Genomic DNA, 113,397 nt, shown 5'->3' with positions numbered 1-113,397 from the left:
CATCGTGCGGCGGCGGCCGCGGGCTCCGGAGGCTCCTTCGGCCGATGGCCGTACGGCGGTGGACTCGGCGACCGGGAGGGAGTCCAGGCTCAGCCCCGGGCCGGGCCGGAAGGAGTACCAGGCCTCGGCGAACTTGCGCGGATCGGAGGAGACCTGGCGGCCCCGCCACTCACTGACCTTGCCGACCACGACGAGCTCGCCGGTGATGGTGTGCTGCCATTCCAGGGCGACATGGCCGCAGTCGTCGGCCAGCAGGAATTTGCGGAGCACGCCGGAGCTGGCGCCGCCGAGGGTGTTGCGGTGGCCCGGCAGCATCACCGAGAAGATCAGCTTGAGCAGGACGGACTTGCCGCCGCCGTTCTCCAGGAAGAGCACTCCGGCGGGTGCGGGGCGGCGTGGCGGGCCGGTGGGTTCGTCCTCGAAGAACTCGGCCTGGGCGGGTGCGGGCTGCGGTACGGGTTCGCCGACCCCGCGCAGGTCCAGGACGGTGTCGGCGTAGCGCGCACCGGCGGGCCCGATCGAGTAGAGACGGACCCGGGACAGCTCGTACATGGCGGCGGACTCTCGTAGTGGTTCGGGAGGTTCAGGAGCGGAGAGGTTCAGGAGTGGAAGGGAAGGCCCGCGTCGGCGACGAGGTCCAGGTCCTCGGTGCCGTCCGGCGCGAGCAGCGTCGCGGAGGCGTCGGCGACGGGGACGACGCCGAGCTCCAGCAGCTCGGCCATGGCGGCGCTGCCCGCCATGTCGCGGACCTGCAACTGGTAGCGGGCTGTGGTGCGGTAGGTGCCGCCCGCGTCGTCGCCGGTGCGCTGCAGGAAGCCGGAGTCGACGAGGAAGGCGACCGCCTTGCCGATGATGCCGGTGGTGGACCCGGCGAGTCTGCGGGCGTCCTTGGTCGCGCCGGTGGCGCTGCGCCGGATGTAGACCCGCCAGGCGGCCTCCAGGCCCGGGGCGTCGCTGGCCGGGTCGGTGTTCTCGCCCTGCTCGTCGGCTCGCTCCTCCAGCCGGCGGCAGGCCTGGCGGACGAATCCGTCGACGCCGTTGACGGTGATCCGGCCGATGTATCCGTCGTCGGCGAGATCCTCGGGGCGGGGGAACGCCATGGCGGCCGTCGCGAGGTGGGCCAGGCCGTGCAGGAAGCGGTCGCTGGAGTCGGAGGCGGCGCGACGCGAGTAGTCGCCCATGCGGACGGCGAAGACGGACTCCTCGGCGGCGGCGACGGCCATTCCGGCGCGCGGTGACACTTCGAGGACGATGAGGCCGAGCCCGGCCGCGACAGCGTCGGTGAGCCGGGCGAAGGGGGGGTCCTCGCGGTGACGGCGGATCAGTTCGGCGTACTCGGCGTCGCGGGCGGGGAGCAGTTTCGGCTGGAGGCCGAAGGAGACGAGACGCGCGGCGTCGGTGGCGTCAGCGGGCGTGACTGCCGACGGGCCGGTGGGCGCGGCCGTGGGCGCTCCGACGTACGAGGCTGGATGCGCCGCGTCATCTGACGCTTCGCGGTACTCGCTCACTGGTTTGCCTCCTCGGTACGGATGGTGGTTCGCCTGTCGGCGCGGGGCCGCCGGATTGCGGTCGGCCGGATGCCGCCGGGCAGCGCCGTCCCGGTTGCCCGCCGTCGCGGCGGACGGATCGCCCGGTCCCGTCCCCGGCCCCGCGGGGACAACGTTCGCGGGAACCGGGGGCAACGCCCCGGGTCTCCTGAGGCTGCCGCTTCACGCCGGACCCGCGGGGCGCGAGCGCCCAGGGTTCCAGCAGGCGTCGCTCCGCGCCCGGCGCGCAAGGTTCGCGAGCAGGCCCCCGGGAATGCGTTTTGCGACAGGCGCGGGCCGGCGGGGGGACGGGGCAGGGTCACGCCGGCCATCCCCGCATCACGCTCCCTCCGAGCGCTCGGCGGCCATGCCGGCCGCGTCCAGTCGGGCGGTGCCGACGATGAGGTCGGCGCCGCCGAACTCGGGATCGTCGAGCTCGGTGCCGTCGTCGACGGCGAAGAGCAGCCGCTGTTCACCCTGCCGGTAGGCGGTGCCGACCGGGGGGCTGGCGGCGTGCACAGCCAGCAGGGCGACCAGGTACGGGAGTTCGGGGTCACGGCGGCGGCCTTCGGCGAGCAGGCCGGAGAGCCGGCGTGGGGCGTCGTGCGGCAGGTCGAGGAGCTCCATGGCGGACTCCAGCTGCGCGTCGCTGAAGCGGCTGTCGTCGGGGGTGGCGACCAGATCGGGTTCGGGCATCGCCGCCCCCAGGTGCTCGCGCTCCAACGGCGGGGTCAGCAGGGCATCGACCAGGTCGCTCACGCGCACCGACACCGGGGTGCGCAGTCCGGTGCCGCGGGCGAAGAAGGCGTCGGTGACGCTCGTCGCCCGCTCCACGGGAAGCGGGAGCACGGGGGCGACGAGCTGCCCGTAGAGATCGAGCATGCCGACGAGCGCGCTGCCGGGCGGGGCCGCGAAGGCCTGGCGGTCCTGTTCGGCGCGGAAGAGCGGGCCGGCTTCGAGCAGCCGGGACTGCAATTGCGTATGGCGGCGGATGCAGTCCTTGACGATGTCCACGAGCTCGGCGGCGCGGCGCTTGTGCTCCTGCTCCTCGGACTCGTCGCGGGCTTTGCGGATGTTGGTAAGGATCGCGTTCTCGTGCCGATAGCGGTCGGCGACATGGTCGAGCGCCTCGGCGATCATGTCGGGGACGGTACGGAGCCAGTCCACGGCGCGTACATTACGCCGGGTGGCCTCCAGGGCGCGGCGCAGTGTCTCGGCGTACTGCACCGTGCGGTAGCGGGCCTGCTCGGCGGCGAGCTGGGCGTCGGCGAGCCGCCCGCGGTTGATCAGCACCTCCAGTTTGACCTCGGCGGCGATCTGGGCACTGGTGACGTCGGTGTCCAGGGCGCCGACGAGCACATTGACCGCCTCATCGGTGGTGCGCAGATAGATGCTGCCGCCGGGTCCGGCGACCTCCTCGATCAGCTTGAAGTCGTAGTCGCGACGCACATACGCGCCGTCCGGGCCGAAGGTCCCGTACACGGCGCGGAAGCCGCGGTCCACGCTGCCGACATTGATCAGATTCTCCAGCACCCAGCGGGCGACCCGTTCGTGCTCGTCCGCGGGCCGTCGCGGGGTCTGCGCGGCGATACGCGGGAGCAGACGGGAGATTATCTGCTCATGGTCGGCGCCGGTGTCGAAGTCCATGTTGAGGGTGACGAGATCGATGGCGGCGAGAGCCACCTCCGCCATCGCGTAGACCGAGTACTCGCCTGCCAGATTGGCCTTGCGCACATCGAGGTCGTGCAGCGGCGCGGTGCAGGCGAGTGCCTTCAGCCGACGGGCCAGGCCCTCGTCCGCGGCGGGCCCCGGCGCGAGGCGCACACCGCTGCTGTGCTGGTGGGAGACGGTAATGGTCACGACGCCCAGATTAGGCGGTCGCACTGACAACGGCCGAAACGGCGCGGACGCGGTGGGAATTGTGCGGGCGATACCCGAGGCCTATGTTCCGTGCTGTTACGCGCGTCACCCTCGGCATCCCGCATCCCACCGTCCCTGGAGAGGCACATGCCCCACCCGCAGCTCCCGTCCGGACCCCAAGCCCGACGCCGGTACCAGGAGTTGACCGCACAGGACCGTAAGGCTTTCTTCGCCGCCTGGCTCGGCTACGCCATGGATGGCTTCGACTTCGTCCTCATCGCCCTGGTGCTCACCGTGATCTCGCAGGAGTTCCACCTCTCCACCGTCACGGCCGCGACCCTGGTCTCGGCCGCTTTCATCTCCCGCTGGTTCGGCGGCATGGCGATCGGCGCTCTGGGCGACCGCTTCGGCCGGCGGCCGGCCATTGGGCTGAGCATCGCCCTGTACGCGTTGGGCTCGGCGCTCCGCGGCTTCGCGTGGGACTACTGGTCGCTGTTCGCGTTCCGTATGGTCATCGGTCTGGGCATGGCCGGGGAGTCCGCCGCAAGCGCCACCTATGTGCTGGAGAGCTGGCCCGAACGGCTGGCGCAACAAGGCGAGCGGGATCCTGCTGTCCGGCTACCCCTTGGGAGCGGTGCTCGCCGCCAAGTGCTACGCGTGAATAGTGCCGCACGCCGGCTGGCGGGTGCTGTTCTGGTTCGGCATCGTCCCCGTCGTCCTCGCGATCTATCTGCGCGGACGGCTCCCCGAGGCGAGGGAATGGCGGGAGTCCAGCGAACGGGAGCGTCCGGTCAGCGTCACGGCCGTGCTCTTCACCGGCCGCCGGTCCGCCTGGAATGTGCCCATCGGCGCGGCGGCCGCCCTCGGTGTGTTCCTCGTGCTGTGCCATCAGTCGCTGACCGTCACTCTGCTGCTCGGTCGCCCTGGTCACGGCCTGCTTCATCGCCTTCGCCGTGCAGTTCGCCGGCCGGCTGTGGCCGGTCACGGTGGTCCTCATGGTCACCGTCTTCTGCGGATTCCTGTATTCCTGGCCCTTGCAGTCGCTGTTGCCGACGTATCCGAGGACCGAGCCGCACTACGACCCCGGCCAGGTCTCAAACGCCCTGCTGTACGCCGGGACCGGCTACGCGGCGGGCAGTGTGCTGGTGTGCCTCGCCGGGGACCGTTTCGGCACCCGGCGGGCATATGTGGGGATGCTGCTGCTGTCGCTGCTCTTCGTCATACCCGTGTTCGCCGTCGGCGGCAGCCACATCGTGGCGCTGTGGGTGCTGCTGTTCTGCCTCCAGGGCACCGGGCAGGGTGCCTCCGGCGTACTTCCGAAGTACGTCTCCGGCCACTTCCCGGTCGGGTTCCGGGCCGCCGCGCTGGGCTTCACCTACAACGTCGGCGCGTTGGGGGGTGCCGCGGCGCCCGTACTCGGCGCGAAGCTCGCGGAACCCCTCAGCCTCGGCACAGCGATCGCGGTGCTGGCGCTCTCCCTGACCGCGGTGGTGATCCTGCTGATCGGCTTCGACGTCCCGGCACGGGTGCACTCCTGGGCGGACGCCCGGCGCCCCGCGCTACCGTCGCGCGCTGTCCTCAACTCCCGGACAGGCCTGGAGACCGGGCCCTGACCCGGCGTCCAGCGAGGCGAGCGCCCACGCCGTGGTGTGCCGCGCCCGGGCGTCCAGCAGCGAGTCGGTGCCGGCCATCCGGTGCCGGACCTCCAGCAGGGCCAGACGGGCGAGGTCCGGCAGGAGGTCCGTGCAGCGGTCCGCGATCCATTTGGTGCCACGGGTGGCCATCCACCACGCCCCTGCGGCCCGGCCCGGCCCCGGCCCGTCCAGGGTCCGGGCGGGCGCCGCGCCGGTGGCGTGTCCTGCCGCGGCCAGTACGGCGTGGAACTCGCGGGCGATCAGCCGGTGCCCCAGTTCGCTGGGGTGCAGCCGGTCCACGCTCCACAGGGCTCGGTCAGTCACCCAGCTGGGCCCGGCCAGATGGACGTGAATGGCGCCGTGCCGCTCCGACAGCGCGTGCACCACCGCGTTCACCGCCCCCATCCGCCGGGCCAGCGGGCGGGCCAGCGCTTCCGGCAGGCCCAGCATCTGCCCCGGGTCCGGCAGGCACGCGGTGAGGACGACGGTGCCGTCGGCGCGCAGCGTGCCGAGGACGGCGTGCAGGCGCTGGGCGATGGCCTGGATGTCGTACGAGCCGCGCAGAGTGTCGTTGACCCCGACGAGTACCGATGCCAAGTGCGGGCGTACGAGGCGTGCCTCCGCCAGCTGCCGCCCGGCCACGTCGGTGGTGAGCGCCCCGCTGCTGCTGACGTTCAGCAGCGTCGCGTCCCGCGGTCCGGCGGTGAGCCCTTCGGCGAGCAGCGCCGCCCAGCCGCGCCAGCCGCCGCCCGGTACGGGGTCGCCGAGGCCGGCGGTGAGCGAGTCGCCGAGGGCGGCGAAGCGCAGTATCTGCGGCGTGGCGGTCATGGCGCCGCCTTGCGCAGGGCCGTACGGGACACCGTGTCGTGGGCGGCGAGGAAGGCGTCCACCGCGGCGGGCCAGGCGTAGCGTCCGGCCTGGGCACGGGCGATGGCGCGGCGGATGTGTTCGGGGCGGGCGAGGACGGACTGGACGGCTGCGGCGAACGCGGGGCCGTCGTCGGTGGCGGCGGCGCCGGCGGGGCCGATGAGATCGGGCAGGGCGGAGAGCGCGCTGGCGACGACGGGGGTGCCGCAGGCGAGGGCTTCGAGGGCGGCGAGGCCGAAGGTCTCGGCGGGGCCGGGAGCCAGGACGACATCCGCGGTGGCCTGCAGAGCGGAGAGCGAGACCCGGTCGGCGATGTGCCCGAGAAAGGTGACCGGCAGCCCTGCGGCCCGCGCGCCGGCTTCCAGGCGGGGCCGCAACGGCCCCTCCCCCGCGACGATGAGCACCGCGTCGAGCCCGCAGCGCCGCAGCACCGCGAGCGCCTCCATGGCCCGCCCGGGGCGTTTCTCCGGGGAGAGCCGGGAGCACATGGCCAGGAGCACCTGGTCGTCGGTGGCATACCGACTGCGCAGTGCCGTGCTGTGGTGCCGCGGGTCGCAGTGGTCGAGGTCGACACCGAGCGGAGCGCGTACGACATTGCGCGCGCCGATCCGCTCGAACTCGCCGGCCGCCCAGTCAGTGGTGCAGACGATGCGGGAGAAGGCCCGGGCACTACGGAGATTGAGCCTGTCGGCGACCGCCCTGGCGGCGCCGGCCGGCACGCCCCAGGTGCGGAGGACTCCGTCGACGCTCTCGTGGGAGACCATGACTGCCGGGACGCGCCGTCTGCGCGCCCACGCACCGGTCCAGCGCAGCGTCGTACGGTCGGACACCTCCAGCCGGTCCGGCGCCAGTTCCTCGAGCAGGCGCTCCAGCCGGCGGCGGCCGGCCAGTACCCGGTAGCCGCCGGTGCCGGGCAGCATGAGGCCGGGGAGGGTGATCACCCGGCCCTGGACAGTGAGTTCGTCCCGCGGGGCCGCTCCGGGGACGATGAGCACCGGTTCGTGGCCGGCCTCCAGGTAGCCGGTGCCCAGGTGTGTCAGCGCGGTGCGCAGGCCGCCGGAGACCGGGGTGACGAAGTTGGCGAGGCGGACGATCCGCAGCGGGCTTCCGGGCGGTGTCATGCCGCCACCGCCGTACGGGCGTCGAGGACCTGGTCGTAGTGGTCAAGCAGCAGATCCCCGACGGTTTCCCAGGTGCGGGCCGCCACCGCGGCACGCCCGGCCCGGCCGTATTCCGCGCGCAATGCGGGCGATACGGCGAGCAGCCCCACGGCGTCGCGTACCGCGTCCGCGTCGCCCGGCGGGACCAGCAGACCGGTGACGCCGTGGTCCACCAGGTCCAGCGGGCCGCCGGCGGCCGGGGCTACCACCGGCAGGCCGCTGGCCATGGCTTCCTGGACGGTCTGGCAGAACGTCTCGAACGGGCCGGTGTGGGCGAACACATCCAGCGAGGCGAAGATCCGGGCCAGCTCGTCGCCGGTGCGGCGGCCGAGGAAGACCGCCCCCGGCAGCGTCTCACGCAGCGTCGGTGCGCTCGGCCCGTCGCCGGTGACGACCACCCGCACGCCGGGCAGGGCGCACACACCGGCGAGCAGTTCCACGTGCTTCTCCGCTGCGAGCCGGCCCACGTACCCGACGAGGACCTCGCCGCCGGGCGCGAGTTCGCGGCGCAACGCCTCGTCCCGGCGCCCCGGCCGGAAGCGTACGGAGTCCACCCCGCGCGGCCACAGGTGGACGCGCGGCACGCCGTGCTGCTCCAGGTCGCGCAGCGAGGCCGTGGAGGGCGCGAGGGTCCGGTCGGCGGCGCTGTGGACGGTGCGTATCCGGCGCCACGCGGTGTTCTCGCCGAGGCTGAGGTAGGTGCGGGCGTAACCCGCCAGGTCGGTCTGGTAGACGGCCACCGCGGGGACATGCAGCCGGGTGGCCGCCGCCATGCCCCGCACGCCGAGCACGAAGGGGCTCGCGAGGTGGACGAGATCGGCACGGTGCGCGGCTATGGCCGCAGCCGTGCGGCGGCCGGGCAGGGCGACGCGGACCTGCGGGTAACCGGGCAGTGGGAGGGAGCGGACCCGGACGACCGGGCAGGGGTCCTGGCCGGTCGGCGGGTCCTGCGGACCGGCCGGGGCGATCACGAGCGGCTCATAGCCGCGTCTGGCCAGGTGCTCGGCCGTGCGCAGGGCGCAGTGGGCCACACCGTTGACATCGGGAGGGAAGGATTCGGTGACGATGGCGACTCGCATACCGACGTTGTCGGCGCCCCGGACGTGATCCTGGCCACGTGGATCTTTCGGCCCGAAGAACTCACCGTGAGCGTTCGCCGCCGCCCTCCCCCGCGGGGGGCCGGGCCCGGTCCGACGACTCCGGACGCGTTCCTCTCCCAACAGCCTGCCCGGCCCGGAACGCCACCGACAGGGCTGCCGCGCCGGTGCCGGCCGCCGGGTCCTGGCGGCGCCGGAGCCACCGCGACCCGAGCCGCGGCAGCGATCCTGGGAGCCCTGCACCCTGCTCCCAACGCCTGCCAGGATCACCGGCCCGACAGACGGAGTCCGGCGCCGCCGGGCGAAGCCCGGGAGGCCCCCCAAGGCCGAACGACGCGAGGGCGGCAGAGAAAGGTTCTGGTCAGCGGGCGGGCTCGCCGGAACTGAGGCGGCCTCGCACTGCGGTCTGCACTTCGGCTTCCTCGGCGGGGTCGGCGGCGAGGCGGCGCAGTTGGGCGAGTACGCGGACATCGGCGGTGGCGGCATGGCGGGCGGCCAGCTCGCGGGTGGTCTCCTCGCAGTCCCAGAGGCACTCGACGGCGAATCCGGCGGCGAAGGAGGGGTCGGTGGCGGCGAGGGCCTGTGCGGCGATGCCTCTGAGCTGTGATGACGAGGTCTCGCGGTAGACGTGCCGGAGCACCGGGGAAGCGCAGCCGATCGACAGCCGGCCGGTGCCTTCGACGAGGACGGCGAGGCCCGCGGCGTCCGCGCCTTCGCGTTGTACGAGCCGGCGCAGCGCGCCGAGCACCCGCTGGGTGTCCTGGTGGTCGCCGCGGCAGGCGAGCACACGGGCGGCGGCGGCGCCGAGGGCGTCCTCGCGCGGGGACCAGGCGCGGGCACGGTCGAGCGCAACGGTCCCGCGCATCCTTTCGAAGGATTCGAGGGCGGCGCGGGCGACGGTTTCCGAGGGGTCGGCGGCGGCGGATTCGATGAGGTCGAGGGCCTCGGGGTCCTGCCGGTCGGCGAGATGGCGCAGTGCGGCGGCGCGAGCGGCGTCCGGCCCGCCGCGGGCGGCATCGATGAGCTCGGGCCGGTCCTCGAGGCCGGCGACAGCGGCGAGGCAGCGGGCGGCGGGGGCGTCACGGTACTGGGCGGGGTAGGCGTCCAGGCCCTGCTGCGCCCAGTCGAGTACGGCGCGCACGCTCCAGCCCGGGGTGGGGCCGGTGGGCCTCATCTGCCGCTGCCAGCGGTCGAAGGAGGTCTGTTCGGAGGCCTTGCGGACTCGCGCGGCGACGGCCGGGTCGACAGAACCGTCGGTGTTCTCGGCCCACAGCCGCCAGGGCCGGGGTTCGTACGCATCGCGAATGGCCGCCGCGAGCTGGGCATCGCCCTCCTCCGTCTGCGGGAAGCGGGCCAGAACCGCCGTGCCGAGGACGCACAGTCCCGCGTCGTCGTCACGGACGGCGAGCTCGTCCAGGGCCCATTCCCAGCAGCCTCCCACGGCGGCGTAACGGCGCAGCAGGTGCAGCGCGTCACGGCGCCCGTATCCGGCGAGGTGGCCGAGGACGGAGAGGGCCAGGCCGCAGCGGTACTCGTCGACGGAGGCGACGGCATCGGGGAGGAGGCCGTCCGGGTGGAAGAGGTGCTGTTCGATTCCGTCGAGCGGGCCCTCGAGCTCGGAGTAGAGCCGTGCGTAATAGAGGGAGCGGGACTCCACACGCCAGTCGTGACGTGGGTCACTCAGGACGCACCGCTCCAACGCGACGAGGGCTTCCGCTCGCTGCGCCGCCAGGGCATGCAGGGTCCCGTCACCGCGTCCTCGCTGGAGGAGGCCGAGAAGGGTCCCACTGGGCGCTATGTCGGGATCGAACATGAGGTCAGCATCCGGTGCGGGGGGTTTCGCTGGCAACGGGATTTCCGCCGCCGGTGTGCCCGGCATCCTTACCGCTGTCGTCAAGCCTTATGCCTGGCAGCGCTGGGGAATGCATTGGGGACCGGGCGGCCCGCAGCTTACCCGGAGTCGGCCATTCCGCGGAGTCTGCGGCGACCGGCGACCACAAGGCCCTTGGCATACGCCAGGAGCACCACCGGTATGGGTATCACCGAAAGCCTTACAGGACATCGCACCCTGTGACAGAGTCGTCACTGGCCCTTCCGTCCGCACCAGCCGCCCAGCGTCTGTATCGGAGACCACGTTCGGAGAACGTCATGCCGTCCCATATGCATGCGGAGCCGTCACCCGCACCACCGCCGGAGCCCGGCGCGGTCGAGGCACTCATCTCCCAGGCGCGCCAGTTACGGGGCCGGGTGGACGCCGTCCGCCGTGACTCCGCGCCGCCCATGGAAGAGGACGCGGACCCACAGCTGCGCTGGCAGCGCGCATTGTGCGACCTCGCCGTCCACCAGCTGGACGACCTGGGCGAACATCTCGGCCAATTGCGGGACGGCCTCCCCGAACCCGCCCCCGCCGAGCCGGGCGACCACCCGACGCGGTTGCCGCGGCAGCAACTGGGTGCCATGGCCGCGCACGCCCTCGGAAGGGCCGGCAGCGCCGAGTGGGACCTGCTCACCGACGCGGTCGAGTGGTCGGACGACCTGTACCACATCTTCGGCCGCTCACCCGAGGACGGCCCGCTGACCCTCGACGAGTTGCCGTCCTGGCTCTTCGCCGAGGACCAGCAGACCCTTACCTCGATGGTGACCGGATCTCTGGTGGACGGCCGGCCCATCGACGGCGAATTCCGCATCGTGCGTCCCGACGGCTCCGTGCGTACGGTGCACATGGTGGGCGAGCCGGTACTCGACACCGGCGGGGCCACCGCCTCCCTGTGGGCGGTGCTCCGGGACGTCAGCGAACTGCGCCGCAGCCAGCGAACGCTGCGCGAAACCCGTGACTCGCTGCAGCGTCAGCGGCAGATCGCCCAGACCGAGCACAGGCTGGCGGTCGAGCTGCAGGAAGCCGTGCTCCCGCCATGGCGCGGCTCCCTGCGGTTCCCGCAGGGGGGCGGTCCCATCAGCGTGGACCTCGCCGCCCACTATCTGCCCTCAGGGACCAGCGCCCTGATCGGCGGCGGCTGGTACGACGCTTTGCCACTGCCCGACGGATCGACCCTACTGACGGTCGGCGACCTGACGGGCCACGGAGTGGCGGCCACCTCCGGCATGGCGATGCTGCTCGGAGCCCTTCGCGGGATGGCCCTGGCGGGGCTGGAGCCCGCGCCCCTGATGGGCTGGCTCGACCAGCTGCTCGACACCTCCGCGCAGCCCACCCTGGGCAGCGCCCTGTGCTGCCGCTACCGTCCGGAGGACCGCGCCCTGGTGTGGGCCCAGGCAGGGCACCCCGCCCCGCTGCTGTTCCGCAACGGGACGGGGCGCGTCCTGGATCCCCCCGAGGGCGTACTGCTCGGCGCCACCTGCGGCGCCCGCTACGCCCAGACCACCGAGCAGCTCGCCCCTGGCGACCTGCTCGTCCTGCACACCGAGGGGCTGGTGCCACGCCACGCCACCGACGTCGCTGCGGGCACCCAGCGGCTGCTCGCCATGGGTCCGCGGTTCGCGGACGCCCGTACCGCGCAGGACTGCGTGCGCACGGTGGTGGAAGAACTCGGAACTCCCGAACGCGAGGACGACGCCTGCGTGCTGATCGCCCGGTTCCCCTGAGCGCGATTCGCCCGATTCCTGGTTATTGGTTTGGGTTTCCTGTAGGTGATCCCGGCAGTCGGCCCGTTCGGCGGCGGGTCGTCTGCTGACCGGTGCCCCGCCGTCTACACCGCTTTGTTCCGGGCAGGCTTGGGCATCGCCAGCTGGATCTCGTCGCGCAGTTCCTGGATCTTGGGGAAGCTCGAATACCGGCCGGTGAGCCGGTACATCTCACGCAGCCGGTCCCAGGTCCGGTGGGACGAGGTCTTGTTGATGGCGGCAAGGGCCAGCCTGGCGTAGGTGTCGGCCTGCTCGGGGTCATCGGCGATGAAGCAGGCGGACGCCATCGAGATATGGTCAAAGATCATCGACCGCTCCCGCCCCGCCTGCCGCAGCGCCATCGCCCGATTGCCGTGGTACTGCGACAGGCTCGCGGCGGCGGGGTCATGCTCGGCCAGGGTGCGGAACACCAGCGCCTGCATGCCGTGCAAATCCGCCTCGTCGAACAGTTGCATCCAACTCGGCGGCGGAACATCGCTCCGGTCGGAGACAAACAGATCCTCCGCCTGCCCCAAGGTGCGCCGGGCGGCCTGTCCCTGGCCCTTGGCCGCCAGCGCCCACGCCTCGATCGTGTTCAGCATGGCCATGGTGCGCGGCAGCGTTTCCTCGCCGGACCCCGACTTCGCCAGCTGCATCAGGTCCAGCGCGTCGTCGGGCCGCCCGAGATGCACCATCTGGCGGGCGGCCCGGGAGAGCGCCTCTCCGGCCCGGGGCCGGTCGCCGCCCTCCCGGGCCGCGTGCGCGGCGATCACGAAGTACTTCTGCGCGGTGGGTTCCAGACCCACGTCATGTGACATCCATCCGGCCAGTACGGCGAGATTCGCCGCCACCCCCCACAGCCTGCGTTGCAGCGGCAGGGGATGATGGTAGGAGAGCATCCCGCCCACCTCGTTGAGCTGGCCGACGACCGCCTTGCGCTGGAGCCCGCCGCCACGCGACGCGTCCCAGGCGCGGAACACTTCGACCGAGCGCTCAAGGGCCTCGATCTCCTGGGCCCCGACCGGGGCCGCCTCGTACCGGTCGAAAGAAGCTGGGTCGGCGGAGAGTGAACTGAGGGGGTCATCGAACGACGGAGCGTCGGCCGCCAGTGTCGGATCGGTGTGGAGCCACTCGTGCATGGCGCCGCTGAGAGCGGAGCCAGCGGCGAGCGCGGCGCCCGCGCCCACCAGACCGCGTCGGTTGAGCATGAGGTCCATTCCCGTGAATTCGGTGAGGACCGCGGCCGTCCGTTCCGGTGCCCAGGGCAGACCGTCGACGGCCTGTTTCTTTCCCTTACTCCGATGCCGGCCGAACCCGAGATCCTCGATGGTTACGACACGGCCGAGACGCTCGGTGAACAAAGCCGCCAACACACTCGGCACGGGCTCGCGCGGCGATTCCCCGGTTTCGATCCAACGGCGTACCCGCGAGGTGTCGGTCGCCAACTGGGGGTGGCCCATGGCCGCCGCCTGCCGGTTGACCAGCCGTGCGAGTTCGCCCTTGGACCAGCCGGTGAGGCCGAACAGGTCCGCGAGTCGGGTGTTGGATTCCTTGCCCACGTCAAGCCCCCAGGTTCCTCGGCTGAGTTGACAGTAATCCGCAGATCCAGGGCGTGGGAACATTCGCCAGGGTTCGCCAGGGTGCGCCACATGGTCTGCCACCCAGACCGGGGTGTCAGGTAGAAAGGCGCCACCCGGCCCGGCAGCAGCCGGCTCCCGGAAGTGTATGTTCGGAAGAACTTGATGAGCGGATGAACGCCTGACAGTTTCCTTACGTACCTATCGGGGAGGGCGCCCGGCGCGTGGACGACCGGACCACCGGCCCGGAGCCCGCATTCCCCAGGGTGCGGGAGGACCGGACGCCGACACCGGTTCCGGTACCGTCCACGCGTCGGCACCGCTCCAGAGCTGTCCAATGAACTTGCAGGCACAGGAAGGGACTGTCCCCCCCTCATGTACACAGCATCGTCCTCCGTGTCCGCCCCGCCCCGGCCCTCGTACACCTCCGGGGCCGACACCGTGATACGACCCCGCCCCCTCGTCGCCGCCCGGCGGGGCATGGCGGCGGGTGCCGCTCACCCGCTCAGCGGGAGACTCGACTTGACCGGCCCCCAGGGCGCTCAACTGCGCACGGCGATCGCCTCGGTACAGCGGATCTGCCCCGAGTTCACGCCCGTCCAGCTGCTGCGGCGAAGCGGACGCTCGGTGCTGCTGGTCGGCACTTCCGGACGCAGCCCGGCGGTCGCCAAGTGCCTGCTGGACCACTCCCCCGCGTGGGTCGAACGGTTCCAGCACGAAATAGCGGCCTATCGGTCTTTTGTGCGACATCGCCCCCCCGCCAGGGTGCCACGGCTGATCGCCGCAGATCCGGAGAGCTGCACCCTCGTCCTGGAGCGGATGCCCGGCCGGCCCGCCGCCCTCCAGCGGCATCCGGTCGAAGCCCCGCCGCGGACCGATGTGCGGGCCACGCTCGGCGCGTTCTGCCGGGTGAATCTGTGGCGTCCGCCGACCCGGGTGTTCGAAGCCCCGCTGGACTATCCGACCCGGATCTCCCGCTACCACGAGCTGGGGTTGCTCACCGACCGCGACATGGGCGATCTGCAGAAGCTGCTGCACGGCCTCGGCCATGTGCCGTGGCAGTTCAACCACGGTGACGCCCTGCTGTCGAATGTGCTGCTGTCCCCGGCCGGTCCCGTGCTGGTGGACTGGGAGCACGCCGGTTGGTATCTCCCTGGCTATGACCTCGCGGTCCTCTGGTCGATATTGGGCGACGACCCGGTCACCCGGCGGCAGATCAGCCAGATGGCGCAGGCGGCCGGTCCGGCTTCCCGGGACGCCTTCCTGGTGAACCTGATGCTTGTCCTGACCAGGGAGATCCGTACCTACGAGACCGCAGTGCAGCGCGCCATGCGCAGCACCGTCCCAGCCGCTCCCGGGGCGGCCGAGGCCGGCGAGGAGCAGCGGCTGCTGCTGCGCCGGCTGCACGACGACTGCGGCCTGGCCCGAAGGGCCGTCAGGGCCGCCGTCGGTACGAGGTGAGCTCCCCCCTCGGGCGACTCGGTCCGGACGTTCCGGGGCAGGTTTTCCTGTCCCGGAACGCCGGCCGCACCCAAGTCCGGCCCGAAGGGCTGATCCGCGCCGCCGGGCTTGATTCGTGGGCCCGTCCGGTTTCGCACAGTTGACGGACAGTCCGGCAACAGATACCTCTGAGGTTCTGTCAGGCCCCTGCCGGCCCGGCCAACCACAGGAGGCTGCGGTGCGAAGATCGGTCACACTCAGAACGGCCACGGCGACGGTCGCTCTCGCCGCGCTTCTGCCAGTGGTCTCCCCGTCATCGTCCGCCGGTGCGACGGCGCCGGGGACCTTATCGCTCCAGCAGGCCTTCGCCGAGGCCGCACAGCGGTATCGGGTGCCTGAGGAGGTGCTGCTCGGGGTCTCCTATCTGGAGTCGCGCTGGGATGCGCACGCGGGTCTGCCGAGCGTCACCGCCGGCTACGGTCCGATGCATCTGACCGACGCGCGCACCGCACTCGCCGACTTCCCGCAGCAGGGCGACGGGGGCAATGACGCTCGCGGCGACGACCAGCGGCCGCTGACGAGCACTGCCGGCACCGTGAGCACCGCAAGCGCGGTGAAGGACGTAACGAAGCTGCCGGCGACGCTCACCACGCTGGAGCGCGCCGCCGGCCTCACCGGGCTGTCCGGCGAGCAGCTGCGCAAGAACCCGGCTGCCAATGTCGAAGGGGGCGCGGCGCTGCTCCTCGCCACGCAGAAGGCGCTGGGCGAGCCGCTGAGCTCCGACCCGGCGGACTGGTACGGGGCAGTGGCCCGCTACTCGGGGGCCGACGACGCCAAGACCGCCGCCGTCTTCGCCGACAATGTCTTCCAGGTGGTCCGGGACGGTGAGGCCCGCACCACGGACAGCGGCCAGCCGGTCGCGCTGAGCGCCCATCCGGGCCTGGTCCCGGGCACCGCCCAGGTCCGTGCCCAGGTCCGTGCGCTGGGTCTGAAGGACATCGACAACAGCGGCACCGAGTGCCCGCGCCAACTGGCCTGCGAGTGGCTCCCGGCACCCTACGAGGAGTTCGGCGCCGGTGACTACGGAAACCATGATCTCGCCGACCGCCCCAACGATGAGAAGATCGACTACATCGTCATCCACGACACCGAGGGTTCCTGGGACACCACCCTCAAGCTGGTGCAGGACCCGACCTATCTCGCCTGGCACTACACGATCCGGTCGGCCGACGGCCATGTGGACCAGCATGTGCAGACCAAGGACGTCGGCTGGCACGCGGGCAACTGGTACGTCAACGCCAAGTCGATCGGCATCGAGCACGAGGGTTTCCTCGCTGAGCCCGGCACCTGGTACACGGAGTCGATGTACCGCAGCTCGGCCCGGCTGGTGGCGTACCTCGCGCAGAAGTACCGCATTCCCCTGGACCGGCAGCACATCCTCGGCCACGACACCGTGCCCGGCCCCACCACCTCGTACATCCCGGGAATGCACACCGACCCCGGCCCGTACTGGGACTGGGCGCACTACTTCCAGCTGATGGGCGCCCCGCTGCGAGCCACCGCCGGCCCACAGGGCGGGCTGGTCACCATCCGGCCGGACTACGAGAAGAACCAGCCGGTGTACACCGGCTGCGTCAAGGCCGGTGACACCTGCCCGGCGCGCGGCTCGGAGGCAGTGCGGCTCTACACCGAGCCGAGCGAGGACGCCCCGTTGGTGAAGGACATCGGACTGCACCCGAACAGCGACTCCACCACCGGCGTCAATGACACCGGGGCCCGCGCCTCCACCGGCCAGCAGTTCGCGGTCGCGGAGCGGCAGGGCGGCTGGACAGCGATCTGGTACCTCGGGCAGAAGGCCTGGTTCCACGACCCGGTACAGCAGCCGACCGCCGTCAACGCACGAGGGTGGGTCATCACCCCGAAGGAGGGCCTGGCCGACATCCCGGTGTACGGCCGCGCCTACCCGGAAGCGGCGGCCTACCCCGCCGGCGTTCCGGTGCAGGTGGTCTCCCCACTGCCGTACAAGCTGCTCGCGGGACAGCGGTATGTGCTCGGCCAGCGGACACTGGGCGAGTACTACCGGTCGGTGACCTTCGACCCCGCGCAACATGTGGTGGTACGGGGGCAGCAGGAGTACTACGAGATCCAGTTCGGCCACCGGGTGGCGTACGTGAAGGCCGATGACGTGAGCGTGCTGCCCTCGACGCGGGGGTGACGGGCCCGCCGGCTGCTCAGCCCTGCTGGAACATCTCCGCCGGCAATGGCTTGAGCAGCTGGTACAGGTCGTCGGTGATCGGCCGGTCCCAGGTGGCGATGGTCACCTGGACACCGTCGCTGCGGTCGAACTGGGAGCAGGCGATCCTGGCCTCGGAGAGTTTGACACGGCGCACGATCAACAGGTTGTCGCCCTGCATCACGGGGGTGTCCTCGATGTCGACGACCTCCACCGGCTCATCGTTGCCGAGGGCCACCAACAGCTGAGCCACCTCGAAAGGCGGCTGGCCCTCCTCCAGCTCGCGGGCCGGCGAGTTCTCGGGGAGGTTGCCGATCAGCATCGCGGGGCCACGGCCCCCGAAGAGGTCGTAGCGCAGGAAAATGCCCTGGCAGCTGCCGTCCGGGCCCGGCAGCAGGCCCGCGCCGAGATTGCCCGGCCAGTCCCCCGGGTCCATGGCGAGGACATCGAAGTCCGGCCCGGTGGGCACTGCGGCATTGCGGCGGCGGAGGAACGACATGCCGACATCGTACGTGCCCGGGGCCGCCGCGCGGCCCCGGGTCGTGGTGCTCACTTCCCGCCGTATGTGGCGTATGTGCCGTGCGACAACACCTTGGCCAGTCCGGCGTGATCAGTGCCGACCTTTCGGTAGACGGTGGACAGCATTGCTGTCACGGAACGTTCCGTCATGCCCCGGCCTTCGGCGATCCGGGCGGTGGAATGGCCGAGGACGGCCTGTTCGGCCACTTCCTGCTCCTGGGCGCTGAGCGCGTCGGTGCCGTCGGAGAGCAGTTGCAGGGGGCGCAGCCCGGCGGCGGCGAGCTCCTCACGGGCGCTGGCTGCGAGCGGGTCGGCACCGCAGTTCACCGCGCTCTCCAGACCGCGGTGGAGCTGGTCGGCCGCGTCCTGGGCGAGGCCGGCGCGACGCAGGGCGGCGCCGTGGCCGACCAGCGCCCGGGCCAGTTCGTAGGAAGAGGGAGAGCGCTCAAGGTGCCGGACGGCATCGGCCAGCAGTTTCATCTGTTCGGGGCCGCTGGTCACCAGCGCGGAGGCATGGAGCGCTTGGCCGATCGCGGTCTCGGTACCGAACTGGCGGGCGCGCTCAAGAGCGTCCCGGGTGATGGTGGTGGCGCGTGCGGGGTCGGCGTAGGCCACGGCATCAGCGAGGTGGAGCTGCCAGGGGCACCAGGCGGGATTGCGCATACCGCGTCCTTCCAGACGGCTCCCTACCGCCGTCAGGTGCCGTTCGGCCTGTGTGTTCAATCCCTGTGCCAGGAGGATTTCACTGAACACGGTCTGCGAGTCGGGGTAGACGACGGCGTTCGGGATCACATCGCCGAAGCTGGATTCGTCGGCGAGTTTCCGGGCTTCCTCGGTGCGGCCGCGGGCAAGCAGGATCTCGATGAGGACGCCGACCGCGGACCAGCGGGCGGGGGTCGACTGCCCCGCCCGGTCGGCGATCCGCAGACCTTCGCGCACCACGTTCTCGGCCGCGGCGAGCCGGCCGCGCCGGTAGCGGATGTAGCCGAGGAGGGAGAAGCCGAACAAGAGGTGCGCGCCGCGCCAGCCCTTGCGCTCCAGTTCGGCGATTCCCTTGATGAACAGGGCTTCCGCCCGGCCGGGCTGGTCGCAGTACATGAAGGTCAGGGCGACCATGACCGGCAGTTCGAACCCGTAGTCGTCGTCCGTCCAGCTGAGACCGGTGCCGAGCGCTTCCTCGGCGAAGCGCAGTGCGGTGGCGGCGGGTTCGCCCTTCACCACCGCGTCCCAGGCCCGCAGGCCGAGGATGTAACGCTCGGGCAGCGCGCGGCCGGTCAGATGACCAGCCAGCCTGGCGAGCCTGCGGGACCGCGCGGGTGAGTCCTGTTCATCGGCTCGGAAGGCGTCATACATGAACTGCTCCGCCTGCATACGCAGCCGACTGCGGTGGCTGGCGGCCCGTTGCGCCTCTTGGGCGACGACCTGTGCGGCCTCCGCCATGCGGTCGGAGTGCGCCAGCGCCTGGGCGAGCCGGTAGGTGACGGACTCGCGAAGCGCCGGGGTGATCGTCGGCTCCTCCAGGGCGGCCCGTAGATGGTTGACCGTGGTGGTTGGCTCGCTGAGCAGCGCTGAGCGGCCGAGTTCGTAAAGGACCGCGGCGCGCTCGGCGAAGGGCGGGGGTTCGCGCAGAGCACGGTCGAGGCAGCGCCGGGCGGCCTCAGGGGCGCCGGATCGCAGGTACTCGCGAGCGGCTTCGCGTAGTTGGTGGACGACCCAGGGGTCTCCCTCGGGCTGCGTCTCCAGCAGATGGCGGGAGGCCGCGGTGGCTCCGAGCCCCGCGTCGACGACCGCGCGCGCTGCCTCGCCGTGCATGCTGACGCGGAAGGCGCCGGGAATGGCACGGTAGATGGCGGTGGCGACCAGTGGGTGGGCGAAGCCAAGGGTGGCGTCCGGACCGGAGCGGCGGAGGATGCGCTCCTGGCGCAAGCGCTCGATCACATCGACGGCCTCCTCCGCCCCGATGGCGGCCAGGCGCGCGGCGAGGGACGCCGAGATCTCGGTGCCGAGAACAGCCGCGGCCCAGGTGAAGCGGACCTTGGAGGTGCCCAGGCGCGCGATCCGCTCGACCAGGCCGTCTCCCTTCACCGCGGCGGCGAGCTGCGGGAGTTCCGGGATGCTCTCCTGCTGTGCCTTGAGCCCGCGGTCCAGGATCTTGGCGGTGAGCTCCACGATCTCGAAGGGGTTTCCTCCGGTGACGGCCCAGCATTCCCGGCAGAAGCCGTCGTCGGAGCCCTCGCCCAGCGAGTCGCGGACCACCCGGCCGACCGCGCCGGGCGTGAGGCATCAGGTCGAAGGGGCGCGAGCCGTGTCGCGCGGCGATCTTGCGGAAGTGGGAGGCTTGGAGCGGAAGTTCGTCGGGGCGGTAGCCGATGACGACCAGCATCGAAAGCTCTTCGGCCCTCGGGACGAAGGCGGCCAGCCAACCGAGGGATTCACTGTCGGCCCAATGAGCGTCGTCCAGGACCAGGACCAGGGGACCGTGCTTCACCGCGAGCCGGGTCATGATCCAGTCCAGGCCGTCGCGCACCCCCGTGGGATCGGGCTCGATGCCGTCCCGCGCCGCCACCAGGCCGAGGGCGGGCGCGACGATGTCGTACCAACTGCCCAGTACCCCGGGGTGTTCCTTCTCCGGGATGGCCGCGAGCAGGGGCTGGACAAGCTGCCGTAGTACGTGGAACGGCAGCCGCTGCTCCTGTTCGCCGCCGCGCGCCGACAGCACCGTACAGCCGCGGACGGCGGCACGCCTGCGCGCCTCGGCGAGAAGCGCGGTCTTCCCGAGCCCCGCCGGCGCCGAGTACACGAGCAGGCCACCGCGCCGGACCCGGCTCGGATCGTCCTGCTCGACGCAGAGGTCGGTCAGCGCTCTGTCCAGCGCACCGAGTTCGGCCTCCCGCTCAAGCAGTGACTGGTGATCTCGCACAATCCGCTGCCCCACGTCCACCATCTCGGATCCTGTTCCCCTCCGGCTGCGCCGACGTCCAGGCTACGCTGCCAGGTCGCACTCCGTGACCCTTTCGACACAATTGGGTGACGAGGGACGGGGTACGGCGTCCGGACCCGGCTTCCAGAGCCGACCGAACTACGTAATGCCAAATTTCCACATTTACCTTCTTGACCTGTCGTAATACGTCATTTTCACTCGTAGTTACCGGAACGCCACACACCGACGGCGATCCAGTGAGTAGGAGACGGATGATGACGCATGTGGCCCTCGCCTCGATCTCCATCCCATTCCCGGGGCGGATCAGCCCGGACGCCGGACAGGCTCGCTGTCACACCATCGAGTGGCTCCGCGAGTTCGGCTTACTCGACGGAGACACCGCGATCGCGGAGTACGACGCCCTGCAACTGGAACGCCTGACGGCGTTCTTCTACCCGGACGCGGTGGGCACGGACCTCGACCTGGGGACGGATGCCAACGGCTGGGTCTTCGTGTTCGACGACCAGTTCGACGGCCCGTCAGGTCAACGGCCGGAGACGGTCGCCCGCCTGGTGGACACCATCACGCGGATCATGGACGAGACGAAGCCACCGCTGGGCACCGCCCCTGCAGCGCTGGCGGACAGCTTCCGGGACCTGTGGCTCCGCGCGACCGACGGCCGCCCCGCCCTCTGGCGGCACCGGTTCCGGGAACACTGGGCGGACTATCTCCGCGCGTACCACTGGGAGGCGGTGAACCGTACTGCCGGGGACCCTCCGGGCCTCTTCGCGTTCCTGCGGGCCAGGCGGGACTCCATAGGCGTCCAGACCTGCCTCGACCTCGTCGAACGGTGCGGGGGGTACACACTTCCCGACGAGGTCCACGCCGCCTTCCCGCTGGCCGCGATGCGGCAGCTCACGGAGGAAGTAGTGATCTTCGTCAATGACATAGTCTCGCTCGACAAGGAGCTGGCCGCCGGGGACGTCAACAACAGCGTTCTCGTACTGCGGCACGAGCAGGACTGCACACTGCCGCAAGCCGCCCACCGGGTGGCGGCCATGGCCAACACCCGCGTCGAGCGGTTCCAGCAACTCGCCGCCCGCCTCGCCACGGCATCGTTCCCGCCGGTCATGCGAGCCAATCTGGATCACTACGTCGACGGCATGCGCAACATCATGCGCGGAAACCTGGACTGGTCCCTGGAGACCAGCCGCTACGGCGACGCGGGCATCGCCGCCGTGAGCGGCGGCCGGCAGCGGCCGTGGGCGAACCTCATCATCCTTCCCGCGCAAGGGAGCTGAGCAGGGTCACAGCCTCCTCGGCCCGTTCATGGGGCACGAAGAGGTGGTCGTGGTGGAAGCCCGCCACCACGTTGCAGCTGAGCTCCGAGCGTGCCAGTACGGCGGCGACAGCCGCGGTCAGGCCCACCGTCTCCAGCGCGGAGTGCACTCGCAAAGTGATCCAGGCGGCGGCATAGTCGTAGGCCAGACCGGCGGCGTCGGCCTCCTCCTGACGCAGGACGAGGGTCAGACCCTCGTCCTCGGCTACGGTCACCACAGGGCTGACGCCCGGGGGGACACCACCGGCCACCGTCGTGAAGACATAACAGCCGGGGTTCAGGCGTGGCCTCATGCCGCCGAGCAGCTTCGCCAGATCACGTTCTCCGGTCATGACCAGCACTTTATGTCTGGGCGCCTTCCTGGGCAGCGCCTCCCCGTCCTGTCGTGCTGATACTAATGTTGGTGCCGCCGTCACCCATCTGTTGGCCACAAGGGAGGCTGTGTGCGCGGGCATCCGGAAGTGAGAACGGCGATGGATCCCGCCGAAGTGCGTTCCCGGGTCCTTGACGGCCACAGCCGGCTGCGTGACCTGCTGAGCGGGTTGAGCGATGAGGCCGCGCGGCGGCCCAGTGCTCTGCCCGGCTGGAGCCGGGCCCATGTGCTGTCGCACATCGAGGGGGTGTGCCTCGCGCTGGCCCGTCAGGCGCGCTACGCGTTCAGGGGCGAGATGGTCGAGCCGTACGACGGAGGCCGTCCGGCGCGTGACGCCGCGATCGAGGCCGGGGCGTCGCGTACGGCGGCGGAGCTGCGTAGGGCCGTCGAGGACGCCCTGGGCGAAGCCGGGGCCGCCTGGACCGCGGCGGGGCCGCAGGACTGGGCAAGGCCGGTGCGCTATCGGGACGGGGATCTCGTAGCCGTACTTCTCAGCTGGTGGCGGGAGTTGGAGATTCACACCGCCGACGCGGACCTCGGCTACCGGTCCGATGGCTGGACCCGGGAATTGTGTGGACACGCTCTGGACTTCCTGGCGCCGCGCGCGCCGCAGGGCGTGCGGCTGGAGCTGGTGGCAACGGACGGTCCCGAGGCCCGCTCCTACGGCACCGGCGAGCCCTACGTCGTGCGTGGGGCTCTGGCCGATCTGACCGCCTGGATGGCGGGACGCGCACCGTCCGGCCCACTGGACGGCGGTGGAACGCCGTTGCCCGGGCTCGGGCCCTGGCCGTGACCTCGCACGCGCCGCCGTCGCTGAAATCGTGACGGAGGGCCAGGGCTGATCGCCGCCGGCCGCGCGGGCCGGCCGGGACGAGCGGCCGCGACCTCTGTGCGGCGCTCACCCGGCCGGCCGGCTTTGCAGCTCACCTTCGCTCAGGTCAGGTCGAACTCGCCGTCACGCGCGCCGAGCACAAAGGCCCGCCATTCGGCGGGGGTGAAGATCAGGGCGGGTCCGGCGGGGTTGCGGCCCTGCCGCATCGCGATGAATCCCTCGACGAAGGCGATCTGGACGTCTCCTATGCCCTGGCTGCTGGACTGCCACTGCGCCTGCGTCAGATCGAGCTGCGGCTGTTCCCAATCAGCCAGCCGCTCTCCGACCGTGCTTTCGGCCACGTCCGTTCTCCTCCCGACATCGTCGTCGTCCGGGGCTCAGCCTAGCGATCGCAGCCAGGTCCCGGACAGGGGCAGGAACAACCTGCCCAGGCCCGGCGGGTGTTCATGCTCCGAGTGGCTCCGAGCCGACCACCCACATGGAGAAGAACTGCGCGCCGCCACCGTAGGCATGGCCCAGCGCCCGGCGGGCGCCGGGTACCTGGTGCGCGCCCGCCCGGCCGCGTACCTGGAGCGCCGCCTCAGCGAAGCGCAGCATGCCGGAGGCACCGATGGGATTGGCCGACAGGACACCGCCGGACGGGTTAACCGGCAGGTCCCCGTCCAGCTCGGTCACCCCTGACTCGGTCAGCTTCCAGCCCTCGCCCTCCGCCGCGAACCCCAGGTTCTCCAGCCACATCGGCTCGTACCAGGAGAAGGGCACATACATCTCCACAGCGTCGATCTGGCGGCGTGGATCGGTGATCCCCGCCTGCCGGAATACGTCCGCGGCGCAGTCGCGCCCGGCGCGCGGGCTGACGAAGTCCTTGCCCGCGAACATCGTCGGCTCACTGCGCATGGCGCCGCCGTGCACCCACGCCGGTGGATGCGGGGCGCGGCGCGCTCCGGAGGTGTCGGTGAGCACCATGGCGCAGGCGCCGTCGGAGGAGGGGCAGGTCTCGGAGTAGCGGATGGGGTCCCAGAGCATGGGCGAGGACTGCACTGCGGCGAGGGTGAGGTCCTTCTCGTGGAGATGCGCGTAGGGATTCTTCAGCGCGTTACGGCGGTCCTTGTACGCGACCAGCGTGCCTACGGTGTCGGGCGCGCCGGTACGGCGCATATAGGCCCGCACATGGGGCGCGAAGAAGCCGCCGGCACCCGCGAGGAGCGGCTGCTGGAAGGGGATGGGCAGCGAGAGGCCCCACATGGCATTGGACTCGGACTGCTTCTCGAAGGCGACCGTCAATACGGTGCGGTGGACACGGGCAGCGACAAGATTGGCGGCCACGAGTGCCGTCGACCCGCCGACGGAGCCCGCGGTGTGCACGCGCAGCATGGGCTTGCCGACCGCGCCGAGCGCGTCGGCGAGGTACAGCTCGGGCATCATCACCCCCTCGAAGAAGTCGGGTGCCTTGCCGATGACGACGGCGTCGATGTCCGCCCAGGTCTGCTCCGCGTCGGCGAGCGCTCGGCTCGCCGCTTCGCGGACGAGTCCGGCGATGGACACGTCGTGGCGCGCGGAGGTGTGCCTGGTCTGGCCGATCCCGGTGATGGCCACCGGCTCCTTGCTCATGGCGCCTCCCAGCGCGTTGGGGGGCTCGGCAAACCCGCCGTGGCCGATGCCGCGCGATCAACGTCCTCGCAGGTCATGGCAGCCTGACGGAGCCCTGATAGGTGGGATGGGGGAAGGGGGGCCACCTCCCGGAGGTTGCCGGGCGAAGGGCTTCGGCGACCGGCGACAACGCGCCGGGGGAGCCGGCCGGCGCAGTCGGCCGGTGTCACAGCTCGGCCCGTGGCGAGGTCCCACCTGCCGACGGGCCCTCTGTCACGGTGCGGGCTGCTTCCTGTCCTGGCAGGCGACGGCGGCGACGGGCGTACGGGCATGCCGGTGCGGCCCGTCGCGGGTGCGCCGGCGGCGTTCACGGCCGCTCCGCTTCGAGCACGGCGACCAGGTTCTGCTGCAGGCAGGGGCCGGAGGTCGCGTGCGCCAGGGCGCGCTGGGACTCGCCCCGGTGAATACGGGCGGCGGCCTCACCGAGGCGGATCAGCCCCGCCGCCATGACGGGGTTGGCGGCCAGCGCCCCCCCGGAGGGGTTGACGGTGACGTCGTCGCCGAGGCGCAGCGCCTTGCGCAGGAGGAGTTCCTGGAAGGTGAAGGGCGCGTGCAGCTCGGCTGTGTCAACAGGGGCCTCGAAGGCACCGGCGCGCTCGGCGGCGAGCCGGGTGGAGGGCGAGTCGGTGAGATCGCGGACGCCCAGGCTGTGGGCCTCGATGCGGTGGTCGATGCCGCGGATCCAGGCGGGGCAGGCGCTGAGCCGGCGGGCGGTGTCTCCGGCGGCGAGCACGATCGCGGCCGCACCGTCGCTGACGGGCGGGCAGTCGTCGCGGCGCAGTGGCTGAACGATGTAGCCGCGACCTGCCCGGCCGTCACCGGTGGGCGGCGTATATGGGTTGGCCGCGGCGTCGGTGCGGCTCCGCGCGGCGATCGCGGCGGGCTCACGCTCGCTCGTCTCGCCCGCGTCGATGAGGGCCTGGGCCTGCAGGGCCGCCAGGGCGACGGAGTCGGGCCACAGCGGCGCGACGTAGTACGGATCCAGCTGGCGGGTCAGCACCTCGCGGATGTCGCCCGGTGAGGACTTGCCGTAGGCGTAGACCAGTGCGGTGTCGGCCTCGCCGGTGAGGAGCTTGACCCACGCCTCGTAGAGTGCCCAGGCGCCGTCCATTTCGACGTGCGACTCGGAGATGGGCGGCCAGGCGCCGACACCGTCGAGCGCCATGGTGAAGGAAAAGGCCCGGCCGGCGAGGTAGTCGCAGGAGCCGGAGCAGGTGAAGCCGATCTCGTGCGCCTTGAGGCCGGCCCGGCCGAGGACTTCGTGCAGGACCGGCATGAGGAGTTCCACCTCGGAGACCTCATCGGTGCTGCGCCGGTGGACGCTCTGGGCGAAGGCGACGATCGCGACGTCACGCATCTGCACACGCATCTAGAGCAGCTCCTTGTACAGGTCGTAGTCGGCGTCCGGCTCACCGCTCGGGCGGTAGTGGTCGGGGTAGCGGCCACCGCCCTCGCTCCATACGGGCTCGACTCGCAAACCCATCCGGACCTGGTCGTAGGGGATGCCGCCGATCCGGCCGTGCAGGGCGAGGTCGGCGCCGTCGAGCGCTATGTGCACGTACACGTACGGCACTTCTATGTCCAGGTTTTTCGCCTTGATGTTGACGATGCAGAAGGTGGTGACAGTGCCGCGCGGCCCGACCTCGACCTGTTCGTCGGTGGCGACTCCGCAGGTGGGGCAGGCGCCCCGGGGCGGGACGTACACCTTGTGGCAGGAGGGACAGCGCTCGCCGAGGGTGCGGCGGCCGGCGAGGGCGGTGAGGTAGCGGGACTGGGCGCGGCCGGGGGCGTAGCTGTAGTCGAGGCGGGCGGGGGTGGTGATGACGGTCACGGGGTCCGCGAACTCACCGCTGTGCGGGGCGGCCTGTGAGGTGTCCGGCCCCTCGTACGGTTCGAAGCAGGCGATGTCGGTGATGGCGCCCGTGCGTTCCTCCGCCCAGCGGATACGGACCCGCATTCCGGTACGCACGGCCTCCGGGCCGGGCGCGTCCAGGACGTGCAGCAGGGCGGTGTCGGCGCCGTCCAGTCGGACAAGGACCCACGCGAAGGGAGTGGCCAGCGGCTGGTTGCGGCGTGGCGTGGGATTCCAGGCCCAGGTAGTGACGGTCCCGGTGGCGGCGACCTCGACGAGGTCTCGGATCTCCGCGGCGGTGACCGGGTCGTACTCGGTGGGCGGTACGAGCACCCCGCCGCCCGTCGTCCGTACACCGAGGACGGTGCGCTCACGCAGTCCGGTGAGGAACGCGCTCTGCACGGGGCCGAGGGACCGGGTGAACGGGAACTCCACGACGAGGGGTGCGCGCAGCACTTCTGTTGCGTTCATGGGCTGGGCTCCTTCTCAGGCGCGCCGGTAGACGGGCTTGCGCTTCTCCGCGAACGCGCGGGCGCCTTCCTTCGCGTCGGCCGTGGCGAAGATCGGCCAGCCGCGTTCGAGTTCGAGCTTGAGACCCTCCGTTTCGGTTAGTTCGGCGGTCTCATAGACGGAGGCTTTGACGGCTTCGACGGCCAGCGGGCCGTTGGCGTTGATGAGTTCCGCGATCTCCAGGGCCTTCTCCAGGGCCGTTCCGTCGGGGACGACACGCCCGACAAGACCGATGCGCTCCGCCTCTGCGGCGCTGTAGGGGCGGCCGGTGAGCAGCATTTCCAGAGCGTGGGTGCGCGCGATCTGGCGGGCGAGCCGGACGGTGGAGCCGCCGATGGGGAAGAGCCCGCGGCGGACTTCGTAGAGCCCGAAGACTGCGCCCTCGCCCGCGACGCGGATGTCGGTGCCCTGGAGGATCTCGGTGCCGCCCGCCACGCAGTGGCCCTCGACGGCGGCGATCACCGGTTTGCGGGGCCGGTGGTGGCGGAGCATCGCCTTCCAGTGCAGATCGGGGTCGGCCCTGAGGCGGTCGCGGTAGTGCTCGCCGGACAGCCGGCCGTCGTCGGCGAGGGCCTTGAGGTCCATGCCGGAGCAGAAGGTGCCGCCGGCGCCGGTGAGGACGACGGAGCGGATGGTGTCGTCGGAGTCAGCCGCGGCCCAGCCGTCATGGAGGCCGACGAGCATGGGCAGGGACAGTGCGTTCTTGGCCTCGGGCCGGTTGAGCGTCAGTACGAGGGTCGCGCCTACCTGTTCCGCCGTGAGGTGTTCGGTGCCGCCCATCAGGTCCTCCCGTCAGCAGACGTAGAACAGGTTGCAGTAAGCGCAGGTCAAGTTCAATACTTTTCTGACTACCAGTCAGATTTACCGGGGTAGGAGGAGCCGTGGAGTACAACCTTGCCGACCTCTTCGAGTCGATCGTCGACACCGTCCCGGACCGGGAGGCGCTGGTCTACATCGAGCACCCGGGCACCGGTGCCGAGCGCCGGTTGACGTATCGCGAGCTGGACGCCGCCGCGAACCGCCTCGCCCACCACCTGGCCGCTCATGGCACCGGGCCGGGGCATCATGTGGGGCTGCACCTGTACAACTGCGTCGAGTACCTGCAGGCCGCGCTGGCGTGTCTGAAGATCCGCGCCGTGCCGGTGAACGTCAACTACCGCTATGTGGAGGATGAACTGGCCTACCTCTACCGTGACGCGGATCTCACGACACTGGTGTACGACGCCGAGTTCACCGGGCGTGTCGCCTCCGCCGTTCCCCGTACGGGGACGCTACGGAACCTCATCCGCGTCGGCACACCGCCCGAGGACACTCCCGAACCGGCCATCACACCGGTGCCGTTCAACGAAGCCGAGGCGTCCGGATCACCGGAGCGGGATTTCGGACCACGCTCCGCCGACGACCGGTTCATCATCTACACCGGCGGCACCACCGGTATGCCCAAGGGTGTCCTGTGGCGCCAGGAGGACCTGTTCTTCTCCGGCATGGGCGGCGGCGCGCCCACCGGAGAGCCGGTGAAGCGGCCCGAGGAGCTCGCCGAACGGGTCGCGGCGGGCGGCGACGGCCTGGTGTTCTTCCCGACGGCGCCGCTGATGCACGGCACCTCCACCCTGACCGCCTTCATTGGCTTCCACTTCGGGCAGAAGGTCGTCATCCACCGCAAGTTCGTACCGCAGGAGGTGCTCCGTACCGTCGGGCGTGAGAGGGTGAGCAGCATCTCGCTGGTCGGCGACGCCATGCTGCGGCCGCTCACGGACGCCCTGACCGGCCCGCTCAAGGGGACGGACTGCTCATCCCTGTTCACCATCTCCAGCTCCGGCGCGATCATGTCGCGGACCGTCCGCGACCAGTTCCAGGCGCTGGTGCCCGGCGTCATGATCCTCAACAACTTCGGCTCCTCGGAATCCGGCTTCAACGGCACCGCCACCGCCGACTCCGGCCCGCAAAAGGGTTTCCGGGTCCAGTTCGGCCGAGGGATCTCGGTGGTCGACCCGGCCACCCTGGCCCCCGTCCCGGCCGGCGTCCCGGGCCGCATAGCGCTGCGCGGCCACGTGCCGCTCGGGTACTACAACGACCCGGGCAAGACCGCCGAGACCTTCTTCGAGTCCGGCGGCGAACGGTACGTGCTGCTCGGCGACATGGCGACCGCCGACGAGGACGGCGTGGTCACCGTCCTCGGCCGCGGCTCCCAGTGCATCAACACCGGCGGCGAGAAGGTCTACCCGGAGGAGGTCGAGGAAGCGCTCAAGGCCCATCCCGATGTGTACGACGCCCTGGTCGCGGGCGTCCCGGACGAGAAGTGGGGCAGCCGCGTATCGGCCGTCGTCCAGCTCAGGGACGGCGTGGCGGCGCCCACCCTGGAACAGATCCAGACCCACTGCCGGGCACGTCTCGCCGGCTACAAGATCCCGCGCGGACTGGTCGTCGTCGGGCACATAGAACGCTCGCCCAGCGGCAAGGCCGACTACCGCTGGGCGGGGGCGGTCGCCGCCGGGCAGCCGTCCTGACCGCACACCTGCGGCAAGGAGCCGGCCCAGCGTACCGAGTCCTCGCAGGTCCGGGCGCTGGGCCGGGGCTTCGGGACGTCCGCGGCCCCGGCCCAGGCGGAATCCCCGCTCGGAGCCGCAGGGATTCCACCACCCCCTGGAGCCGGGGTATCGTGCGCCTCCATGGAGCTGATCGGATCGGGCCGTGATGCCGACATCTACGCCCTGGACGGCTCCCGGGTGCTTCGGCGCTACCGACACGGCGGCCCGACCGGCCAAGAGGCACGGCTCATGGCACACCTCGCCGATCACGGCTACCCCGTACCGCGCGTCTACGACACCACCGAGACCGACATGGTGATGGACCGTCTGCACGGCCCCACCATGGTCCAGGCCCTCCGCCGCAGGCCGTGGCGCGCCTACTCCTACGGCCGGGTACTGGCCGGTCTGCACGACTCCCTGCACGCCCTCGCCGCGCCCGACTGGCTCCCGCGGCGTTTCAGCACCGGCCACGACGACCGACTGCTCCACCTGGACCTCCACCCGGAGAACGTCATCGTCACCGCCAACGGCCCGGTGGTCATCGACTGGCGCAACGCCGCCGCGGGCGACCCCGCGGCAGACACCGCGCTGACCGTGGTCATCCTGCGCGGTGCCCAGCCGCCGGGTCCCCTCGGACGCACGATCCTCCGCGCCCTGCTGCGCGGATTCCTCACCGCCTGCCGTACCGACCCTGCCCCGCGACTCGCCGATGCCGTCGCCGCCCGGCTCGCCGACCCCAACCTGCTGCCCGCCGAAGCCGGGCGGCTGCGTCGGATGACCACCCGGTAGCGCGTCGTCAGCCGCCGTCATCAGCCCGCCCTGTCACAGCGCCAGGTCCGCGACAACCGCCGCGTGGTCCGACGGCCAGACTCCGCCGACCCGGGCATCACCCGCACGCCGTACGGCACGGACCTGGCCGAGCCCGCCAGGGCCGGGGAGGCCGACGAGGATGTAGTCGATCCGGGCGTTGGGTTCGTAGATACCCGGGGTGTCGGACTCGGTCACATCCCATGTGCCGGACGGCAGCAGCGGGTCGGCGAAGCGCCACACGTCGTGGAGAACCTGCCCGGGAACGAGGGGTGCTGTCTTGTGGCCGCCGATCAACCGCATCTCGTCGGCGTCCGGCTCGGCGTTGAAGTCCCCGGTGAGTACGGGCGGATACGCCGTATCCCCACGCCGCGAGGCCACGAACCGGGCCAGTGCCCCGACCTGTCCGCATCGCACGGCCGACTCGTGCCCCCTGGAGTTGAGATGCGCCGTGAAGAACGGCACCTGCTGCCCCGGCGCGTCCAGCAGCGCGAAGAGGGCCATCCGACCGTCGTCCTGGCCGCCGTTCACCGGCAGTCGCTCGACATCCCTGCCGACGATCGGCCAGCGGCTCAGTACGGCGTTCCCGATGTCCACCGTCGGGTCCCCGATCCGCTGCTGCCACCTCCCCGGCCGGTCGGACGCGGCCCATGTCCAGTGCATTCCGAGCTCGTCCGCGAGCCACTCCGCCAGGTTCTCGCCGCCCTGTGCCCACACCTCCTGGAGTCCGCACACATCGGGCCGCATCTCACGCAGTACGGCGAGGATCGCCTTGCGCCGCTCCTGCCACGGCCCGAACCGCCACCACAGGTTCCATGTCAGCACCCGCATGCCTAGGCGTCCGCCTTGAGCCAGGTCAGACCGAGTTCCTGCGCCGTCGCCGCGGCGATCGCCCGCAGTCCGGCGGCCTCCGGCACCTCGCCGAGCGCATCGGCGAGGGCCGCCTGGGCGGCGGCGGTGTGGGGGCGTGCGCCGATCGCCGCGCGCAGATGCAGGGAGCGCCGGAGCAGCGCCAGGCCGGGCGCGGCGTCGCCGTTCTGGACCGCCTGGCCGCCGAGGTGGCGCACAGCGTAGGACTCCAGCAGGAGATCGTCCGCGGCGACCGCGAGCGTCCGCGCCCGCTCATAACCGGCGGCAGCCCCCTCCGCGTCATGGCGGAGGTTGTCCAGGGTGACTGCGTGCCAGAAGACGGCCCAGCCGGCGAGCGGGTCGTGGCCGGCCAGGGCGGCGAACGCCGCCACCGGGTCGCCGCCCAGCGGTGTGCCGCCCAGGCTCAGGAATTGCCGCCAGTATTCGAGCTGGGCGGTGAGCAAGGCCGCCCGCTCCGGCTCGTCACACTCGATCGCCTTGATCGCGGCAACCGCCTCGTCGGGCGGATCCAGCCGCCACAGGTGCCGGTCGACGACCATCTCGGCCCGTAGCGTTGCGCCGGCCGGGTCGTCCGGGAGCTGCCGCAGGGCGGCGTCCCACTGGCCGGCCCGCCACAGATGGCGTGCGATGTCATGAGTCATGGCCGTCACAGTCGCGATGCGTGGGCGCATAGTCAACCGCATTACTACCCTGGCCCGGTGACTGCTCAAGTGATCGTGCTCAATGGTGGCTCCAGCTCCGGCAAGTCCGGCATCGCACGCTGCCTTCAGGCCGTACTTCCGGATCCGTGGCTGACATTCGGGGTCGATACGCTGATCGGCGCGATGCCCGCCGCGATGCGGGCCTCCGACGCCGGAATCGAGTTCGGCCCGAACGGCGAGGTGAGGACCGGCCGGGCCTTCCGGGCGCTGGACGAGGCCTGGGCCCGGGGAATCGCCGCGATGGCCCGCGCCGGGGCACGGGTGATCGTGGACGAGGTGTTTCTCGGCGGCCCGGTGTCGCAGCGGCGGTGGCGCGAAGCGCTGGACGGGCTGGAAGTGCTCTGGGTCGCAGTCCGCTGCGACGGGCCGGTCGCGGCGGGACGGGAGATCGCGCGGGGCGACCGGGTGGCCGGGATGGCCGAGTCGCAGGCGGAACTGGTCCACAAGGGCGTGACGTACGACGTCGAGGTGGACACAACCTGTGCGGAGTCCCTTGCCTGCGCGCGCGTCATCGCCGCAAGCGTCGGATGACGGCGGCAGGCACGGGGCGTGGCGCTGCGGCGGCCCTCCCCCACGGCTCATTCCGTGCCCCTCCGGCCGTTCCCCGGCTGGGCGAGGAAGGCGTCGACCTCGGCCAGGAAGCCAGCTGGGCGGACGGCGTGGACGAGATGGCCCGCGTCGATCGTGACCAACCGGGCGCCGGGGATCCGGTCCGCGACCTCGGCAAGCTCCTCCTGCGGCAAGTGGCTGGCGGGTCCGCCGGCGATGACGAGAGTCGGCGCGGTGATCGCCACCAGCCGCTCCCACAGGGCCGGATCGGGAGCGTTGCGCTGGGCGGCGATCGCGGGGAGCAGCCTCCAGTCGTACGGCGTCGGCCCCCCGGGACCGCCGGGCACCGGACGCGGTGGGTCCGCGGGGGACATCACCGGGCCCTCTTCGAGGATCAGCCGGTCCAGGATCCGCGGCTGTTCCTGCGCGACGAGCGACGCGATGAAGGCGCCCAGTGAGTGCCCGACCAGGACGATGCGGTCCAGGCCGAGGACGTCCAGGAAGGCCAGGACGTCGTCGCTGAGCAGCTCGTAGGAGTACGTGCCGGGGTGGTCGCTGCGTCCGTGACCGCGCAGGTCCAGAGCGTAGACGCGGTACCGGTCCGCCAGGGCGGGGGCGATCGCGCGCCAGTCGGAGCTATCCTCGCCGAGTGCGTGCAGCAGTACGAGCGGCGGGGCGCCGGGGGCGCCCCAGGTTTCGTAACCAAGCCGTAGTCCGTCCACCTCGACCGTACGGAGATCACTCATGTGGTGACGCTATACAGCCGGTCGCGGGCTGTGACGCATGTTCGCCCACGGCGTCCATGTGCTTTCATAGAGCCATGCGTACGAACTTCTTCAACCTGGGGCCGTTGTGGCCGGGGCGTCGTGCGCATCATTTCGACCAGAGCTGTCGTCGGGGCTGACCAGCCGATCCCCCGACCACCTTTGTGCTGCTCTGGAGTGCCTCACATGGCCCTGCCGTATCGGGCGGGCGGTCCCACCCCGCTCGTCCTCCCTCAGTTGCGCGCGCTCGTACGCGGCTACGCCGCCGCCGTCGGGAGCGGCACCCACCCCGTCACCCATGATGCTGAGCGGCGCTGGTACCGGCGGCTGCTCTGCGACCCGTATGTCGATGTGTGGCTGATCAGCTGGCCCCGCGACACCTCCACCGAACTGCACGACCACGCGGGCTCCCTCGGCGCCCTCACCGTCGTGCGCGGCACACTGACCGAGCACCGCTGGGCCTACGACGAGCCGGGCGGCGGCCGCATGGTGGGCCGGGAGCTGGCCGCCGGCCGGGGGGCGGGCTTCCCGCTCGGGCATGTGCATGATGTCGTGAACGTGCACGAGGAGCCGGCCGTCAGTGTGCACGCCTATTCACCGCCGCTGACCGCCATGTCGTACTACGCCGTGGACGAGGCGGGCGCGCTGCGCCGTACCCGCTCCGTACTGACCGACGAGCCGGAACCCGCACTGGAGGTCGTCCGATGAGTGGAATCGAGCAGCTGCTGCTACGGACCCGGGCGCGGATCGACCGGCTGGGCCCGCTGGAGACGGCGGAAGCGCTGGCCGCCGGCGACGCCCGGCTGGTGGACATCCGTCCGGCGGCACAGCGGGCGGCCGAGGGCGAATTCGCGGACTCGCTGGACGTGCTGGTCATCGAGCGGAATGTGCTGGAGTGGCGGCTCGACCCGGCGAGTGACGCCCGGATTCCCGAGGCGACCGGGCACGGTGTGCGCTGGATCGTGGCGTGCCAGGAGGGTTATGCCTCCAGCCTGGCGGCGGCCGCGCTGCGGGACATCGGCCTGCACCGGGCAGCGGACCTGGACGGCGGTTTCCGCGCGTGGCGGGAGGCGGGGCTGCCGGCCGCGGGTCAGGCCGGCCGGTCCGGTGGTTGAGGGCAGTCCCCAGCCGCGCCCAGGGTGGGGCTGGGCCCCGGACACCTCCTCCTAGAGCGTACGGTCACGGCCTTCCCAGTACGGGGCGCGCAGCCGTCGTTTGTAGAGCTTGCCGTTGGGGTCGCGGGGCATCTCCGCGATGAAGTCGATGGTTTTGGGGCGTTTGTAGGCAGCGAGGTGCTGCTCGCAGTGGGCCAGGATCTCGGCGGCGAGCGCGGGGCCGGGCCAGTGACTCGACGCGGGCTCGATGACGGCTTTCACCTCCTCCCCCCAGTCGTCGTGCGGCACGCCGAACGCGGCGGCGTCGGCGACAGCGGGGTGGGTGAGGAGGGCCGCCTCGATCTCGGCGGGGTAGATGTTGACGCCGCCGGAGATGATCATGTCGATCTTGCGGTCACGGAGGTAGAGGTAACCGTCATCGTCGAGGTAGCCGAGGTCGCCGACGGTGAAGAAGTCGCCGATGCGGTTGGAGCGGGTCTTGCTCTCGTCCTTGTGGTAGGCGAAGGCGCCGGTGTTCATCTTGATGTAGACGGTGCCGAGTTCTCCGGCGGGCAACCGGTTCTTTTCGTCGTCGTAGATGGCGATCTCGCTGATCGGCCACGGCCGGCCGACCGTTCCCGGCTTCTTGAGCCACTCCGCGGCTGGGGCGTAGGTTCCGCCGCCCTCGCTGGCGGCGTAGTACTCCTCCACGCAGGGTCCCCACCAGTCGAGCATGGCGCGTTTGATGTGCTCGGGACAGGGGGCGGCGCCGTGGATGGCATGGCGCATCGCGGAGACGTCGTAGCGCTGTTTGACCTCGTCGGGGAGGGCGAGGAGACGGTGGAACTGGGTCGGGACCATGTGGGTGTGGGTGCAGCGCTGCCGGTCGATGGCGCGGAGCATCTCCTCCGGAGTCCATTTGTCCATGAGGACGACACGGTGGCCGATGTGCAGGGCGGCGCCCGCGAACTGGAGTACGGCGGTGTGGTAGAGCGGCGAACAGACCAGGTGCACGTTGTCGTCGTACGGCTTGATGCCGAAGAAGCCGAGGAAGCCGCCGAGATAGGACTCCTCCGGTGGCCTGCCGGAGAGCGGGCGGCGGATGCCACGCGGGCGGCCGGTGGTGCCTGAGGTGTAGTTCATGATCGCGCCGCCGGTGCGGGCGCCGGGCGGATCCGCCGGACGGCCTTCCAGGAGGGCGGCGTACGGCTGGAAACCGGGCACCTCGCCGACGGCGTACCGCTGCGGCGCGGCGACCGCGACCGACTGCCTCGCGTACCGCTCGTGGGCGATGAGGACCTTCGCACCGGAATCCTCGACGATCCAGGCGATCTCGGGCCCTATGAGGTGGTGGTTGACGGGTACGAAGTAGAACCCGGCCTGCATCGCCGCGAGATAGGCGGTGAAGAACTCGACCCCGTTCGGAAGGACGACGGCGAACGCGTCCCCGGGTTCGAGGCCGGCCTCGCGCAGGCCGTGGACGAGTTGGTTGCAGGCGGCGTGCAGCCGGGCGGCTGTCCATTCCTCGCCGTCGGGGGCGACCAGGACGATCCGGTCGGGGTCGAGGGCGGCCTGGGCCCAGAAGCCGTTGACGGTGCTCATGAGCGCCCCGCGATGCGGTTGATGCGGTCGATGGCCTGCTCGAAGCCGCTGGTGAGTTCGTCGAACACGGCCTGGACGGTGAGCCGTTCGTTCATCTGGCCGACGATCTGGCCGACCGGGGTGCCGAGCAGCGGGGTGACCTCGTAGCGCTGGATGCGGGTGATGGCGTCGGCGACCAGCAGTCCTTGCAGGGGCATCGGGAGCGGGCCGGGGCCCGCCGGGTCCTCCCAGGCGTCGGTCCACTCCGTGCGCAGTTGGCGGGCGGGTTTGCCGGTGAGCGCCCGGGAGCGGACTGTGTCCCCGGACCCGGCGGCGAGCAGCTTGTCGATGAGCACGGGCGAGGGCAGTTCGGCCTCGGCCGTGGTGAGCCAGACCGAGCCGAGCCACACGCCCTGGGCGCCGAGCGCGAATCCGGCCGCCGCCTGCTCACCGGTGCCGATGCCGCCCGCGGCGAGCACCGGCAGCGGGTCCACGGCCCTGACGACCTCGGGCACGAGCACCATGCTGGTGATCTCGCCGGTGTGGCCGCCGGCTTCGTACCCCTGGGCGACGACGATGTCGATTCCGGCGTCCTGGTGGTGCCTGGCGTGGCGGGCGCTCCCGGCCAGGGCGGCGACGGGGATGCCATGGCGGTGGGCGCGCTCCACGACATCGGCGGGCGGGGATCCGAGGGCGTTGGCCAGCAGGCGGATCGGGTAGTCGAAGGCGACGTCCAGCTGGGAGCGGGCGACCTGCTCCATCCAGCCGGTGATCCGCCAGCCGTTGGCGTCGTCCGGTCCGAGCTCGGGCACGCCGTGCTTCGCGAGCACCTCCTGGACGAACTGCCGGTGTCCCGGCGGGATCATGGCCTCGATATCGGCCTCCGTGACGCCCTCGACCTTCTTGGCCGGCATGACGACGTCGAGGCCGTACGGGCGGCCCTCGGTATGGGCCTCCATCCAGTCCAGGCCGCGCGCGAGTTCGTCAGCCGCGGTGTAGCGCACGGCGCCGAGCACCCCCATGCCCCCGGCGCGGCTGATGGCCGCCGCCACGGCGGGAAACGGCGTGAAGCCGAAGATGGCGTGCTCGATGCCAAGGCGCTTGCTCAGCGGAGTCTCCATGGGGGCAGGATGCCGCAGGCCGCTTGCGGGGGGAAGAGATTTTCTGACGTCGCGTCAGATTTTTTGCGCGACGCGGCGGTGCCCGGCCGGCGCGACCACCTTCCGGCGGGCCGGGCCGCGGGGGCCTCGGTCAGGGTCAGAGTGCGGTGAATGCCTGTACCGCCGTGACCATGGTGGCGTGGAAGGCCTGGTGGCGGCCGGGGACAACGGCCGGGGTGCGAGGTATTCGAGGGCCGGGGAGGCATTGGCCCAGGCGGTGACCAGCCCCAGGAGCGCGGCCATGAGGTCGGCGAGCTCGATACGGCGGCTGATCGAGCCACGGGTCCGAGCCGCGGCAATCGCTTCGAGCTTGGCGCGGTGGGCCTCGACCGCCACGGGGATCGGCGAGGCCGGCCAGCGCGCGGCTGACAGCGAGGTCAAAAAGCTCGGCTACGGACTGTTCGGCGCGGCCGAGGAATTGACCCGGCCCAGTTCCTTGAACCCCGCTTTGTCCGCCCAGGGGTTGACCGCAGCAGGCGGTCCGCGAGCGGCACGATGCGGGCCAGGCCCTTGCCCGATCCGCTCTCCACGGTCAGTCCAGCGCTCGCGCCGGTGCCGGGCAATCTCGATCGCCTCCCGCTGGTGCTGGTGCGGCCACGGCGTCACCGCGCCGGAGCCGAGCACGGCGGCGGCCCCCGACCGGCACAAATCAGCGAAGACCAGGCCGGGAGGACCGCCCCGGACACCAGTCAGAGCGGCCGCAGGCCGTTCTGCTGTGCCGCCACGCTCCGGTACAGCGTCAGTGCCTCCACGGCGCGCCCGAGCTGCTCAAGGCAGTGGGCCTCGTCATTGCGGCTGGTGAGGGTGTCGGGGTGGGCGGCCCCGAGGACCCGCTCACGGCCTTCGGCCACCTCGCGGTAGACCGAGAGGGCGGTGGACCAGCGGCCGAGCCAGCCGAAACCGACGGCCATCTCACGCTTGCTGGTGAGAGTGTCGGGATGATCGGGCCCGAGGACCCGCTCACGGATGGCGGCGACATCGCGGGCCTCGGTGAGCGCCTCCTCCCAGCGGCCGAGGCGGCCGAGGTTGACGCCCAGGCCGTGCCGGGCGCGGAGGGTCTCCGGGTCACCGGCGCCCGAGGTGCGGGTGCGGGCGGCGACGAGAGCGCGGTAGAGCTCCAAGGCGTCCGCACTGCGGCCTAGGCGGCCCAGGCTGATGCCCGCCTCGTAGCGCGCGGCGAGGGTGTCGGGGTGCTCGGGGCCGAGGGCTTCGGCGCGCACGGCGGCGACCTGGACGTACGTCTCAAGAGCGGCGTCCCACCGGGCCAGCCGGCCGAGGAGATAGCCGACCTCGCAGCGCGTGACAAGGGTGTCGGGGTGGGCCGGGCCGAGCACACGGGTGCGGGCGGCGGCGACATCGGCGGCCATGGCGTATGACTCCTCGAGCCGGCCGAGCCGCCCGAGGTTGAAAGCCAGGTTGTGGCGGCAGCGCAGAGTGTCGGGGTGCTCGGGGCCGATGGTGCGCTCTCGGGCGGCGAGCACGGAGGAGTAGCCCTGGTGGGCCTCCAGGTGGCGGCCGAGCCGGCCAAGGACGTACGCGGCCTCCTGCCGGGCGGCGAGGGTGTCGGGATGGTCGGGCCCGAGCAGGCGCTGCCGGGCGGCGGACACGTGCTCGTAGGCGCGCAGCGCTTCCTCGGGGCGGCCGAGGCAGTTGAGACAGAACCCGGCTTCGTACTGGCTGGTGAGAGTGTCCGGGTGATCGGCGCCGAGCAGCTGCTCGCGTTCGGCGGCCACCGTCCGGTGGGTGTCCAGCGCCTCCTGCCAGCGGCCGAGCCGCCCGAGGCTGATGCCCGCGCTGTGCCGGCCGGCGAGGACGCCGAGGCGCTCGGGATACTGGCTGGGCCTGGTGGACCAGGCGCCGGTGAGCTCAGGCGGCTGGTACGGGTGGTGGAGCTGGTTGGCGGGCCGCAGGGAGCGGGTGGCGTGGGCCACGCCCCGTGCCCAGGAGGGCAGTTCCCGGGTGGCCACCGCAACGGGGCGCGTCGGGCCTTCGGCGGCGCCGCGCAGAGCCTTGAGCCGACCGCCGACGTCGGCGGCGTCCTGAGGCCGGTCGTCGGGGTCCTTGGCGAGCAGGTCGAGGATCAGCCGCTCCAGCTCCTCCGGCAACTCGGGGCGCTGGGCACGTGGCGGGACGGGCGGCGTGTCGCGGTGGCCGACCAGCACCGACCAGGCGTCGTCCAGGTCGAACGGCGGGACGCCGGTGGCGATCTCGTACAGGACGCAGCCCAGCGAGTACAGATCGCTGCGATGGTCGGTCTCGGTGCCGCCGATCTGCTCGGGCGACATGTAGTGCGGGGTGCCCATGGCAATGCCGGTGCCGGTCAGACGGGAGGTGAAGCCGATGTCGTGGCCGAGCCGGGCGATGCCGAAGTCACAGATCTTCACGGCGCCGTCGGTGAGCCGGACAATGTTCGCGGGCTTCAGATCACGGTGCACGATGCCCTGGGCATGGGTGTACGCGAGGGCCGCCCCGACCTGCTCCGCGATGTCCACGACATCGGGTACGGGCAGTGGATGGCCCCGGGTGTCCTCCAGGACTTGCATCAGATTACGGCCGTCGAGGAGCTCCATGACGAGGAAGAGCACCCCGTCGTACTCCCCGAAGTCATGGACGACGGTCACGCCCCGGTGCTGCAACGCGGCGGCGACCCGTGCCTCGCGGCGGAAGCGCTCCCGCAGGATTTCGGTGACAGAGGTGTCCGTCGACAGGCTCAGCGGTTTGAGGCACTTGACCGCGACCTTGCGGCCGAGCGATTCGTCGAGCGCCTTCCACACCTCGCCCATACCGCCCCGGCCGATCAGCTCCTCCAGCCGGTACCGGCCCTGTATCAGAGTGCCGCTGCCGTTGTGTCCAGCCGCCATCGTGCGCCGCCGCCCCCGTCGTTCTGTCCTCTCCGCGCCCTCTCCTCGCCTCTCATTATGAACGCGATGGCCGCCGGGCGGGATGGCGCCTCAGGCCGGATGACAGGCCTGTTCCCTCAACTTGTACCGGGACGGTTGAGTTCCCGGGCCCAGTCTGCCGACCGCCTTCAGGATATGGCCGGGCGGGAGTTGCCATCGTATGTAAGGGGGGATGGCGCGCAACGCGCGTCCGGTGGTGCGCAGCCGCCGGGTGACGCTGGGCGCGGCGGGCGCGGGGCGTCCGTACAACTCGTGCGCGAAGGCCGGCAGGGCCGCGTACGCGAGGCCCGCGGCACGGCGCCACACGACGGCGCGGGCCGGCAGCAGGAGACGCGGGACCGGAGGGGCCTGGAGAAAGCCTGCGACCTCATAGGCCTCGGGGGTGGCGGCCAGCTCCGGGCGGACCTTCTCGAAGTAGGCGGCGAGCTGGGCGGTGTCGGCGGGTACGGACTCCGGGTCGAGGCCGACAAGGCGGGCGGCGGTGCGCTGCTCATCGACGTAGCGGTCGGCCTGGGCGTCGGTCAGGGGGTAGCCGGAGCGACGGGCTGTACCGAGGTAGGAGTCGATCTCGGCGCAGTGCACCCACAGCAGCAGCTCGGGCGTGTCGACCGGGAGGCGCTCGCCGGTGCCGGGGTCGGTGGTGGCCAGCCTGCGGTGGATGGCCCGCACCTTGGCCCCGGCGCGCTCGGCCTCCGGGGTCGTGCCGTAGGTGATGGCGCCGACGAAGGAGGCGGTGCGCAGCAGGCGGCCCCAGGCGTCCTTCCGGAAGTCGGAGTTCTGGGTGACGCCCCGGACGGTGGCCGGATGCAGGGCCTGCAGATACAGCGCCCGTACCCCGGCGAGCCACATCACCGGGTCGCCGTGCAACTGCCAGGTGACCGAGTCGGGTCCGAAGAGCCCAGACGGCCGGGCTGCCACCCGGCAGCGCGCCCGCCCCCGGACCGCTGCGTCCACGGCCCGGACTCCCTGAGGGCAAGGGGTGGTCTGCGCGTGTCGCCGTCACCCGTCCCCCTTTGTACAGGAATACCACCGCGTCGAACTGACATGTTGCGGGCCGGGCTTCCGCCAGCCCACGCGTGACGTGGTCCGGGGTTTCGACGGCCTCCAACGTGTCCGCCGCCCCTCGGCGGCCGACATTCTTTTGTGCCGACCAAAAATCCTCGTCGCAGCTTCTCAGCGGCGGACGCGGGGCATGCCGAGGCCGATCCAGGAGATGATCTCGCGCTGGATCTCGTTGTTGCCGCCGCCGAAGGTGAAGATCACGGCGCTGCGGTAGCCGCGTTCGAGCTCGCCGTGAAGTATCGCTCCCGCTGAGCCTTCCTTCAGGGGGCCGGCCGCGCCGGCGATCTCCATGAGCCAGGCGTAGGCGTCGCGGCGGGCCTCGGAGCCGTAGACCTTGACTGCGGAGGCGTCCTGCGGGGTGAGGGTGGAGCGGCTGAGCGCGTCCACCATCTGCCAGTTGAGCAGCTTCATGGCATCGAGGCGGGCGTGGGTGCGGGCGAGCCGGCCGCGGACCCAGCCGAGGTCGATGACCCGTCGGCCGTCGGCGAGTTTGGTGTCGGCGGCCCAGTGCCGTACGTCGTGGAGGGCGCGGATGGCCATGGTGCCGTGGGCGGCGAGGGTGACGCGTTCGTGGTTGAGCTGGGTGGTGATCAGGCGCCAGCCGTGGTTCTCCTCGCCGACTCGCCGAGTGACGGGTACCCGGATGTCCTCGTAATAGCTGGCGGTGGTGTCGTGCGAGGCGAGGGTGTTGATGATGGTGCAGGAGTACCCGGGGTCGGAGGTCGGGACGAGCAGCATGCTGATGCCCTTGTGGGGCGGCGCGCCCGGGTCGGTACGGACGGCGAGCCAGACCCAGTCGGCGGTGTCGCCGTTGGTGGTCCAGATCTTCTGGCCGTTGACCATGTATGTGTCGCCGTCGCGGACCGCACGGGTTTTCAGCGCGGCCAGGTCGGTTCCGGCGTCCGGCTCGGAATAGCCGATCGCGAAGTCGATCTCGCCGGAGAGGATTTTCGGCAGGAAGTACGCCCTTTGTTCGTCGGTGCCGAATTGCATGATCGTCGGACCGACGGTGTTGAGCGCCATCAGCGGCAGCGGTACGCCGGCCTGGGCGGCCTCGTCGAAAAAGATGAACTGCTCCATCGGGGACAGCCCCCGGCCGCCGTACTCCTCGGGCCAGCCGACGCCGAGCCAGCCGTCGGAGCCGAGGCGGCGGATGGTGTCGCGGTAGAACCGCTTGCGGGCGGCCGGTTCGGTGTGGCGGGAGTAGGCGTTGTCCGGCACCAGTCCGGCGAAGTAGGCGCGGAGTTCGGCGCGCAGCCGCTGCTGGTCGGGGGTGTAGTCCAGGTGCACGGCCCCTCCTGAGGTCAGGTCTGCGGTGCCTGCTTTGACGGCGCACAGACTAGAACGCGTTCCAGTAATGCGGAAGAGGCAACGCCGAATCCCTCAAATTCGCCCAGTTGAATGCCTGGTCCAGCGGGCCGTAGAACGCCTGAGCCATGCGCTGGTATCCGGCGTCGCTGGGGCGCAGGACATCGATCATCTCGGCCGGGGTGAGCGCGGGGGCATCGGCGTAGCCGAACTTCTTGCCGGCCTGTTGCTCGATGGGGGCGGTGGGAGGCGGCGCGGATGTTCCTGCGCGCGGACGGCGAGTCCGGGAAGCGCTTCGGGAACGAGACCATCCGCGTCACCAACAACGGAGTGGTGAGTATCAAACTGCCTACCCCCCTGGCCCACGAGGCCAATGACGGGCGCGTCCGCTACACCCTCACCACCCCCGTGGCCTTCGCACACCGGGGCGTACAGTGGGCCGACCGGATCGCCGACAACCGGGCCGTGGCCTACACCATCAGCCACGACGCGGACCGCGACCGCTGGTACCTGACCGCCTGCTGGCAGCCCGCGCCGGTGCCGCAGCTCTCCCTGGAGGCCGCACTGGCGGCGGGCTGTACCGGGGTGGATGCCAACGATGATCATCTGGCCGCCTGGCAGCTGGACGTCCACGGCAACCCCGTCGGCGCACCCCACCGGTTCTTCTACGACCTGTCGGGCAGCGCGGATCACCGTGACGCGCAGATCCTCCCCCAAACTTCGTCCGGGGGCGCCCCCATCGCCCTGACCCGGCTGCTGCACTGGGCCCGCCGCACCGGCGTGAGCGCGATCGTGGTCGAGGACCTGGACTTCGCCGAATCAAAGACCCGTGAGAGGCACGGCCGCAAGAAGCGGTTCCGGCAGCTCATCTCCCGCTTCCCCACCACCCGACTACGCACCCGCCTGGCCGCCATGGCCGCCGAACAGGGCATCGCGATCGTCGCCGTCGATCCGGCGTACACCTCCCGCTGGGGCGCGCGGCACTGGCTCACCCCGCTGCGCGCCACCCACCCCCAGACCACCGGTCACGACTGCGCGAGCATCGTGATCGGACGGCGCGCCCAAGGACATCCGGCCCGGCGTCGGACGCCACCGCCCCCACACCACCAGAGCGATGGTGCCGGGCATCGGAGCGCCCAGGCCCGGCCAGACGCCCTCGGGCGCGAGGAAACCCGCCCACCTCGGACCGGACCACCCGCACGACGGGTGCCACCACCAGGTACGCGAACGCGGGCAACCAGCGCACCCAACACCGTTCGGGACGCGCGCACCGAGCCAGGACACACTCCCGCTCAGTGTTGAGGAACGGTTCTGCCTTCATAGGGCACGCCTAGACGCCGTTGAGCGGGCCTCAGGTCCTGTCCGGGCCTTGCGGAAGCGCGGGCGGCCGGTCAGGTCGCGATGCCGTGCAGCACCATGGTGGCGAGTTCGGCATAGGCCTGCGCGTCGGGCAGACCGGTGGCCGCGGCGACCTGGCGCCGCTGGATCCTCACCATGGCGGATGAGACGACATCGGCGACGAAGGCCGCGTGGACATCGCGGAACGCGCCTTGTTCCACGCCCTCACGAATGATCTGCTGCACCCGCCGCGCCGCGATCTCCGTATTGCGTTCGTAGACCTCCCGGACGGGAGGGAACGCGGCGAGGTGCTCATAGAACGCGGCGGACGCTGGCTGGAGTTCCGCCGCCACCGCACGGAGATACGCCCCGAGGCGGTCACGCGGGTCCGTGACAGTGGCCGTCGAGGCCTCGACCCGGCGCGTGGCCTCACGGAAGAAATGCACCACGGCTGCCCGTATGAGCTGTTCCCTGCTCCCCGCGAGCGAGTAGAGGGTCGTCTTCGAACAGTGCAGGCGTGACGCCAGCTCATCCACCGTCAGGTGTGCGAATCCCTCGGACAGCAGCAGCGCCACAAGGTGGTCGAACAGCTCCGTCCTTCTCGCAGTCGCTGCTCTCCCGGGTGCTGCCGTCATCCGACCAGTCTGCCACAGAGGCATTCTTGGCCAGGGCGGTCATTCCGCAGTACGATCGTATCGTTCAACGTACTACTGGCGCTGTCACCTGGGAGCCCCGATGACTGTGGACCGGATCCTGCCGACCTCCGAAGCGGAGGACCTGCTCGCCCTGACCCGAGAGCTGGCCGACAAGGAGCTGGCTCCGCGCGCCGCGGAGTACGAGGCGGCCGAGAAGTACCCCGAGGACATATTCCGCACCCTCGGCGCCGCCGGGCTGCTCGGTCTGCCCTACCCGGAGGAGCTGGGCGGCGGCGGGCTGCCGTACGAGGTGTATCTCCAGGTACTGGAGGAGCTGGCCGCCCGATGGGCCGCGGTAGCGGTCGCCGTGAGTGTGCACGGCCTGTCCTGCTACGCGCTGGCCGCGCACGGCACACCGGAGCAGCAGGGGCGGTGGCTGCCCGGCATGCTCGGCGGCGGTCAGCTCGGCGCGTACAGCCTGTCCGAGCCCCAGGCGGGCTCGGACGCGGCCGCCGTGACCTGCAAGGCCGAGCCGACCGCCGACGGCTACCGCATTACCGGCACCAAGGCGTGGATCACCAATGGCGGCCGCGCGGACTTCTACACCCTCTTCGCGCGCACCGGGTCCGACCCCACCCACGGCGTGTCGTGTTTCCTGACGCCCGGCGCCATGGACGGCCTGTCCTTCGGCAGGCCGGAAGACAAGATGGGCCTGCGGGCCGTTCCCACCACCACCGCGCACTGGGACGGCGCCCTCCTGCCCCACGACCGCCTCATCGGGACGGAGGGACAGGGCCTGTCTATCGCCTTCGGCGCCCTGGACTCCGGCCGGCTGGGCATAGCGGCCGTCGCGGTCGGCATCGCCCAGGCCGCGCTCGACGAGGCGGTGGCATATGCCCGCGAGCGCACCACCTTCGGCCGGCGCATCATCGACCACCAGGGGCTCGGTTTCCTGATCGCCGACATGGCCGCGGCGGTGGAGTCCGCGCGCGCGACCTACGTGGATGCCGCCAGGCGGCGCGACAGCGGGCGGCCGTACAGCCGCCAGGCCAGCATCGCCAAGCTGGTGGCCACCGACGCGGCCATGAAGGTCACCACCGACGCCGTCCAGGTCCTCGGCGGCTATGGCTACACCCGCGAGTTCCCGGTCGAGCGGTACATGCGGGAAGCGAAAATCACCCAGATATTCGAGGGTACGAACCAGATCCAGCGCCTCGTCATCAGCCGCTCTCTCGACGACAGCACCCGTTAGAGCCCGGCTGGAGAGCTTGACAGGCCGACCTGGCCCGGCATGCAATATATTGCATGCCGGTACCCCAGAGCCGAGGGCTCGTCTCCAGATCACTGCTCCGGGAGAACGCCTACCGGGCGATCCGGGACGCAATCGTCGACGGCACCCTCACCCCCGGCGAGCGCCTCAACGACGCCGATCTCGTCGCATGGCTGGGGGTCAGCCGCACGCCGATCCGCGAGGCCCTCGGCCGGTTGGAACAGACCGGCCTCGTACGCACCAAGCCGGGCCGCTACACCATCGTCAGCCCCCTCGACGTCCGGGCGGCCCGCGACGCCCAGGCGGTGACCTCGGCCATGCACGAGCTCGCCGTCCGCGCGGCAGTGCCGAATCTCTCGGCCGCCGAGCTGGACGCGATGCGCGAGGCGAACGCGCGGTTCGCCGAGGCGCTGCGCCGCGACGACGTGGCGGCGGCCCTCGCCGCCGACGACGACTTCCACGCAGTTCCGGTGGCGGCCTGCGCCAACCAGGCGGTGGGCGCGGTGCTGGAGCAGTTCACCCCACTGCTGCGCCGGGTGGAGCGGGTGCGCTTCTCCTCCCTCAGCGGGCGCGGCTCGGTCGCCCAGCACAACCGGATCATCGCCCTGTGCGAGACCGGTGACGCGGAGGGCGCCGCGGTGGCCTCCCGCACCAACTGGCAGACCTTGGCACCCCTGCTCGACACGCCCGAAACACCCGAACCCCACGTACCCGACACGTCCGGGGCAACCCCGGACGACCTGCCCAGGAGCGATACATGACCCGCACGACCCTCGCCGACTTCGAGCGCTACCCCCTGACTTTCGGCCCCAGTCCGGTCCACCCCCTGGACCGGCTCAGCGACCATCTCGGCGGCGCCCGTATATGGGCAAAGCGCGAGGATTGCAACAGCGGGCTGGCCTACGGCGGCAACAAGACGCGCAAGCTGGAATACCTGGTCCCCGAGGCCCTCCGGCAGGGCGCGGACACGCTGGTGAGCATCGGCGGTGTGCAGTCCAACCACACCCGCCAGGTCGCCGCGGTGGCCGCCAAGGCGGGCCTCAAGGCCGTCCTGGTGCAGGAGAGCTGGGTGGACTGGCCGGACCCGGTCAACGACAAGGTCGGCAACATCCTGCTGTCCCGCATCATGGGCGCTCGGGTGGAGATGGTCCGGGCGGGATTCGGCATCGGCTTCAAGGACAGCTGGAACCAGGCACTGGAAGGGGTACGGGCCCGGGGCGGGACCCCGTACGCGATACCCGCCGGCGCCTCGGACCACCCGCTGGGCGGGCTTGGCTTCGCCAACTGGGCGTACGAGGTCCAGCAGCAGGAGCGCGAGCTGGGGGTCTTCTTCGACACGATCGTGGTCTGCAGCGTCACCGGCAGCACCCAGGCCGGCATGATCGCCGGTTTCGCCGGCCAGGACCGCCCCCGCCGGGTGCTGGGCATCGACGCCTCCGCCAAGCCGTCGGAGACCCACGCCCAGGTGGAGAAGATCGCCCGTGCCACCGCCGGGCTCATCGGCCTCGGCCGCGACCTGCGCGAGGAGGAGATCACCCTCCTGGAAGGCTGGGCCGGTGACCTCTACGGCATCCCCGTCCAGTCGACCCTCGACGCCATCCGGCTCACCGGTAGCCTCGAAGGCGTGATCCTCGACCCGGTCTACGAGGGCAAGTCGATGGCCCGCCTCATCGACCTCGTCCGCGGCGGCGAGATCCCCAAGGACTCCAACGTCCTCTACGCGCACCTCGGCGGCCAGCCCGCCCTCAACGCCTACAGCGGCGTCTTCGGCTGACCGCCCGTCCTGTCCCGCGTGAGAACCGGGAGGCCGCCGCACCGGACAGCGGAAGCCGGGCGGCAGCTCATCTTGGTCCAGACCATTGACACACCTCACTCGCTTGGCGACTCTGAGAGCGCTCTCAGAGCGCTGGGGATCGTCTCCCCTTCGCGCCCATCGGGATCTGCCTACGAGGAGGAAATGCGTGCAACACATCCGGAAGGTGCTGGCGCCATTCATCGTCGTGATGACCGTCGCGGCCGGAATCACGGCCGTCGGTGTCACGTCCCGCGCCGAGGCCGCGGTTCCCGCGACCATCCCGCTCCAGATCACGAACAACTCCGGCCGCAGCGACCAGTTCACATCTACAACCTCGGGACCCTGCTCTCGACGGGCCAGCAGGGGTGGGCCGACGCCAGCGGCACGTTCCACGCCTGGCCGGCCGGGGGCAATCCGCCGACCGACGCTCCCGACGCGTCTATCGCCGGACCGGCCAACGGCCGGTCCACGACGCTCCAGATGCCGAAGTTCTCCGGCCGGGTCTATTTCTCGTACGGCCAGAAGCTCGTCTTCAAACTGACCACCGGCGGCCTCGTGCAGCCCGCGGCGCAGAACCCGTCCGACCCGAACGTGAACATTCTGTTCAACTGGTCCGAGTACACGCTCAACGACGCCGGACTGTGGATCAACAGCACACAGGTCGACATGTTCTCGGCCCCGTATGCCGTGGGCGTCAAGCTCGCCGACGGAACCGTCAAGAACACAGGCCATCTCAAGGCGGGCGGTTACAACGGATTCTTCAACGCCCTCAAGGGCCAGCCGGGCGGTTGGGCGAACCTGATCCAGACCCGGTCCGACGGCACCATCCTGCGTGGCCTCGCGCCCGGCCACGGCCTCGAATCCGGCGCCCTGCCGGCCACGATCATGGACGACCACGTCAACCGCGTGTGGTCCAAGTACGCCACATCGACTCTGACGGTGACACCCTTCACAGACCAGCCGAACACCAAGTACTACGGCAGGGTCTCCGGCAACGTCATGAACTTCACCCACAGTTCCGGAGCGGTCGTCACCACGTTCCAGAAACCCGACGCCGACAGCATCTTCGGCTGTTACAAACTGTTCGACGCACCGAACGACCTGGTACGCGGGCCGATATCCCGCACCCTGTGCGCGGCTTACAACCGCTCCACCCTCCTGGTCAACTCGAACCATCCCGACACGAGCTCCACGGCCTTCTACCAGGACGTGGTGACCAACCACTACGCCCGTAAAATCCACGCGCAGATGGCCGACGGCAAGGCTTACGCCTTCGCCTTCGACGACGTCGGCAATTACGAGTCACTGGTGAACGACAGCAATCCGCAACGGGCATACATCACGCTCGACCCGTTCGACTGAAGCGCGCCGTAAAACGGCCCGGCGGGCACCGGAGCGCTCGCGCGGCGGCGCCCCCACCGACCGGCCCGGCGCTGATGTGAGTTCCGTCGCCGAGCGCCGTCATCCCGTGCTCGGCGACCGCGTGTCGGTGTGCCCAGGAGTGACGTCCCACGTACGTCTCAGCCCCGTGCCGGCTTCTTCGCGTGAAGGCGAAGGTGAGGGCGGCACGGCCCCCTTGTCGCAAAGGGTGCCTCCCCTGTCCCGAATCCGTACGCTGGTTCCATGGGTTCTCGCAGGACTCGACACATGGGGTGCGCCATGCGCCTCCCTCTGAATGACCGGTCACCCACCGTGGTGGGCCCCGCCGTCCTGGGTCTCCACGCGCCCTGCGCCCCGCTGACCGACGACCAGCCAAGTCAGCGTGAAATCAGCGCCGTACCCGCCGGACCCCGCTCCGGGCCGCCGCGATCCGCCAACATCAAAAATCGCGCGTACCCCCTCGCACCCACCGAAAGCACGGCCGCGGCGGCTACCGCCGAGATCGGAAGGAACAGCACATGAAAATGCTGATCAACGTGGCCGAGACCGTGGTCGCCGACGCCCTGCGTGGAATGGCCGCCGCGCATCCCGAGCTGACGGTGGACGTGGACAACCGGGTGATCGTCCGGCGGGACGCCCCGGTCGCCGGAAAGGTGGGTCTCGTTTCGGGCGGTGGATCGGGGCACGAGCCGCTGCACGGCGGATTCGTCGGGCGCGGGATGCTCGACGCCGCCTGCCCGGGCGAGATCTTCACATCGCCGGTGCCGGACCAGATCGCGCGGGCCGCGGCAGCTGTGGACAGCGGCGCGGGGGTGTTGTTCATCGTCAAGAACTACACGGGCGATGTCCTCAATTTCGACATGGCCGCCGAGCTCGCCGAGGACGAGGGGGTGCAGGTCGCCAAGGTCCTCGTCAACGACGACGTGGCGGTCACCGACAGCCTCTTCACGGCCGGGCGGCGTGGCACAGGGGCCACGCTCTTCGTGGAGAAGATAGCGGGCGCGGCAGCCGAGGAGGGCGCCCCGCTGGAGCGGGTGGAATCGATCGCCCGGCAGGTCAACGCCTCGTCGCGGAGCTTCGGCGTGGCGCTGGCCGCGTGCACCACACCCGCCAAGGGCAGTCCCACCTTCGACCTGCCGAGCGGGGAGCTGGAGCTAGGCATCGGCATCCACGGTGAGCCAGGACGGGAACGGCGGCGGATGATGACATCCGGCGAGATCGCCGACTTCGCCGTGGACGCCGTGGTGGACGACCTGCACCCGCGCTCGGCGGTGATCGCGCTGGTCAACGGCATGGGCGCCACCCCCTTGCTGGAGCTGTACGGCTTCAATGCCGAGGTGCAGCGGGCACTCGCCGTTCGTGGTGTCACGGTCGCACGGACTCTGGTGGGCAACTATGTGACCTCGCTCGACATGGCCGGCGCCTCGCTGACCGTCTGCCAGGTGGACGAGGAACTGCTGCGACTGTGGGACGCGCCTGTCAGCACACCCGCGCTGCGCTGGGGCATCTGAACCTCCTCCCCCCGGCTCATCCCAGGCACCTCGGTTACGGAAGGAACCCGCACCCCGTGAACACAACTCCCGACCCCGTGCTCGACGCCACCTTCTTCCGCCGCTGGCTCTCAGCGGCGACCGCCGTGATCGAACGCGAAGCCGACCGGCTGACCGAACTCGACTCGCCCATCGGCGACGCCGACCACGGCAGCAATCTGCGCCGCGGCTTCATCGCCGCACGCACCGCCGTCGAGAAGGAGCCGCCGGGCACCCCGGGAGGCGTGCTGGTGATGGTCGGACGACAGCTCATCAGCACCGTCGGCGGAGCCTCCGGACCGCTCTACGGGACCCTGCTGCGCAGGACCGGCAAGGCGCTCGGCGAGGAGGCCACAGTCAGCCCCGCCCAGCTGGCGGACGCCTTGCGGGCCGCCATCGACGCCGTCGCCCAGCTCGGCGGCGCCGCGCCCGGCGACAAGACGATGCTGGACGCGCTCACCCCGGCCGCCGACGCGCTGGCGTCCGCCCTCGCCTCCGGTGCCGGTACGGCTGCCGGGCTCGCCGCCGCCGCCGCTGCCGCCGACAAGGGTGCGCTCGCGACCATACCGCTGCAGGCCCGCAAGGGCAGGGCGAGCTACCTCGGCGAGCGCAGCATCGGGCACCAGGACCCCGGGGCTACCTCGTCCGCGCTGTTGCTCGGTGCGCTGGCCCGCACCGCCGCGGAGGGCGCCGTATGACCGACGGGGTCGTCGGCATCGTCCTGGTGTCGCACAGCGCTGCCGTCGCCGAGGCCGTGGCCCAGCTCGCGACCGGTCTCAGCGGCGGCGGCCCCGTCGCCCCGGTCGCCCCCGCCGGCGGCACCCCGGACGGCGGCCTCGGCACCGACGCCACCGCGATCACCAGGGCCGCCCGCTCCGTCGACGGCGGCGCGGGCGTCGCGATCCTGGCCGACCTGGGCAGCGCCGTGCTCACCGTCAAAGCGCTGCTCACCGACGAGGACGAGCTCCCGTCCGGCACCCGGCTGGTCGACGCACCCTTCGTCGAGGGCGCGGTGGCCGCCGTGGTCACCGCCTCCGCCGGCGCGGCTCTCGCGGAAGTCACGGCAGCCGCCGAGGAGGCGTACACCTACCGCAAGCTGTGACCGGGCCGCAGGCCCGTGTCGTTACTCCGTCGGGCCCGCGGGCTCGAACCACGTCGGAGCGCCGGCCTCGGCCAGCGCGTGCTTGATCCGCAGCAGCCCGAAGCCGCCCAGCTCAGGCAACGCGTCCAGGTCGAACCACGCGACCTCCAGCGACTCGTCGTCCGCGACCCGGGCCTCGCCGCCGATCGCCCGGCAGCGGAAGGTGATGTCCAGGTACTGCGTCTCGTCGCCATTGGGGTACTGCACAGGCTTGGTGGTCTGCACCAGCACCACGCGCTCCGCGACAGCGTGCACGCCGGTCTCCTCCAGAACTTCCCTGACCGCAGTATCGGCGGGCTGCTCACCCGGTTCGCAGATGCCTCCGATCAGGGCCCAACGCCCCGTGTCCGAGCGGCGGTTCAGGAGAATCCGCCCGGCGTCGTCGAAGACCAGCGCGGTAACGCCGGGGAGGAACAGCATCTGGTGCCCTACGTGGTCGCGCAGTTCACGGAGGAAGTCAGGGATCGGCATACGACGAGGTTAGAAGCCCCGCCGAGAATTCCGCACCGATCCGCGGCCGACACGGCGGTTATTCCGCTGCATCGTTCCTGCACAGTCGGCGCCCTGCGGCTCGCTGCGCCGGACGTCCGGCCCCTGTTCGGGGCACCGGCCGGGTGCCCCGGCCATGTGTGAGAGAGCCGGACACAGCGGCCGGATGGCGGCGGCCGACACCGGGGTCTTGCCTCGCCCGCCGCGAGGCACCTAGCATCGCGGACGATTGGTGAATCGATTCGACGAATCGATTCGACACGAGGGAGCCGGATGACCACGATCAAGGACGTCGCCGAGCGCGCGGGGGTCGCGCCGAGCACGGTGTCGTACGTGCTGAGCGGCTCCCGGAAGATCTCCGACGACACCCGGCGGTCGGTGCAGCAGGCAATCGACGAACTCGGGTACCACCCGAGGGCGAGTGCGCGGGCGCTTCGCGGGACCCGGACGAATGTGCTCGCGCTCGCGCTCCCCCGGGCCACCGGCGGCTACCGGGCGGTGGACGGCAGGTTCACGATCGACATCAGTGACGCCGCCCGCTCGCACGGCTACGACGTGCTGCTGATGACGGACCAGGAGGGCGTGCCGGGGCTGCGCCGGATCGCCCGGAGCGGGCAGGCGGACGGGGCGGTGCTGATGGCGGTCGAGATGGAGGACCCGCGTATCGACGTGATGCGGGAGCTGGACTTTCCGACAGCGCTGCTGGGCCGGTCGGCGGACGACGACGCGCTGCCGTGGACGGACCTGGACTGGGAGGCGGCGGCGGCGCTCTCCATCCATGAGCTGGCGGCAGCCGGTCACCGGGACATCGCGTATCTGGCGACGACCGAGCACGAGATCCAGGCCCGCCGGGGCTACGCGCTGCGTGGGGTGGCGGGCGCCCGCCGGGCCGCTCCGGAAACCGGCACCGAAGTGCGGGTGCACCAGTCGACCGGCGACATGGCCCGGCTGGCCCGGCGTGTCCATGCGCTGCTGACCGGGGAGCATCCGCCGACGGCCCTGGTCGTCCAGCATGTGGCGGCGCTGCCGCACATCCTGGCCGCGATCGCCGCCGCCGGGCTCCGGGTACCGGAGGACCTGTCGGTGATGGCGGTCGGCAATCTGCCGGACGATGTGGGCGGCCGGGATCTGCCCCGTATCGAACTGCCGGTGTCCGAGATGTCCGCCCAAGTGACCCGGCTCGCCGTCGAAGCCATCGCTGCCCGCGCGGAGGGCCCTGCGCGGTCGCCGGCCGCCCACCGGCTGATCGCCCCGGTGCTGATGCCGGGCCCGCGGGCCGCACCCCCACGACCGCGTACCGGCCGCTGACCCACCTGTCCCCCTCCCTCTGCCCCCTCCCTGACCCCACGACTCCGTCTCTTCCAGTGCTGTAAGACCGAACGGAGAGCCCACACATGCACATCAATCGCGGGCGGACGCCCGCACTCGCCCTGGCCGTGGCGGCCATTCCTGCCGCCGTCGGCCTGGGCGGGTGCGCGAGTACGCCGGATCCCGCCACGATCACCGTGCTCAACTCCGCCACAGATACCGTCGAACACGCGCAGAACCAGAAGTTCTTCGACCTGTGCGCCAAGCCGCTCGGCCTGAAAGTCCGGCAGACCAGCGTGCCCGCCGACCAGGTCGCGTCAAAGGCGCTGCGGATGGCGTCGTCCCGCTCGCTGACCGACATCCTCGAACTCGATGGATCGGAGCTGCCACAGTTCGCCGACACCGGCGGCCTCATCCCGCTGAAGAGCGTGGCGGTGGATATCACGGGGATGTCCCCTGGCGCCGTGTCGATGGGCAGCTACAAAGGCACGCAGTACGGCATCGCCAGATCCGTCAACTCCCTGGCGCTGATCTACAACACCGACCTTCTGCGGGCGGCGGGCCTCAAACCTCCCACCACCTGGGAAGAGCTGAAAGCGACCGCGAAGAAGCTGACGCGGGGCAAGACGTACGGCATGGCCTTCAGCGCCTCGCCCAACGCGGACGGCGTCTATCAGTTCCTGCCGTTCTTCTGGTCCAACGGCGGTGACGAGAGCCACTTGGACGATGGCCGCGGCGCGGGCGCGCTGCAGCTGTGGAAGGACCTGGTGGACGACAACTCGGTGTCCAAGGCGGTGGTCAACTGGACCCAGCAGGACGTCAACGACCAGTTCGTCGCCGGACGCGCCGCGATGATGGTCAACGGCCCATGGCAGGTCCCCGTCCTCAACACGCACAAGGACTTGCACTGGGCGGTCGCCACCATCCCGGTGCCGAAGGCCGGCGGCGCCCCGGTGCCCCCGATCGGGGGCACGGTGATGACCATCCCGCGCACCGGCGACACCGGCCGGCAGAAGACCGCAGCGAAGCTGCTGAACTGCCTGAACAGCGAGAAGAACCAGCTCAGCTGGGGAGAGTCCGTCAACAACGTGCCCACTCGGACGGCCGCGGCGCACCAGTACAGCGTCAACAACCCCAAGCTCGCCGCGTTCGCCGACGAAGTGGCCACCGCCCGCTCTCGCACCGCACGCGTCGGCGCCGGCTGGCCGGTCGTCTCGGACGCCCTGGCCGGCGCCTTCCAGTCCGTGCTCACCGGCCAAGCCACGCCCGAGAAAGCCCTGAAGCAGGCCCAGGCGCAGGCCACGGCAGGCGAGTGAGGACACGGCCATGACCACCATCAGCGAGACCACTCCAAAGCCCATGGCGAGAACCGCCCGGGCGACACGCCCGACGCGCGCCGGAAACACGCTCCTACGTTGGTGTTTCGTCGCCCCGGCCGTGCTCTACATGCTGGCGTTCTTCGGCTATCCGCTGGTGCGGAACGTCATCATGAGCTTCCAGCACTACACCCCGCGTACGTACTTCACCGGCCAGGCGCCGTTCAACGGCCTCGACAACTGGCGTGCGGTCTTCGACAATCCGCTCTTCACCGACTCTCTCTGGCACACCCTCCTCTTCACGGTCGGCTCGCTGCTCGGCCAGTTCGTGCTCGGCCTGGCGCTCGCGGTGTTCTTCTCCCGCCGCTTCCGGCTGTCGGGAATCGCCCGCGCCGTGCTACTGCTGCCCTGGCTGGTCCCGATGGTGGTGTCATCCGTCGTCTGGCGGAAGCTGCTGGACCAGGACACCGGCGTCATCAACACCCTCCTGGCGGACCTGCACCTCACCGACTCCCCCGTCCTGTGGCTGAGCAGCCCCAATGTCGCCCTGCTCTCGGCGGTCCTGGTCAACATCTGGATCGGCATCCCGTTCAACATGGTGATCCTCTACGGCGGGCTCCAGGAAATCCCACGCGACCTGTACGAGGCCGCCTCCCTGGACGGCGCGGGCGCCTGGCGGACGTTCCGAAGCGTGACCCTGCCGCTGCTGCGCCCGGTCGTCACCGTCGTCCTCGTCCTGGGCTTCATGTCGACGGTGAAGATCCTCGACCTGATCCTGGCGCTCACCGGCGGTGGGCCGGCCGATTCGACCCAGACCCTCGGCACCGTCACGTATCAGCTCTCCTTCCTCCAGCTGGACTTCGGGCAGGGCGCGGTGGTCGGCAATGTCCTCATCCTCATCAGCACCGTCTTCGCCGTGCTGTACCTACGGGCCAACCGGTCCGACTTCGGCCAGGGGAAGTGATCCTCGTGTCCAACAACTCCAGTAACTCCCGCAGTGGCCTGCTCCGCGGCGCCAACACCGCGATAGCGGTGGTCATCCTGCTCGTTCTGCTCTTCCCGCTCTACTGGATGCTCAACATCGCTCTCCAGCCCGGCCAGAGCCTGGCCGCCACCCACTGGCTGCCCACCTCGCCCAGCTGGGACAATTTCCGGCGGGCGCTGGACACCCAGGGCGGGTCTCTGCTGACCAGCTTTGTCGTCGCGCTGGGCTCGGTCGGGGTGTGCCTGGCGCTGGCCGCGCCGGCCGCCTACGGGCTGGCGCAGTTCGGGCTGCGCGGCAGCCGCACGATCGTCTTCGGCACGCTGATCACCCAGATGGTGCCCGGCATCGTCATCGCCAACGCCCTCTACAGCGCGTATGTGGACCTGCACCTGGTCAATTCCTATGGCGGCCTGATCCTCGCCGACGCCTCGCTCGGACTGCCCTTCTCCATCGTCCTGCTGCGGGCCTTCATGGTCGCCATACCAACGGAGGTCGTCGAGGCCGCGCTGGTGGACGGAGCGAACCGTTTCACGGCATTCATCCGGATTGTGATCCCAATGAGCAGGAACGCCCTGATCACGGCAGGTCTGTTCACCTTCCTCTTCGCCTGGTCGGACTTCATGTTCGCGCTCACCCTCAACACCACGGACGACGTCAAGCCGATCACTCTCGGCATGTACGAGTTCGTGGGCGCCCATGTCAGCGACTGGGGCGCCGTCATGGCCACCGCCGTGATCTCCGCCGTACCGGCCGCGATCCTGCTGGTCGTGGCCCAGAAGTACGTCGCCGCCGGGGTCACCGGCGGAGCCGTCAAGTAGCCGAAGGAGAAATGTGTGACCACCGGATTCCCGCTCTTCCCGCCGGGCTTCACCTTCGGCGCCGCGACCGCCGGCTACCAGATCGAAGGCGCGTACGACGAGGACGGCCGCGGCCCGTCGATCTGGGACACCTTCAGTCACACCCCCGGACGCACGGCCGGGGGCGCGACCGGTGACACAGCCTGCGACCACTACCACCGCTACCCCGAGGACGTGGCCCTGCTGCGTGGTCTCGGAGTCGACTCGTACCGCTTCTCGGTCGCCTGGCCCCGGGTCCAGCCGGACGGCCGCGGCCCGGTCAACGAGAAGGGCCTGGACTTCTACGACCGGCTGGTCGACGAACTGCTCGCGGCCGGCATCTCCCCCGCTGTCACGCTCTACCACTGGGACCTGCCGCAGGCTCTGGAAGACCGGGGCGGCTGGCGGGTCCGCGAGACCGCCGAGTTCTTCGGCGCCTACGCGGGCCTCGTCGCGGAGCGGCTTGGGGACCGCGTCGGCCGCTGGATGACGCTGAACGAGCCGTATTGCTCGGCTTTCGTCGGCTACGCAGAGGGCCGTCACGCCCCCGGCGCCAGGGAGGGCACGGGCGCGCTGGCCGCCGCCCACCATCTGCTGCTCGCACACGGGCACGCCGTCCGGGCGCTGCGCGCGGTGGGCGCCCGCGAGGTCGGCATCGCCCTGAACCTTGACCGTATCGAGGCCGCCAGCGACTCGGCGGCGGACCTGGCGGCGCTGCGCCGAGCGGAGACCCTGCACAACGAGGTGTGGACCGAGCCGCTGCTCGCCGGCCGCTATCCGCAGGACGAGGCAGCGACCTGGGGAGAGCTGGCGGACGGCTCATACCGGCGTGACGGCGACCTGGGGATCATCGGTGCCCCGCTGGACTTCCTGGGCATCAACTTCTACCGCCCGGTGACCGTCGCCGACACGGCACTTCCCATCCGGCGCACCGCCGTTGACATCGGCGTACGAGAGACCGATCCGTACGGCACCCGGCACACCACCATGGGCTGGCCGGTCGTACCCAGGTCGTTCACGGAGCTGCTGGTGGGCCTGCGGGACCGGTACCTGGCGCTGCCGCCGGTCTTCATCACCGAGAACGGCTCCGCCGAGGCGGACACCGTTGAAGCGGGCACCGTCCACGACGCCGAGCGGGTGTCATATCTGCACGACCACCTGCACGCGCTGAGGGCGGCGATGGAGGCGGGCGTGGACGTCCGCGGCTACTACGTGTGGTCACTGCTCGACAACTTCGAATGGGCCCGCGGCTACACCCAGCGCTTCGGCATCGTGCGCGTCGACTACGGCACCCAGCAACGCACCCCGAAAGACAGCTACCGCTGGTACCGGGACCTGATCGCCTCCCACCGCTCCCACCACGCACGAAAGCAGGATCACTCATGAAGTTCACCGACGGCTACTGGCTCATGCGCCCGGGCGTGACCGCCCGGTATGCCGCCTCGGTCGCCGACGCGGCCGTCGAGGACGACCGGATCACGCTCTACGCGCCCGTGAAGCGGGTGCTCAAGCGCGGCGACACTCTCAACAGCCCGCTCCTGACCACCGAGTGCTGGTCCCCGGCCGACGGTGTCATCGGCGTCCGCTACACCCACCACGCGGGCAAGGCCAGTCCCGGCCCGGACTTCGCACTCACCCCCCGGTCGGAGAACGGCTCCGGCAAGACGGTGCGCGAAGGCTCCGTGGTCGAACTGTCGGCGGGTGATCTCGCGCTGCGGGTGGACACCGACGCACCCTGGCAGCTGGACTTCACCGCGCAGGGCCGGACCCTGACCTCGGTCGGCCGGCGCGGCACCGGATTCGTCACCGACGCCGAGGGCCGCCACTTCATGCTCGCGCAGCACGCGCTGGGCGTCGGGGAGCTGGTCTACGGGCTCGGTGAGCGCTTCACCCCGTTCGTCAAGAACGGTCAGAGCGTCGACATCTGGCAGGCGGACGGCGGCACCAGCAGCGAGCAGGCGTACAAGAACGTCCCGTTCCATCTGACGAACCGCGGCTATGGCGTGTTCGTCAACCATCCCGGGCGTGTCTCGTACGAAGTCGGCACCGAGTCGGTGGGGCAGGTCCAGTTCAGCGTCGAGGACCAGTCGCTGGAGTTCTTCATCGTGTACGGTCCGACGCCGAAGGAGATCCTCGCCCGGTACACGGCGCTCACCGGCCGTCCGGCGCTGCCGCCGGCCTGGTCGTTCGGGCTGTGGCTGTCGACTTCGTTCACTACCTCGTACGACGAGGCGACAGTCACCAGCTTCGTCCAGGGAATGACCGACCGGGAGATCCCGCTGAGTGTCTTCCACTTCGACTGCTTCTGGATGCGCGAGTACCAGTGGAGCGACTTCACCTGGGACCCGGATGTCTTCCCGGACCCCGAGGGTCTGGTGGCCCGGCTGAAGGAGCGGGGCCTGCGCATCTGCGTCTGGATCAACCCGTATATCGCCCAGAAGTCGAAACTCTTCGCGGAAGGCGCCCGGGAGGGCTATCTGCTGAAGCGGCGAGACGGCGACATCTGGCAGTGGGACCTGTGGCAGCCCGGAATGGCACTGGTCGACTTCACCAACCCGGCGGCGCGCGAGTGGTACACGGACAAGCTGCGGGGGCTGCTCGGGCAGGGCGTGGACTGTTTCAAGACCGACTTCGGGGAGCGGGTGCCGACGGATGTTGTCTGGCACGACGGCTCCGACCCGGAACGGATGCACAACTACTACGCCCAGGTCTACAACGACGTGGTGTTCAAGCTGCTGGTGGAGGAGCGGGGCGAGGGCGAGGCCATGTTGTTCGCCCGCTCGGCGACCGCAGGCGGCCAGCAGTTCCCGGTGCACTGGGGCGGCGACTGCGAGTCGACGGCCGAGGCGATGGCCGAGTCCCTGCGCGGCGGGCTGTCGCTCGGTTTGTCGGGCTTCGGCTTCTGGAGCCACGACATCGGCGGTTTCGAGGGCACGCCGACACCCGCGCTCTTCAAACGGTGGGTGCAGTTCGGGCTCCTGTCGTCGCACAGCCGGCTGCACGGCAGCGACTCCTACCGCGTGCCGTGGGACTACGGCGACGAGGCGGTCGCCGTCACGCGGGACTTCACCCGGCTCAAGAACCGGCTCGTGCCCTACCTGTACCGGGCCGCCCTCCAGGCGCGGGATTCCGGCACGCCCGTCATGCGCGCCATGGTGCTGGAATTCCCCGACGACCCGGCGTGTCACCAGCTCGACCGGCAGTACATGCTCGGCGACGACCTCCTCGTCGCCCCGGTCTTCTCGGAAGACGGCACGGTCGAGTACTACGTGCCCGAGGGCACCTGGACACATGTGCTGACCGGCGAGCGTGTCTCCGGACCCCGCTGGCGGCGCGAGACACACGGCTTCGCCACCCTGCCGCTGCTGGCCCGCCCCGGCTCGGTCGTTCCGTTCGGCGCGAGTGAGCAGGCTCCGGAGTACGACTGGGCCGACGGAGTCACTCTGCATGTGCACGCCCCGGCCGACGGCTGCGAGACCGTGACGACGGTGCCCACTGCGGACGGCGGCACGGCCGCGGTGTTCCGTACCCGGCGGACGGGTGACGTGCTCACCGTGGAGACGCGCGGCGAGCAGGGCTGGCGGGTGCTGCTCGTCGGCGCCGATGACACCGAAGGGGTGGAGGGTGCCGATTCGGTGGAACGGACGCCGCTCGGGGTGCTGATCACCGCCGCCGCCGGGGCGTCGGTGGTGACGGCCCGCTGGTCCTGACGTGTGCGGGTCCCGCCATCTTGCGAGAGGGTGGCGGGACCGCGTCGCGATGCGCTGTCGTGACAGCTATGAACGCAGTCGCAGGCAGTCGCTGATCGCGCGCACCGCGCCCTCCGCGTCGTCCACCGTCACGGTGAACCGACGACCGTTCCCCAGGTCCACCACCACACCCGGCCCCCGGCGCACCACGACCGCCGTGCCCATCTCCGGACGCCAGCGGTACCCCCAGCCGCCCCAATGGCGCGGGCTCACCAGCGGCGCCAGATGCGCGCCACTCACCTGGTCCAGCGGGATCCGGCGGCGCGGCAGCCCCATATGCCCGCAGCGCACCTCCAACGCGTCCCGGTCCACCCTGACCCGCACATGCGTGAACGCGATCGTCCCGAACAGCACCAGCAGTCCTACCGCGATGCAGCCCACCACCGACATCACCAGCGGCGCCAGGCTCGAGGCATACATCCCGTCCTCGACCGCCAACACGATCCCCAACGCCACACAGGCCGCCCCGGCAGCCGCCGGCAGCCACTGCATGCGGTTCCGGGCCTGCCCGGTCCACACCTCAGGAGGGCGCGCGTCACTACGGTGCGCATCCGTCATGTTGTGCAGAGTACCCGCCTACCGGCGGGTCGGCAGCGGTATCGACGCCAGTATCCGGGCCTCCGCGTACGTCATCGCGTGCTCGGGCAGCCCGGCCGGGCGCCCGCTCAGGATCACCGTGAGTCCGCCGCTCCGCTCCGCTTCCGGCGCGGGTCCGGCCCCGATACGACGCAGCGCCTGCGCCGCGACCGCCTCGGCGGAGCCGTACAGCACGGCCCCGGGTGTTACGGCGGCGCGGATGCGCTCCGCGACCAGCTCGTAGTGGGTGCACCCCAGGACGATGGCCGCAACATCACGCGGAGTCAGCGCCGCCGCAGCGGCGACCGCCGAGTCAATGGCCGCTTCGTCCGCGCTGTCCACTGCGGCCGCCAGGCCTGGGCACGGCACCTCGGTAACGGTCGCACCGTCGGCGAACTGCCGGATGAGCCCCCGCTGGTACGCGCTCCCTGTTGTGGCGGGGGTCGCCCAGATCGCGACACTCCCGCCGGACGCCGCCGCGGGCTTGATCGCCGGCACCGTGCCGATCACCGGTACGGCCGGCTCCAGCGCGGCCCGCAGTGCGGGCAGTGCGTGCACCGACGCCGTATTGCACGCCACGACCAGCGCGTCCGGCCCGTGTTCGGCCGCTGCCTTCGCACAGGCCAGCGCACGGGCCGTGACATCCTCCGGCGTGCGCGGGCCCCACGGCATCCCGTCCGGGTCCGACGACAGCACCAGATCCGCGTCCGGGCGCAGTCCACGCAGTGCGGCCGCTGCCGCGAGCAAGCCGATACCGGAGTCCACGAGCGCGATCTTCACCCCGCCACCCTACCGGTGCCGGTATCCGCGCCTGCGGCGCGGGAGCCTCCCGCCTGGCCGCCCGTAACCCACGACCACGAAGTGGCCTCAGCCCCGACGCGACCCAACGGCCCGGGTCAGCCAACTCGTCGACCGCCGGGGCCGGCCGGGCCGCAGTTACGGCAGACTGCCCCGCGTGAGCGTACTGACGTGGATCACGGGAACGTCGCTGCTGGCCTGGGCCTGGCTGCTGCTCTGCCAGGGCTTTTTCTGGCGCACCGACGTGCGCCTGCCGGAGCGGGCGGAGCCGCAGGCCTGGCCGGCCGTCGCGGTGGTCGTGCCGGCACGGGACGAGGCGGAGGTGCTGCCGGTGAGCCTTCCGTCGGTGCTGGCGCAGGCGTACCCGGGGCGGGCGGAGGTGTTCCTGGTGGATGACGGGAGCACGGACGGTACGGGAGACGTGGCGCGGGCGCTGGCGGCGGCACACGGTGGGCTCCCGCTGACAGTGACATCGCCGGGCGCGCCGCCGCCGGGCTGGACGGGGAAGCTGTGGGCCGTGCGGCACGGCATCGCCCTCGCGGGTGAACGCATGAACGCGGAGTTCCTGTTGCTGACGGACGCGGATATCGCGCACGGTCCGGAGTCGCTGCGCGAGCTGGTGGCGGCGGCCGGGGGACTCGATCTGGTGTCGCAGATGGCGCGGCTGCGCGTCGTGACGGGCTGGGAGCGATTGATCGTCCCGGCGTTCGTGTATTTCTTCGCGCAGCTGTATCCGTTCCGGTGGATCAGCGGCGGCGGCCGGACGGCGGCGGCCGCGGGCGGCTGCGTGCTGGTCCGGCGTACGGCCGTGGAGCGGGCCGGCGTGCCCGAGGCGATCCGGCACGCGGTCATCGACGATGTGGCGCTGGCGCGCGCGGTGAAGAGCGGCGGCGGCCGGATCTGGCTGGGGCTGGCGGATCGGGTGGACAGCGTGCGCCCGTATCCAGGACTGGCGGAGCTGTGGCGGATGGTATCGCGCAGCGCTTACGCGCAGCTGCGGCACAATCCGCTCCTGCTCACGGCGACGGTGGTGGGGCTGGGGCTCGTCTATCTGGTGCCGCCGGTCGCTGCCGTGGGCGGGGCAATCGCCGGCGCGGGGTGGGTGTGCGGACTGGGGGCCGCCGCCTGGGCCGTGATGACGGGCACATATGTGCCGATGTTGCGGTACTACGGGCAGCCGCTGTGGCTGGCGCCTTTGCTGCCGTTCACCGCGGCGTTGTACCTGCTGATGACGGTCGACTCCGCGGTCCAGCACTACCGGGGACGGGGCGCCGCGTGGAAGGGCCGCACCTACACCCGCCCGGACGCCTCCGCGTAGACCGCGGCGAGCCGCGCGCCGACGGCGGACGGTCCGTAGCGCCGCCTGGTGCGCTCGGCCAGGGCCGCCCGGGAGTGTCGCGGGAGCCCGGCGGCGGCCTCCACCAGGGCCAGCGCGAAGGCGTGCGGGTCGGCGGGCGGTACGAGGATGCCGGCGTCGTGGCCGACGAGATCGGGCAGGGCGCCGGTGCGGGTGCCGACGACCTGGGTGCCGCAGGAGAGGGCGTCGAGGGCGGGGATGCAGAAGTTGCCGCCGGCGCCGGGAGCGGCGAAGAGGTCGGCGTGGGCGAGTTCGTGGATGGTTTCGGGCCGGGAGCGGGCGGGGGTGAGGACAGTGGCTGCCGCGATGCCCAGTTGACGTATCCGGGACTGGACCGAAGGCAGTTCGGAACTGTCGCGGATGATCTGGAGCCGTAATCGGGGATCCTTGGCGTGTGCGACCGCGAAGGCGGGGGCGAGCACGTCCCAGTCCTCGGTTATGGCGACGCGCACCGGGTCCTGGTGGATCCGGGCCCGGGCGGGGACGGGTGGCAGCGCGGCGGGGTCGACGGGGTGAGGGACGAGGCGGTGGCGGCCGGGCAGGCCGAGTTCGCCGACTCGGGCGAGCAGGGAGTCGCTGACGGTCATGACAGCGGCGGCGTGGCGGTACAGACGGGCGGTGCGGCGCTGTGCGAGGCATCCCGGGTCGTCCTCGGAGAGGACGTATGGGATGCGGGTCGTCCGGGAGAGCCACGGGAGGTCCGGGCGCGCGCCGGGTGAGTGGGCGTGCAGGACATCGATGCGGCCGCATTCGGCAGCTTCGAACCGTAGGACACCTTCGACACGGCCGGCTGTGATCCGGTCGGCGACGGGGCCACCGCCGGTGAGCACCGCCACCTGGTAGAGGTGCGGTTGATCGGGGTCGCGGCCGGCGTGGGGCAGCACGGGGAGAGGTGGCAGGGTCAGGGCGGGTACGGCCACGATCTCGACCACATCGGCGGCCGTGGCTGCGGCCCGGCACCAGTCCCAGGGCCGCCGCGGTCCTGCGGGGCCGTACAGCATGGCGACGCGCATGGGCCACTGTGGCATGCGCGTCCGCGCTTCAGGACCTGTTCCAGGAGCTGTTGGCTGTACTCGGCACTACTTGCGGCCGGGTGTCCAGTTCATACCCCACCCATAGGCGTAGTCGACGGTCCGCTGCGGGCTGACGCCTCGCTGCGGCACCAGATAACGCGCCTCGCGCTGGACAACTAGGTCACCGCTCTGGTTGGTGATGAGGGCGAGAGCGCAGACATTGGACGGCACGGTGCATTCGTCGAGGGAGAAGTCGACCGGCGCGCCGTGTTGCGGCCATAGCGTGACGGTGGCGTTGAGGCCGGCGAAGCTGCTGGCGCCCTCGTAGATGGTGACGAAGATCAGGATGCGCCGGAAGGCGTCCTTGTGGTCGAGGTTGATGGTGAGGTTCTCGCCGCTGGTGGTCTCACCAGTGCGGTCGTCAGCGTCCAGGTGGATGTACGGGGCCCGGTGGAGGGAGCCGAAGGAGTTGCCGAGCGCCTGGATGACGCCTTTGCTGCCGTCGGTGAGTTCGAAGAGGGCGCACAGGTCGAGATCGAGCCGGGAGGCGACGGCCCTGCGCAGCCATCCTGTGGCCGGCTTGAGCGTCTCCCAGTTGAGGTTGACCCTCATCGTCCCGGAGGTCCCGCCCTGTTTGGTGAGCGAGACGGACGGCGATTGCTTCGTAAGGGTGACTTTTGTCAACCGGACGGGTTCGGCGGAAGGGGGTGGTGCCGGCGTGGGAGTGTCATCGACGGTGATACCGAAGTCCGTGGCGAGGCCGCCGAGCCCGGTCTCGTACCCCTGGCCGACGGCACGGAACTTCCAGCCGTCCTGCCGGCGGTAGAGCTCGCCGAGGACGAAGGCGGTCTCCACGGTCGCGTCCGAGCTGTCGAAGCGGGCGATCTCCGCGCCCCCGGCCGCGTCGAGGACCCGGATGTTCAGGCCGGGCACCTGGCCGAAGCCGCCGTCCGCGGACGCGGCCAGCACGATGGTGTCGATGGCGGGCTCCACGCGGCCGAGGTCCACGGCAAGGGTGTCGGTCACCGTGCCCGCGGTGGCCCGCTTGCCTTCGTGGCGGACAGCGCCGGAGGCATGCGCCGGCTGGTTGTAAAAGACGAAATCAGCGTCGGACCGGACCTTGCCGTTGACCAGGAGGAGGGCCGAGGCGTCGGCGTCGGGCACGCCCGGACCGGCACGCCAACCGAGCTCGACCCGCACGGCAGACGCGGCGACCGGAAGGTTCGCACCCTTGCGCATAGTCATGTCAGACCCCTTCGCCTGATGACCAACGTAATGGAGATCGCGCCCTTTACACGATCGAAACGGCTCGGGGCGACCGTTTTTCGATGATTCGCTCGGATTGGCGATCGAGCGTCACTCACTGCACATCAAACAACCCACTGATCGGTCTCCCCAACGACCACATCGTGGGCTTAACTTATGGTCTATGACCACCCCCCGCGGTACGTACAGCGGTGGCTACTACACGTCACCGTTCTTCCCCGACACCCCGATCTACGACAGTCTCGTCGCAGAGCGAGGCACCCCGCAGATCGCACCGATCCGCGTTCCTGCCGCCTACGACACCGGCAGCAACCTCCCGGCCCTGCCTTCAGCGCTGCCCGCACTGCCCCCCGGACCGTCCGCGCAGACGCCGGCCCAGGGTGCGTACTCCGGCTACCAGCAGAACGGCTACCAGCAGCAGCCCGCCCAGTTGCAGCAGGCCCCGGCCCCGTACATCCCCCAGCAGACGGCGGCGCCGCGCGGCGGGTACAACGGCGGGTACAACGGCAACCCAGGCGGCGGCTACCCGGCGCAGCAGCCCCCAAACCAGTATCAGGGCCCGGCTGGATACGAGGCGGCCCGCCCGCAGCCGCCGCGTCCCGCGGCGCCGCGCCCGGCCGCTCCCGCCGGATACGGCGAAGAGCCGTACCAGCGGCGCAATCTCGGACAGGGGTACTACCAGGGCTGATCCGGCAAAGGCCAACGAGGGTGGCACCATTGCGGCATGATCACGCCCCACCTCAGCTCGCTCCACATATATCCGGTTAAATCGGTCCACGGTCAGACGTGCCATGAGGCGATCGTCGAGCCGTGGGGGCTCTCCGGGGACCGCCGGTGGATGCTGGTCGACAGGTCGGGACGGTTCATCACCCAGCGGGAGCAGCCCCGGCTGGCGCTGGTGGCCGCTGAGCCGCTCGCGGAGGGCGGGCTGCGGCTCACCGCGCCCGAATGCCCGGAGCTGGTGGTCGGCGTGCCCGTGTCGGGGATCGCCGCACCGGTGACGGTGTGGAAGGACAAGGTCGAGGCCGTGCCGGCAGGGGCGGAGGCGGCGGCCTGGTTCAGCGCCTATCTGGGCAGTGCCGCAGGCCTGGTGCACCTGGACGACCCGGCGCGCCGCCGCCCTGTCGACCCCGAGTTCGGGAGACCTGGCGAGACCGTCAGCTTCGCTGACGGTTTTCCGCTGCTCCTTACGGCGACCGCGTCACTCCATGCTCTCAACTCCCTGATCGCGCGGGGCGATCATGCCCAAGAGGGCCCGGTGCCCATGGACCGGTTCCGGCCCAATGCCGTCATCGTCGGCACCGAGCCGTGGGCCGAGGACAGCTGGCGCCGGATCCGTATCGGCGAGGTCATCTTCCGAGTGGCCAAGCCCTGCGGCCGGTGCGTCGTCACCACCACCGACCAGCACACCGCCGAGCGCGGCAAGGAACCGCTCCGTACGCTTGCCCGCCACCGGCGCTCCGGCAACCAGGTGCTCTTCGGGCAGAACCTCATTCCCGAACATCGCGGAACCCTGCGCGTCGGCGACCCGTTGCACATTCTGGAGTAAGAGGCCGCTTCTGGAGTAGGAGGCCGCGCGAGTCAGCGTCCGGGCGCAGCAACGCCGCCCAGTAATTTGCTCGGCTTCCAAGCCCACCGTGCAACAGGTTCCCGCGCGCGCCCGAAGTGACATCCCTCTCGATACCTCTGCCCACTGCGCGCACGGGCCTGCCGTGTGCGGTACTTGGACGGTGAAGGGAGTGCGGCCGATGCGACGGACCGTACGACGACGGATGCGGCTGCGGTCGCGCCTGTGGCGGTGGCGGCGCAATCCGCTGCGCCGCCGGTCGGATCTCGCCGAGGCGTGGGCCGGGTTGCTGGCGGCGGTGGTCATCGCCGTCGGAGCCCCCGCCGCCGGCTGGGCGACCGGCGCCGCCGTGAACGGTGCGCTGCAGCAGACGGTGCGGGCTCAGCGCGCCGAACGTGCCTATCTGCCCGCAGTGGTGCTGAAGGCCGGCCCGCGCGAGGTCACCGGCACCGACCCCGAGTCGGGAACCCTACGCGAGGAAGGGCGCGCCGCCACCGCTCGCTGGACCGGACCGGACGGCAAGCAGCACAGCGGCACGGTTCGCATAGCCGTAGACCAGGGCAAGGGCGACCGGATTTACGTCTGGACCGATCCGCACGGCAACGCCACCACTCCCCCGCTGGACGCGGCGACCGCCACCGCTCACGCGGCGATGGCCGGTCTCGGCACCGCGCTGCTCGCGCTGGTGCTGGGCACCATCAGCCGCCAGACGCTCATGTGGCAGCTGATGCGGAGGCGGCTCGCGGAGTGGGAGCGCGAGTGGGCCGCCGCGGGCCAGGACTGGGGCCGGGCAGACGCGGGAGGATGAGGACTCTGCGGACGCCTCGGGCCAATTGCCGCAACCCGCAGGTGATCCGGGTCCGTCCTGGTGCTGGCGCCCGTCCCGCGCACGCTACCGTGGACCACCTGGTCGGCCGAACGCAAGAGGATGGGGCAGAGCATCCCAATGGCACAGGGCGTGGTTCAGGTGACGCACACCAGCAGCTCGCGGTGGCGCCGCCGCACTGGAGAGTATGAAACGCTCGTCGCCGCTCTCGAAGCGGCCGGTGACGGGGACGTGCTCTCGATCAACCCGGGCACCTACCGGGAGAACCTCGTCGTCCAGCGGGCCATAACGCTCAGAGGCGCAGACGGCCCCGGCTCGGTGCGGATCGCCCCTTCGGGCGGCGTCGCGCTGACCGTGCGAGCGTCCGCGACCGTACAGGATCTGTCCATCGAGGGCCAGGACACCTCGGCGGCGGCGCTCCTCATCGAGGGCTCGGCGCCCGAGCTGACCGGGCTGCGGGTCAGTACCCGTTCGGCGGTCGGCATAGAGGTGCGCGACAACGCCCGGCCCACCGTCCGGCGCTGCACCGTCGACAATCCGGCAGGGCTCGGCATCAGCGTCCTGGAATCCTCCGGCGGCCTGTTCGAGGACTGCGAGGTGGTGGCCGCCGGCCAGACCGGCGTCTCCGTGCGCGGCGGTGCCTCGCCCCGGCTGGAGCGCGTACGTATCCACAACACCTCGGGAGCGGGCCTGTCGCTGAGCGACGAGGGCACCGTCGCGGAGGCTATCGGCTGCGAGATCTACGAGGTCAAGGGCACCGGTGTACAGGTCGCATCGCGGGCGGTCGGGCATCTCACCGACTGCCAGGTGCACCGCACCACCGGCGACGGCATCACCCTGGACACGGACGCCGTGCTGTCCCTGTCGGACTGCGACATCCACGACATTCCCGAGAACGGAATCGACCTGCGCTCACGGTCGGTGCTGACCCTCACCCGTTCCACCGTGCGCCGTTTCGGGCGCAACGGCCTGTCGGTGTGGGACCCGGGCACCCGTGTGGACGCCAACCAGTGCGAGATCCACGACAGTACGGGCGACTACCCCGCGGTCTGGGTCAGTGACGGCGCTGCCGCCATACTGGACGCCTGCCGGGTACGCGATGTGCCCGATGCCCTCTTCGTCCTGGACCGCGGCTCGCGCGCCGACGTCGTCGACAGTGACTTCACCCAGGTCCGGAACACCGCCGTCTCGGTCAGCGACGGCGCCATCGTCCAGCTCGACGACTGCCGGATCCGCGAGGCTGCCACCGGCGCCTGGTTCCGCGACCACGGCAGCGGTGGCACCCTGGCCTCCTGCACCATCGATGACGTCTCGACCGGCGTCATCGTCACCAAGGGCGCCGACCCGGCCATCGAGCGGTGCACCGTCACCAACCCCGGCGAGGCCGGTTTCTACGTCTCCGCCGAGGGCCGCGGCACCTTCAGCGGCTGCCGGGTCACCGGCAGCCGCGGCTATGGCTTCCACATCATCGACGGCTGCCGCTCCACCCTGACCCGCTGCCGCACCGAACGCTGCTCGCGCGGCGGTTACGAGTTCGCCGAGCCCGGCCCCGTGACGGAGGACTGCACCGGGGACACCAGTGCCGAACACCGCCCGGCCGCGCCCGTGACCGCCCGGCAGACCGCCTCCACACCGGCGTACGGGCTGCTGGGCGGCGTACCGGAGCAGCGCCCCGCCACGCAACCGGCCGCCCCGGACGATCCGGCCGTCCGGCCGTCGAACGACGTGCTCGCCGAGTTGGACGCCCTTGTCGGCCTGGGCAGCGTCAAGCTCGAGGTCCGCGCCCTCATCGACCTCATCGCCGTCGGCAAACGCCGCCAGCAGGCAGGCCTCAAGGCCCCCTCGCTCCGTCGCCACCTGGTCTTCACCGGCTCCCCCGGCACCGGCAAGACGACCGTCGCGCGCCTGTACGGTGAGATTCTGGCCGCGCTCGGCGTGTTGGAGCGTGGCCATCTCGTCGAGGTCGCGCGTGTGGACCTCGTCGGCGAGCACATCGGATCGACCGCGATCCGCACCCAGGAGGCGTTCGACCGGGCGCGGGGCGGTGTGCTCTTCATCGACGAGGCCTACTCGCTCGCGCCCGAGGACGGGTCACGTGACTTCGGCCGCGAGGCGATCGACACCCTGGTGAAGCTCATGGAGGACCACCGCGACGCGGTCGTCGTCATTGTCGCCGGCTATACCGCCGAGATGGAACGCTTCCTCTCCGTCAACCCCGGCGTCGCCTCCCGTTTCTCACGCACCATCACCTTCGGCGACTACACGCCCGAGGAACTGCTGCACATCGTCCGCTCCCAGGCCGAGGAGCACGAGTACCAGCTCGCCGACGAAACCGGCGAAGCGCTGCTCAAATACTTCACCGCCATCCCCAAGGGTCCGGCCTTCGGTAACGGCCGCACCGCCCGGCTGACCTTCGAGGCCATGGTCGAACGCCACGCCGGCCGACTTGCCCATGTCACCGAGCCCAGCCACGACGAACTCCAGCTGCTCTATCCCGAAGACCTGCCCGCGCTGTCCTGAAGCGGCAGCCCGGAGGGGGCGCGCTCCTGCGTGAGACGTACGAGCAGCATCGTGCGTTCGACGGCGAAGGCCGGATCCGCCTGGTAGTCGAAATGCGTCAGGATCGGCGCGGGCAGCGGGTAGGCGGGTGTCCGGCCGTAAGCGGCCGGATCCTTGAGTGGCGGACAGTCGACATCCGGGCCCCCTCCGCAGATGCGGACCGGTCCGCCGATCGGGTCCGTACGCCGCCACAGGTTGCGCCAGGCCCGCAGCTCGCCATGGAGCTGTCGGAGCTGCGCGGGCCCGAAGTACGCCGGGAACCAGCGCCCGTACAGCCGTTCCAGGGGCGATCCGTACGTCAGCAGCGCGATCCGGTCGCGCGTCGCCGGATCCAGCTGCCAGGCGGCCGCGGCGGCGAGCACAGTGCCCTGTGAGTGGCCGGACAGGATGATCCGGCCACTGGGATACTGCGCGGTCCAGGTGGTCATCCGCCAGGTGAGGTCCGGCACGGCCCGCTCCGCGTAACAGGGCGGCGCGAACGGGTGCGCTGCCCGCGGCCAGAAGGTTCCGATGTCCCAGAGGATGCCTACCGTGCGACGTGCGCCCGCGCTGCGGTACGCCCGGCGGCCCAGCGCGACCATCGCGACGACGCTGGCTCCGACCAGCCACGATCCCATGCCCTGCGCCGCCTCGGCTCCCGCGTGCAGGACTCCCGGCCACTGCGTGGTCGCCTCGCCCGGCACCCTGCCGCTCGCCCAGGCGCCGGCCAGTGCGCCTGCGCCCAGCAGGACCGCGGCCACCGCGGTGACCCCGACGAGCAGCGGCGCACTGTCGGTGAGCCCCGCCCGCGCCTGCGCGCCCGCGATCTGCCGCGTACGCTCCGGGTGGAGCGACTCACCCGGGTACTGCGCCGGAACGCTGCCCTCCAACTCCTTGGTCCGCTGCCACAGCCGCCGGCCCTCGGCGACCGCGACGACGATCACCACCGCGATCACCAGCGGAATCGTCGACGCCTGCCACGACAGCAGCACCGGCGGCCCGGCAACCCCATTACCCCCGCTCCCCGGCGTCGACCCCCGGTCCAGCCAGTCCGCGACGCGCTGCGCCATACCGCCGGTCAGAATGCCGCCGAGCCCGCACGCGAGCACGGCCACAGCGGGGCCGCCGAGGCCGTGCAGGGCGATCCGTCGCATGGCGGCCATCCCGTCGTCGGCGCGGCCACGGCCGCCGGACCGTTCAGCCCGTACCTGCGTCCGGTGCATCAGTACCGCCGTCACCCCCAGGGCCACGACCAGGGCGCCCTGCAGAAGCGTCAGCCAGCAGAATGCCGTGCTGGGCGGCAGATGACCCTGCGCCCGCCACCCCGGCCGGTGCCAGGACACATATGCGCCGGTCGCCATCAGCGCCGTCACCGAGCCGCCCAGCAGAAAACGGACCAGCGTACGATCCAGCTCGTGGTCCAGCTTGTCCTCGCTCCGTCCCGCGCTCCATGTCACGGCTACGGCCGCTCCCGCCAGCGCCGCCAGCAGCGTCACCAGTGCCCATCCCATCGCGGCCAGCCGGGGGCCACTGTGCTGGTCCCGCGTCAGCGCGGGCACCAGCACCATCACCGACACCGTCAGCAGCCCCGCTGCGGTGTGCGCCGCCCGCAGCCGGGCGACCGCCCGGCGGCCGTACCAGAAGCCCGCCCCGGCCAGCGGCGGCGCGTCCGGGGCCGCCCGCTGGTCACGCTCGATGGGCGCCTGGGACTCGTAGGCGTACCACGTGCGGTGCGACAGCCACCACAGCAGCATCGTGAGCCCTAATGGCACCCACGCCGCGATGGCGAGCCGCTGCCCCGGCTCGCGCCCGGCGAGCCAGCCGAGCCAGCTCTTGTCGGCGATGCAGGTCATCTGGCCCGCACACTGCCAGGCCACGAGGTCGACCGCGACCTCGGACACGGCGGCGACCAGCAGCACCGTGAGGCTGAGGGCAATGATCCGCACCAATATGTCGTACGTCCGCCGCAGCCCGGGCGTGTCGGCCGCCGGCCGCATCCAGTAGGCCAGGTTTGCCACCATGAAGGGAAGAAGCAGCAGCCACAGCGCCCTGCTCCCGTCCCCGGAGGTGAGATTGGACCAGCTGAACGCGTCGGGCACCGGCTTGCCGTGGTACGCCCCCGGGCGCTGCTCCGCGTCCACATCGTCCGTGCGGCGGTAAATGCCCGCTGTGTAGTCGCCGCAGAGCCGTGTGATGCGGGGATCGTTCAGCATGATCTGCGGCGTCGTGCCGCCGACTCCATGGACCAGCAATTCCAGCGACAGCGGCGCCTGCCCCGCTCCCGGCTGGGTAGGTGGAATGTCGCGTGCCATTTCCGACCGCATGGCGATCGCCTCCCCGTACTTTCCCCGTTGTGGCGCGTTGGCGGCGCGCATATTCAGGATCCGCGACCAACTCTGACCGCGCAGCCCCTCTTCACGAAGATTCCCGAAGGAGCACACAACCGTGATGTGTCCGTCGCCTGTGTGACGGCTCGCCATGCCATGGAAGGATGGTCATCGGCCAGCAACCGGCAGCAGCGACAGACAGGACCCCGGGTGAGCGACAACCAGAATCTCCTCGCGGAGCAGCGGCGCGCCCTCATCCTCGACGAGATCCGCCGCCGCGGCGGCGTCCGTGTCAACGAGCTCACCCGCCGCCTCAACGTCTCCGACATGACCGTCCGCCGTGATCTGGACGCCCTCGCCCGGCAGGGTGTGGTCGAAAAGGTCCACGGCGGCGCCGTCCCTGTCGTCCAGGCCAGCAGCCACGAGCCCGGCTTCGAGGCGAAGTCGGGCCTCGAACCGGGTGCCAAGGAAGCCATCGCGCGGGCTGCGGCCAAGCTCGTCACCCCCGGCAGCGCCCTCGCTCTGTCCGGCGGCACCACGACCTACGCGCTCGCGCAGCGGCTGCTCGACGTCCCGGACCTCACCGTCGTCACCAATTCGGTCCGCGTCGCCGATGTCTTCCACAGCGCCTCGCGCCACCCCGGCCCCTCCGGGCGCGAGGGCGCGGCGACAGTGGTACTGACGGGCGGTGTGCGGACCCCCTCCGACTCTCTCGTCGGGCCGGTCGCCGACCGGGCCATCAGCACCCTCCACTTCGATCTGCTCTTCCTCGGCGTACACGGCATCTCCGTCGAGGCGGGCCTGTCGACCCCGAATCTCGCCGAAGCTGAAACGAACCGGCAGTTCGTCCGGTCCGCCCGGCGGGTGATTGTGATCGCCGACCACACCAAGTGGGGCACCGTCGGCCTGAGCTCCTTCGCTTCCCTGGAGGATGTCGACACCCTGGTGACCGATGCCGGCATCCCCGAAGTCCTCCGCGAGGAAATCGCCGAGCATCTCTCCAGCCTCGTCGTCGCCGACACCTCCGGGCCGGACACCTGACGACACTCTCGGTCAAAGGCGGTCACAAATTGATCGAACGAGTGGAGAAAAAATCCGCCTGCGGCTTCCTACGTCTCCATTCGCGGCAACTTCGACTCGGACAACCCAAACTGATACAAGAACAGCCGCACCGCCATCACCGAAGGGAATCTCGCCTGATGGGCACCCAGCAAGAAAAGGACGAGCTGTACGCGCTCGACATCTCCAACGTCGAGTGGCTCAGCGCCCCCGACAGCCACACCGAGGACCGCGTCGAGATCGCGTACCTCCCCGGCGGCGGCGTGGCCATGCGTTCCGCAGCCGACCCCGGCACGGTGCTGCGCTACACCAAGGCCGAATGGGACGCCTTTGTGCTCGGCGCCCGGGACGGCGAGTTCGACCTGTAATCAGCGTCGCGGGGGTACAGCCGGTCGGCCGGGGCCGGCGCCGGCCGACCGGCTGTACCCCCGCGACGTCAACCACGCACCCGCGAGCCGTCCACCCCGAGCGCGCCTGCCAGAGCCGGATGTTCCCGACCCGGATCGATCGTCGTAACCGTGTACTTCGCGACGCCTGCCACGACGAACGGGTCTTCGGCAGCGATCCGCCCGATGGCGCCGCGGTCGACGCCGCAGGCCACAATGGCACCACCCTCAGCCGGAGGCACCGTCTGCCCGGACACCAGGAACGTCCCGTCGCGGTGATGGCGTTCCAGGAAGCCGACATGCGCGGCAACGAATGGTTCGGCCTCCTCTTCCGAGGCCGTGTAGCGCAGAAACAGCAGGTGCAGCATCCCGTGCTCCTCAGCTCTCAGCGCGGCCGTTGTCAGTGGCCCCCTCTAACGTCGGAGATGTTGAGAAGCAGTCGCTCATCCTGAGGGGGACCGTGTCATGCCCGACGCCACCACGTACCTCGAACTGTCCGAAGACAGCGGGGGATCGCACAAATTCTACGAGGTGGGCGTCACCGGCAACGCGGTGACGATCTCGTACGGACGGATCGGCGAGCAGGGTCAGGTGCGCACAGCGACCTATGCCGACTCGGCGAAGGCCTCTGCCGCCGCAGCCCGGAAGATAGGGGAGAAGATCCGTAAGGGGTACGCACCCGCAGTGCTCGGGGTACGGCGGCGCAGGCCCGTTACTCGTCGGCAGATCGTCAGCACTCGGTCGACGGCGAGTCAGGCGCCCGTGCTGTGGCGGTTCGCCTCCGGGGCACCGGCATTCGGGTCTTCGTGGGCGAGGAGCACGCGTGGGTGGGGAACGGGAAGGGTGATGTCTACGCGCTGACGCATGAGGGACGGATCACCGGGCGCTTCGGACTGCCGGACGGGGTGAAGTGCATCGTGGCCGACGACTTCTGGGATCTACGCGGGCTGCGACGACGGGCGCGTCTACGACCTCAGCGGAAAGATCCCGCACGTGGCGTACGAGATCGCCGGCGATGCCGACATTTACTGGCTCGACATCGCCGACGGTGTGCTCGGCGTCTCCGACCGGCAGGGCGGGATCACCACCGTCGACCACGAGGACGAGTTCCAGTGGTCCAGGCGCAGCAGCGGCGACGGGGCATGGATGGTGCGCTGCTCGGACGAGGGTGTGTTCCGCGGGCACTCACGCGGCGTTACGCACTACGGGGCTCGCAGCGGCAACCAACTGTGGCACACCGGTACGGACGGAGTTGTGCTTTTCGGCTGGCAGAAGCCCGGCGAGGTGTTCGCCGGCACAAGCCGGGGGTGGGTGTACCGGCTGGCGAAAGCCGACGGGGCGGAGCAGGCCCGCTATCGGTGCGATGCCTCCGTGTTCTCCTGTGCGACGTCGCCCGACGGCCGCTACGTGTTCGCCGGCGACAACCACTCCTCGGTCTACTGTTTCGCCGCCGACGGCACCCGGTTGTGGAAGCTCGGCACCGGCTGCGGTTCGGCCTTCTCCATGCAATACCGTGATGAACGGCTCTATATCGTCAGCACCGACGGCTCCCCGGCCTGCATCGATGCCAGCGAGACGGCGGTGCGCGAGGCCCAGCAGGGCCTGCTTCCGCAGCGCAGCGACATCAAGGCCGACCACTGGCAGCGGGTCGAGCCCGGCACCCAGGTGGAGTCGGTCACCGAGGTGTCGGTGACCGACGGCAGCGGCGTGATCGTGGAGTGCGTACAAGAGGCAGGCCGGCTCCGGGTGCATGTGGTCCCGCCGGGCTTTGACCCGCACCGCCGGGTGCAGTTCCCCAAAGACATACGGGTGCCTGGCGGTCGCTATCTGGTGACGGAGGTCCGGTCCTCCGTCAACGGCGGTTTCTACCGCGCGCGAGGCGAGATCCGGCGGCTGGTGTAGCAGCCGGACCATCTCACTCGAGCACCGAGCACCGGCTCTGACCCGGACAGCCCGTGCCGACGAGCGCGCCGTGCGGCTCTTGCGCCGCCGCTGATGTGTCGGGCCCCGGCAAGCCACGCAAAGGTGGATTCTCAGTACGGTGCGTGGTAGTGCGCGAAAGTGCGACCGATCAATCATCTGGGTGCACCACCCCTGAAGCCCGCCTGCATCGGAGGAGCTACACACCATGCCGACCGGTATGCCACCCAAGGAGACCCCCTCTCCCTCCTCCGCGCCAGGATCGCGCACGTCCCTGGAGATCGCCTCCCAGCCCGAGTGCTGGCGGCAGGCCGCCAAGGCTGCCCCGCAGTATGCCCCCGCCCTGCCGCGCCGCGGCGAACGCGTCGCCGTCGTCGGCTGCGGCACCTCTTGGTTCATGGCCCAGTCCTAGGCGGCGCTGCGCGAGCAGGGCGGCCATGGCGAGACCGACGCCTTCGCCGCCTCCCAGTTTCCGCCCGGGCGCAGTTGCGACCGGATCGTGGCCATCACTCGCTCGGGCACGACCACCGAAGTACTGGACCTGCTCGGCCGGCTGCGCGGCACCGTCGCCACCACCACGCTGACCGCCGTCCCGGCGGCGCCCGTCGCACAGACCGCCGACTCGGTGGTTGGCTTGGAGTTCGCTGACGAGGAATCGGTGGTGCAGACCCGTTTCGCGACTACCGCGCTCGGCCTGCTTCGCGCACATCTGGAGGCCGAAGGCGCCCTGCCCGAGAACGTGCGCACCCTGGCCAAGGCGGCCGACGACACTGCCCGCGCCCTGGCCGAGCCGCTGCCCGCCCGGCTCATCGCCGCTGAGCAGGTGACCTTCCTCGGCACTGGCTGGACCTATGGTCTGGCCCAGGAGGCCGCGTTGAAGATGCGCGAGGCCGCGATCGCCTGGACGGAGGCCTACCCTGCCATGGAATACCGTCACGGCCCCGTCAGCATCACCGGGCCCGGCCGGGCGGTCTGGATGTTCGGCACCCTCCCGGACGGCCTCACCGAGGAGGTGGCCAGGACCGGCGGCACCCTTGTCGCGGATTCCCCGGAGGGAGCCGGCCCACTCGATCCGATGGCCGATCTGGTGCGCGCCCAGCGTCTCGCGGTGGCCGTCGCGGAATCCCATGGCCTCGATCCCGACCGACCGCGCCACCTCAGCCGCTCCGTGGTCCTGTGACCGCGGGCCTTCTCCGGGTCGCGCCGCCGATCAGCGGGGCCAGGTGCCGGTGGCGAGAAAGCGGTCGATGGTGGTGGCGTACGGGGTGATGTCCAGGCCCTGTCCGGCAAGCCAGGCGTCGGAGTAGTACTTGTCGAGGTAGCGGTCACCGGGGTCGCAGATGAGGGTGACGATGCTGCCGTTCTCACCGGCGCCCACCATTTCGGCGATGATTTTGAAGGCGCTCCACAGGCCGGTGCCTGTGGAGCCGCCCGCCTTGCGGCCTATGGCGTTCTCCAGCGCGCGTACGGCGGCGATGCTCGCGGCGTCGGGAACCTTCATCATCCGGTCGATGGCGCCGGTTACAAAGCTCGGCTCCATACGGGGGCGGCCGATGCCTTCGATGCGAGAACCGCGGTCGCACGAGACGCCCTTGTCGCCGCTGACCCAGCCGTCGAAGAAGCAGGAGTTCTCCGGGTCGGCGACGCAGACCCGTGTGTCGGCCTGCAAATAGTGAACATAGCGGGCGATGGTGGCCGAGGTTCCGCCGGTGCCGGCGGTGGCGACGATCCAGGCCGGGTCGGGATACCGCTCCAGCTTCAGCTGCTGGAACATCGATTCGGCGATGTTGTTGTTGCCGCGCCAGTCGGTAGCACGTTCAGCGTAGGTGAATTGGTCCATGTAGTGGCCGCCGGTCTCCGCCGCGAGACGGGCGGAAACGTCGTAAACCGTCCGCGGGTCGTCCACCAGAAGGCACTCTCCGCCGTGGAACTCGATCAGTCGCTGCTTCTCGTAGCTGGTCGTGCGCGGGATCACCGCGACGAAGGGGACGCCAATGAGATCGGCGAAGTAGGCCTCGGAGACTGCGGTGGAACCGCTGGAGGCCTCGATGACGGGCCGGCCGGGGCGGATCCAGCCGTTGCAGAGGCCGTAGAGGAAGAGTGAACGGGCGAGCCGGTGCTTGAGGCTGCCGGTCGGGTGGGTGGACTCGTCCTTCAGGTACAGGTCGATTCCCCAGAGCTCCGGGAGGGGAAACCGCAGGAGATGCGTGTCGGCCGAGCGATTGGCGTCAGCCTGGACGCGGCGGACGGCTTCTTTGAGCCACGTGCGGTAGCCGGGGTCGGTGCGGTCCACATCGAGGGTAGCCGTTGCCGCTCCCGTACAGTTGACGCCTTCTGCCCGGTCCATGGTGATCCTCCCGCTCGCGCCCGCCCCCCGGATGGTGCGCCGGGACCATGGCCGATCATAGGCAGGCTGGGGCATGGCCACCGCCAGGGCCCTGGTGCGAGGGCAGCGGAGCGGGCACACTGCGGAGCAGTCGACGAAGGCGGTGCATCGTGTCTGAGCCGGAGTTCAGCGCGACCGGGGTACGGATCGGGCGGCGGCTTCGGTCGCTGACCCTTGGCGGCCAAGTGCTGATCAGGGATGGGCGGCTGGTGCTGCTGACCAGCCGGGGCCGGGAGATCGACAGCGCCCCGGTGGAGGATGTGCACACCCTGGCCCCGCGCTTCGCTGTACGGCGGCGGGCGCTCGCGACGGTCAATGGCACGGGCTATCTTCTGACGCTGCGCCGCCAGGGCGCGGCCTCGGCGGCGCGGTTCGTGGATGCGCTGCGCACCGCACGCGAAGGGGTCGGCCGGCCCTGATTCCGCTGTGCCCCTGGCCCGGGAGTTGCGGATCCAGGCCATTGGGGTGACTCTGAAGTGGCTTCATGGAGTACCAAAGCGGTCACTCTCAGCAATCTCGCACAGACATTCCCATTGGTGCGGTCCGGGGCATGCCCCGTAGGGGCAGCGCCCCGCCGCGGAGGGAGTCGCAGCCGTGATCACCGAAGCCAGTAGGCGGTGCGCCCTAGAGCTGGAAGCACTGCCGTCCCGGATCCAGCAGGTCCGCCGGATCGTCTCGGCCCAGTTGCGCTACTGGCAACTGGAGTCGCTCATCGACCCGGCCCTGCTCGGCATCACCGAACTCCTCGCTAACGTCCATCAGCACGCCGAGCCCCACAAGCGCTGCTCCGTCGAGCTCACCTTCGCCTCGGGATGGCTCACGACCGCGGTCGCCGACAGCGACCCTCGACTGCCGCGGGTCCGCGATTTCGAGCCGATGGCCACCTGCGGACGCGGACTCGCCATGGTCGTGGCGATGAGCGACAGCTGGGGCACCGAGGCGCTGCAGGACGGCGGCAAGGTCGTGTGGTTCACGCTGCGCGCCGAGGCCCCGGTTCCGTACGAACCGTTGGAGGCACCGCTAGCGGTGGCCGTACAGGGCGCGGCCGTACACCAGGCGGTGCCGGAAGACATGCACCAGGACACTGACGAGGACGCGCGCCTGCCCGAACCGGCGCTCGTCTGAACACCACGCCCGCCGCACCCCCGCGACCGGGGGTGCGGCGGGTGTGAGCCGTGGATCATCGCGCGCTCATCGGGCGCCGCCCTTGAGGTCGCGCCCGAACTGCTCGTCCAGGACGGACAGCCGGCGCCAGTACTCGTCCTCGTCGATCTCGCCGGCGGCGAAACGGCGGCCCAGCAGTGCGATCGGTGACTGCTCGCGATGCGCTGCCTGACGCCCCCGCCATCCCCTACGGCGCAGCAGGAAGAGGACGCCGGCTACGACAGCCACCCAGACCGGCGGGTAGAACAGGATCCACGGGCCGGGGCCGTCCCAGTGCTCGGCGAGCATGCTCAGTGTGATGGCGTCCATCAGGGCTCATCTCCTCGGTGATGCCATTGTCCTTGTCCGCCACCGAGCGTCGTCCGGTCCTGGCTTCGGGTCGTCGTACAGCAAGCGGCACTTCGGGTACCACGCGGGGAGTACGCCCTAGGATGTGATCATGTGGCGGTGCACCGGTCTCAGCTGGAAGGGCGGCGACCCGGTGTGGACCTGGTCGCATCCGCGGTTCGGGGTCCGCGACAGTCCGTTGCGGCTCGGCGAGCCGCTCGCCATGGCGGTCGCGGCAGGTGAAGTGCGGTGCTGCGTGGGAGTGTGGCGCGCCGGCCGCTGGACCGAGTGCCCGCACGGCGCGCCGCTGCCGCCACAGACGCGGCGCGATCAGTGCGAGGAGTGCGCCGCGCTGGACCGCTCACAGTCGGTGGCCGCCGACACCAAGGCCGAAGACCCCCGGCCCTACTCGGTGTACCTCGCCTACTTCGGTACGGGCATCCGCAAGGTCGGCATCACCGTGGCCGAGCGCGGCACCGTCCGGCTGCTGGAGCAGGCCGCCATCTGCTTCGCCTTCCTCGGCCGGGGCCCGCTGATGGCAGCCCGTCGTGCGGAATCCGTCCTCGGCGCGGCGCTGGGCATCCCCGACCGCGTATCTGCTGCCGCGAAGCGCAACGCCCGGGCGTGTCTGCCGCCGGCCCAGGTGCGCGCGGCCGAACTCCGCGCCGTTTACGACGCCGCCAGCGCCGTGCTCGACTGGAGGGACACACTGGAGAGCGTCACATACGGCGCGGTCGACCACGCGGCGCTCTTCGGGCTGGAGCCGGGCCCGCTCCGGCCCACCGCCGTGGTTACCGGATTGGCTCCGGGCACCGCCCTCAGCGGGACCCTGCGCGCCGTCGCCGGCAGCGACCTGTACGTCGCCACCGCCGAGGGCACCCTCATCCTGGACGCCCACCTCGCCTCGGGCTGGCCCCTCAGCCGCCCCGCCCCCGGCCCGCCCTCACCCCCGCCCACACGGCCCATGCCACCACCGGACGCCGCACCCCAGCCCCTCTTCTGAAGACCGGGGCATTACGGCCCTCCCGGCGCCCCCGGGAGGGCCCGGGGCCCAGCAGCGGTCCTAGACTCCCAGTGCCGTGAGCGGATCGTCCAGCACTGGCTGCCAGGCGAGTTCGGCCGCGCCGACCAGGCTGTTGTGGTCCAGAGCACAGGCGAGCAGGGGAACGCTACCGCTGCGCCCCCACAGGCTGCGGTCGGCGACGACGGCGTGGAGCCGTCCGGGATCGGCGTCGAGGAGTTGGCGGTGGAGTCCGCCGAGGAGGATGCGGTCCGGGTTGAGCACATTGACCAGCCCGGCCAGACCGAGGCCGAGACGGTCGATGAGGGTGTGGGCGGCGGAGCGGACGGCAGGGTCCGCGTACTCCTGGCGGAGCAGTGCGGTGGACTGGTCGAGGAGCGATGCCTCGGGGCCGGGGACGCGGCCGGCGGCTTGGAGGAAGGCGAGGGGGTCGGCCTCGATGTCGAGGCAGCCGCGGCTGCCGCAGTGGCAGGGGCGGCCTTCGGGGTTGACGGTGAGGTGGCCGACTTCCAGGGCGAGGCCCGAACTGCCGGTGTGGAGCTTGCCGTCGAGGACGAGCGCGCCGCCGACGCCGCGGTGGCCGGTGGCGACGACGAGCAGGTGCTGGGCGCCGCTGCCGGCGCCGTGGCGGTGCTCGGCGAGGGCGCCGAGGTTGATGTCGTTGCCGACGAAGCAGACGACCTGCGCCCCGCCGGGGCCGGTGATCCCGGCCCGCCGCACCTGTTGGGCGAAGATCTTCCGCACGGGCGCGCCGGCGGGCCAGGCGAGGTGCAGTGGGTTGAGGGCGGTGCCCTCTGGCTCGGCGACCGCTGAGGGCACGGCGAGGCCCGCACCGAGGCAGACCCTGCCGGAGTCGCGGAGCAGTCCCGCTCCGGCCTCGACGACGGCGCCCAGCACGTGCGCGGGATCGGCGGGTACGGTCATGCAGCCGGGGGCGGTGGCCACCACGTGGCCGCCCAGCCCGACGAGGGCGGCTCGGAAGCCGTCGGCGTGCACTTGAGCGGCGAGGACGACGGGCCCGTCGGGGTTGACCGCGAGCCGGTGCGAGGGGCGGCCCTGGGAGCCCGCCGGGCCGCCGGGACGGGTGTCCACCCGGATGAGCCGGAGCGCCTCCAGTTCCGCCGCGACGGCGCCCGCGGTGGCACGGGTCACGCCGAGTTCGGTGGTGAGAACGGCGCGAGTGGGCGCGCGCCCGGTGTGTACGAGCGAGAGCGCGGGGCCGAGCGCGCCCCGGCCTCTCTCCAGTCTTGTCCGAGTCTGGGTCACACCCCCTATTCTGACTTTGTGCCGAGGCGAAACAAAATGACCGCGACATCCGGCGCGCCCCGCCGACATTTCGGCAGCAGTGCGGGCCCGGGCGTGACCAATTCCTCGCTGACGCCATCGGGCTGCCGATCGCGCTGACCACGGTGACGGCACTGGCGGCAGTCACGGCCGTCATCGCCTACGCGGTGCGGAACGTCGCCGTCCGGATGGGGAGTTCACGAGCCGGTCCGCCGTGGAGGAGCAGACGCGGAGCCATGCTGGCGGCTTACCGTTCCCTGGGTGCCTGGTGGCTGCCGCGCTGGTCCTGGTGTTCGTCGACACCGGCTTCATCTGCTCTGGGCTCTGTTCGGCACGGCGCGGCTTTGGCGTCGCGATGTCCTGCCCCGCGCGGGGATGCCAGAATCGCCGCATGGAGACAGCTGAGTTCATAGAGGTGCTCCGGCGGGAAGGGCTGCTGCTGGCGGACGCCGCCGGGCAGGCAAGGCTGACCGCCAAGGTCCCGCCATGTCCCGGGTGGCAGGTGCGGGACCTGGTGCGTCACCAGGGGGTGGTGCACCGCTGGGCGGCACGTTTCGTGACGGAAGGGCGTACGGACGCCGCGCGTATGGAGGAGGACGCGCCGGAGGACGGCGTACTGCTCTCCTGGTTCCGTGAGGGACATGCCCGGCTGGTGGACGGGCTGGCAGCCGCGCCGCCGGACCTGGACTGCTGGTACTTCCTCCCTGCCCCGTCGCCGTTGGCCTTCTGGACGCGGCGGCAGGCGCATGAGACGACCGTGCACAGGGTGGATGCCGAGGCCGCGCTCGGTAAGGACCTCACCCCCATCGGTACGGCTTTCGCGTCCGACGGCGTGGACGAACTCCTGACCGGCTTCCATGTCCGGGCCAAGAGCAGGGTACGCAGCGATCGGCCCCGCAGCCTGCGGGTGCGGGCGGTGGACGCACCCGCCGGGCAGGGCGACTGGCTGATGCACCTCACCGCCGACCCGCTGCGGACGGAGCGCGCGGGCATGGGACCCGCGGACTGCACGGTGCGAGGCACAGCGGCGGAGCTGTACCTCGCGCTGTGGAACCGGGGTCCGTACGAGGGGCTGGAGGTCTCGGGAGACACGTCACTCGTGGAGCTGTGGCAGCGTACGGCTGCCGTCATCTGACCTGCGGAATCAGGCGTGGCCCAGCATGCGCTCCAGTACCTCGCGCCGGACAGGCAGGGCCTGTCCATGGCGGGCACGACCGATTTCGGTGATCGCCACCCGTACGCCGCGCCGGTCCTCGGCGCAGATGCCGCGGGTGACCAGGCCGTCCTTCTCCAGCCGCCCGACGAGGCGGGACAGGGCGCTCTGGCTGAGATGCACCCGATCGGCCAACTCCTGGACGCGGAAGGAGCAGCCGTCGTCCGGGCTGCCTTCGGCCAGGATGTCCAGAACCTCGAAATCGCTCCCGCCGAGCCCGTACTCCTGGAGCCCTCTGTCGAGTTCGCATGCCGTGCGGGCGTGCAGGGCAAGAACCTCCCGCCACTGCTGCACGAGGGCGTGCTCGCTCTTTACGCCGGTCATAGGTGGACCGTACCAGAAAAACCCATCCTGCATGCACGGGAACTAAATGCGCACACATTAACTGCATACGAATACATACCCTCTTGTCGGTCCCCTGTGCGAAGCTGTTCACAGAGTCGTCCAGGGGGGAGGAGCGGTCGAATGCGCCAGGCCCGCAGTCAGGCCGAACGGGACACCGTGACCGTAGAGATCATCTATGCGGGGCTCACCGGCGCGGTGTTCGCCGGGGTAGCGATGATCATCCTCTCCGGTCCGGTGCTCGCCGGGCAGGTGCACGGCACCGCGCGGCAGGGATGGTTCGCTGCGGCGGCCTTCGTGGCGGCGGCGGTGTTCTGCGTACGGGTGGTCGGGGTGCTGCGGCGCTTCGAGCGCCACGGCCGGGCGGATCAGCCGAGCCAACCGGGGCGCACCAGGCCGGACTCGTAGGCGAGGACCACGAGCTGGGCCCGGTCGCGAGCGCCGAGCTTCACCATGGCGCGGCTGACATGCGTTTTGGCGGTGAGGGGGCTGACGACCAGCCGGCGCGCGATCTCGCCGTTGGACAGCCCCATCCCGGCCAGGGCCATCACCTCCCGCTCCCGCTCGGTGAGCCGCTCCAGGCCCGTCGCGATGGCGGGCCCCTTGGAGCGGGCGGCGAACTCCTCGATCAGGCGGCGGGTCACTCCGGGCGACAGCAGCGCGTCGCCGTCCACCACCGCCCGTACCGCTCGCAGCAGTTCCTCCGGCTCGGTGTCCTTGACCAGGAAACCTGACGCGCCGGCCCGGATCGCCTCGAAAACGTACTCGTCGAGTTCGAAGGTGGTGAGGACGACCACCTTTACTCCGGCCAGAGCCGGATCCTCTGTGATACGGCGGGTCGCCGCCAGGCCGTCCATGAACGGCATCCGGATGTCCATCAGCACGGCGTCCGGGGTGAGTTCGCGCACCAGGCGCACAGCTTCCGAGCCGTCCGAGGCCTCTCCTACAACCTCGATGTCGGCCTGCGCGTCGAGCAGGGCCCGAAATCCGGCCCTCACCAGCAGCTGGTCATCGGCGAGCAGTACCTGGATCATGTGGACTCCTTCCGGACGGGCAGCCAGGCCAGCACCCTGAAGCCGCCGTCCGCGCGTTGTCCGGCTTCGACGGTGCCGCCGAGGGCAACGGCACGTTCCCGCATCCCGACAAGGCCGTTGCCACTGCCGGTCTGGCCGCTCGTGGTAGCGGGTCCGTCGTCGTCGACGCACAGCTCAACACTGTCCGGGCGGTACCCGATGCGGATTCGCGCGGTGCGGGAGGCGGAGTGCCGGACGATGTTGGTGAGCGCTTCCTGGATGATCCTGAAGGCGGCGAGATCCGCACCCGGCAGGAGCGGGACCCGGGTACCCTCGGCCGCGATGTCGACCACAAGGCCGGCATCCGCGGCCTGGCCGGCGAGTTCCGGCAGCCGGTCGAGGCCGGGAGCGGGTGAGCGCGGAGCATCGCCGGGAGCACGGAGAGCGCCGAGCACCTGGCGGACCTCACCGAGCGCTTCCTTGCTCGCGGCTTTGATGGTGGTAAGCGCGGTGCGGGCCTGTTCGGGGCGCTCGTCGATGAGCGCGAGAGCTACGCCCGCCTGGACATTGATCACCGAGATGCTGTGAGCCAGTACATCGTGCAGCTCACGGGCGATACGGAGCCGCTCCTCATCGGCGCGGCGGCGCTCGGCCTCGGCCCGCTCTCGCCGCTGGCGGGTGAACTCCTCCCGCCGAACCCGGGAGAGTTCGGCGGCGGCCAGCACTGCGAGCAGCCAGGCCGCCGCCCCTGAGGCCTGCGTCCAAGAGGCCGCATGGTCAGCGGACGGAGGCAGCCAGCGGTACAGCCAAACGCCGACCAGCAGATGGCCGGCATAGACGAGGACGGCGACGACCAGCACAGCACGCCGGTGACCTGCGGCGACCGCGGCGAAGAAGGCGACGACGACGCTGAGGAAGACGGGGCCGTACGGGTATCCGGCAGCGAGATACCCGAAGGTGAGAGCGGAGGTTCCAGCCGCCACGGCAACGGGCGCCCGACGACGCAGCAACAACAGGGCCGGGCCGAGCAGAAGCAGGCCATAGCCGAGTACGTCCAGGTGCACCCGGCCGTGTTGGTCGCGCCCGGCGGCCGCGGAGCCGAGCACCTGGACGACGGCGACGGCGAGCGAGGAGCGCGGGAGGGGATAGCGCGCAGCCGCACTGTCACGTCCAGGTCGCCAGGGCAGGCCGCCGCCAGGACCCGCCCCATGGTGCCGCGCTGCCGCCGGCGCCGCCTCGTCCGTCATGCGGCCACGCTAAACCGGCTGCCCGGGATCGGCGTCCACTCGCGGTGGTGGTCGTGCCTACTCCTCCGGGAGTACACCGTCCGCCCGGATACCGATCTGGTGTGCCAGCCGGGAGGCCGCGAGGTCGAAGAATTCGTCCCGGGCGTCGACGACACGGTTGAACTGACCGAAGAGTTCGAAGCTGACGAGACCGAAGAGCTGGGCCCAGACGGCGACCAGGGCAGCGACGGCAGATGGCGGAAGCTCACGGTCCAGGTCCCTGATGAGCCGCCAGGCGTCGGCGTGGACCGCTTCCGGCAGCGGCGGCGATCCGGGGACAGCCAGCGCGCCCTCTCTGTGGGCGGCCTCGGCTACGGCTATCAGGGCAAGGCCGACGCGGGCGGCGGGGCCGACAGTGTCGAGGGGGGCGCTGTACCCGGGCACCGGCGAGCCGTAGATCAGGGCGTATTCGTGGGGGTGGCCGAGAGCCCAATCCCGTACGGCGCGGCAGACCGCCGTCCACCGCTCGACCGGGACCTTCTCCTCCGAGTCGGCGAGGGCATTTTCAGCCGCCTCACCCACCGAGTCGTAGGCGTCGACGATGAGGGCGGTGAGGAGATCGTCACGGCTTGGGAAATAGCGGTACAGGGCTGAGGAGACCATCCCGAGCTCCCGGGCGACGGCGCGCAGCGAGAGCCGGGCGGCGCCCTCGGCGGCGAGCTGCCGCCGGGCCTCTTCTTTGATGGCCCCCGTCACTTCGGTCCGGGCCCGTTCCCTGGCTCCTCTGATCACGCTCATGCCGGCAATTGTGCCACAGATCGGAGCATCAGCCAAGAATGCGAGCAGTGCTCTTGCTATTCCGAGACACGCAGTGCAACACTGATCCCAAACGAGAGCGCCGCTCTCCAATTCTTTCCGGAGGACACCATGCCCGAGCACGTCATGAAGCCCGGTTGGTTCACGGTCCACGTCCTCAACCGGGCCGTCACCTGGTTCACCCGCCGCGGGCTCAGCGTATGGGGTGCGCGCGTACTGGCCGTACGCGGCCGCAAGAGCGGCGAGTGGCGGCGCACCCCGGTCAATCCCCTGACGTTGGGCGAGCACCGCTATCTCGTCGCGCCTCGCGGCCACGTCCAGTGGACCCACAACATGCGCGTGGCGGGCGGCGGGCAGCTGCTGGGCCGGAAGGTCGAGGAGTTCACCGCGACCGAGATCGCGGACGACGACAAACCGGAGATCCTCCGCGCCTACCTCAAGCGGTGGAAGGCGGAGGTCGGCGTGTTCTTCGGGGGCGTCGGTCCCGGATCCACCGACGAGGAGCTCCGGGCGATAGCCCCGAAGCACCCCGTCTTCCGGATCACGACGAAGAGCTGAAGCTCACGTCGACGTTGGTGAAGCCCAGCGAGGTGAGCAGTTGTTGCAGCATGGTCCTGGTGTTCGCCTCCGCGCGGGTGCCGAGTTCAGTCGCTTTCGCAGCGTTCTGGATCTTCTGCGCGGCCAGCTCGTTCAGCTGTTTCTCGTTGCCGGGAATCGACGAGAAGAAGTCGCTGAGCCGGTCGAAGAGCCCGCGTTGCTGCGAGACGACGTAGGAGTGCTTCGGGTCGAGCGAGGTGGGCTCAAGCTGGGCGTGCGGGAGACGGAGGGTCACGGATTTGCGGTCACCGGAGACCGTAACCCCCTTCTTACCCACCTTGGCGAGGTCAACATAGGCGTTGACGGTGCCTGCGCCGACATAAAGGGTTCGGTTACCACGGATGGCGTCAGGGAGGAACTTGGCATCGTTCTGCAGATCGACCACGACCTGGAAGTTCCCCTTCGCACCCTCGAACCGGCTCATGTCCTGGATGGACTTCAGTACAACAGGACCGCTGCGGTCCTTGGTCTTCTCGGCGAACGGGTTGGGGAGCCCGGGCAGCAGATCGGCCTTGGCTACCAGGAAGAAAAGCCCGACAAGCACGACAAGTACGGCAGCGAACCGGGCCCACCAGGGCATCCGACCCGCGTCATTGCGCAACGGCATAACAACGGCACCTCCTGAGAAGAGATCTTCCCCTGAAGTGCCGCTGTATGAGCGACCGTTGCACAAACGTTCTGATCAGGTGCGGTCGATGGCATCCAGAGCACGACGGGCCAGCGGATGGGTCCGCACCAGGTCGGCGAGCGAGGTCGACCCCCGGGTGACCCTGGCGAAGGCATTCCAGGCAGGAGGAAAGGTGGTGATCACAGCATGCAGCAGACCTGGGCGCTTCTCGAACAGAGCCATCATGCGCCGCCCCACACCCATCTCCACGCCCAGCCCGGCCTTGACGGCGAAGGCGTAGTTCAGCGCCTGCCGACGGGCGTCGACCGCGTCGTGCGCCTCGGAGATGCGTACCGCCCACTCCCCCGCCAGCCGTCCCGAGCGCAGGGCGTACGAGATGCCCTCCCGCGTCAGCGGCTCCAGCAGCCCGGCCGCGTCACCGCACACCAGGACCCGGCCGCGGGACAGCGGAGAGTCGTCGGAGCGGCAACGGGTCAGATGGCCGGAGGAAATACTCGGCTCGAAGCCGGCCAGGCCCAGCCGCGCCACGAAGTCGTCCATGTATCGCTTAGTGGCGCTCCCGTCACCGCGCGCGGAGATCACACCGACCGTCAGCGAGTCACCCTTGGGGAACACCCAGCCGTAACTGCCCGGCAGCGGGCCCCAGTCGACGAGCACCCGCCCTGCCCAGTCCTCCGCCACCGACGGCGGGACCGGGATCTCGGCCTCCAGGCCCAGATCGACCTGGTCCAGCTTGACCCCGACGTGTGCTCCTATCCGGCTGGCGCTGCCGTCGGCGCCGACCACCGCACGGGCGAGCACCGTCTCCCCACCGCTCGATATCACCGCCACGGTGCGCCGGTCCGGGACGGCCGGCCCATGCTGCTCGACCCGCGAGACAGCCACCCCGGTGCGCACCTGCGCACCGGCCCGCTGGGCCGCCTCGACCAGGCCGGCGTCGAACTCCGGCCGGTTGACCAGCCCGAAAAGCATCTGCCGAGAACGCTTTGTGCGCGCCATCCGGCCGTTGAGGCTGAAGGTCACAGCGTGTACCCGGTCCAGCAGCGGGAGCTCGAAGCCGGGTGGCAGCGCGTCTCTCGAGGGGCCGATAATACCGCCGCCGCAGGTCTTGTAGCGGGGCAGCTCGGCCTTCTCAAGGAGCAGCACCCGGCGTCCGGCGGTCGCCGCGGCATACGCTGCCGAGGCCCCGGCCGGACCGGCGCCGACCACGACGACGTCCCACACCTCTTCGGCCGCGTCCTCGTCCGCCGCTCCGCTGTCCTGCGCTCCATACTCGCTGCTCACGTACGCTTCCGCTCCCGCTCGTCATACCGACTGCCGTCGCCCCCGCTCAGCCGCATCCTATTGCCCGGTATTCCCGCGGCTGGCTGTGGCACCATCGGCGTCGTCCGCCTATGTGCCCGAATGACCACTTCGGAGCACGCTCAACACTGCATCCGTACCCACAGGGAGTTGCCCATGCCGGCCCGTCCGCTAGCCGAATCCGTCGCCTCGCTCATGCCGCGCGCCCGCACTGAGCTGGCCGAGCTCGTCTCGTACCGGTCGGTCGCGGATCCTCGGCAGTTCCCGAAAAGCGAGTGCGAGAAGGCCGCCCGCTGGGTCGCTGACGCACTACGTGCCGACGGCTTCCAGGATGTGGCGTTGCTGGACACCCCGGACGGGACCCAGTCGGTGTACGGGTACCTTCCCGGCCCGGAGGACGCGCCGACCGTGCTGCTGTACGCGCATTACGATGTCCAGCCGCCGCTGGACGAGGCGGCGTGGATCTCTCCGCCGTTCGAACTCACGGAGCGCGACGGGCGTTGGTACGGGCGTGGCGCGGCCGACTGCAAGGGCGGCATCGTCATGCATCTGACGGCGCTGCGAGCGCTGCGGGCGCACGGCGGTGTGCCGGTCAGCATAAAAGTCATCGCCGAGGGTTCCGAGGAGCAGGGCACCGGGGGCCTTGAGCGCTATGCCGAGGCCCATCCCGAACTGCTCGCGGCCGACGCGATCGTCATCGGCGACGCCGGGAACTTCCGGCTCGGGCTGCCGACGGTCACCGCGACCCTGCGTGGCATGGCGCTCGTCGAGGTGAAGGTCGACACCCTGGAAGGCAATCTGCACTCCGGCCAGTTCGGCGGGGCGGCGCCGGACGCGCTCGCTGCGCTGATCCGCATCCTGGACTCGCTGCGCGACGAGAGGGGGGCGACCACCGTGGACGGCCTGAGCGGCGACGCCACCTGGCAGGGTCTGCAGTACTCGGAGGAGGATTTCAGCAAGGACGCGAAGGTCCTCGACGGCGTCCGTCTGGTCGGCACCGGCACGATTGCGGACCGCCTCTGGGCCCGCCCCTCCGTCACCGTCCTCGGCATCGACGCACCGCCCGTCGTCGGCGCTACCCCATCGGTCCAGGCGAGCGCCGGCGCCCTCGTGAGCCTTCGTGTTCCGCCGGGTGTGGACGCTCAAGCGGCGGCCAAGGTGCTCATCGCTCATCTGGAAGCCGCGGCCCCGTGGGGCGCCCAGGTCACGGTCACCCAGCGCGGCAGCGGCCAGCCCTTCCGCGCGGACACCTCCAGCCCGGCCTACGCCGCCATGGCCGACGCCATGCGCGCGGCGTACGGGAAGGATCTGGAGATCGCGGGCCAGGGCGGCTCGATCCCGCTGTGCAACACATTGGCCACTCTTTATCCCGGTGCGGAGATCCTTCTCATCGGCCTGAGTGAGCCGGAGGCGCAGATTCATGCGGTGAACGAGAGCGTCTCCCCGGAGGAACTGGAGAAACTCTCGCTCACCGAGGCGCTCTTCCTTCGGAACTACGCAGCAGGCTGAGATGGTCGTCGGGCGGCCTTCCGGGCCGCCCGACGCTGAGGAGGAGTGCGCTAGCCGACTGGGACGCCCGCCTCCAGGTTGAGGACAGTCGCGCGTTCGCGGGCCCGCAGTGCCCACCGCAGGCGCGAGAGGCGGACGGGCGGGAGCATGTCGGCGGCCTCGTCCTCGGTGACGAAGCGCCAGCCGCGCAGTTCGTCGCCGGGCAGCAGAAGGCGTCCCGCCCCCTCGGCGGGGAGCAGACCGCCGTCGAAGAGCAGTCTCAGCCCACCGAAGCCGGGCGGGGCGGGCGGTTCCCAATCGATGACCAGGAGCCGGGGGACAGCGGGGAGTTCGAGGCCGAGTTCCTCGGCGACCTCGCGGATCCCGGCCCGGGCCGGAGGTTCGCCGGGCTCGACGACCCCGCCTGGGAACTCCCAGCCGGGCTTGTAGGTGGGGTCGACGAGGAGCACCCGGTCGTGCTCGTCGAAGAGCAGCACCCCGGCCGCGACGGTCTCCGCGGTGGGCTCCGGAGTCTGCACGATGTCACGTGCGCCCGCGCCCGCACGGATCGCGTCGGCGACGCGGCCGGCGGTCTCACGCGGGGTCAGCGCGCCGGAGTCGACGAGGTGCGCGTCGGCGGTCAGCCACGGGAGGGCCCCGCGGTAGGCGGCGAGGTGACTCAGACACCAGTTGCGTACGGAGGCGCTCGCTTCGGGGTCGCCGGGAAACTCCTCACGCTGGCCTATTCGCTCCCGCAGGATCGTTTCCTCAACGTGCAACAGCACATGCCGCACGGGTATTCGATGTGAGGCGAACCCGCCGAAAATTTCATCCCGGTACTCCTGGCGGAGCAAAGTCATCGGGGCGACGAGCGGGCCGCCGGCCTCACTCAGCACGGCCGCCGCGGTATCCACGACGAGCCGCCGCCAGGACGGCAGGTCCTGGTAGTCGGAGACCTCGCCGAGCCGCTTCTCGGGCAGCAGCATCCGCAGTCCGCTGCCGATGAGTTCCGGGTCATAGAGCACGCTGCCAGGCAGCAGTTCGAGCAGTTCACGTGCCGCGGCCGTCTTGCCCACACCGTAGGTGCCGTTGATCCAGACGATCACTGTGCCCCCTATTCCATAGCCCTCTACGAATTGCCCGGATCATCGCCTTCGGCAAACGCGCCACCGTAAAAACCGATGCGTACCGGCCGGATCAGACACCCCACGCTCCCCTTTCATCAGGCCTCAACGGCATCTAAAGAAACGCACACGTCTGTCAGGGACATGACGTTCCACAAACCCGCGAAGACGGAGGCACCGGAACCATGCGCCATCTCTCCGCCCGCACCGCCTGTCGAAGAGTCGCCGGAACGCTGGCCGCCGCGCTGCTCTGTGCGGCCGGTCTCGCCGTACCAACGGCATCCCCCGTAGCCGCGGACGATGCCGCGCCTTTGCTCGGCAACCGGCTCGCGGTCACCGCGCCGATGGGTTTCAACAACTGGAACACGACCAACTGCAGCGCCGAATTCAATGAGGCGATGATCAAGGGGATCGCCGACATATTCGTCGACAGGGGGCTGAAGGCCGCCGGCTACGAGTACGGCAACCTGGACGACTGCTGGGCGCTGCCGGAGCGGGACGCCGACGGCAAGCTCGTCCCCGACCCGGCCCGCTTCCCGAACGGCGTCAAGGCCGTCGCCGACTACGTCCACGCCAAGGGGCTCAAGCTCGGCATCTACACCAGCGCAGGCACCAAGACCTGCAACAGTGCGGGCTTCCCCGGCGCACTCGGCCACGAGTACAGCGACGCCCAGCCATTCGCCGACCGGGGCGTGGACTACCTCAAGTACGACAACTGCGATAACCAGGGCATGGACGCCAAACAGCGCTACACGACGAGGCGCGACGCCCTCGAAGCCGCCTCCCGGACAACAGGGCGGCCCATCGTCTACAGCATCTGCGAATGGGGCGCGAACAAGCCCTGGGAGTGGGCCGCCGACGTCGGCAACAGCTGGCGCACGACCGGCGACATCAGCGCGCCGGTCCCGGCCACTGGAACGACCCCGACATGCTCGAGGTCGGCGATGGCGGCATGACCGACACCGAGTACTGCAGTCACTTCAGCATGTGGTCGGTCATGGCCGCCCCGCTGCTCATCGGCTCCGACCTGCGCAGCGCCACCCCCGGCGACGTACGACATCCTGGGCAACCGAGAGGTCATCGCGGTCGACCAGGACCCGCTCGGCAAGCAGGGCACCGTGCTCTCCTCGGACGGCGGGCGCCGGGTGGTCACCAAGGAGATGGCGGACGGCAGCCGCACCGTCGCGCTCTTCAACGAGACCTCGCAACCGCAGCGCATCGGCACCACGGCAGCGGCTGTCGGGCTCCCGGATGAGCCCGCCTACCGGCTGCGCGACCTGTGGCAGCACAAGGACTACAACACCGCGGGCGCCATCTCGGCGACCGTCCCGGCGCACGGCACCTTGCTGTACCGGACGTCGGTGAGCAGGCGCTGGGCGTCGTACTCGCCGGCCGTCGAACTCGGCACCGGCGGCACCCCCTTCATCAAGGCCGGCACCCCGGCCACACTGACCACCGTCGTCACCGACCTCGGCCGCACCCCTGCCAGGTCGGTCAGGGCCACGCTCACCGCCCCCGACGGCTGGTAGGCGCGGGCGACCTCGCCCACCACCGCCCACACACCGCACACCGGCAGAAAGCTCACCACTTCCTGGTCCTTCACCGCACCACCCGGCGCCGCGAGCGGCACCTACCCCATCGCCTTCACCGCCGCCTACCGCTCCCCCACCGGCATCCGGGCAACATCCGGACTCACCGCAATCGCCTATGTCGTCGTACCGCCACCGAGCGGCACCTCCTACGTCAGCGACCTGACCTGGCTCAGCGCAACGAACCGATGGGGGCCGGTCGAAAAGGACACCAGCGTCGGCGAGAGCGCCGCCGGCGACGGCCACCCGATCACCATCGGCGGCGCCGTCTACGCGAAGGGGCTCGGCGGGCACGCTCTCAGCACGGTCGAGTACTACCTCGGCGCCCATTGCACCTCCCTCACCGCGCAGGTCGGCATGGATGACGAGAAGGGCTCAGCCGGCACCGTCGCCTTCGAGGTGTGGGCCGACGGTCAACGGGTCGCGGCGACCGGCGTGCTCACCAACGCCGATCCCGCGCAGACCCTGTCGGCCGAGGTGACCGGCGCAGATACCGTCCAGCTCGTCGTGACCGACGGCGGCGACGGCGTGGACAGCGACCACGCCGACTGGGCCGACGCGCGCCTCAGCTGCGCCGCGGCCTGAGCCCGTCCAGGATGACGCCCAGGGCGCGGGCCCGCACATCCAGGTCCGCGCCCGCCTGTTCCACCGCTCGCGAGGCGCCCACAAGCAGCGCCAGCACCTCGGGAGCGCCGATGTCGTCCCGTACGGCGGCGGCCCGTTGCGCGCGGGTGAGCAACCCCTCCAGCGCCCTCCGCAGGTCCACGCCCACCTGCCCACGGGTGTGACTCACATCGATTCCGGCGGCCGCCAGCGCGGCCGCGAAGGAGTTCTTCGTCGCGGACTGCTCGACCACGCGGGCGAAGTACGCCAAGAACGCCCTGCCGGGATCGTCGGCGGCTGCCAGTGCTTCCGCCTCGTCCGCCAGCCGCCGCAAATGGCTGGTGAAGACGGCCTCCAGAAGCGCCTCCTTCGTCGGAAAGTGCCGGAACACGGTGCCGATCCCGACGCCCGCCACCCGGGCGATCTCCTCCGTCGAGACAGAAGTGCCGCGCTCGGCGAAGACAGCCCCGGCGACCTCGAGAATCCGCGCCCGGTTGCGCCGGGCGTCGGCGCGCAGCGGCCTGTCCCCGTCAGGTGCCGCCTCGCTGCGAGACATCTTGCCCGGAGTCATCGCACTCCGTTTTCAGACCCGCTCGCAAGCTCGTTGACAAACGGAGTGATCAGTCCGATTCTCAGTACCGGAGTCATAACTCCGGATCTTATCCGGCCGCCCAAGGAGTCCGCCATGTCCGGATCAGCGAGCCCGCACACCGTCCTGACCCGCCTGCTCGACGGCATCACCAACGGGAAGTGGCACGACCTCGCCGAGCTGTACGCCGAGGACACCGTGATCGAGATGCCCTTCGCCAAACCGGTGCCCGGGCGCCTCGAAGGCCGCGAGGCAGTCCGGCGGCACTTCGCCGGTGCCGCCGGACTGCCCATCGAGTTCCGGGTCCGCGATCTCCTGGTCCACGAGACCGGCGACCCAGAGGTGATCATCGCCGAGTTCAGCTACGCAGGCCGCGTCATATCGACGGGCCGTGCCTTCGTCGCCGCGAACGCGCAGGTCATACGGGTGCGCGACGGCCTCATCATCTCGTCCCGGGACTACCACGACTACGCCATCTCCGGTGCCCTCAGCGCAGACTGAAGCCCGTCAGGTCGAGCACCTGGGCGGCTGTCGCGGCAGCGCCGGCCAAGCCGGCGTCCGTACCCATCACGGCCGGCACGACCCGTAGCCCGCTGACGAAGGAGAGGGTCGCGTAATTGGCGAGATGGCGCCGCAGAGGGGCGAAGAGGATGTCGCCCGCCTGCGCCACGCCGCCGCCGATGACGACGATGTGGATCTCCACCAGCGTGGCGGTGGCGGCGATGCCGGCGGCGAGCGCCTGGGCAGCGCGGTCGAAGGAGGCGAGGGCGACCGGGTCACCGGCGCGCGCGGACGCGGCGACGGCCGCGGCGGTGGGCTCGGCGCCGTCCAACGGGCGCCAGCCGTTGTCCACGGCGCGCCGGAGGATATTGGGGCCGCTGGCGATGCGCTCGACGCAGCCGCGGGCGCCGCAGGGGCACGGATCGCCGTCGAAGTCGACGCTGATGTGCCCGATGTGACCGGCGTTGCCGGTGGGACCGGGATACAGTGCACCGCCGAGGACCAGGCCACCGCCGACGCCGGTGGAGACGACCATGCAGAGGGCGTTGTCGTAACCGCGGGCGGCTCCCTGCCAGTGCTCGGCGGCGGCGATGGCGATGCCGTCGCCGACCAGGGCCACGGGCAGCCCGCCGACGGCCGCCGCGACATGCCGGACGAGCGGGAAGTCCCGCCAGCCGGGCACATTGACCGGGCTTACGGTGCCGACCGAGGCATCCACCGGCCCGGCGCTGCCGATGCCGACGGCCGCCGCCCGGGACCACCGCGCGTCGGACTTCAGCTCACCGATGACCTGCTCGACCGCGGCCATCACGGTCGCCGCGTCCCCGCCGGGCGGCGTCGGCCGCTTGGCCCGTACGAGAAAACCGCCGCTGGAGTCCACCAGCGCACCGGCGATCTTCGTGCCGCCGATGTCCAGGGCGGCCACGAGCGGGCTGCCCGGATCCTTCGGGCGGTCCGTCGCCGCCGGGGCGGCGGTGCCTTCGATGCGCATGAGTCGAGAATCTCCCTCGTAGCAGGCGGATACGGGTAGTGTTCCCCTTTGTTGACAACGTTGTCCACCCCCTAGGATCCGACTGTGGCCGACCTCTCCCCCATCACCCCCCTCGCGGGCCCGCACACCGTCCGCCCCACGATGAAGGATGTCGCTGCCCGGGCCGGTGTCGGGCTGAAGACTGTCTCCCGCGTGGTCAACGAGGAAGCGGGGGTGACCGAGACCACTATCGCCCGCGTTCAGGCGGCGATCGACGCCCTCGGCTTCCGGCGCAACGACAGCGCGCGACTGCTCCGCAAGGGACGGACCGCGAGCATCGGCCTCGTCCTGGAGGACCTCGCGGATCCCTTCTACGCGCCACTGAGCCGGGCCGTCGAGGAAGTCGCCCGCGCGCACGCCAACCTGCTGTTCACCGGGTCCAGCGCCGAGGACTCGGCGCGCGAGCAGGAGCTGGTGCTCGCGTTCTGCGCACGGCGCGTCGACGGGCTGATCGTCGTCCCCGCCAGCGACGACCACCGTTATCTGGAGCCGGAGATGGCCGCCGGCGTCGCCACAGTCTTCGTCGACCGCCCGGCCGGGCAGATCACCGCCGACGAGGTCCTCACCGACAACGCGGGAGGCGTCCGCGAAGGCGTCGCGCACCTCGTCGCCCACGGCCACCGCCGCATCGGCTTCCTCGGCGACCGGCCCCACATCCACACCGCCACTGAACGACTGCGCGGATACCGCGAGGCCATGGCGGCAGCCGCACTCCCCGTGCACGACTCCTGGGTCTCCATGGGGCCGACAGCGCCCGACCGCGTACGGTCCGAGCTCGAACGCATGCTGGCCGGCCCGGAGCCGGTCACCGCGCTCTTCGTCGGCAACAACCGGATCACCGTAACCGCCGTTCGTGTGCTGGCCCGGTACGGCCGACCGGTCGCACTCGTCGGCTTCGACGACTTCGAGCTGGCCGACCTCCTGCGCCCCGGCATCAGCGTCATCGCCCAGGACCCCGCTCTGCTCGGCCGTACGGCGGCCCGTCTGCTCTTCCGCCGCCTCGACGGTGCGGCCGGGCCGCCGCACCGGGTGGAGCTCTCCGGACACCTGATCGCCCGCGGCTCGGGGGAGATTCCGCCGACGCACTAGGTCCTGTCCGGGCGGTCTCCGTGGGAGAAGGAGCGGGGTCTGGTACCCCAAGGAGGTTGGCGACGGACGGCACGTCCTGATGCGCACGGCTCCCTCACTCACCGGACGGGCTCTCGTCCAGCCCGAGCACGCGCACGCCGTAAGGGGCCGGCTCGACGCCGTCCACGGGCTCGCCGGTCGCGAGGTCGGCCAACTGGCCGCCGAGGGTGACCGGTTTGACGGTGAGGGGCGCCTCCGACTGGCTGATGATGACGACGAAGCGGCGGCCGTCGTCATGGAGGAGGGTGCCGGCGGCGACCCGGCGGTCGTCCACGCGCACCGCCCGCCGCACTCCGGCGGCTTCGGCGAGGGCGGCGTAGAGGCGGGGGGTGTTCCCGGGGTTGGCGCCCGGCGTGGCGGCGACGAGGTTGTGTGGATAGGTCGGCAAAACGATCCACCCGGCACCGATCCGGCGGCGCAGCAGGGCGGGCCTGCCGTGCGCGTCCACGGCGATCACCTCGGCGCCATCGGGCTTCACCGGGAGATAGGACCGGCTGTGCTCGGTGCCCGCGACGGGAACCGCAGAGTGGTGCCGCGGCGCAGCGGACCGAGGTCAGCGGCGAAGGTGGGCTCGGCGTCGGAGTCGTCGATGGGATCGACGAGGCCGTAGCGGAGCTGGTGTTCGACGCCGAAGAAGCGGTTGAGGTGGGAGTGCCACGGGCCGCGCTGAGCGCCGTGGGTGCCGTGGCTGTGGGAGACGTAGACGGTCGCGCCGCCCTCGGCGAGCGCCTCCAGCCGGTACCAGGTGGGGGCCGTGAGCTGTTTGAGCGAGGGGACCAGATAGAGCAGGGCGTCCTCGGTGAGGCCGTCGCGCTCGCGGGTGAGGCCTACGGGGAGGTCGGCCAGCTTGACGGAGATGTAGGCCTGCCGGAGGACTTCGAAGGGGCCGGAGCGATCGCCGTCCTCGGTGAAGGGGAAGGGGCCTTCGAGGTACGCGGGTACGACGAGGACAGCCTGGGCGTCCTCACGGGCGCAGTGGGCGACATCGATGTCGGTGAGAGTGGAGCCGGAGGCGGCGAGTTCGCGCAGGTGGGGTTTGGGGGCGCCGTCGGCTGTCGTGAGGCCGAAGTTGCAACCCGGACAGCGGCTATGCCGCCCTGCGCCTGAAGCCCGTCAGGTAGGGGTGCCTGCGGATGCGCTACCTAAGAGCTATCCCGTAACGGTGTTGTTGTTCGGGGTAGTGCGGGGTGCGGTCGTGTCGTTCCGGTGTGGGCCTTGGGCCGCTTGGTTGCGGGTCGGGTCTCATCCGGGGTTGCCACGGTGCGGGTTCCCGCGTTTCGCCGGGCAGAGGTCCGTTGTCCGGGGATGGAGGTCTCCGGGTGGCGGGCTGCCGCGTGGGTCCGGCCCCCGTGGGGGTGCGGACTTCGGTGCGGTTGACTCGGACAGGGCCAGCTCCCGGTTTTCGGGCGTCCGGCCCGCCGTCCGGCGGCGTCGGGGTGCAGATGCCGGGCCACCCCGGCCCACACCTCATCGGCCTGGTGCATCGCCAGCGCCTTGGAGAGGTGGTCGCCCAGCCAGCGTGAGCGCTCCACATGCGCGTACGCGCGGTGCTCCAGCCCGGTCCGGGACAGGCCCACCGCCCGGCGCCTGCATCGCGCTCCTCGGCAGCGGTCTGTCCCTCGGCACTTCGCCGCCGAGATCCTGGTGATGAACAGGGCTCGATCGTCGAGCGGGGCCGCCCGGACGATGTGATCCTGCGGCCCCGGCACCGTACACCCAGGCACTCGCGGATGCCGCACCCGATCCGCTGCGCCCCCGGTCCCGTTGACACCGGACCCGCGAATCGATTCGATTACGCCTGAGCAAAGATCTGGCCGAGGGCCCGAGCAAGGACCTGACCAGGGAAATAACCAACGAGGAGGCACCGCACCGCCATGCCGCTGACCGACATGCCGCTGGACGAACTGCGCAGCTACCGGCCCATGATCACGGAGCCGGAGGACTTCGACGCCTTCTGGTCCAAGACCCTGGCCACTGCACGGGACGCCGCCACCGGACCGGCCGAGTACCACCGGATAGAGGAGTCGCCGCTCAGCACCGTGGACGTGTACGACGTACGCTTCCCCGGCTGGGGCGGCCAGCCCGTCGCCGCCTGGCTGCTGCTCCCGCGCGGCGCGGCCGCCCCGCTCCCCGCGGTGATCACCTACATCGGCTACAGCGGCGGCCGGGGGCTCTTCCACGAGAGCCTGCTGTGGAGCGCCGCCGGCTACGCCCATCTGGTCGTCGACAGCCGCGGCCAGGGCCATGACACCCCGGACCCCGACCCGGTACCGGGCACGCAGTACGTCGGCGGCTATATGACGCGCGGTATCGAGGACCCCCAGCACTACTACTACCGCCGGCTGATGACCGACTGCGTACGGGCCGTGGAAGTGCTGCGCGCGCACCCTTCCGTCGACCCGGAGCGTGTGGTGGTCTCCGGCGGCAGCCAGGGCGGCGGCCTGGCCCTCGCCGTGGCGGGCCTGGCCGGTGACGCGGTAGCGGCCGCGCTGGTCGACGTGCCCTTCCTGTGCCACTACCGGCGCGGCGCCGACACCGCGTCCCAGGGGCCATACCCGGAGCTGGCGCAATATCTGAGCGTGCACAAGCGCGTCGACCCGGAGCTGGTCTTCGGCACCCTCAACTACTTCGACGGAGTGCACTTCGCACCCCGCGCCACCGCCCCCGCGCTCTTCAGCGTCGGCCTGATGGACCCGGTCTGCCCGCCCTCCACCGTCTACGCGGCGTACAACCGCTATGCGGGCGAGAAGGACATCCGCGTCTGGCAGTTTGGCGACCATGGCGGCGGGCGAGGCTCCCAGCCGTACGAGCAGCTGCTGTGGCTGCGCGAGCGCGGGCTGGCGCCCGCGTAGGCGGAAGAAATAGTGTTGCCCGAGTTGAGGGTGCCGACCTTGTTTCCGGCCGCGTCACAGGAATCCGCGGTGCGCCATACGTTGCGGTTGTACTTGCCGCCGCCGATGGAGTGGCAGGCCGCTGCCGGGGTCGTGGCGGCCATCGGCGCACTGGCGGTTGCCGGGCTGGTCTGGTGAGGCTGGTCGCGGTGCCGTCGCCGGGATCCTCCATGGTGGCTGTGCCGAAATCGGTGAGGACGACCTGACGGCCGCGGCCTCGCGGGGGCCGAGGAGGCCGCGGGTGTACCGCGATCACTGCGGGTGCCGGGCCCGGGCGGCGGCCCGCGCCTCGCGTCGCACGCATATCCGCATGGTGTCGAGTTCGGGACACCACGCACATACCGCCGCGCCCGAGCTGCTCGGTCCCCCGGTACCGGCCGGCCAACAGCCGTCCGACTCGGTGCAGTTCGTCCCCGGCACGATATGCGGCCGGCGCCGCGCGGGGGGCTCTGCCCCGGGCCCCGGTAGCCATGTGCGGGCCGGTGGTCCGCGTTGTGCCCACCCTCCTCCAACCTTCGGCCGGGAGGTGCCCCCATCTCGCTTCGCTCGGCCCCGCGGCACGCCTGCCCACAACGTCAGCACAATCCAGGCCGGAGGCGGCCTATGCGGACGGGCGGCCTGCCAGGGCGTTGAGGTGCGCGCGTGGGAGACCCGTGAGGCGGGTCACCTCGTCGGCGTCGAGGGCGCCGCAGTCCAGGCCGCGCAGGAGGTAGCCGCTGAGCGCCTTGGCGGTCGCGGGCTCATCCATGACAGCGCTGACGCCGCCGGCCCGGGCGCCGTAGGCGGCGAGGCGGGCGGAGGCGGCGTCGAGGCCTTCGCGGAAGAAGGCGTAGACGGCGGCGTAGCGGGTGGGAAGGTGGCCGGGGTGCATGTCCCAGCCCTGGTAGTAGGCGCGGGCGAGAGAACGGCGTACCAGGCCGTAGTGGAGCCGCCAGGCGGCGTGGACCTGGGAAGCCGGTCCGACCGGGAGGACGTTGGTGGAGCCGTCCGAGAGCCGGACGCCGGTGCCGGCGGCGGCGACCTGCATGACGGCCTTGGCGTGGTCGGCGACGGGATGGTCCATGGACTGGTAGGCGGCGCTGACCCCGCAGGAGGCGCTGTAGTCGAAGGTGCCGTAGTGGAGCCCGGTGGCGCGGCCCCCTGCCGCGTCGATGAGGCGGGCGACGGTGGCGGTGCCGTCGGGGCCGAGGATGGCCTGGGTGGTCTCGATCTGGATCTCGAAGCCGATCCGCCGGTGGCCGAGACCGCGGGCCCTCTCGAACTCCTCGCAGAGCCTGACCATGGCCTTCACCTGCTGGGGGAAGGTGACCTTGGGGAGGGTGAGGACGAGTCCGTCCGGCAGGCCGCCCGCTTCCATGAGGCCGGTGAGGAAGATGTCGAGGGTGCGGATACCCCGGTCCCGGACGGCGGCCTCCATGCACTTCATGCGGATGCCGACGTACGGGGGCGCGGTGCCCCCGGCGGTGGCCGCGGCGACGATCCGGGCGGCGGCGAGGGCCGCGGCGTCCTCCTCGGCGTCGGGACGGGGACCGTAGCCGTCCTCGAAGTCGATCCGCAGGTCCTCGACGGGCTCGGCGGTCAGCTTGGCGCGTACGCGGTCGTGGACCGAGCCGGCCAGCTCCTCGGGCAGGCCGAGGACATCGGCGAGGGCCCCGGCGTCGCGGGCGTGCTCGTCGAGGGCGGCGAGGGCGCGGGCGCCCCAGGTGCGTACGGTGTCGGCGGCGAAGGCGTCGGCCGGGACGTACACGGTGTGGACGGGCTGGCGGGTGCCCGGCTCGCCGGGGTAACGGCCGGCGAGTTCGGCATCGGTCCCTGCCAGCGAGGCGCCGATGTCCTTGCGCACGGCGTCCGGCAGCGACGTTCCGACCATGGGCCCCGGCCTCCCGATTTCAACAAACGGTTGAAGTTGAAGCTATCACCCCACGAGGACGAACGGAATGATGAAAATCGTGAGCGCCAGCAGGATCCGGTCACCGGCCCGCGCCAGCCCGCGGTAGCGGGGCCAGGGGATACGGCGGACCGCGGGCTCGGCGCCCAGGCCGAAGGCGCGGGCGGCAGCCGGGCGCAGCGGTTCGGCGGTGATGTCGGTGGCGGTGACGGCGAGCAGCAGGGCGGCGCGGGCGGTCGGGGTGAGGGAGCGCGGCCCGGCCGGGGGGAGGCCAGCGGAGGGGGCGCCCGCGGCGGGGCGGGCGGCGTAGCGTTCGAGGTAGAGGTGCCAGCGCCGTTCCCACTCGTCGGTGACGGACGCGGTGGCAGCCCCGTCGCGCTGCTCGCGGGCGCGGTCGGTGGCGGCCTGGGCGGCTAGGTCGTCCCGGAGGATGGCGGAGATCTTCGCCGGATCCGCGGCGGCCAGTTGGCCTATGGTCATTGCGTCCACCCGGGACGGCCAGGCCCGGACACGGCCGAATTCCAGCGCGATGTCCGACGGCCCGTCGGCGACCTGCCCGGTGAACTCGCGCTCCAGCCGCTGCGCCGAGGCGAACCCCCCGTCGGCGAACGTACGCAGGTCGTCGGCGGTGAGCAGCGCCTCCTCCGGGACCCGGCCGCCGCGTCCGGGGAGCACGGGCGGCTCGGCGCCCAGCGCCGCGGCTGCCCGTGCGAGCACGGCGCGCTGGCGCTCACGGTCGTCGTCCCCGTCCTCGTCGGCCACGGTGTAGAAGGCCGCGGCCTCCAGCACGAACGCGGCACCGGCGTCGTGCAGTACCACGCAGATCTCGGCCGGCGGTTCGTCGTCAGCTTCGTCATCGGGTGCGGGGTCGGTGTGGCCGATCGGCTGCAGCTGGTCACTGACGGCCTCGGCAGCGGTCAGCAACCGCCGCGCGGCCTGGACCGCCGCGGCCGACCGCTCCAGGCCGAGCACCGTCCCACCCACTGCCCGCACTTGGGTGACGACGGCCGGGCCGTCGTCTTCGACAGGGCGTATGAGGCGCACCGCCGATTTCCCGGTCCAGACCCACGCGGCGTTCTCGTCCGGGTGTGCGCCGCGTCGCCGCAACGGCCAGGCCGCGAGGGCGATCACCGTGACGAACACGCTCGCCGCCACCGCCCAGACCCAGGAGACGTGGCCGAACGGGACCCGGCTCCAGATCAGCGGAACGCCGATCCACAGGCGCGGCCAGGTATTCGGGCGACCGTCGACGGGCGCTGACCACACCTCGGCCCCACGCGGCAGCCAGCTGTAAGCGGGCAGTGAAACGCGTTTTTTCGTACGCTCGTTCGTCACGCGCGCATCCTCACATGGGCTGCCGCGCACAGCAAAAGGCCCCCTCGGACGAGGGGGCCTCCATACAGGGGACGAATCAGCCCTTGCGGGCCTTGATCTCTTCGGTGAGCTGGGGGACGACCTGGAAGAGGTCGCCGACGACGCCGTAGTCGACGAGGTCGAAGATGGGGGCCTCGGCGTCCTTGTTGACGGCGACGATGGTCTTGGAGGTCTGCATGCCGGCGCGGTGCTGGATGGCGCCGGAGATGCCGTTGGCGATGTAGAGCTGCGGGGAGACCTGCTTGCCGGTCTGGCCGACCTGGTTGGTGTGCGGGTACCAGCCCGCGTCCACCGCTGCCCGGGAGGCGCCGACGGCAGCGCCGAGGGAGTCGGCGAGCGCCTCGATGACGGAGAAGTTCTCGGCGCCGTTGACGCCACGGCCGCCGGAGACCACGATCGCGGCCTCGGTCAGCTCCGGGCGGCCGGTGGACTCGCGCGGGGTACGGGAGACGACCTTGGTACCAGTGGCCAGCGGGCCGAACTCGACGGCCAGCTCCTCGACAGCGCCGGCGGCCGGAGCGACCTCGACGGGGGCCGAGTTGGGCTTGACGGTGATGACCGCGGCACCCTTGGTGACCCGGGACTTGGTGGTGAACGCGGCGGCGAACACCGACTGCGTGGCCACCGGGCCCTCCTCCCCGGCCTCGACGTCCACCGCGTCGGTGATGATGCCTGAGCCGAGCCGCAGCGCCAGACGGGCGGCGATCTCCTTGCCCTCACCGGAGGAGGGGATGAGAACAGCGGTCGGGGACACCAGCTTCGCGGCGGCCTCCAGAGCGTCCACCTTCGGCACGACCAGGTAGTCGGCGAACTCCGGCGCGTCGGCGGCCAGCACGCGGGTCGCGCCGTGCTCGGCCAGCACCGGCGCGGCGGCGTCGGCGCCCGGGCCGAGGTGCACGGCGACGGGCTCGCCGATGCGGCGCGCCAGGGTCAGCAGTTCGAGGGTCGGCTTGCGGACGGCACCGTCCACGTGGTCGACATAGACAAGGACTTCACCCATGGGAATCGAATCTCCTGCGAAATCGTGAGGGGGCGGCGGCTCAGATGAACTTCTGCGAAGCCAGGAACTCCGCGAGCTGCTTGCCGCCCTCGCCCTCGTCCTTGACGATCGTGCCGGCGGTGCGCGCCGGGCGCTCGATGGCACTGTCCACCGCGCTCCAGGAGCCTGCGAGGCCGACCTCGGACTCATCGATGCCCAGGTCCGAGAGGTCCAGGGACTCCACCGGCTTCTTCTTGGCCGCCATGATGCCCTTGAACGAGGGGTAGCGAGCCTCCCCCGACTGGTCGGTCACCGACACCAGCGCCGGCAGCGACGCCTGCAGCTGCTCGCTGGCGGTGTCGCCGTCCCGGCGGCCGGTCACCACGCCGTCCTCGACCTTCACCTCGGACAGCAAAGTCACCTGCGGGATACCCAGCCGCTCGGCCAGCAGCGCCGGCACCACCCCCGTCGTCCCGTCGGTGGAGGCCATCCCGGTCACCACCAGGTCGTACCCGGCATGCTCGACGGCCTTGGCCAGCACCAGCGACGTGCCCAGGACATCGCTGCCGTGCAGGGCGTCGTCCTCGACGTGGATGGCCTTGTGCGCACCCATGGACAGCGCTTTGCGGAGCGCGTCCTTGGCATCCTCGGGGCCGACGGTCAGCACGGTGATCTCGGCGTCGTCCGCGGCGTCGGCGATCTGCAGCGCCTGCTCGACCGCGTACTCGTCGAGCTCCGACAGCAGACCGTCCACCGCGTCCCGGTCAGTGGTCAGGTCCTCGGCGAAGTGACGGTCACCGGTGGCATCCGGCACGTACTTCACTGCGACTACGATCCTCAAGCTCACGCCTGCTCTCCTACTGCATCGGTTCTTCGTCGAACGCCCTTGAAGGCAGCATAGGCGCCTAGGACGGCGGCTCCCGAACGGGACGCTGTGGCGCTCCGACAGAAATATTACTCGTCAGTACAACCAGCTCCTTCCCAGGACACAAGGCCAGTGAACTGTGACCTTCCCGACGCCCGGTCAACGGGACACCGTCAATGCCGCAGCGCGTTGAATGCACCCTCGTGGTACAGCAGCGGACGGCCGGGCCCCAGCGGGTCCCCCGCGATGGCCTGGGCCACGACTATCCGGTGGTCGCCGGCGGGTATCCGGGCCACCACACGTCCCACCAGCCACGCGGAGACGTCATCGAGAAGCGGCACCCCGTGCGGGCCGCGACGCCAGCCGGTGGACCGCCCGAAGCGGTCGGCTCCACTGCGGGCGAAGGTCGCGGCGAGTTCCTCCTGGTGCTCACCGAGCAGGTGTACGCCGACGAAGGGCGCGTCGGCGAGGGTGGGCCAGCTGGAGGAGCCGGTGCTGATGCCGAAGGAGAGCAGTGGAGGATCGGCGGCCACCGAGCTGAGTGAGGTGGCGGTGAAGCCCACCGGCTGGGCACCGGCCGCGGTGATCACGGCCACACCGGCCGCGTGGCGACGGAAAACCGATCGGAAGACGACGGAGTCAAAAGTCATTGCGGTGCCGAGGTCGGTCGAGGCAGTCATGGAGTTGTCCTTCTGGAGCGGGGGTGCCTGAGGCGGGCAGTGGTCTGGGGGCGCTCAGCAGCTCGGACAGCGCGCGCTGGAGTGCCGACCGAAGTCGACGTCCGCACGGGCGACAAGAAGGAGGTCTCGCGACATAACGTCAGACTGACGATCAAATCCGCGCCCCGTCAAGGGTGGCCCGGATTGTGGGACACGGGCGGGCGCGGAGGCCAGGGCGGGAGCGGCTGTCATACGGCGGCTCCGATCGCGGCTATCACGTCCGACTTGCGCGGCTGCCCGGCGGCGCGGCGCACGACGGCCCCGTCGGCGTCGAGCACCAGCACAGTAGGGGTCTTGAGGATCGCCAGCCGGCGTACGAGGTCCAGATGCGCCTCTGCGTCGATCTCCACGTGCGTGATGCCGTCCACCATGCCGGCGATCTCCCCGAGGGTCCGCCTGGTCGCCCGGCAGGGGGCGCAGAAAGCACTGGAGAACTGCACCAGTGTCGCGCGTTCGCCGAGCGGGCCGCCGATCTCGTCTGCCGTCAGCCGCTCCGCACTGTCCTTGCTCCGCACCCTCACCCTTCCGTTCCGGCGCCGGTGGACAAGGCCGAAGACCCCCGACGCGGCGAACACCGCGAGGCACACCACCAGTCCTGTCATGTAGTCCTCCCGGCTCTGTGCAGCGTTCATATGACCGCAATGATTCCCCGGGGCCTTCGGGCCGACCCGTCCAGGATCATGGCCTTATGAACATTGATGCCCGGGGTCCGCGGTTCGGCGCGACCCTTACCACCATCGTCCTCGCCGCCGTCCTGGTTACCGGCAGCGGCTGGCTGCTGGCGGTCCAGACGGCGTTCTTCGCGGCCGGCGCCGCCGCGGGCGTGCAGAACTCACCGTACGGCTGGCTCTACCGCACTCTCGTACGCCCCCGGCTCGGGCCGCCGGCCGAGACCGAGGACGCGGCGCCGCCGCGCTTCGCGCAGGCCGTGGGCCTGGTCTTCGCGGTTGTGGGCCTGGTCGGTTACTCCGCCGGGCCGCAGTGGCTGGGCCTGGCGGCGACCGCGGCCGCGCTCGCCGCCGCCTTCCTGAACGCGGCGTTCGCATACTGCCTCGGCTGCGAGATGTACCTGCTGCTGCGTCGCGCCACGGCGAGAAGTGATGAGAATCTCGTTCAATGACGGGCACGTGAGGTGACACGGCACCCGTTTACGGGGCACCATCACCCAGCGACCCGAAACCTACGGACGCGTAACTTACGCCGGGAATCGCCCCGGAAAGAGCAGGGACCCCGACATGGCCGAACTCGTGTACCCGCCCGTCATCGGCTTCGCCCGCGTCATGTTCAAGGCGCAGGGCCTGCGCTTCGACATCGGCGGCACCGAGCACGTCCCGCGCGAAGGTGGCGCCCTGCTGGTCAGCAATCACATCGGCTACCTCGACTTCATCTTCTCCGGGATGACAGTGCTCCCGGCCAAGCGGCTGGTGCGCTTCATGGCGAAGGAGTCGGTTTTCCGTCATAAGGTGTCGGGTCCGCTGATGCGGGCGATGAAGCACATCCCGGTGGACCGGTCGGAGGGCATGCACGCCTACGCGCACGCCCTCACCGCACTGCGCTCGGGCGAGATCATCGGGGTGTTCCCCGAGGCGACCATCTCGCAGTCCTTCACTCTGAAGTCCTTCAAGTCGGGTGCGGCGCGGCTCGCCATGGAAGCCGGCGTACCGCTGCTGCCGGTCGCCCTGTGGGGCACCCAGCGGATGTGGACCAAGGGCCACCCGCGCCAGCTCGGCCGCAACCGCTTCCCGATCACCATCCGGGTGGGCGAGCAGATGACACCCGACGAGAACGAGAAGCCTGGCGCCCTCACCCGACGGGTGCGCCTGCGGGTGCAGGAGCTCCTGGAGGACGCCCAGCGCGCCTACACCGGCCGCCCGAACGGCCCCGAGGACCGCTGGTGGCTCCCCGCCCACCTCGGCGGCACCGCCCCCACCCCGGAGCAGGCGGCGGCCATGGACCGCGAATGACCGGGTCCGCTCCGGGCCCGTATCAGAGCGCGGTGGGCAACAGCCGCGACAAGTGCGGTCGGTCCACGGCCTCCAACAGGGCCTTCAGCACGGGCGGCGCAGGGGCCGCGTAGAGGATCGGGTAGTCGCTCTCGCCGTATTCCGGACGGGGGACCCAGGCCAGCCGCTCTTCGTTGAGCGAGAACTGGGCGTTCACACCCGCCTTGTTGCCGCGCGGATCCTGCCGGGCCCAGCGGCCGCTCTCCGGCAGCCACATCGCGATCAGGCCATGGACGACAGGATCCGAGCCGTCGTCGTCCGCCAGCCGCTGGTAGCAGAGCCCGGTGGGAATACCGTGCGCCCGCAGCAGGGCGGCGAGAGCGTGCGCCTTCGCATAGCAGATGCCGGTGCGGCCGGCCAGGACGTCGGAGGCACGCCAAGTGACCCGGAGATCACCCGAGTCATAGGAGTGCGGGATGGTGTCGCGTACGAACTCGAAGGCGGCCTCGGCATAGTCATACGGGCCGGGGGCCTGGTCGCGCAGTCGTCCCGCTGTTGCGCGCACCACTGGATGGTGATGGTCGATGACATGGTCGGCGACGAGATATGCCTCCAGGCCGGATTTCTCCTGCAACAGCTCCATGCGCGCGATACTAGATAAGGAGAACCTCCACAAGCAATGAATTTTCCAGGGACCGTATACCCATGCATCCTTGGGGGCCGACATGCTCAGGACCGGCTGGAGCCGGCGATGGCGGCGTAATCCGCTGCGCCGCCGGTGGGACGTAATGGACGCATGGCTCGGGCTGATCGTGACGCTCGGGCTGCTGCTCGCGGTACCCGCTGTCGCGGTCTCCGTGGCCCTCGCCGTGCACAGCGGCCTCAGCGGGACGGTACGCGAGCAGAACCTGCAGCGGCACCCGGTGCAGGCGGTTCTCCTTCAGGACGCCCCCGCCGCACCGCCCGCCGCCGACTCCACGCCGGGCCAGGTGCGGTACGACGTCAAGGTCCGCTGGACGGCGCCGGACGGCTCCCAGCACACCGGAGTCGCGGGCGCGACCGCCGGCCAGAAGAAGGGCAGCCGCACCACGGCCTGGCTCGACTCGGCCGGACGGCCGACCGGCCCGCCGGTCAGCGGTGCCAGGGTCCTGAGCGATTCCCTCGCGCTCGGATTCATCGCCGGATCCGGAGCCGCGCTGGCCCTCCTGGGCACCCGCTGGGCAGTCCGCCACACCCTGGACCGGCGGCGGCTGGACGCGTGGGACCGCGATTGGGCCGAGGTCGAACCCCGCTGGCGGCACCACCACATCTGAGCCTGGAGGCCGGACCCGGCGCAGCCACGCGGTGCGCGTGATCTTCCTGGGCCGGTCCCTCATCAACGTCCGCGGACAGGCCCAGGCTAGGCGATTGCCCCGTTTGCCGCACCCGGTGGTTCGGCGGCGAGCGCGGAGGCCAGGTCCTCGTGGACGACGAAGACCGCCGCCAGCCTGGTCAGCCGAAGCAGCCGCAGTACGCTCGGGCTGTCGCTCACCACAGCCAGCCGCCCGCCCCGCTCGACCACCCGCCTACGGGCCCGGACGAGCAGCGACAGGCCGCTGCAGTCGATGAATGTCACCGCTCTCAGGTCCATTACCAGATCGGGGTGGAGAGACGAGGTCAGTGCATCGAGACGCCCGGAAGTCCGGGTCGCCGCGAGGATGTCCACCTCCCCCGACAACTCCACCACGGTGGTTCCCCCCACCGAACGCTCCCGCATACTGAAGAGCTGAATTTCCTCGAACATGGCCCAGTCCCCCACTCCCGCGCCGCCGGGGCCCGAGACCGGCATACTCCCCGGACCTGGGGCCAGTCAACTATGCGGGCAGCACCATCAGGTCGCGCCCGGTCTGGTTGAGCCGCTCGCCGCCGCTCTCGGTGCACACCGCGATGTCCTCGATCCTCGCCCCGAAACGCCCCGGGAGGTAGATGCCGGGCTCGACCGAAAAAGCCATGCCGGGCTCCAGCGGGCGCGAGCTGCCCGCCACGATGTACGGGTCCTCGTGGGTCTCCAGGCCGATGCCGTGCCCGGTACGGTGGATGAAGTGCTCGCCGTAGCCGGCCCCGGTGATGATGTCCCGTCCGACCGCGTCCAGTTCCTCCGCGGTGAGCCCGGGGCGCACCGCCTGGGTCTGCGTCTGCTGGGCGCGCAGCAGCACCTCGTAGAGCTCCAGGAATGCGGCGGGAGGTTCGCCGACCGCGTAAGTACGGGTGGAGTCCGAGCAGTAGCCGTCCTCCGTGGTGCCGCCGATGTCCACGACCACCGGGTCGCCGGCCCGGATCACCCGGTCGGAGACATCGTGGTGCGGGCTGGCGCCGTTGGGGCCCGAGGCGACGATGACGAAGTCGGCGGACTCGTGCCCGGTCTCGATGATGGCGGCGGCGATGTCGCGGGCGACCTCGCGCTCGGTGCGGCCGGGCCGGAGCCACTCCCCGATCCGGCGGTGCACCCGGTCGATGGCCGCCCCTGCGCGACGCAGCGCCTCGATCTCGGCGGGGCTCTTGCGCATCCTCAGTTCCCGAAGCACCTCGGAGGCCAGGCTCTGCGCGGCCTGCGGGAGGGCCGCCCTGAAAGCGAGGACCTTCTCCGCCCACATGTGATTGTCGACGGCGATCCTGCGCGTCCCGGCCGGCAGCCGTGCCCCGACGATCGCGTACGGGTCCTCGGTCTCGTCCCACCCGGTGATGTCGACGCCGAGCCCGCCGAGCGGGGACGTCTGCGCCCCGGGCTTCTCCAGCGCGGGTACGACGAGGAACGGGTCCCCGGCGGCCGGAACGACCAGGCAGGTGAGGCGTTCGCTGAGCATGGCCCGGTACCCGGTCAGATAGCGCAGATCGGCGCCGGGCGAGAGGAGCAGCGCGTCGAGGCCCGCTTCGGCTGCGGCCTTGCGGGCGAGTTCGAGACGTTCGGCGGGGTACAGCGGAGCTGCGGAGTCGGTCACAGATCTCACCGTAATACGCCGAATGGCACTCGTCCCCGGCGAACTGCCCGGACACGGCCCCGGCCGACACGCCGGGGCCGGACGGACGGCGGCTGATTCCGGCGAACGGCCGAAACCAGGTGGTCCAGGGACGGATGGGACAGCCCGGGAAACCCCCGATCGTCACGGACCGTGAGCGATCGCAGCCGGTGCGCTGTGGCGCCCGGGGAGCTCCCGATCAACGTTCCAAGGCGGCTTGACCCAGGGGCAGTACAGGACTTACTTTCTGATTGCGCGGTTGAGAAGGCCGCTCCCAGTACGCGAAGCCCCCGGTTGTTCCCCCGTGACCGGGGGCTTCGTTCTGCCCGCGGACCACTTTTCGCCCCTCACTCCCTCCTTTCCCTCACACACCGTCACCATATGGCGTCGGCGCGTTCGTAGTACGCCACCCTTCGGCGCGCCGGGTGCCGCGGGTACGATGCGAGCACAATCAACTCCCGCCCTGCAGACAGCGGTTTGGGGCCCTGGGGCGACAGGAGGGCGACAGGCCATGGGGATCGGCTGGTGGGGGACCTGATGGACTACGGCACAGAGCGCACGGGCGCCCCCGCCGATCTTGCCTGGCTGCGTGCGGTGGACGCCTACACAGTGGGCGCTTACACCCAGGCGGAGGAGGAGTTCCGGGCGGCGGTACGGTTCGACCCGGGTATGGCGGACGGCTGGCTGGGGCTGCACGCCCTGCGCGCGGACACCTCGACCGCGATGCTCCAGATGTACCGGCACCGGGACCGCTTCGGCGAGCAGCGCCGGCTGTACCGCAGGTCCCTCAACTCCTGGTACTGGCTGGGCTGGTGGGTGCAGCCGGTGCTGGAGACCGGCCGGGACCTGCTGCTGGCCCACGCCTCGCACTGGCTGGACGGCCGGCACGTGGCCGAGCTGGACCGCGCGCTGGCCGAGTGCCCGCCGGTGGACGCCGATCCGCACGTCCGGTTCCTGCACGCCTGCCGCGCCTATCTGGTCAAGGACTGGGAGCAGCTGGTGCGGCACACCGAGCCGCTGCTCGGCGACCCACTGCTCGGCATCGAGGCCGGCCTGTTCGGCGGCATGGCCCGGGTCCGCCTGGAATTGTGCGGCCAGGCCGAGCCGCTGCTGGCCGCGGCGCTCATGCGCTGCCGCAGCGAGCAGCCGCAGCGCAAGGAGCTGCGCTACTGGCTTGCCCGGGCCTACGAAGGCACCGGCCGCACCGCCGCCGCGCTCCCCCTCTACCGGGCGGTGCACCGGGTGGACCCGGCCTTCATGGACGCCGCGGCCCGGCTCGCCGCCATCAACGAGGACGTTCTCGACGAGGGCGCAGACCTCGCCTCCGTGCTCCTTCCCGGCTTCGGACAGGCCGGTCCCGACACCCTCGACCCGCCGACCGATCCCGACCCGGCGGACTTCCGCGGCACCAGCACCGCCCTGGAAGACCCCCTGACCGGCCCCGTCCCTCTCAATGACGACGCACGCGACAAGGCCCTGCTGCCCATCACCCCGCTCCCGCCGCTGCTCCCCACCACCGCCCCCGATCCCGTACTCCTCGGCCAGGCCCTGGCCGAACTCGACCGCATGGTGGGGCTCGAACCGGTCAAACGCCAGGTCCGGGCCCTCTCCGCCCAGCTCCGTATGGCCCGCCTCCGTACCAGCCAGGGCTTGCCCGTCCAGCCCCCCAAACGGCATTTCGTCTTCTCCGGCCCCTCGGGCACCGGGAAGACAACCGTCGCCCGCATCCTCGGCCGGGTCTTCTATGCCCTCGGGCTCCTCGGCGGCGACCACCTCGTCGAGGCCCAGCGCTCCGACCTGGTCGGCGAGTTCCTCGGGCAGACGGCTGTCAAGGCCAACGAGCTCATCGACTCCGCGCTCGGCGGAGTGCTCTTCGTCGACGAGGCCTACGCGCTCTCCAACTCCGGCTACAGCAAGGGCGACGCCTACGGCGACGAGGCCCTCCAGGTGCTGCTGAAGCGCGCCGAGGACAATCGCGACCGCCTGGTGGTCATCCTGGCCGGCTACCCCGAGGGCATGGACCGGCTGCTCGCCGCCAACCCGGGACTCGGCTCCCGCTTCACCACCCGGGTCGACTTCCCCAGCTACCGGCCGCTCGAGCTCACCCGGATCGGCGAGGTCCTCGCCTCGGACAACGGTGACCACTGGGACGAGGAAGCGACCGAAGAGCTCAAGGCGATCAGCGGCCATGTCGTCGACCAGGGCTGGATCGATGAGCTCGGCAACGGGCGGTTCCTGCGCACGCTGTACGAGAAGAGCTGCGCCTATCGCGATCTGCGGCTCTCGGGGTACGCGGGGCCGCCGAGCCGGGACGACCTGGCTACGTTGCGCCTGCCGGACCTCATGCAGGCGTACGGCGAGGTGCTGTCCGGGCGCGGGCCGGGCCTCCCGCCACCGGCCGAGCCACTGGACTAGGGCGCCGGGCTTTCTCCCCTGGCCCTCCCCCAGCCTTCGGCCGGGAGGTGCCCCCAGGAGGTGCCCCCACCTTCCCGAAACCGGGGGCTAGCCCCAATGCCGCTGACTTTGGGTTGATCTTGTTTGTAGTGTGTGCCTCGGGAGGGTTGCTGAGTGCCACGAGCTGGACAGGTCAAGCCGCCGGTTGAGGAGCGGTTGTCGGATCGCATCGCGTTGGGTGT

At 70.8% G+C, this 113,397-nt stretch carries 100 protein-coding genes and 7 pseudogenes (1 of these 107 only partly in view); 51 read left to right on the top strand and 56 right to left on the bottom strand.

Features of this window, described 5'->3' with window-relative positions:
- The 3 genes from FCI23_RS26250 to FCI23_RS26240 all read right to left on the bottom strand — a co-directional run.
- Positions 1-552, bottom strand: the 5' portion of a protein-coding gene (locus tag FCI23_RS26250) for a hypothetical protein (protein WP_136726395.1). It extends 5,007 nt beyond the left edge of the window; the window shows 552 of its 5,559 coding nt (coding positions 1-552); the start codon lies at positions 550-552; the stop codon falls past the left edge of the window.
- Between the two features lie 47 nt (positions 553-599).
- Positions 600-1,508, bottom strand: coding sequence for a hypothetical protein (locus FCI23_RS26245; RefSeq protein WP_246143998.1), 909 nt, complete (start codon positions 1,506-1,508; stop codon positions 600-602).
- A 357-nt stretch (positions 1,509-1,865) separates the two neighbouring features.
- Positions 1,866-3,386, bottom strand: a complete 1,521-nt coding sequence (locus FCI23_RS26240) for a hypothetical protein (RefSeq protein WP_211265479.1) — start codon at positions 3,384-3,386, stop codon at positions 1,866-1,868.
- Positions 3,387-3,533: 147 nt separating this feature from the next.
- Between FCI23_RS26240 and FCI23_RS63890 the strand changes: the two are divergent.
- Both FCI23_RS63890 and FCI23_RS60080 read left to right on the top strand, forming a co-directional pair.
- A pseudogene (locus tag FCI23_RS63890) lies at positions 3,534-3,911 on the top strand (MFS transporter); the annotation flags it as partial.
- A 428-nt stretch (positions 3,912-4,339) separates the two neighbouring features.
- Positions 4,340-4,999: an MFS transporter gene (locus FCI23_RS60080; RefSeq protein WP_246143996.1), complete on the top strand. Its 660-nt coding sequence runs from the start codon at positions 4,340-4,342 to the stop codon at positions 4,997-4,999.
- Here the strand turns inward: FCI23_RS60080 and FCI23_RS26230 are convergent.
- The 4 genes from FCI23_RS26230 to FCI23_RS26215 form a co-directional block, all read right to left on the bottom strand.
- Positions 4,946-5,848: an SGNH/GDSL hydrolase family protein gene (locus FCI23_RS26230; RefSeq protein ID WP_136726394.1), complete on the bottom strand. Its 903-nt coding sequence runs from the start codon at positions 5,846-5,848 to the stop codon at positions 4,946-4,948. The genes FCI23_RS60080 and FCI23_RS26230 overlap by 54 nt on opposite strands.
- Positions 5,845-7,008, bottom strand: a complete 1,164-nt coding sequence (locus FCI23_RS26225; RefSeq protein ID WP_136726393.1) for a glycosyltransferase — start codon at positions 7,006-7,008, stop codon at positions 5,845-5,847. Before FCI23_RS26225 ends, FCI23_RS26230 begins: the two co-directional genes overlap by 4 nt.
- Complete coding sequence (locus FCI23_RS26220; RefSeq protein WP_136726392.1) at positions 7,005-8,126, bottom strand: glycosyltransferase family 4 protein; 1,122 nt, start codon at positions 8,124-8,126, stop codon at positions 7,005-7,007. Before FCI23_RS26220 ends, FCI23_RS26225 begins: the two co-directional genes overlap by 4 nt.
- Before the next feature lie 379 nt (positions 8,127-8,505).
- Complete coding sequence (locus tag FCI23_RS26215; protein ID WP_136726391.1) at positions 8,506-9,957, bottom strand: HEAT repeat domain-containing protein; 1,452 nt, start codon at positions 9,955-9,957, stop codon at positions 8,506-8,508.
- A 335-nt stretch (positions 9,958-10,292) separates the two neighbouring features.
- Here FCI23_RS26215 and FCI23_RS26210 point away from each other — a divergent pair, with 335 nt between their 5' ends.
- Entirely contained in the window at positions 10,293-11,744 is a 1,452-nt protein-coding gene (locus FCI23_RS26210) for a PP2C family protein-serine/threonine phosphatase (protein WP_136726390.1), read from the top strand.
- Between the two features lie 104 nt (positions 11,745-11,848).
- Here the strand turns inward: FCI23_RS26210 and FCI23_RS26205 are convergent, their stop codons facing one another.
- On the bottom strand, positions 11,849-13,321 hold the full coding sequence (locus FCI23_RS26205) for a DNA-binding protein NsdB (RefSeq protein ID WP_136726389.1): 1,473 nt from the start codon (positions 13,319-13,321) through the stop codon (positions 11,849-11,851).
- Between the two features lie 393 nt (positions 13,322-13,714).
- Between FCI23_RS26205 and FCI23_RS26200 the strand changes: the two genes are divergently transcribed.
- Positions 13,715-14,800 (top strand): aminoglycoside phosphotransferase family protein, encoded by a 1,086-nt coding sequence (locus tag FCI23_RS26200; protein WP_136726388.1) that lies wholly within the window; start codon positions 13,715-13,717, stop codon positions 14,798-14,800.
- Between the two features lie 217 nt (positions 14,801-15,017).
- On the top strand, positions 15,018-16,994 hold the full coding sequence (locus FCI23_RS26195) for an N-acetylmuramoyl-L-alanine amidase (RefSeq protein ID WP_136726387.1): 1,977 nt from the start codon (positions 15,018-15,020) through the stop codon (positions 16,992-16,994).
- Between the two features lie 16 nt (positions 16,995-17,010).
- Here FCI23_RS26195 and FCI23_RS26190 read toward each other — a convergent pair whose 3' ends face one another.
- Positions 17,011-17,511 carry a hypothetical protein gene (locus tag FCI23_RS26190; protein WP_136726415.1) on the bottom strand — a complete coding sequence of 167 codons (501 nt, stop codon included), beginning with the start codon at positions 17,509-17,511 and terminating at the stop codon, positions 17,011-17,013.
- Between the two features lie 50 nt (positions 17,512-17,561).
- Positions 17,562-20,475: pseudogene (locus FCI23_RS26185) on the bottom strand (ATP-binding protein).
- Between the two features lie 248 nt (positions 20,476-20,723).
- Here FCI23_RS26185 and FCI23_RS26180 point away from each other — a divergent pair.
- Complete coding sequence (locus tag FCI23_RS26180; protein ID WP_169316945.1) at positions 20,724-21,752, top strand: isoafricanol synthase; 1,029 nt, start codon at positions 20,724-20,726, stop codon at positions 21,750-21,752.
- Here FCI23_RS26180 and FCI23_RS26175 read toward each other — a convergent pair.
- A complete protein-coding gene (locus FCI23_RS26175; RefSeq protein WP_136726385.1) occupies positions 21,727-22,122 on the bottom strand; it encodes an ACT domain-containing protein in 396 nt (131 codons plus the stop codon). The two genes, FCI23_RS26180 and FCI23_RS26175, sit on opposite strands and share 26 nt — an antisense overlap.
- 141 nt (positions 22,123-22,263) lie before the next feature.
- On the opposite strand from FCI23_RS26175, the gene FCI23_RS26170 reads away from it, so the two are divergent.
- Positions 22,264-22,956 carry a maleylpyruvate isomerase family mycothiol-dependent enzyme gene (locus FCI23_RS26170; RefSeq protein ID WP_136726384.1) on the top strand — a complete coding sequence of 231 codons (693 nt, stop codon included), beginning with the start codon at positions 22,264-22,266 and terminating at the stop codon, positions 22,954-22,956.
- Between the two features lie 140 nt (positions 22,957-23,096).
- Here FCI23_RS26170 and FCI23_RS26165 read toward each other — a convergent pair whose 3' ends face one another.
- The 5 genes from FCI23_RS26165 to FCI23_RS26145 form a co-directional block, all read right to left on the bottom strand.
- Positions 23,097-23,336: a DUF397 domain-containing protein gene (locus tag FCI23_RS26165; RefSeq protein ID WP_136726383.1), complete on the bottom strand. Its 240-nt coding sequence runs from the start codon at positions 23,334-23,336 to the stop codon at positions 23,097-23,099.
- A 103-nt stretch (positions 23,337-23,439) separates the two neighbouring features.
- Entirely contained in the window at positions 23,440-24,606 is a 1,167-nt protein-coding gene (locus FCI23_RS26160) for a thiolase domain-containing protein (protein WP_136726382.1), read from the bottom strand.
- 346 nt (positions 24,607-24,952) lie between these two features.
- Positions 24,953-26,002, bottom strand: a complete 1,050-nt coding sequence (locus FCI23_RS26155) for a thiolase domain-containing protein (protein WP_136726414.1) — start codon at positions 26,000-26,002, stop codon at positions 24,953-24,955.
- Between the two features lie 12 nt (positions 26,003-26,014).
- Positions 26,015-26,968, bottom strand: coding sequence for a Zn-ribbon domain-containing OB-fold protein (locus FCI23_RS26150; RefSeq protein ID WP_136726381.1), 954 nt, complete (start codon positions 26,966-26,968; stop codon positions 26,015-26,017).
- A 15-nt stretch (positions 26,969-26,983) separates the two neighbouring features.
- Positions 26,984-27,787 (bottom strand): crotonase/enoyl-CoA hydratase family protein, encoded by an 804-nt coding sequence (locus FCI23_RS26145; RefSeq protein WP_136726380.1) that lies wholly within the window; start codon positions 27,785-27,787, stop codon positions 26,984-26,986.
- Positions 27,788-27,888: 101 nt separating this feature from the next.
- Between FCI23_RS26145 and FCI23_RS26140 the strand changes: the two genes are divergently transcribed.
- On the top strand, positions 27,889-29,514 hold the full coding sequence (locus FCI23_RS26140) for an acyl-CoA synthetase (protein ID WP_136726379.1): 1,626 nt from the start codon (positions 27,889-27,891) through the stop codon (positions 29,512-29,514).
- 162 nt (positions 29,515-29,676) lie between these two features.
- Positions 29,677-30,324 (top strand): phosphotransferase, encoded by a 648-nt coding sequence (locus tag FCI23_RS26135; RefSeq protein WP_136726378.1) that lies wholly within the window; start codon positions 29,677-29,679, stop codon positions 30,322-30,324.
- Between the two features lie 33 nt (positions 30,325-30,357).
- Here FCI23_RS26135 and FCI23_RS26130 read toward each other — a convergent pair whose 3' ends face one another.
- Positions 30,358-31,173 (bottom strand): endonuclease/exonuclease/phosphatase family protein, encoded by an 816-nt coding sequence (locus FCI23_RS26130; RefSeq protein ID WP_136726377.1) that lies wholly within the window; start codon positions 31,171-31,173, stop codon positions 30,358-30,360.
- A 2-nt stretch (positions 31,174-31,175) separates the two neighbouring features.
- Positions 31,176-31,853 carry a hypothetical protein gene (locus FCI23_RS26125; protein WP_136726376.1) on the bottom strand — a complete coding sequence of 226 codons (678 nt, stop codon included), beginning with the start codon at positions 31,851-31,853 and terminating at the stop codon, positions 31,176-31,178.
- A 57-nt stretch (positions 31,854-31,910) separates the two neighbouring features.
- Here FCI23_RS26125 and cpt point away from each other — a divergent pair, with 57 nt between their 5' ends.
- Complete coding sequence (gene cpt, locus FCI23_RS26120; RefSeq protein ID WP_246143995.1) at positions 31,911-32,444, top strand: chloramphenicol phosphotransferase CPT; 534 nt, start codon at positions 31,911-31,913, stop codon at positions 32,442-32,444.
- Positions 32,445-32,491: 47 nt separating this feature from the next.
- Here cpt and FCI23_RS26115 read toward each other — a convergent pair whose 3' ends face one another.
- Positions 32,492-33,208: an alpha/beta fold hydrolase gene (locus FCI23_RS26115; protein WP_136726374.1), complete on the bottom strand. Its 717-nt coding sequence runs from the start codon at positions 33,206-33,208 to the stop codon at positions 32,492-32,494.
- A 204-nt stretch (positions 33,209-33,412) separates the two neighbouring features.
- Between FCI23_RS26115 and FCI23_RS26110 the strand changes: the two genes are divergently transcribed.
- Both FCI23_RS26110 and FCI23_RS26105 read left to right on the top strand, forming a co-directional pair.
- On the top strand, positions 33,413-33,934 hold the full coding sequence (locus FCI23_RS26110; RefSeq protein ID WP_136726373.1) for a cysteine dioxygenase: 522 nt from the start codon (positions 33,413-33,415) through the stop codon (positions 33,932-33,934).
- Positions 33,931-34,341 carry a rhodanese-like domain-containing protein gene (locus FCI23_RS26105; protein WP_136726372.1) on the top strand — a complete coding sequence of 137 codons (411 nt, stop codon included), beginning with the start codon at positions 33,931-33,933 and terminating at the stop codon, positions 34,339-34,341. Before FCI23_RS26110 ends, FCI23_RS26105 begins: the two co-directional genes overlap by 4 nt.
- A gap of 51 nt (positions 34,342-34,392) precedes the next feature.
- Here FCI23_RS26105 and FCI23_RS26100 read toward each other — a convergent pair whose 3' ends face one another.
- From FCI23_RS26100 to FCI23_RS56665, 7 genes are all read right to left on the bottom strand, one after another.
- The gene (locus tag FCI23_RS26100) at positions 34,393-35,922 is read right to left on the bottom strand and encodes an acyl-CoA synthetase (RefSeq protein WP_136726371.1); all 1,530 of its coding nucleotides are present in this window, start codon (positions 35,920-35,922) and stop codon (positions 34,393-34,395) included.
- On the bottom strand, positions 35,919-37,022 hold the full coding sequence (locus FCI23_RS26095) for an NAD(P)H-dependent flavin oxidoreductase (protein ID WP_136726370.1): 1,104 nt from the start codon (positions 37,020-37,022) through the stop codon (positions 35,919-35,921). Before FCI23_RS26095 ends, FCI23_RS26100 begins: the two co-directional genes overlap by 4 nt.
- A gap of 54 nt (positions 37,023-37,076) precedes the next feature.
- On the bottom strand, positions 37,077-37,442 hold the full coding sequence (locus tag FCI23_RS63885; RefSeq protein ID WP_169316944.1) for a hypothetical protein: 366 nt from the start codon (positions 37,440-37,442) through the stop codon (positions 37,077-37,079).
- Positions 37,443-37,750: 308 nt separating this feature from the next.
- The gene (locus FCI23_RS26090) at positions 37,751-39,922 is read right to left on the bottom strand and encodes a serine/threonine-protein kinase (RefSeq protein WP_136726369.1); all 2,172 of its coding nucleotides are present in this window, start codon (positions 39,920-39,922) and stop codon (positions 37,751-37,753) included.
- A gap of 90 nt (positions 39,923-40,012) precedes the next feature.
- Positions 40,013-40,915, bottom strand: a complete 903-nt coding sequence (locus FCI23_RS26085; protein WP_246143994.1) for an oxygenase MpaB family protein — start codon at positions 40,913-40,915, stop codon at positions 40,013-40,015.
- A 219-nt stretch (positions 40,916-41,134) separates the two neighbouring features.
- Positions 41,135-42,313, bottom strand: coding sequence for an acyl-CoA dehydrogenase family protein (locus tag FCI23_RS26080; protein WP_136726368.1), 1,179 nt, complete (start codon positions 42,311-42,313; stop codon positions 41,135-41,137).
- 49 nt (positions 42,314-42,362) lie between these two features.
- Positions 42,363-42,503, bottom strand: a complete 141-nt coding sequence (locus tag FCI23_RS56665) for a hypothetical protein (protein WP_169316943.1) — start codon at positions 42,501-42,503, stop codon at positions 42,363-42,365.
- Positions 42,504-42,559: 56 nt separating this feature from the next.
- On the opposite strand from FCI23_RS56665, the pseudogene FCI23_RS26075 reads away from it, so the two are divergent.
- Positions 42,560-43,633: pseudogene (locus FCI23_RS26075) on the top strand (IS200/IS605 family accessory protein TnpB-related protein); the annotation flags it as partial.
- An 89-nt stretch (positions 43,634-43,722) separates the two neighbouring features.
- Here FCI23_RS26075 and FCI23_RS26070 read toward each other — a convergent pair.
- Positions 43,723-44,304, bottom strand: a complete 582-nt coding sequence (locus FCI23_RS26070; RefSeq protein WP_136726367.1) for a TetR/AcrR family transcriptional regulator — start codon at positions 44,302-44,304, stop codon at positions 43,723-43,725.
- Positions 44,305-44,404: 100 nt separating this feature from the next.
- Between FCI23_RS26070 and FCI23_RS26065 the strand changes: the two genes are divergently transcribed.
- From FCI23_RS26065 to FCI23_RS26035, 7 genes and pseudogenes are all read left to right on the top strand, one after another.
- The gene (locus FCI23_RS26065) at positions 44,405-45,556 is read left to right on the top strand and encodes an acyl-CoA dehydrogenase family protein (protein ID WP_136726366.1); all 1,152 of its coding nucleotides are present in this window, start codon (positions 44,405-44,407) and stop codon (positions 45,554-45,556) included.
- Positions 45,557-45,609: 53 nt separating this feature from the next.
- Entirely contained in the window at positions 45,610-46,335 is a 726-nt protein-coding gene (locus tag FCI23_RS26060) for a GntR family transcriptional regulator (protein ID WP_136726365.1), read from the top strand.
- Positions 46,332-47,348, top strand: coding sequence for a 1-aminocyclopropane-1-carboxylate deaminase (locus FCI23_RS26055; RefSeq protein ID WP_136726364.1), 1,017 nt, complete (start codon positions 46,332-46,334; stop codon positions 47,346-47,348). The genes FCI23_RS26060 and FCI23_RS26055 overlap by 4 nt, the downstream gene beginning before the upstream one ends.
- A gap of 229 nt (positions 47,349-47,577) precedes the next feature.
- Positions 47,578-48,731, top strand: a pseudogene (locus FCI23_RS26050) (glycoside hydrolase family 64 protein).
- 536 nt (positions 48,732-49,267) lie between these two features.
- Entirely contained in the window at positions 49,268-50,260 is a 993-nt protein-coding gene (gene dhaK, locus FCI23_RS26045) for a dihydroxyacetone kinase subunit DhaK (protein WP_136726363.1), read from the top strand.
- A 77-nt stretch (positions 50,261-50,337) separates the two neighbouring features.
- Positions 50,338-50,976: a dihydroxyacetone kinase subunit DhaL gene (gene dhaL, locus FCI23_RS26040; protein WP_136726412.1), complete on the top strand. Its 639-nt coding sequence runs from the start codon at positions 50,338-50,340 to the stop codon at positions 50,974-50,976.
- Positions 50,973-51,380: a PTS-dependent dihydroxyacetone kinase phosphotransferase subunit DhaM gene (locus FCI23_RS26035; RefSeq protein WP_136726362.1), complete on the top strand. Its 408-nt coding sequence runs from the start codon at positions 50,973-50,975 to the stop codon at positions 51,378-51,380. The genes dhaL and FCI23_RS26035 overlap by 4 nt, the downstream gene beginning before the upstream one ends.
- A gap of 21 nt (positions 51,381-51,401) precedes the next feature.
- On the opposite strand, the gene FCI23_RS26030 is transcribed toward FCI23_RS26035, so the two are convergent.
- Complete coding sequence (locus FCI23_RS26030) at positions 51,402-51,890, bottom strand: NUDIX hydrolase (protein WP_136726361.1); 489 nt, start codon at positions 51,888-51,890, stop codon at positions 51,402-51,404.
- 291 nt (positions 51,891-52,181) lie between these two features.
- Here FCI23_RS26030 and FCI23_RS26025 point away from each other — a divergent pair, with 291 nt between their 5' ends.
- The 6 genes from FCI23_RS26025 (at position 52,182) to yicI (ending at position 60,063) form a co-directional block, all read left to right on the top strand.
- Positions 52,182-53,216: a LacI family DNA-binding transcriptional regulator gene (locus FCI23_RS26025; protein ID WP_136726360.1), complete on the top strand. Its 1,035-nt coding sequence runs from the start codon at positions 52,182-52,184 to the stop codon at positions 53,214-53,216.
- Between the two features lie 86 nt (positions 53,217-53,302).
- A complete protein-coding gene (locus FCI23_RS26020; protein WP_211265478.1) occupies positions 53,303-54,532 on the top strand; it encodes an ABC transporter substrate-binding protein in 1,230 nt (409 codons plus the stop codon).
- Between the two features lie 10 nt (positions 54,533-54,542).
- A complete protein-coding gene (locus FCI23_RS26015) occupies positions 54,543-55,496 on the top strand; it encodes a carbohydrate ABC transporter permease (protein ID WP_136726359.1) in 954 nt (317 codons plus the stop codon).
- 107 nt (positions 55,497-55,603) lie between these two features.
- Entirely contained in the window at positions 55,604-56,335 is a 732-nt protein-coding gene (locus FCI23_RS26010; RefSeq protein ID WP_136726410.1) for a carbohydrate ABC transporter permease, read from the top strand.
- 15 nt (positions 56,336-56,350) lie between these two features.
- The gene (locus tag FCI23_RS26005) at positions 56,351-57,739 is read left to right on the top strand and encodes a GH1 family beta-glucosidase (protein ID WP_136726358.1); all 1,389 of its coding nucleotides are present in this window, start codon (positions 56,351-56,353) and stop codon (positions 57,737-57,739) included.
- The gene (yicI, locus tag FCI23_RS26000; protein ID WP_136726357.1) at positions 57,736-60,063 is read left to right on the top strand and encodes an alpha-xylosidase; all 2,328 of its coding nucleotides are present in this window, start codon (positions 57,736-57,738) and stop codon (positions 60,061-60,063) included. The genes FCI23_RS26005 and yicI overlap by 4 nt, the downstream gene beginning before the upstream one ends.
- Before the next feature lie 66 nt (positions 60,064-60,129).
- Here yicI and FCI23_RS25995 read toward each other — a convergent pair whose 3' ends face one another.
- Entirely contained in the window at positions 60,130-60,660 is a 531-nt protein-coding gene (locus FCI23_RS25995; RefSeq protein ID WP_136726356.1) for a hypothetical protein, read from the bottom strand.
- Positions 60,661-60,678: 18 nt separating this feature from the next.
- A complete protein-coding gene (locus FCI23_RS25990; protein ID WP_136726355.1) occupies positions 60,679-61,458 on the bottom strand; it encodes a glutamate racemase in 780 nt (259 codons plus the stop codon).
- Positions 61,459-61,633: 175 nt separating this feature from the next.
- Between FCI23_RS25990 and FCI23_RS25985 the strand changes: the two genes are divergently transcribed.
- Complete coding sequence (locus FCI23_RS25985; protein WP_211265477.1) at positions 61,634-62,794, top strand: glycosyltransferase; 1,161 nt, start codon at positions 61,634-61,636, stop codon at positions 62,792-62,794.
- On the opposite strand, the gene FCI23_RS25980 is transcribed toward FCI23_RS25985, so the two are convergent.
- The gene (locus tag FCI23_RS25980; RefSeq protein ID WP_169316942.1) at positions 62,767-63,846 is read right to left on the bottom strand and encodes a glycosyltransferase; all 1,080 of its coding nucleotides are present in this window, start codon (positions 63,844-63,846) and stop codon (positions 62,767-62,769) included. The genes FCI23_RS25985 and FCI23_RS25980 overlap by 28 nt on opposite strands.
- A gap of 66 nt (positions 63,847-63,912) precedes the next feature.
- On the bottom strand, positions 63,913-65,085 hold the full coding sequence (locus tag FCI23_RS25975; protein WP_136726409.1) for a TerD family protein: 1,173 nt from the start codon (positions 65,083-65,085) through the stop codon (positions 63,913-63,915).
- A gap of 190 nt (positions 65,086-65,275) precedes the next feature.
- Between FCI23_RS25975 and FCI23_RS25970 the strand changes: the two genes are divergently transcribed.
- The 4 genes from FCI23_RS25970 to FCI23_RS25955 all read left to right on the top strand — a co-directional run bounded on the left by FCI23_RS25970 (position 65,276) and on the right by FCI23_RS25955 (position 70,025).
- On the top strand, positions 65,276-65,800 hold the full coding sequence (locus FCI23_RS25970; RefSeq protein WP_136726352.1) for a DUF6643 family protein: 525 nt from the start codon (positions 65,276-65,278) through the stop codon (positions 65,798-65,800).
- 36 nt (positions 65,801-65,836) lie between these two features.
- Positions 65,837-66,661, top strand: coding sequence for an MOSC domain-containing protein (locus FCI23_RS25965; protein WP_136726351.1), 825 nt, complete (start codon positions 65,837-65,839; stop codon positions 66,659-66,661).
- A 199-nt stretch (positions 66,662-66,860) separates the two neighbouring features.
- Positions 66,861-67,487, top strand: a complete 627-nt coding sequence (locus tag FCI23_RS25960; RefSeq protein WP_246143993.1) for an Rv1733c family protein — start codon at positions 66,861-66,863, stop codon at positions 67,485-67,487.
- 138 nt (positions 67,488-67,625) lie between these two features.
- Complete coding sequence (locus FCI23_RS25955) at positions 67,626-70,025, top strand: right-handed parallel beta-helix repeat-containing protein (protein WP_136726350.1); 2,400 nt, start codon at positions 67,626-67,628, stop codon at positions 70,023-70,025.
- Here the strand turns inward: FCI23_RS25955 and FCI23_RS25950 are convergent.
- On the bottom strand, positions 69,995-72,355 hold the full coding sequence (locus FCI23_RS25950) for an alpha/beta hydrolase family protein (protein WP_136726349.1): 2,361 nt from the start codon (positions 72,353-72,355) through the stop codon (positions 69,995-69,997). The two genes, FCI23_RS25955 and FCI23_RS25950, sit on opposite strands and share 31 nt — an antisense overlap.
- Positions 72,356-72,580: 225 nt before the next feature.
- Here FCI23_RS25950 and FCI23_RS25945 point away from each other — a divergent pair, with 225 nt between their 5' ends.
- Positions 72,581-73,411, top strand: a complete 831-nt coding sequence (locus FCI23_RS25945; protein WP_136726348.1) for a DeoR/GlpR family DNA-binding transcription regulator — start codon at positions 72,581-72,583, stop codon at positions 73,409-73,411.
- A gap of 158 nt (positions 73,412-73,569) precedes the next feature.
- Positions 73,570-73,797 carry a DUF397 domain-containing protein gene (locus FCI23_RS25940; RefSeq protein WP_136726347.1) on the top strand — a complete coding sequence of 76 codons (228 nt, stop codon included), beginning with the start codon at positions 73,570-73,572 and terminating at the stop codon, positions 73,795-73,797.
- Positions 73,798-73,865: 68 nt separating this feature from the next.
- Here FCI23_RS25940 and FCI23_RS25935 read toward each other — a convergent pair whose 3' ends face one another.
- On the bottom strand, positions 73,866-74,183 hold the full coding sequence (locus tag FCI23_RS25935; RefSeq protein ID WP_136726346.1) for a YciI family protein: 318 nt from the start codon (positions 74,181-74,183) through the stop codon (positions 73,866-73,868).
- Between the two features lie 97 nt (positions 74,184-74,280).
- Between FCI23_RS25935 and FCI23_RS25930 the strand changes: the two are divergent.
- Positions 74,281-75,717, top strand: a pseudogene (locus tag FCI23_RS25930) (WGR domain-containing protein).
- 238 nt (positions 75,718-75,955) lie between these two features.
- Positions 75,956-76,915 (top strand): annotated as a pseudogene (locus FCI23_RS25925) (SIS domain-containing protein).
- Positions 76,916-76,945: 30 nt separating this feature from the next.
- Here the strand turns inward: FCI23_RS25925 and FCI23_RS25920 are convergent.
- Positions 76,946-78,082 carry a PLP-dependent cysteine synthase family protein gene (locus FCI23_RS25920; protein WP_136726345.1) on the bottom strand — a complete coding sequence of 379 codons (1,137 nt, stop codon included), beginning with the start codon at positions 78,080-78,082 and terminating at the stop codon, positions 76,946-76,948.
- A 149-nt stretch (positions 78,083-78,231) separates the two neighbouring features.
- Here FCI23_RS25920 and FCI23_RS25915 point away from each other — a divergent pair, with 149 nt between their 5' ends.
- The gene (locus tag FCI23_RS25915) at positions 78,232-78,540 is read left to right on the top strand and encodes a hypothetical protein (RefSeq protein WP_136726344.1); all 309 of its coding nucleotides are present in this window, start codon (positions 78,232-78,234) and stop codon (positions 78,538-78,540) included.
- Between the two features lie 175 nt (positions 78,541-78,715).
- Entirely contained in the window at positions 78,716-79,246 is a 531-nt protein-coding gene (locus tag FCI23_RS25910) for an ATP-binding protein (protein WP_136726343.1), read from the top strand.
- A gap of 66 nt (positions 79,247-79,312) precedes the next feature.
- Here the strand turns inward: FCI23_RS25910 and FCI23_RS25905 are convergent, their stop codons facing one another.
- Positions 79,313-79,594: an SHOCT domain-containing protein gene (locus FCI23_RS25905; RefSeq protein ID WP_136726342.1), complete on the bottom strand. Its 282-nt coding sequence runs from the start codon at positions 79,592-79,594 to the stop codon at positions 79,313-79,315.
- A 130-nt stretch (positions 79,595-79,724) separates the two neighbouring features.
- Here FCI23_RS25905 and FCI23_RS25900 point away from each other — a divergent pair, with 130 nt between their 5' ends.
- The gene (locus FCI23_RS25900) at positions 79,725-80,615 is read left to right on the top strand and encodes a DUF2797 domain-containing protein (RefSeq protein ID WP_136726341.1); all 891 of its coding nucleotides are present in this window, start codon (positions 79,725-79,727) and stop codon (positions 80,613-80,615) included.
- A gap of 60 nt (positions 80,616-80,675) precedes the next feature.
- On the opposite strand, the gene FCI23_RS25895 is transcribed toward FCI23_RS25900, so the two are convergent.
- Positions 80,676-81,899 carry an ROK family protein gene (locus tag FCI23_RS25895; protein ID WP_169316941.1) on the bottom strand — a complete coding sequence of 408 codons (1,224 nt, stop codon included), beginning with the start codon at positions 81,897-81,899 and terminating at the stop codon, positions 80,676-80,678.
- A 409-nt stretch (positions 81,900-82,308) separates the two neighbouring features.
- Between FCI23_RS25895 and FCI23_RS25885 the strand changes: the two genes are divergently transcribed.
- A complete protein-coding gene (locus FCI23_RS25885) occupies positions 82,309-83,052 on the top strand; it encodes a maleylpyruvate isomerase family mycothiol-dependent enzyme (protein ID WP_136726338.1) in 744 nt (247 codons plus the stop codon).
- A 9-nt stretch (positions 83,053-83,061) separates the two neighbouring features.
- Here FCI23_RS25885 and FCI23_RS25880 read toward each other — a convergent pair whose 3' ends face one another.
- Positions 83,062-83,454 (bottom strand): MarR family winged helix-turn-helix transcriptional regulator, encoded by a 393-nt coding sequence (locus FCI23_RS25880; RefSeq protein ID WP_136726337.1) that lies wholly within the window; start codon positions 83,452-83,454, stop codon positions 83,062-83,064.
- Between the two features lie 141 nt (positions 83,455-83,595).
- Between FCI23_RS25880 and FCI23_RS25875 the strand changes: the two genes are divergently transcribed.
- Positions 83,596-83,880 (top strand): DUF6332 family protein, encoded by a 285-nt coding sequence (locus tag FCI23_RS25875; protein WP_136726336.1) that lies wholly within the window; start codon positions 83,596-83,598, stop codon positions 83,878-83,880.
- Here the strand turns inward: FCI23_RS25875 and FCI23_RS25870 are convergent.
- Genes FCI23_RS25870 through FCI23_RS25860 form a run of 3 tightly spaced genes read right to left on the bottom strand, consistent with a single transcriptional unit; the run spans position 83,841 to position 86,509 of the window.
- Positions 83,841-84,506 carry a response regulator transcription factor gene (locus FCI23_RS25870; RefSeq protein ID WP_136726335.1) on the bottom strand — a complete coding sequence of 222 codons (666 nt, stop codon included), beginning with the start codon at positions 84,504-84,506 and terminating at the stop codon, positions 83,841-83,843. The two genes, FCI23_RS25875 and FCI23_RS25870, sit on opposite strands and share 40 nt — an antisense overlap.
- On the bottom strand, positions 84,503-85,732 hold the full coding sequence (locus FCI23_RS25865) for a sensor histidine kinase (RefSeq protein WP_136726334.1): 1,230 nt from the start codon (positions 85,730-85,732) through the stop codon (positions 84,503-84,505). Before FCI23_RS25865 ends, FCI23_RS25870 begins: the two co-directional genes overlap by 4 nt.
- Positions 85,733-85,789: 57 nt before the next feature.
- Positions 85,790-86,509 (bottom strand): TetR/AcrR family transcriptional regulator, encoded by a 720-nt coding sequence (locus FCI23_RS25860; RefSeq protein ID WP_136726333.1) that lies wholly within the window; start codon positions 86,507-86,509, stop codon positions 85,790-85,792.
- Between the two features lie 129 nt (positions 86,510-86,638).
- Between FCI23_RS25860 and FCI23_RS25855 the strand changes: the two genes are divergently transcribed.
- Entirely contained in the window at positions 86,639-87,085 is a 447-nt protein-coding gene (locus FCI23_RS25855) for a nitroreductase/quinone reductase family protein (protein WP_136726332.1), read from the top strand.
- Here the strand turns inward: FCI23_RS25855 and FCI23_RS25850 are convergent.
- Both FCI23_RS25850 and FCI23_RS25845 read right to left on the bottom strand, forming a co-directional pair.
- Positions 87,069-87,731 (bottom strand): DUF4230 domain-containing protein, encoded by a 663-nt coding sequence (locus FCI23_RS25850; protein ID WP_136726331.1) that lies wholly within the window; start codon positions 87,729-87,731, stop codon positions 87,069-87,071. The genes FCI23_RS25855 and FCI23_RS25850 overlap by 17 nt on opposite strands.
- Before the next feature lie 75 nt (positions 87,732-87,806).
- Complete coding sequence (locus FCI23_RS25845) at positions 87,807-89,036, bottom strand: geranylgeranyl reductase family protein (protein ID WP_246143989.1); 1,230 nt, start codon at positions 89,034-89,036, stop codon at positions 87,807-87,809.
- A 174-nt stretch (positions 89,037-89,210) separates the two neighbouring features.
- On the opposite strand from FCI23_RS25845, the gene FCI23_RS25840 reads away from it, so the two are divergent.
- Entirely contained in the window at positions 89,211-90,563 is a 1,353-nt protein-coding gene (locus tag FCI23_RS25840; protein ID WP_136726330.1) for a dipeptidase, read from the top strand.
- 50 nt (positions 90,564-90,613) lie between these two features.
- On the opposite strand, the gene FCI23_RS25835 is transcribed toward FCI23_RS25840, so the two are convergent.
- Positions 90,614-91,648: an NUDIX hydrolase gene (locus FCI23_RS25835; RefSeq protein ID WP_136726329.1), complete on the bottom strand. Its 1,035-nt coding sequence runs from the start codon at positions 91,646-91,648 to the stop codon at positions 90,614-90,616.
- A 203-nt stretch (positions 91,649-91,851) separates the two neighbouring features.
- Between FCI23_RS25835 and FCI23_RS25830 the strand changes: the two are divergent.
- A pseudogene (locus FCI23_RS25830) lies at positions 91,852-93,840 on the top strand (NPCBM/NEW2 domain-containing protein).
- On the opposite strand, the gene FCI23_RS25825 reads toward FCI23_RS25830, so the two are convergent.
- Positions 93,821-94,429 (bottom strand): TetR/AcrR family transcriptional regulator, encoded by a 609-nt coding sequence (locus FCI23_RS25825; RefSeq protein WP_136726328.1) that lies wholly within the window; start codon positions 94,427-94,429, stop codon positions 93,821-93,823. The pseudogene FCI23_RS25830 and the gene FCI23_RS25825 overlap by 20 nt on opposite strands.
- A 114-nt stretch (positions 94,430-94,543) precedes the next feature.
- Between FCI23_RS25825 and FCI23_RS25820 the strand changes: the two genes are divergently transcribed.
- Entirely contained in the window at positions 94,544-94,948 is a 405-nt protein-coding gene (locus FCI23_RS25820; protein ID WP_136726327.1) for a nuclear transport factor 2 family protein, read from the top strand.
- On the opposite strand, the gene FCI23_RS25815 is transcribed toward FCI23_RS25820, so the two are convergent.
- Complete coding sequence (locus FCI23_RS25815) at positions 94,935-95,939, bottom strand: ROK family protein (RefSeq protein ID WP_136726326.1); 1,005 nt, start codon at positions 95,937-95,939, stop codon at positions 94,935-94,937. The genes FCI23_RS25820 and FCI23_RS25815 overlap by 14 nt on opposite strands.
- Before the next feature lie 141 nt (positions 95,940-96,080).
- Here FCI23_RS25815 and FCI23_RS25810 point away from each other — a divergent pair, with 141 nt between their 5' ends.
- Complete coding sequence (locus tag FCI23_RS25810; RefSeq protein ID WP_136726406.1) at positions 96,081-97,067, top strand: LacI family DNA-binding transcriptional regulator; 987 nt, start codon at positions 96,081-96,083, stop codon at positions 97,065-97,067.
- 94 nt (positions 97,068-97,161) lie between these two features.
- Here the strand turns inward: FCI23_RS25810 and FCI23_RS25805 are convergent, their stop codons facing one another.
- Positions 97,162-97,584, bottom strand: a complete 423-nt coding sequence (locus FCI23_RS25805; RefSeq protein ID WP_136726325.1) for a hypothetical protein — start codon at positions 97,582-97,584, stop codon at positions 97,162-97,164.
- Between the two features lie 140 nt (positions 97,585-97,724).
- Between FCI23_RS25805 and FCI23_RS25800 the strand changes: the two genes are divergently transcribed.
- Positions 97,725-98,213 (top strand): hypothetical protein, encoded by a 489-nt coding sequence (locus tag FCI23_RS25800; protein WP_136726324.1) that lies wholly within the window; start codon positions 97,725-97,727, stop codon positions 98,211-98,213.
- 767 nt (positions 98,214-98,980) lie between these two features.
- Complete coding sequence (locus tag FCI23_RS25790; RefSeq protein ID WP_136726323.1) at positions 98,981-99,958, top strand: acetylxylan esterase; 978 nt, start codon at positions 98,981-98,983, stop codon at positions 99,956-99,958.
- A gap of 640 nt (positions 99,959-100,598) precedes the next feature.
- On the opposite strand, the gene FCI23_RS25785 is transcribed toward FCI23_RS25790, so the two are convergent.
- From FCI23_RS25785 to FCI23_RS25760, 6 genes are all read right to left on the bottom strand, one after another.
- Positions 100,599-101,867 (bottom strand): DUF6986 family protein, encoded by a 1,269-nt coding sequence (locus tag FCI23_RS25785; protein ID WP_136726322.1) that lies wholly within the window; start codon positions 101,865-101,867, stop codon positions 100,599-100,601.
- 45 nt (positions 101,868-101,912) lie between these two features.
- Positions 101,913-103,220 (bottom strand): hypothetical protein, encoded by a 1,308-nt coding sequence (locus FCI23_RS25780; RefSeq protein WP_136726321.1) that lies wholly within the window; start codon positions 103,218-103,220, stop codon positions 101,913-101,915.
- 76 nt (positions 103,221-103,296) lie between these two features.
- Positions 103,297-104,259, bottom strand: a complete 963-nt coding sequence (locus tag FCI23_RS25775; RefSeq protein WP_136726320.1) for an electron transfer flavoprotein subunit alpha/FixB family protein — start codon at positions 104,257-104,259, stop codon at positions 103,297-103,299.
- A gap of 40 nt (positions 104,260-104,299) precedes the next feature.
- Complete coding sequence (locus FCI23_RS25770; protein WP_136726319.1) at positions 104,300-105,085, bottom strand: electron transfer flavoprotein subunit beta/FixA family protein; 786 nt, start codon at positions 105,083-105,085, stop codon at positions 104,300-104,302.
- A gap of 191 nt (positions 105,086-105,276) precedes the next feature.
- Positions 105,277-105,783 carry a flavin reductase family protein gene (locus tag FCI23_RS25765; protein ID WP_136726318.1) on the bottom strand — a complete coding sequence of 169 codons (507 nt, stop codon included), beginning with the start codon at positions 105,781-105,783 and terminating at the stop codon, positions 105,277-105,279.
- Between the two features lie 227 nt (positions 105,784-106,010).
- A complete protein-coding gene (locus tag FCI23_RS25760) occupies positions 106,011-106,424 on the bottom strand; it encodes a thioredoxin family protein (RefSeq protein WP_136726405.1) in 414 nt (137 codons plus the stop codon).
- 86 nt (positions 106,425-106,510) lie between these two features.
- Between FCI23_RS25760 and FCI23_RS25755 the strand changes: the two genes are divergently transcribed.
- Both FCI23_RS25755 and FCI23_RS25750 read left to right on the top strand, forming a co-directional pair.
- Positions 106,511-106,942: a DUF4395 domain-containing protein gene (locus FCI23_RS25755; protein WP_136726317.1), complete on the top strand. Its 432-nt coding sequence runs from the start codon at positions 106,511-106,513 to the stop codon at positions 106,940-106,942.
- A 115-nt stretch (positions 106,943-107,057) separates the two neighbouring features.
- The gene (locus FCI23_RS25750; protein WP_136726316.1) at positions 107,058-107,786 is read left to right on the top strand and encodes a lysophospholipid acyltransferase family protein; all 729 of its coding nucleotides are present in this window, start codon (positions 107,058-107,060) and stop codon (positions 107,784-107,786) included.
- A 22-nt stretch (positions 107,787-107,808) separates the two neighbouring features.
- Here the strand turns inward: FCI23_RS25750 and FCI23_RS25745 are convergent, their stop codons facing one another.
- Positions 107,809-108,408 carry a transglutaminase-like domain-containing protein gene (locus FCI23_RS25745; protein ID WP_136726315.1) on the bottom strand — a complete coding sequence of 200 codons (600 nt, stop codon included), beginning with the start codon at positions 108,406-108,408 and terminating at the stop codon, positions 107,809-107,811.
- A gap of 82 nt (positions 108,409-108,490) precedes the next feature.
- Here FCI23_RS25745 and FCI23_RS25740 point away from each other — a divergent pair, with 82 nt between their 5' ends.
- Positions 108,491-109,078: an Rv1733c family protein gene (locus FCI23_RS25740; RefSeq protein ID WP_456318836.1), complete on the top strand. Its 588-nt coding sequence runs from the start codon at positions 108,491-108,493 to the stop codon at positions 109,076-109,078.
- Between the two features lie 86 nt (positions 109,079-109,164).
- On the opposite strand, the gene FCI23_RS25735 is transcribed toward FCI23_RS25740, so the two are convergent.
- Both FCI23_RS25735 and FCI23_RS25730 read right to left on the bottom strand, forming a co-directional pair.
- Positions 109,165-109,548, bottom strand: a complete 384-nt coding sequence (locus FCI23_RS25735) for an STAS domain-containing protein (RefSeq protein ID WP_136726313.1) — start codon at positions 109,546-109,548, stop codon at positions 109,165-109,167.
- A gap of 70 nt (positions 109,549-109,618) precedes the next feature.
- Complete coding sequence (locus FCI23_RS25730; RefSeq protein ID WP_136726312.1) at positions 109,619-110,743, bottom strand: M24 family metallopeptidase; 1,125 nt, start codon at positions 110,741-110,743, stop codon at positions 109,619-109,621.
- Positions 110,744-111,298: 555 nt separating this feature from the next.
- On the opposite strand from FCI23_RS25730, the gene FCI23_RS25725 reads away from it, so the two are divergent.
- Positions 111,299-113,176, top strand: coding sequence for an AAA family ATPase (locus FCI23_RS25725; protein WP_211265476.1), 1,878 nt, complete (start codon positions 111,299-111,301; stop codon positions 113,174-113,176).
- Positions 113,177-113,397 lie beyond the last annotated feature (221 nt).

This window comes from Actinacidiphila oryziradicis (assembly GCF_005047355.1).
Classification (GTDB): domain Bacteria; phylum Actinomycetota; class Actinomycetes; order Streptomycetales; family Streptomycetaceae; genus Actinacidiphila; species Actinacidiphila oryziradicis.
This window is presented reverse-complemented; position numbering and strand designations above follow the sequence as displayed.

Bases quoted from the DNA above. Each gene is read 5' to 3' on its own strand.
- FCI23_RS26230 (WP_136726394.1), bottom strand. From the start codon at position 5,848: ATGACCGCCACGCCGCAGATACTGCGCTTCGCCGCCCTCGGCGACTCG.
- FCI23_RS26225 (WP_136726393.1), bottom strand. From the start codon at position 7,008: ATGACACCGCCCGGAAGCCCGCTGCGGATCGTCCGCCTCGCCAACTTC.
- FCI23_RS26220 (WP_136726392.1), bottom strand. From the start codon at position 8,126: ATGCGAGTCGCCATCGTCACCGAATCCTTCCCTCCCGATGTCAACGGT.
- FCI23_RS26215 (WP_136726391.1), bottom strand. From the start codon at position 9,957: ATGTTCGATCCCGACATAGCGCCCAGTGGGACCCTTCTCGGCCTCCTC.
- FCI23_RS26210 (WP_136726390.1), top strand. From the start codon at position 10,293: ATGCCGTCCCATATGCATGCGGAGCCGTCACCCGCACCACCGCCGGAG.
- FCI23_RS26200 (WP_136726388.1), top strand. From the start codon at position 13,715: ATGTACACAGCATCGTCCTCCGTGTCCGCCCCGCCCCGGCCCTCGTAC.
- FCI23_RS26190 (WP_136726415.1), bottom strand. From the start codon at position 17,511: ATGTCGTTCCTCCGCCGCCGCAATGCCGCAGTGCCCACCGGGCCGGAC.
- FCI23_RS26180 (WP_169316945.1), top strand. From the start codon at position 20,724: ATGATGACGCATGTGGCCCTCGCCTCGATCTCCATCCCATTCCCGGGG.
- FCI23_RS26175 (WP_136726385.1), bottom strand. From the start codon at position 22,122: ATGACCGGAGAACGTGATCTGGCGAAGCTGCTCGGCGGCATGAGGCCA.
- FCI23_RS26170 (WP_136726384.1), top strand. From the start codon at position 22,264: ATGGATCCCGCCGAAGTGCGTTCCCGGGTCCTTGACGGCCACAGCCGG.
- FCI23_RS26160 (WP_136726382.1), bottom strand. From the start codon at position 24,606: ATGAGCAAGGAGCCGGTGGCCATCACCGGGATCGGCCAGACCAGGCAC.
- FCI23_RS26155 (WP_136726414.1), bottom strand. From the start codon at position 26,002: ATGCGTGACGTCGCGATCGTCGCCTTCGCCCAGAGCGTCCACCGGCGC.
- FCI23_RS26150 (WP_136726381.1), bottom strand. From the start codon at position 26,968: ATGAACGCAACAGAAGTGCTGCGCGCACCCCTCGTCGTGGAGTTCCCG.
- FCI23_RS26145 (WP_136726380.1), bottom strand. From the start codon at position 27,787: ATGGGCGGCACCGAACACCTCACGGCGGAACAGGTAGGCGCGACCCTC.
- FCI23_RS26135 (WP_136726378.1), top strand. From the start codon at position 29,677: ATGGAGCTGATCGGATCGGGCCGTGATGCCGACATCTACGCCCTGGAC.
- FCI23_RS26130 (WP_136726377.1), bottom strand. From the start codon at position 31,173: ATGCGGGTGCTGACATGGAACCTGTGGTGGCGGTTCGGGCCGTGGCAG.
- FCI23_RS26125 (WP_136726376.1), bottom strand. From the start codon at position 31,853: ATGACTCATGACATCGCACGCCATCTGTGGCGGGCCGGCCAGTGGGAC.
- FCI23_RS26115 (WP_136726374.1), bottom strand. From the start codon at position 33,208: ATGAGTGATCTCCGTACGGTCGAGGTGGACGGACTACGGCTTGGTTAC.
- FCI23_RS26110 (WP_136726373.1), top strand. From the start codon at position 33,413: ATGGCCCTGCCGTATCGGGCGGGCGGTCCCACCCCGCTCGTCCTCCCT.
- FCI23_RS26105 (WP_136726372.1), top strand. From the start codon at position 33,931: ATGAGTGGAATCGAGCAGCTGCTGCTACGGACCCGGGCGCGGATCGAC.
- FCI23_RS26100 (WP_136726371.1), bottom strand. From the start codon at position 35,922: ATGAGCACCGTCAACGGCTTCTGGGCCCAGGCCGCCCTCGACCCCGAC.
- FCI23_RS26095 (WP_136726370.1), bottom strand. From the start codon at position 37,022: ATGGAGACTCCGCTGAGCAAGCGCCTTGGCATCGAGCACGCCATCTTC.
- FCI23_RS26090 (WP_136726369.1), bottom strand. From the start codon at position 39,922: ATGGCGGCTGGACACAACGGCAGCGGCACTCTGATACAGGGCCGGTAC.
- FCI23_RS56665 (WP_169316943.1), bottom strand. From the start codon at position 42,503: ATGATCGATGTCCTGCGCCCCAGCGACGCCGGATACCAGCGCATGGCT.
- FCI23_RS26070 (WP_136726367.1), bottom strand. From the start codon at position 44,304: ATGACGGCAGCACCCGGGAGAGCAGCGACTGCGAGAAGGACGGAGCTG.
- FCI23_RS26065 (WP_136726366.1), top strand. From the start codon at position 44,405: ATGACTGTGGACCGGATCCTGCCGACCTCCGAAGCGGAGGACCTGCTC.
- FCI23_RS26060 (WP_136726365.1), top strand. From the start codon at position 45,610: ATGCCGGTACCCCAGAGCCGAGGGCTCGTCTCCAGATCACTGCTCCGG.
- FCI23_RS26055 (WP_136726364.1), top strand. From the start codon at position 46,332: ATGACCCGCACGACCCTCGCCGACTTCGAGCGCTACCCCCTGACTTTC.
- dhaK (WP_136726363.1), top strand. From the start codon at position 49,268: ATGAAAATGCTGATCAACGTGGCCGAGACCGTGGTCGCCGACGCCCTG.
- FCI23_RS26035 (WP_136726362.1), top strand. From the start codon at position 50,973: ATGACCGACGGGGTCGTCGGCATCGTCCTGGTGTCGCACAGCGCTGCC.
- FCI23_RS26030 (WP_136726361.1), bottom strand. From the start codon at position 51,890: ATGCCGATCCCTGACTTCCTCCGTGAACTGCGCGACCACGTAGGGCAC.
- FCI23_RS26025 (WP_136726360.1), top strand. From the start codon at position 52,182: ATGACCACGATCAAGGACGTCGCCGAGCGCGCGGGGGTCGCGCCGAGC.
- FCI23_RS26020 (WP_211265478.1), top strand. From the start codon at position 53,303: ATGCACATCAATCGCGGGCGGACGCCCGCACTCGCCCTGGCCGTGGCG.
- FCI23_RS26015 (WP_136726359.1), top strand. From the start codon at position 54,543: ATGACCACCATCAGCGAGACCACTCCAAAGCCCATGGCGAGAACCGCC.
- FCI23_RS26010 (WP_136726410.1), top strand. From the start codon at position 55,604: ATGCTCAACATCGCTCTCCAGCCCGGCCAGAGCCTGGCCGCCACCCAC.
- yicI (WP_136726357.1), top strand. From the start codon at position 57,736: ATGAAGTTCACCGACGGCTACTGGCTCATGCGCCCGGGCGTGACCGCC.
- FCI23_RS25995 (WP_136726356.1), bottom strand. From the start codon at position 60,660: ATGACGGATGCGCACCGTAGTGACGCGCGCCCTCCTGAGGTGTGGACC.
- FCI23_RS25980 (WP_169316942.1), bottom strand. From the start codon at position 63,846: ATGCGCGTCGCCATGCTGTACGGCCCCGCAGGACCGCGGCGGCCCTGG.
- FCI23_RS25975 (WP_136726409.1), bottom strand. From the start codon at position 65,085: ATGCGCAAGGGTGCGAACCTTCCGGTCGCCGCGTCTGCCGTGCGGGTC.
- FCI23_RS25970 (WP_136726352.1), top strand. From the start codon at position 65,276: ATGACCACCCCCCGCGGTACGTACAGCGGTGGCTACTACACGTCACCG.
- FCI23_RS25965 (WP_136726351.1), top strand. From the start codon at position 65,837: ATGATCACGCCCCACCTCAGCTCGCTCCACATATATCCGGTTAAATCG.
- FCI23_RS25960 (WP_246143993.1), top strand. From the start codon at position 66,861: ATGCGACGGACCGTACGACGACGGATGCGGCTGCGGTCGCGCCTGTGG.
- FCI23_RS25955 (WP_136726350.1), top strand. From the start codon at position 67,626: ATGGCACAGGGCGTGGTTCAGGTGACGCACACCAGCAGCTCGCGGTGG.
- FCI23_RS25950 (WP_136726349.1), bottom strand. From the start codon at position 72,355: ATGGCACGCGACATTCCACCTACCCAGCCGGGAGCGGGGCAGGCGCCG.
- FCI23_RS25940 (WP_136726347.1), top strand. From the start codon at position 73,570: ATGGGCACCCAGCAAGAAAAGGACGAGCTGTACGCGCTCGACATCTCC.
- FCI23_RS25935 (WP_136726346.1), bottom strand. From the start codon at position 74,183: ATGCTGCACCTGCTGTTTCTGCGCTACACGGCCTCGGAAGAGGAGGCC.
- FCI23_RS25920 (WP_136726345.1), bottom strand. From the start codon at position 78,082: ATGGACCGGGCAGAAGGCGTCAACTGTACGGGAGCGGCAACGGCTACC.
- FCI23_RS25905 (WP_136726342.1), bottom strand. From the start codon at position 79,594: ATGGACGCCATCACACTGAGCATGCTCGCCGAGCACTGGGACGGCCCC.
- FCI23_RS25900 (WP_136726341.1), top strand. From the start codon at position 79,725: ATGTGGCGGTGCACCGGTCTCAGCTGGAAGGGCGGCGACCCGGTGTGG.
- FCI23_RS25885 (WP_136726338.1), top strand. From the start codon at position 82,309: ATGGAGACAGCTGAGTTCATAGAGGTGCTCCGGCGGGAAGGGCTGCTG.
- FCI23_RS25880 (WP_136726337.1), bottom strand. From the start codon at position 83,454: ATGACCGGCGTAAAGAGCGAGCACGCCCTCGTGCAGCAGTGGCGGGAG.
- FCI23_RS25875 (WP_136726336.1), top strand. From the start codon at position 83,596: ATGCGCCAGGCCCGCAGTCAGGCCGAACGGGACACCGTGACCGTAGAG.
- FCI23_RS25870 (WP_136726335.1), bottom strand. From the start codon at position 84,506: ATGATCCAGGTACTGCTCGCCGATGACCAGCTGCTGGTGAGGGCCGGA.
- FCI23_RS25865 (WP_136726334.1), bottom strand. From the start codon at position 85,732: ATGACGGACGAGGCGGCGCCGGCGGCAGCGCGGCACCATGGGGCGGGT.
- FCI23_RS25860 (WP_136726333.1), bottom strand. From the start codon at position 86,509: ATGAGCGTGATCAGAGGAGCCAGGGAACGGGCCCGGACCGAAGTGACG.
- FCI23_RS25855 (WP_136726332.1), top strand. From the start codon at position 86,639: ATGCCCGAGCACGTCATGAAGCCCGGTTGGTTCACGGTCCACGTCCTC.
- FCI23_RS25850 (WP_136726331.1), bottom strand. From the start codon at position 87,731: ATGCCGTTGCGCAATGACGCGGGTCGGATGCCCTGGTGGGCCCGGTTC.
- FCI23_RS25840 (WP_136726330.1), top strand. From the start codon at position 89,211: ATGCCGGCCCGTCCGCTAGCCGAATCCGTCGCCTCGCTCATGCCGCGC.
- FCI23_RS25825 (WP_136726328.1), bottom strand. From the start codon at position 94,429: ATGACTCCGGGCAAGATGTCTCGCAGCGAGGCGGCACCTGACGGGGAC.
- FCI23_RS25820 (WP_136726327.1), top strand. From the start codon at position 94,544: ATGTCCGGATCAGCGAGCCCGCACACCGTCCTGACCCGCCTGCTCGAC.
- FCI23_RS25815 (WP_136726326.1), bottom strand. From the start codon at position 95,939: ATGCGCATCGAAGGCACCGCCGCCCCGGCGGCGACGGACCGCCCGAAG.
- FCI23_RS25810 (WP_136726406.1), top strand. From the start codon at position 96,081: ATGAAGGATGTCGCTGCCCGGGCCGGTGTCGGGCTGAAGACTGTCTCC.
- FCI23_RS25790 (WP_136726323.1), top strand. From the start codon at position 98,981: ATGCCGCTGACCGACATGCCGCTGGACGAACTGCGCAGCTACCGGCCC.
- FCI23_RS25785 (WP_136726322.1), bottom strand. From the start codon at position 101,867: ATGGTCGGAACGTCGCTGCCGGACGCCGTGCGCAAGGACATCGGCGCC.
- FCI23_RS25775 (WP_136726320.1), bottom strand. From the start codon at position 104,259: ATGGGTGAAGTCCTTGTCTATGTCGACCACGTGGACGGTGCCGTCCGC.
- FCI23_RS25765 (WP_136726318.1), bottom strand. From the start codon at position 105,783: ATGACTGCCTCGACCGACCTCGGCACCGCAATGACTTTTGACTCCGTC.
- FCI23_RS25760 (WP_136726405.1), bottom strand. From the start codon at position 106,424: ATGACAGGACTGGTGGTGTGCCTCGCGGTGTTCGCCGCGTCGGGGGTC.
- FCI23_RS25755 (WP_136726317.1), top strand. From the start codon at position 106,511: ATGAACATTGATGCCCGGGGTCCGCGGTTCGGCGCGACCCTTACCACC.
- FCI23_RS25750 (WP_136726316.1), top strand. From the start codon at position 107,058: ATGGCCGAACTCGTGTACCCGCCCGTCATCGGCTTCGCCCGCGTCATG.
- FCI23_RS25745 (WP_136726315.1), bottom strand. From the start codon at position 108,408: ATGGAGCTGTTGCAGGAGAAATCCGGCCTGGAGGCATATCTCGTCGCC.
- FCI23_RS25740 (WP_456318836.1), top strand. From the start codon at position 108,491: ATGCTCAGGACCGGCTGGAGCCGGCGATGGCGGCGTAATCCGCTGCGC.
- FCI23_RS25735 (WP_136726313.1), bottom strand. From the start codon at position 109,548: ATGTTCGAGGAAATTCAGCTCTTCAGTATGCGGGAGCGTTCGGTGGGG.
- FCI23_RS25725 (WP_211265476.1), top strand. From the start codon at position 111,299: ATGGACTACGGCACAGAGCGCACGGGCGCCCCCGCCGATCTTGCCTGG.